This is a genomic window from uncultured Aquimarina sp. (genome assembly GCF_947492965.1).
In the GTDB taxonomy this organism is placed as follows: domain Bacteria; phylum Bacteroidota; class Bacteroidia; order Flavobacteriales; family Flavobacteriaceae; genus Aquimarina.
Map to the genome: position 1 here is coordinate 1 of NZ_CANLOZ010000009.1, position 115,343 is coordinate 115,343.

Annotated in this window: 93 protein-coding genes and 3 tRNA genes (1 of these 96 running past the window's edge); 31 read left to right on the forward strand and 65 right to left on the reverse strand. The window is 33.1% G+C overall.

The window, feature by feature from the left end; genetic code table 11:
• Positions 1 to 137: 137 nt before the first annotated feature.
• From Q1B37_RS19580 to Q1B37_RS19595, 4 genes are all read right to left on the reverse strand, one after another.
• Entirely contained in the window at positions 138 to 2,330 is a 2,193-nt protein-coding gene (locus tag Q1B37_RS19580) for an alkaline phosphatase D family protein (RefSeq protein ID WP_299901563.1), read from the reverse strand.
• Positions 2,331 to 2,699: 369 nt separating this feature from the next.
• Positions 2,700 to 3,062 carry a methylglyoxal synthase gene (locus tag Q1B37_RS19585; RefSeq protein ID WP_299602575.1) on the reverse strand — a complete coding sequence of 121 codons (363 nt, stop codon included), beginning with the start codon at positions 3,060 to 3,062 and terminating at the stop codon, positions 2,700 to 2,702.
• A gap of 7 nt (positions 3,063 to 3,069) precedes the next feature.
• Complete coding sequence (gene pfkA, locus Q1B37_RS19590) at positions 3,070 to 4,056, reverse strand: 6-phosphofructokinase (protein WP_299600563.1); 987 nt, start codon at positions 4,054 to 4,056, stop codon at positions 3,070 to 3,072.
• Positions 4,057 to 4,081: 25 nt separating this feature from the next.
• Entirely contained in the window at positions 4,082 to 8,509 is a 4,428-nt protein-coding gene (locus tag Q1B37_RS19595; RefSeq protein WP_299901566.1) for a translocation/assembly module TamB domain-containing protein, read from the reverse strand.
• A gap of 81 nt (positions 8,510 to 8,590) precedes the next feature.
• On the opposite strand from Q1B37_RS19595, the gene tsaD reads away from it, so the two are divergent.
• The 3 genes from tsaD to Q1B37_RS19610 all read left to right on the forward strand — a co-directional run bounded on the left by tsaD (position 8,591) and on the right by Q1B37_RS19610 (position 12,233).
• Positions 8,591 to 9,613 carry a tRNA (adenosine(37)-N6)-threonylcarbamoyltransferase complex transferase subunit TsaD gene (tsaD, locus tag Q1B37_RS19600; RefSeq protein WP_299901569.1) on the forward strand — a complete coding sequence of 341 codons (1,023 nt, stop codon included), beginning with the start codon at positions 8,591 to 8,593 and terminating at the stop codon, positions 9,611 to 9,613.
• A gap of 5 nt (positions 9,614 to 9,618) precedes the next feature.
• On the forward strand, positions 9,619 to 10,323 hold the full coding sequence (locus Q1B37_RS19605; RefSeq protein WP_299901572.1) for a 16S rRNA (uracil(1498)-N(3))-methyltransferase: 705 nt from the start codon (positions 9,619 to 9,621) through the stop codon (positions 10,321 to 10,323).
• Positions 10,324 to 10,475: 152 nt separating this feature from the next.
• Positions 10,476 to 12,233, forward strand: coding sequence for a T9SS type A sorting domain-containing protein (locus Q1B37_RS19610; protein ID WP_299901575.1), 1,758 nt, complete (start codon positions 10,476 to 10,478; stop codon positions 12,231 to 12,233).
• Positions 12,234 to 12,333: 100 nt separating this feature from the next.
• Here Q1B37_RS19610 and Q1B37_RS19615 read toward each other — a convergent pair whose 3' ends face one another.
• The 3 genes from Q1B37_RS19615 to Q1B37_RS19625 form a co-directional block, all read right to left on the reverse strand.
• Positions 12,334 to 12,711, reverse strand: a complete 378-nt coding sequence (locus Q1B37_RS19615) for an ester cyclase (RefSeq protein WP_299600553.1) — start codon at positions 12,709 to 12,711, stop codon at positions 12,334 to 12,336.
• A gap of 115 nt (positions 12,712 to 12,826) precedes the next feature.
• The gene (locus tag Q1B37_RS19620; protein ID WP_299901577.1) at positions 12,827 to 14,695 is read right to left on the reverse strand and encodes a DUF885 family protein; all 1,869 of its coding nucleotides are present in this window, start codon (positions 14,693 to 14,695) and stop codon (positions 12,827 to 12,829) included.
• A gap of 223 nt (positions 14,696 to 14,918) precedes the next feature.
• A complete protein-coding gene (locus Q1B37_RS19625) occupies positions 14,919 to 15,638 on the reverse strand; it encodes a thioredoxin family protein (RefSeq protein WP_299901578.1) in 720 nt (239 codons plus the stop codon).
• 43 nt (positions 15,639 to 15,681) lie between these two features.
• Here Q1B37_RS19625 and Q1B37_RS19630 point away from each other — a divergent pair, with 43 nt between their 5' ends.
• The 4 genes from Q1B37_RS19630 to Q1B37_RS19645 all read left to right on the forward strand — a co-directional run bounded on the left by Q1B37_RS19630 (position 15,682) and on the right by Q1B37_RS19645 (position 19,246).
• Positions 15,682 to 16,329 (forward strand): DUF4159 domain-containing protein, encoded by a 648-nt coding sequence (locus tag Q1B37_RS19630; RefSeq protein WP_299602573.1) that lies wholly within the window; start codon positions 15,682 to 15,684, stop codon positions 16,327 to 16,329.
• A gap of 4 nt (positions 16,330 to 16,333) precedes the next feature.
• Positions 16,334 to 16,852: a TrmH family RNA methyltransferase gene (locus tag Q1B37_RS19635; RefSeq protein ID WP_299600546.1), complete on the forward strand. Its 519-nt coding sequence runs from the start codon at positions 16,334 to 16,336 to the stop codon at positions 16,850 to 16,852.
• Positions 16,853 to 16,936: 84 nt separating this feature from the next.
• Positions 16,937 to 18,025, forward strand: a complete 1,089-nt coding sequence (locus Q1B37_RS19640; protein WP_299901579.1) for an AI-2E family transporter — start codon at positions 16,937 to 16,939, stop codon at positions 18,023 to 18,025.
• Between the two features lie 3 nt (positions 18,026 to 18,028).
• Entirely contained in the window at positions 18,029 to 19,246 is a 1,218-nt protein-coding gene (locus Q1B37_RS19645; protein WP_299901581.1) for a class I SAM-dependent methyltransferase, read from the forward strand.
• Between the two features lie 250 nt (positions 19,247 to 19,496).
• On the opposite strand, the gene Q1B37_RS19650 is transcribed toward Q1B37_RS19645, so the two are convergent.
• From Q1B37_RS19650 to Q1B37_RS19805, 32 genes are all read right to left on the reverse strand, one after another.
• Positions 19,497 to 20,165, reverse strand: coding sequence for a response regulator transcription factor (locus tag Q1B37_RS19650; protein WP_299901583.1), 669 nt, complete (start codon positions 20,163 to 20,165; stop codon positions 19,497 to 19,499).
• Positions 20,162 to 20,968: a sensor histidine kinase gene (locus Q1B37_RS19655; RefSeq protein ID WP_299901586.1), complete on the reverse strand. Its 807-nt coding sequence runs from the start codon at positions 20,966 to 20,968 to the stop codon at positions 20,162 to 20,164. The genes Q1B37_RS19650 and Q1B37_RS19655 overlap by 4 nt, the downstream gene beginning before the upstream one ends.
• Before the next feature lie 598 nt (positions 20,969 to 21,566).
• Positions 21,567 to 21,998, reverse strand: coding sequence for a hypothetical protein (locus tag Q1B37_RS19660; RefSeq protein WP_299901589.1), 432 nt, complete (start codon positions 21,996 to 21,998; stop codon positions 21,567 to 21,569).
• A gap of 301 nt (positions 21,999 to 22,299) precedes the next feature.
• Positions 22,300 to 23,607, reverse strand: coding sequence for an AMP-binding protein (locus Q1B37_RS19665; RefSeq protein ID WP_299901592.1), 1,308 nt, complete (start codon positions 23,605 to 23,607; stop codon positions 22,300 to 22,302).
• Between the two features lie 4 nt (positions 23,608 to 23,611).
• Positions 23,612 to 25,279 carry a C45 family peptidase gene (locus tag Q1B37_RS19670; RefSeq protein WP_299901595.1) on the reverse strand — a complete coding sequence of 556 codons (1,668 nt, stop codon included), beginning with the start codon at positions 25,277 to 25,279 and terminating at the stop codon, positions 23,612 to 23,614.
• Complete coding sequence (locus Q1B37_RS19675; protein WP_299901597.1) at positions 25,279 to 26,820, reverse strand: NAD(P)/FAD-dependent oxidoreductase; 1,542 nt, start codon at positions 26,818 to 26,820, stop codon at positions 25,279 to 25,281. Before Q1B37_RS19675 ends, Q1B37_RS19670 begins: the two co-directional genes overlap by 1 nt.
• A gap of 3 nt (positions 26,821 to 26,823) precedes the next feature.
• Positions 26,824 to 30,501 carry an MMPL family transporter gene (locus Q1B37_RS19680; protein WP_299901599.1) on the reverse strand — a complete coding sequence of 1,226 codons (3,678 nt, stop codon included), beginning with the start codon at positions 30,499 to 30,501 and terminating at the stop codon, positions 26,824 to 26,826.
• On the reverse strand, positions 30,494 to 31,702 hold the full coding sequence (locus Q1B37_RS19685; RefSeq protein WP_299901602.1) for a DUF2062 domain-containing protein: 1,209 nt from the start codon (positions 31,700 to 31,702) through the stop codon (positions 30,494 to 30,496). Before Q1B37_RS19685 ends, Q1B37_RS19680 begins: the two co-directional genes overlap by 8 nt.
• Positions 31,703 to 31,786: 84 nt before the next feature.
• Positions 31,787 to 32,257 carry a hypothetical protein gene (locus Q1B37_RS19690; protein ID WP_299901604.1) on the reverse strand — a complete coding sequence of 157 codons (471 nt, stop codon included), beginning with the start codon at positions 32,255 to 32,257 and terminating at the stop codon, positions 31,787 to 31,789.
• 10 nt (positions 32,258 to 32,267) lie between these two features.
• A complete protein-coding gene (locus Q1B37_RS19695; RefSeq protein ID WP_299901607.1) occupies positions 32,268 to 32,633 on the reverse strand; it encodes a 3-hydroxyacyl-ACP dehydratase in 366 nt (121 codons plus the stop codon).
• A gap of 1 nt (position 32,634) precedes the next feature.
• A complete protein-coding gene (locus tag Q1B37_RS19700; RefSeq protein ID WP_299901609.1) occupies positions 32,635 to 33,255 on the reverse strand; it encodes a hypothetical protein in 621 nt (206 codons plus the stop codon).
• Positions 33,236 to 33,832: an outer membrane lipoprotein carrier protein LolA gene (locus tag Q1B37_RS19705; protein ID WP_299600510.1), complete on the reverse strand. Its 597-nt coding sequence runs from the start codon at positions 33,830 to 33,832 to the stop codon at positions 33,236 to 33,238. The genes Q1B37_RS19700 and Q1B37_RS19705 overlap by 20 nt, the downstream gene beginning before the upstream one ends.
• A 25-nt stretch (positions 33,833 to 33,857) precedes the next feature.
• Positions 33,858 to 34,580: a polysaccharide deacetylase family protein gene (locus tag Q1B37_RS19710; RefSeq protein ID WP_299901611.1), complete on the reverse strand. Its 723-nt coding sequence runs from the start codon at positions 34,578 to 34,580 to the stop codon at positions 33,858 to 33,860.
• 44 nt (positions 34,581 to 34,624) lie between these two features.
• Positions 34,625 to 35,689 (reverse strand): beta-ketoacyl synthase chain length factor, encoded by a 1,065-nt coding sequence (locus Q1B37_RS19715; RefSeq protein ID WP_299901613.1) that lies wholly within the window; start codon positions 35,687 to 35,689, stop codon positions 34,625 to 34,627.
• Complete coding sequence (locus tag Q1B37_RS19720; RefSeq protein ID WP_299600501.1) at positions 35,689 to 36,885, reverse strand: beta-ketoacyl-[acyl-carrier-protein] synthase family protein; 1,197 nt, start codon at positions 36,883 to 36,885, stop codon at positions 35,689 to 35,691. The genes Q1B37_RS19715 and Q1B37_RS19720 overlap by 1 nt, the downstream gene beginning before the upstream one ends.
• 1 nt (position 36,886) lies before the next feature.
• Positions 36,887 to 37,144: a phosphopantetheine-binding protein gene (locus Q1B37_RS19725; protein WP_299600498.1), complete on the reverse strand. Its 258-nt coding sequence runs from the start codon at positions 37,142 to 37,144 to the stop codon at positions 36,887 to 36,889.
• Positions 37,145 to 37,146: 2 nt separating this feature from the next.
• Positions 37,147 to 37,755 carry a hypothetical protein gene (locus Q1B37_RS19730; RefSeq protein ID WP_299901616.1) on the reverse strand — a complete coding sequence of 203 codons (609 nt, stop codon included), beginning with the start codon at positions 37,753 to 37,755 and terminating at the stop codon, positions 37,147 to 37,149.
• A 5-nt stretch (positions 37,756 to 37,760) separates the two neighbouring features.
• Positions 37,761 to 38,903: a beta-ketoacyl synthase gene (locus tag Q1B37_RS19735; RefSeq protein WP_299901619.1), complete on the reverse strand. Its 1,143-nt coding sequence runs from the start codon at positions 38,901 to 38,903 to the stop codon at positions 37,761 to 37,763.
• Entirely contained in the window at positions 38,900 to 39,346 is a 447-nt protein-coding gene (locus Q1B37_RS19740) for a thioesterase family protein (RefSeq protein ID WP_299901621.1), read from the reverse strand. The genes Q1B37_RS19735 and Q1B37_RS19740 overlap by 4 nt, the downstream gene beginning before the upstream one ends.
• Entirely contained in the window at positions 39,324 to 40,616 is a 1,293-nt protein-coding gene (locus Q1B37_RS19745) for an ABC transporter permease (RefSeq protein ID WP_299901624.1), read from the reverse strand. Before Q1B37_RS19745 ends, Q1B37_RS19740 begins: the two co-directional genes overlap by 23 nt.
• Positions 40,609 to 41,367, reverse strand: coding sequence for an ABC transporter ATP-binding protein (locus tag Q1B37_RS19750; protein ID WP_299901627.1), 759 nt, complete (start codon positions 41,365 to 41,367; stop codon positions 40,609 to 40,611). The genes Q1B37_RS19745 and Q1B37_RS19750 overlap by 8 nt, the downstream gene beginning before the upstream one ends.
• 7 nt (positions 41,368 to 41,374) lie before the next feature.
• Complete coding sequence (locus Q1B37_RS19755) at positions 41,375 to 42,373, reverse strand: BtrH N-terminal domain-containing protein (RefSeq protein ID WP_299600483.1); 999 nt, start codon at positions 42,371 to 42,373, stop codon at positions 41,375 to 41,377.
• Positions 42,370 to 42,771: a hypothetical protein gene (locus Q1B37_RS19760; protein ID WP_299600480.1), complete on the reverse strand. Its 402-nt coding sequence runs from the start codon at positions 42,769 to 42,771 to the stop codon at positions 42,370 to 42,372. The genes Q1B37_RS19755 and Q1B37_RS19760 overlap by 4 nt, the downstream gene beginning before the upstream one ends.
• A gap of 36 nt (positions 42,772 to 42,807) precedes the next feature.
• Entirely contained in the window at positions 42,808 to 43,266 is a 459-nt protein-coding gene (locus tag Q1B37_RS19765) for a hypothetical protein (RefSeq protein WP_299600477.1), read from the reverse strand.
• A complete protein-coding gene (locus tag Q1B37_RS19770; protein ID WP_299901630.1) occupies positions 43,266 to 44,399 on the reverse strand; it encodes a beta-ketoacyl-ACP synthase III in 1,134 nt (377 codons plus the stop codon). Before Q1B37_RS19770 ends, Q1B37_RS19765 begins: the two co-directional genes overlap by 1 nt.
• A gap of 12 nt (positions 44,400 to 44,411) precedes the next feature.
• On the reverse strand, positions 44,412 to 45,335 hold the full coding sequence (locus Q1B37_RS19775) for a dialkylrecorsinol condensing enzyme DarA (RefSeq protein WP_299901633.1): 924 nt from the start codon (positions 45,333 to 45,335) through the stop codon (positions 44,412 to 44,414).
• A gap of 3 nt (positions 45,336 to 45,338) precedes the next feature.
• The gene (locus Q1B37_RS19780; RefSeq protein WP_299600468.1) at positions 45,339 to 46,229 is read right to left on the reverse strand and encodes a lipid A biosynthesis acyltransferase; all 891 of its coding nucleotides are present in this window, start codon (positions 46,227 to 46,229) and stop codon (positions 45,339 to 45,341) included.
• Between the two features lie 9 nt (positions 46,230 to 46,238).
• Positions 46,239 to 46,484, reverse strand: coding sequence for a phosphopantetheine-binding protein (locus Q1B37_RS19785; protein WP_027392758.1), 246 nt, complete (start codon positions 46,482 to 46,484; stop codon positions 46,239 to 46,241).
• Between the two features lie 26 nt (positions 46,485 to 46,510).
• Complete coding sequence (locus tag Q1B37_RS19790; protein ID WP_299901636.1) at positions 46,511 to 47,734, reverse strand: beta-ketoacyl synthase; 1,224 nt, start codon at positions 47,732 to 47,734, stop codon at positions 46,511 to 46,513.
• Positions 47,735 to 47,737: 3 nt separating this feature from the next.
• Positions 47,738 to 48,469 (reverse strand): 3-oxoacyl-ACP reductase FabG, encoded by a 732-nt coding sequence (fabG, locus tag Q1B37_RS19795; RefSeq protein ID WP_299600465.1) that lies wholly within the window; start codon positions 48,467 to 48,469, stop codon positions 47,738 to 47,740.
• Positions 48,470 to 48,610: 141 nt separating this feature from the next.
• Positions 48,611 to 49,750, reverse strand: coding sequence for a WG repeat-containing protein (locus Q1B37_RS19800; protein ID WP_299901639.1), 1,140 nt, complete (start codon positions 49,748 to 49,750; stop codon positions 48,611 to 48,613).
• Positions 49,751 to 49,850: 100 nt separating this feature from the next.
• A complete protein-coding gene (locus tag Q1B37_RS19805) occupies positions 49,851 to 51,380 on the reverse strand; it encodes a histidine ammonia-lyase (protein ID WP_299901642.1) in 1,530 nt (509 codons plus the stop codon).
• Positions 51,381 to 51,482: 102 nt separating this feature from the next.
• On the opposite strand from Q1B37_RS19805, the gene Q1B37_RS19810 reads away from it, so the two are divergent.
• The gene (locus Q1B37_RS19810) at positions 51,483 to 52,724 is read left to right on the forward strand and encodes an NAD(P)/FAD-dependent oxidoreductase (RefSeq protein ID WP_299901644.1); all 1,242 of its coding nucleotides are present in this window, start codon (positions 51,483 to 51,485) and stop codon (positions 52,722 to 52,724) included.
• Positions 52,725 to 52,803: 79 nt separating this feature from the next.
• On the opposite strand, the gene Q1B37_RS19815 is transcribed toward Q1B37_RS19810, so the two are convergent.
• Positions 52,804 to 54,498 (reverse strand): hypothetical protein, encoded by a 1,695-nt coding sequence (locus tag Q1B37_RS19815; protein ID WP_299901647.1) that lies wholly within the window; start codon positions 54,496 to 54,498, stop codon positions 52,804 to 52,806.
• A gap of 269 nt (positions 54,499 to 54,767) precedes the next feature.
• On the reverse strand, positions 54,768 to 56,363 hold the full coding sequence (locus Q1B37_RS19820; protein ID WP_299901650.1) for a hypothetical protein: 1,596 nt from the start codon (positions 56,361 to 56,363) through the stop codon (positions 54,768 to 54,770).
• Between the two features lie 285 nt (positions 56,364 to 56,648).
• Between Q1B37_RS19820 and Q1B37_RS19825 the strand changes: the two genes are divergently transcribed.
• From Q1B37_RS19825 to Q1B37_RS19850, 6 genes are all read left to right on the forward strand, one after another.
• A tRNA-Ser gene (locus tag Q1B37_RS19825) sits at positions 56,649 to 56,732 on the forward strand.
• Between the two features lie 29 nt (positions 56,733 to 56,761).
• Positions 56,762 to 56,836 (forward strand) — tRNA-Pro (locus tag Q1B37_RS19830).
• 23 nt (positions 56,837 to 56,859) lie between these two features.
• Positions 56,860 to 56,933: transfer RNA gene (locus Q1B37_RS19835), tRNA-Arg, on the forward strand.
• 49 nt (positions 56,934 to 56,982) lie between these two features.
• Complete coding sequence (locus Q1B37_RS19840) at positions 56,983 to 57,231, forward strand: GIY-YIG nuclease family protein (protein WP_299901653.1); 249 nt, start codon at positions 56,983 to 56,985, stop codon at positions 57,229 to 57,231.
• 103 nt (positions 57,232 to 57,334) lie between these two features.
• The gene (locus tag Q1B37_RS19845; RefSeq protein ID WP_299901656.1) at positions 57,335 to 57,583 is read left to right on the forward strand and encodes a GIY-YIG nuclease family protein; all 249 of its coding nucleotides are present in this window, start codon (positions 57,335 to 57,337) and stop codon (positions 57,581 to 57,583) included.
• 270 nt (positions 57,584 to 57,853) lie between these two features.
• Entirely contained in the window at positions 57,854 to 58,285 is a 432-nt protein-coding gene (locus tag Q1B37_RS19850) for a hypothetical protein (protein WP_299901658.1), read from the forward strand.
• Between the two features lie 224 nt (positions 58,286 to 58,509).
• Here the strand turns inward: Q1B37_RS19850 and Q1B37_RS19855 are convergent, their stop codons facing one another.
• Together Q1B37_RS19855 and mog are read right to left on the reverse strand one after the other, a co-directional pair.
• The gene (locus Q1B37_RS19855) at positions 58,510 to 58,728 is read right to left on the reverse strand and encodes a hypothetical protein (protein WP_299600447.1); all 219 of its coding nucleotides are present in this window, start codon (positions 58,726 to 58,728) and stop codon (positions 58,510 to 58,512) included.
• Positions 58,729 to 58,940: 212 nt separating this feature from the next.
• Positions 58,941 to 59,471, reverse strand: a complete 531-nt coding sequence (mog, locus tag Q1B37_RS19860) for a molybdopterin adenylyltransferase (RefSeq protein ID WP_299600444.1) — start codon at positions 59,469 to 59,471, stop codon at positions 58,941 to 58,943.
• 165 nt (positions 59,472 to 59,636) lie between these two features.
• Here mog and Q1B37_RS19865 point away from each other — a divergent pair, with 165 nt between their 5' ends.
• The 4 genes from Q1B37_RS19865 to Q1B37_RS19880 all read left to right on the forward strand — a co-directional run bounded on the left by Q1B37_RS19865 (position 59,637) and on the right by Q1B37_RS19880 (position 63,359).
• Positions 59,637 to 60,863: a GTP-binding protein gene (locus Q1B37_RS19865; RefSeq protein ID WP_299901660.1), complete on the forward strand. Its 1,227-nt coding sequence runs from the start codon at positions 59,637 to 59,639 to the stop codon at positions 60,861 to 60,863.
• A 182-nt stretch (positions 60,864 to 61,045) separates the two neighbouring features.
• Positions 61,046 to 61,759, forward strand: a complete 714-nt coding sequence (locus Q1B37_RS19870; RefSeq protein ID WP_299901663.1) for a hypothetical protein — start codon at positions 61,046 to 61,048, stop codon at positions 61,757 to 61,759.
• Positions 61,760 to 61,809: 50 nt separating this feature from the next.
• Entirely contained in the window at positions 61,810 to 62,307 is a 498-nt protein-coding gene (locus Q1B37_RS19875) for a hypothetical protein (RefSeq protein ID WP_299901666.1), read from the forward strand.
• A gap of 125 nt (positions 62,308 to 62,432) precedes the next feature.
• A complete protein-coding gene (locus Q1B37_RS19880; protein WP_299901669.1) occupies positions 62,433 to 63,359 on the forward strand; it encodes a GTP-binding protein in 927 nt (308 codons plus the stop codon).
• Positions 63,360 to 63,462: 103 nt separating this feature from the next.
• Here the strand turns inward: Q1B37_RS19880 and Q1B37_RS19885 are convergent, their stop codons facing one another.
• Positions 63,463 to 63,972 (reverse strand): hypothetical protein, encoded by a 510-nt coding sequence (locus Q1B37_RS19885; RefSeq protein WP_299901672.1) that lies wholly within the window; start codon positions 63,970 to 63,972, stop codon positions 63,463 to 63,465.
• 166 nt (positions 63,973 to 64,138) lie between these two features.
• On the opposite strand from Q1B37_RS19885, the gene Q1B37_RS19890 reads away from it, so the two are divergent.
• Positions 64,139 to 64,528 carry a transcriptional repressor gene (locus Q1B37_RS19890; protein ID WP_299600431.1) on the forward strand — a complete coding sequence of 130 codons (390 nt, stop codon included), beginning with the start codon at positions 64,139 to 64,141 and terminating at the stop codon, positions 64,526 to 64,528.
• A gap of 69 nt (positions 64,529 to 64,597) precedes the next feature.
• On the opposite strand, the gene Q1B37_RS19895 is transcribed toward Q1B37_RS19890, so the two are convergent.
• A complete protein-coding gene (locus Q1B37_RS19895; protein ID WP_299600429.1) occupies positions 64,598 to 65,866 on the reverse strand; it encodes a S8 family serine peptidase in 1,269 nt (422 codons plus the stop codon).
• Positions 65,867 to 66,347: 481 nt separating this feature from the next.
• On the opposite strand from Q1B37_RS19895, the gene Q1B37_RS19900 reads away from it, so the two are divergent.
• The 5 genes from Q1B37_RS19900 to Q1B37_RS19920 all read left to right on the forward strand — a co-directional run bounded on the left by Q1B37_RS19900 (position 66,348) and on the right by Q1B37_RS19920 (position 69,347).
• A complete protein-coding gene (locus tag Q1B37_RS19900) occupies positions 66,348 to 66,587 on the forward strand; it encodes a hypothetical protein (protein WP_299600427.1) in 240 nt (79 codons plus the stop codon).
• Between the two features lie 251 nt (positions 66,588 to 66,838).
• Positions 66,839 to 67,144 carry a hypothetical protein gene (locus Q1B37_RS19905; protein WP_299901675.1) on the forward strand — a complete coding sequence of 102 codons (306 nt, stop codon included), beginning with the start codon at positions 66,839 to 66,841 and terminating at the stop codon, positions 67,142 to 67,144.
• Positions 67,145 to 67,160: 16 nt separating this feature from the next.
• The gene (locus tag Q1B37_RS19910) at positions 67,161 to 67,679 is read left to right on the forward strand and encodes a DUF6702 family protein (RefSeq protein ID WP_299901678.1); all 519 of its coding nucleotides are present in this window, start codon (positions 67,161 to 67,163) and stop codon (positions 67,677 to 67,679) included.
• A 42-nt stretch (positions 67,680 to 67,721) separates the two neighbouring features.
• On the forward strand, positions 67,722 to 68,306 hold the full coding sequence (locus tag Q1B37_RS19915; protein WP_299901680.1) for a HupE/UreJ family protein: 585 nt from the start codon (positions 67,722 to 67,724) through the stop codon (positions 68,304 to 68,306).
• A 210-nt stretch (positions 68,307 to 68,516) separates the two neighbouring features.
• Positions 68,517 to 69,347 (forward strand): hypothetical protein, encoded by an 831-nt coding sequence (locus tag Q1B37_RS19920; RefSeq protein WP_299600418.1) that lies wholly within the window; start codon positions 68,517 to 68,519, stop codon positions 69,345 to 69,347.
• 88 nt (positions 69,348 to 69,435) lie between these two features.
• Here Q1B37_RS19920 and Q1B37_RS19925 read toward each other — a convergent pair whose 3' ends face one another.
• The 5 genes from Q1B37_RS19925 to Q1B37_RS19945 all read right to left on the reverse strand — a co-directional run bounded on the left by Q1B37_RS19925 (position 69,436) and on the right by Q1B37_RS19945 (position 73,677).
• A complete protein-coding gene (locus Q1B37_RS19925; protein ID WP_299901682.1) occupies positions 69,436 to 70,350 on the reverse strand; it encodes a bifunctional UDP-sugar hydrolase/5'-nucleotidase in 915 nt (304 codons plus the stop codon).
• A gap of 9 nt (positions 70,351 to 70,359) precedes the next feature.
• Positions 70,360 to 71,127 carry a 5'-nucleotidase gene (locus Q1B37_RS19930; protein ID WP_299901685.1) on the reverse strand — a complete coding sequence of 256 codons (768 nt, stop codon included), beginning with the start codon at positions 71,125 to 71,127 and terminating at the stop codon, positions 70,360 to 70,362.
• An 87-nt stretch (positions 71,128 to 71,214) separates the two neighbouring features.
• The gene (locus Q1B37_RS19935; RefSeq protein WP_299901688.1) at positions 71,215 to 71,658 is read right to left on the reverse strand and encodes a hypothetical protein; all 444 of its coding nucleotides are present in this window, start codon (positions 71,656 to 71,658) and stop codon (positions 71,215 to 71,217) included.
• On the reverse strand, positions 71,651 to 73,042 hold the full coding sequence (locus tag Q1B37_RS19940; RefSeq protein ID WP_299600410.1) for an ABC transporter permease: 1,392 nt from the start codon (positions 73,040 to 73,042) through the stop codon (positions 71,651 to 71,653). Before Q1B37_RS19940 ends, Q1B37_RS19935 begins: the two co-directional genes overlap by 8 nt.
• 2 nt (positions 73,043 to 73,044) lie before the next feature.
• Complete coding sequence (locus tag Q1B37_RS19945; RefSeq protein WP_299600408.1) at positions 73,045 to 73,677, reverse strand: ATP-binding cassette domain-containing protein; 633 nt, start codon at positions 73,675 to 73,677, stop codon at positions 73,045 to 73,047.
• A gap of 99 nt (positions 73,678 to 73,776) precedes the next feature.
• Here Q1B37_RS19945 and Q1B37_RS19950 point away from each other — a divergent pair, with 99 nt between their 5' ends.
• From Q1B37_RS19950 to Q1B37_RS19975, 6 genes are all read left to right on the forward strand, one after another.
• On the forward strand, positions 73,777 to 74,187 hold the full coding sequence (locus Q1B37_RS19950) for a MerC domain-containing protein (protein WP_299901690.1): 411 nt from the start codon (positions 73,777 to 73,779) through the stop codon (positions 74,185 to 74,187).
• Positions 74,188 to 74,208: 21 nt separating this feature from the next.
• Complete coding sequence (folE, locus tag Q1B37_RS19955; RefSeq protein WP_299901806.1) at positions 74,209 to 74,871, forward strand: GTP cyclohydrolase I FolE; 663 nt, start codon at positions 74,209 to 74,211, stop codon at positions 74,869 to 74,871.
• 251 nt (positions 74,872 to 75,122) lie between these two features.
• Entirely contained in the window at positions 75,123 to 75,818 is a 696-nt protein-coding gene (locus tag Q1B37_RS19960) for an ATP-binding cassette domain-containing protein (protein ID WP_299901693.1), read from the forward strand.
• Between the two features lie 24 nt (positions 75,819 to 75,842).
• The gene (locus Q1B37_RS19965) at positions 75,843 to 78,341 is read left to right on the forward strand and encodes a TonB-dependent receptor (protein WP_299901695.1); all 2,499 of its coding nucleotides are present in this window, start codon (positions 75,843 to 75,845) and stop codon (positions 78,339 to 78,341) included.
• 4 nt (positions 78,342 to 78,345) lie between these two features.
• A complete protein-coding gene (locus Q1B37_RS19970; protein WP_299901698.1) occupies positions 78,346 to 79,797 on the forward strand; it encodes a DUF3526 domain-containing protein in 1,452 nt (483 codons plus the stop codon).
• On the forward strand, positions 79,794 to 81,140 hold the full coding sequence (locus Q1B37_RS19975; protein ID WP_299901701.1) for a DUF3526 domain-containing protein: 1,347 nt from the start codon (positions 79,794 to 79,796) through the stop codon (positions 81,138 to 81,140). Before Q1B37_RS19970 ends, Q1B37_RS19975 begins: the two co-directional genes overlap by 4 nt.
• Positions 81,141 to 81,146: 6 nt before the next feature.
• Here the strand turns inward: Q1B37_RS19975 and Q1B37_RS19980 are convergent, their stop codons facing one another.
• From Q1B37_RS19980 to Q1B37_RS19990, 3 genes are all read right to left on the reverse strand, one after another.
• Positions 81,147 to 82,193, reverse strand: a complete 1,047-nt coding sequence (locus tag Q1B37_RS19980; protein WP_299901703.1) for a succinylglutamate desuccinylase/aspartoacylase family protein — start codon at positions 82,191 to 82,193, stop codon at positions 81,147 to 81,149.
• 191 nt (positions 82,194 to 82,384) lie between these two features.
• Entirely contained in the window at positions 82,385 to 83,215 is an 831-nt protein-coding gene (locus Q1B37_RS19985; protein WP_299901705.1) for a cupin domain-containing protein, read from the reverse strand.
• Positions 83,216 to 83,309: 94 nt separating this feature from the next.
• On the reverse strand, positions 83,310 to 84,131 hold the full coding sequence (locus Q1B37_RS19990; RefSeq protein WP_299901707.1) for a LytTR family DNA-binding domain-containing protein: 822 nt from the start codon (positions 84,129 to 84,131) through the stop codon (positions 83,310 to 83,312).
• A 292-nt stretch (positions 84,132 to 84,423) separates the two neighbouring features.
• Between Q1B37_RS19990 and Q1B37_RS19995 the strand changes: the two genes are divergently transcribed.
• Positions 84,424 to 85,032: a hypothetical protein gene (locus Q1B37_RS19995; protein ID WP_299901710.1), complete on the forward strand. Its 609-nt coding sequence runs from the start codon at positions 84,424 to 84,426 to the stop codon at positions 85,030 to 85,032.
• A 362-nt stretch (positions 85,033 to 85,394) separates the two neighbouring features.
• On the opposite strand, the gene Q1B37_RS20000 is transcribed toward Q1B37_RS19995, so the two are convergent.
• From Q1B37_RS20000 to ccsA, 12 genes are all read right to left on the reverse strand, one after another.
• Positions 85,395 to 89,240 carry a hypothetical protein gene (locus tag Q1B37_RS20000; protein ID WP_299901713.1) on the reverse strand — a complete coding sequence of 1,282 codons (3,846 nt, stop codon included), beginning with the start codon at positions 89,238 to 89,240 and terminating at the stop codon, positions 85,395 to 85,397.
• 489 nt (positions 89,241 to 89,729) lie between these two features.
• On the reverse strand, positions 89,730 to 93,200 hold the full coding sequence (locus Q1B37_RS20005; RefSeq protein ID WP_299901716.1) for a glycosyl hydrolase: 3,471 nt from the start codon (positions 93,198 to 93,200) through the stop codon (positions 89,730 to 89,732).
• A gap of 211 nt (positions 93,201 to 93,411) precedes the next feature.
• On the reverse strand, positions 93,412 to 97,335 hold the full coding sequence (locus Q1B37_RS20010; protein ID WP_299901719.1) for a family 16 glycosylhydrolase: 3,924 nt from the start codon (positions 97,333 to 97,335) through the stop codon (positions 93,412 to 93,414).
• A 305-nt stretch (positions 97,336 to 97,640) separates the two neighbouring features.
• Positions 97,641 to 98,399 carry a glycoside hydrolase family 16 protein gene (locus Q1B37_RS20015; RefSeq protein WP_299901721.1) on the reverse strand — a complete coding sequence of 253 codons (759 nt, stop codon included), beginning with the start codon at positions 98,397 to 98,399 and terminating at the stop codon, positions 97,641 to 97,643.
• A gap of 1 nt (position 98,400) precedes the next feature.
• Positions 98,401 to 100,728, reverse strand: coding sequence for a beta-glucosidase BglX (gene bglX / locus Q1B37_RS20020; protein ID WP_299901724.1), 2,328 nt, complete (start codon positions 100,726 to 100,728; stop codon positions 98,401 to 98,403).
• Between the two features lie 195 nt (positions 100,729 to 100,923).
• On the reverse strand, positions 100,924 to 102,540 hold the full coding sequence (locus Q1B37_RS20025; protein WP_299901727.1) for a glycoside hydrolase family 16 protein: 1,617 nt from the start codon (positions 102,538 to 102,540) through the stop codon (positions 100,924 to 100,926).
• Positions 102,541 to 102,632: 92 nt separating this feature from the next.
• The gene (locus tag Q1B37_RS20030) at positions 102,633 to 104,690 is read right to left on the reverse strand and encodes a PKD domain-containing protein (RefSeq protein ID WP_299901730.1); all 2,058 of its coding nucleotides are present in this window, start codon (positions 104,688 to 104,690) and stop codon (positions 102,633 to 102,635) included.
• A gap of 20 nt (positions 104,691 to 104,710) precedes the next feature.
• The gene (locus Q1B37_RS20035) at positions 104,711 to 106,180 is read right to left on the reverse strand and encodes a RagB/SusD family nutrient uptake outer membrane protein (protein ID WP_299901732.1); all 1,470 of its coding nucleotides are present in this window, start codon (positions 106,178 to 106,180) and stop codon (positions 104,711 to 104,713) included.
• Positions 106,181 to 106,186: 6 nt separating this feature from the next.
• A complete protein-coding gene (locus tag Q1B37_RS20040) occupies positions 106,187 to 109,204 on the reverse strand; it encodes a TonB-dependent receptor (protein ID WP_299901735.1) in 3,018 nt (1,005 codons plus the stop codon).
• A 255-nt stretch (positions 109,205 to 109,459) separates the two neighbouring features.
• Positions 109,460 to 112,267 (reverse strand): LuxR family transcriptional regulator, encoded by a 2,808-nt coding sequence (locus Q1B37_RS20045; RefSeq protein WP_299901738.1) that lies wholly within the window; start codon positions 112,265 to 112,267, stop codon positions 109,460 to 109,462.
• Positions 112,268 to 113,914, reverse strand: a complete 1,647-nt coding sequence (locus Q1B37_RS20050; RefSeq protein WP_299901740.1) for a solute:sodium symporter family transporter — start codon at positions 113,912 to 113,914, stop codon at positions 112,268 to 112,270. It lies immediately after the preceding gene.
• Positions 113,915 to 114,058: 144 nt separating this feature from the next.
• Positions 114,059 to 115,343: the 3' end of a cytochrome c biogenesis protein CcsA gene (gene ccsA, locus Q1B37_RS20055; protein ID WP_299901742.1), read on the reverse strand. It continues 1,877 nt past the right edge of the window; the window shows 1,285 of its 3,162 coding nt (coding positions 1,878-3,162); its start codon lies beyond the right edge, outside the window — the gene reads right to left on this strand; it ends in the stop codon at positions 114,059 to 114,061.

The following is a 115,343-nucleotide window of genomic DNA, read 5'->3' on the forward strand; positions in this document are numbered from 1 at the left end:
TACGCTTCTTCCTTGGTTCTTCTGAATGTGTCATAAATAAGTCTAAATTACGTCAACTTATTTCAGGACGAGACATTTGTTTAAAAAAAGCCTAAGTTGAATCAACTTAGGCTTTTAATTTATCGGAGATACGTGGTTTATTTTATTATAACATTTCGAGTAACTTTTGTATTATCACTTTCTATAGAAAGTATATAGTTACCGGTTTTCAATCCGTCAACATCAAATGATAGATTATAAATCCCTTTTTGAAGTTCCTGTTCCTGTAACTTTTGAACCAATCTCCCTTGAATATCAAACAAATTAATAATCACCTTACCCTCGGAATTCATAATATAATGAACATTCCCTCTATCAAAAATGGGGTTTGGGTATACTCCCATGACAACGAATTTTTCATTAATACTTCCTGAAGGCAATTCATGCTTTGTAGTAGTTTCCTTTTGCGTTTCTCTGGTATTTAGTGCTATCGCAGCCTGAGAAGTTCTTCTTACTTTACAATCATTAGAATTTACATACCAGCTACGAGATCTATTTTCTTGTGCTATTGGTCTTGAAACATCATTCGTATCAAACCAATCAGCCTGTACTCTATTTTCTCTTACATCAAGCACATAATATCCATGATTATCTAAATCAACATCTTTTATATGTCTGTTTAACAACCGTACATAAAATTCTGATAATCCCGAAGCAACTCCACCAATAAAATCCAAATTAGTAGAAGTAACACTAGGAACTACAAACTCGCACATTTCGCAATTGCCCTTATAACGTACTTCACCAACAAAAGTACTATGTATATCTCCTGTTAGTACAATTACATTGTTAATGTTGTTAGTATTAATAAATTCTAAAAGTTGTTCTCTCTCCTCCTGATATCCATCCCAAGCATCGTTAGAAGGAACACCATTCCAAGGCATCACCACTACCTGATTACCAATAATTCTCCATTTTGCAGAAGAGCTTTGTAATTCATTTTTTAACCACAGAAATTGTTCTGATCCTAATATGGATTTATAAGACTCTTTATTAGACTTTGATAGTTCATTTTCTCTATATTTTGTTCCTTTCTGTAGTAATTGCTCTAAAGCAAAGGTTGATTTCTTATCTAAACTTCCTTTTTGCAAAACTTGATTCACGAAACCATCAATTACCTGCTCAAACTCCTCGGCATTTAGAGCTTTTTCATTTTTAGATTTCTCACCGCTATCTAAAGAAACATTCAAGATCATCGGTAACACTTCTTTTAATACCTCTTTTAATTCCTCTTCTTTGGTAAGATCCTTTTTAGCAATTACATTTTGTGCAAAGGTTTTAAATGCATCGTTAGAAGCGGCAGCACTAATAAGGTTTTTAGAAGAATTTACTTGTGTATCTCTTCCTTCTATTCTAGTGTCTAACATAATTAAATCCATTAACTTACCATAAGATATCTTTCTGTACAGTCGGTATTCTTCAATGGAATTAGCTCTTACTGGCATCCATTCAAAATATGCTTTGAATGCATTATTTTTTCTTGCTTCCCAATCACCTTCTGAGGATGAGGTATGATTTTCCGCTCCAAATTTATTTGCATCATTTGCAAACTCATGATCATCCCATATATTTATAAAGGCATGTTGCTGGTGCACATTACGTAACATTGGATCTAACTTGTAATAAGAATGACGTACTCTATAATCATCTAAAGTAATAATTTCATTTTCTGGTACATGACCTCGATTAATTTCATTACTATAACCATATCCTCCTGATTCATATTCATAAATATAGTCTCCTAGATGTATTACAGCATCTAAATCCGTTCGACTTGCGATTTGATTGTACGCATTAAAATATCCATTTTGATAATTTGAACACGATACTACAGCAAATCTTAAGTTATCAACTAAATCCTCTTGTGAGGGAGCAGTTCTGGTTTTTCCTATAATCGATTTTGCACCTAAAGATTCGAACTGATAATAATACGTCATATATGGCTCCAAACCGATCGCATCAACTTTTACCGTATAATCTTTTGATTGACTGGTATTTGTAGAACCTTGTTGTACAATTTGATTCATCTGAGGATCTTTGGCTATTTTCCAATTTACTTGTACATTATTCTCATTAGTTGTAACTCTAGTCCATATAATAACAGAATTTTCTAAAGGGTCACCCGATGCAACACCGTGATAAAATGGTGCTAACGAAGGATTAAAATAATCAGACACATCGCCTACATTTACAGTTCGCTCTATTTTAGTAAGAACCGTATTTATTTGTTGAGCGTAAAAGCAATGTGTACATAAAAATAAAAAGATTAGGTTTTTAAGATTTGATTTCATGTAAAGCTATATTTAGTTGTTAGTTTTTCGCGAAAATATGCGAATGAGCAAACAAAAAATCAATGTGATTTTTTTTTAATCAAACCTTAAAGTGGATAATGAATATTTTAATTTAACGCTTATAAATTAACTATGATTTTAAATCGTTCTTTAAACAAAATACTATTTTATAATAATCAATAAAACACCTCTATTCAATAAAATTTAAAATTTGTATTTCTATAATACTTTTAAAGAAAAAAGAAAAAATCCGGTAGAGCTTTTATTAATCCTATTAAAACTAACTAATATTTGAAAAGAATCTACTTTTCTTTCTATGAGATATGAAAATTATAAGAACAATGCATCTATCACTTATCCTTATAAATACTATAATCCTTTCAGCAATAATTCTGCAGTAGATGGGTTCGTAGCCAACGGAACATCATATACATCACAAAGTCTCATTAACATAAAAATATCTGGTTCGTGAGGGTGTTTAGCTAAAGGATCCCTAAAAAAAATGACCATATGTATATTCTTCTCGGCAACACCTGCTGCAATCTGCGCATCTCCACCAAGAGGACCAGAAAGTAATGCTTCTACATTAAAACCAGCTTTTTTTGCTTTTTCTCCTGTTGTTCCAGTAGAAACAAGTTTAATTTTTTTAGAATCTAATATTTCTCGATGTTCGTTAAGAAACTGTACCATATCGGCTTTCTTACCATCGTGAGCGATTATAGCTATTGTCATCATAAATTTATACAGAAAGTATATCCGAAATTCGTAATAATTCCTTGTTAATGCTGTGATCTTCTTTCAGACCATCATCAAAATTAGTGGCTACAATCTCGTTATTAATCAATCCTACCATTACGTTCTTTTCTCCATCAAGTAATAATTCAACTGCCTTAACACAAAGCCTACTGGCTAAAGTTCTATCAAAACAAGTTGGAGATCCTCCACGCTGCATATGACCTAAAACGGTTACTCTTACATCATAATCAGGCATGTTTTCGGTAACATAGTCTGCTAGTTCATATACATTCTTTCCTATTTTATCTCCTTCACTTACCACCACAATACTGGAAGATTTTCCAGATCTTTTACTTCTTTTTAATGACTCTAGCATCCTATCTAGCCCAAGATCCTCTTCTGGGATAAGGATTTCTTCTGCTCCAGCTCCTACACCACTATTTAATGCTATAAAACCAGCATCACGTCCCATTACCTCGATAAAAAACAGTCTATCATGAGAACTTGCCGTATCTCTAATTTTATCAATAGCTTCTACTACAGTATTTAAAGCCGTATCATATCCAATGGTAAAATTAGTTCCTGCAATATCATTATCAATGGTTCCTGGAACTCCAATCACCGGAATATCATATTCTTCACTAAAAACTTGTCCTCCTTTAAAAGTTCCATCACCTCCTATCAGTACCATTGCATCTACACCTGCTTTTTTTAAGTTTTCTGCAGCTTTTTTTCTCCCTTCTGGTGTTCTAAACTCCGAAGACCTTGCAGATTTCAGAATCGTTCCTCCTGTACTTATAATATTGCGAACACTTCTGGCATTCATCTCACAAAAATCATTTTCGATCATGCCCTGATAGCCTCTGTAAAAGCCAATACATTTTACATTATAATAAGAGCAAGCTCTCGCCACCGCTCTAATTGCTGCATTCATTCCTGGAGAATCACCTCCTGAAGTCATTACGCCTATTGTCCGAATTTCTTTAGCCATCTATCGTAGGTTATATTGTCAGAATTTAATTATTCTTATCGGTAAAATTAATAAAATCTGGTGTTTCTATTTTGGTAGTATCCTTCTTTTTTTGGGCTACCGAATCTTTTACTTTTTTTGATTTAAATACTTTATCAATCAGCTCTCCGAAATTATTGAAATCTACGGAATAGGAAAGTCCTAATCCTTGTTTATATCCTTGAGTTTCTCCGATATATTGAATTTCGTTCTGACGATTAAAAATCTTTCCTTTTAGTGTTCCTTCTTCATTAAATAAATATTCTACTTCTACATCTCCTGTTACAACAGATTCACTAACACCTCCTATAGGAACTCCTACTCTACCGTTTATCAAAATTCTATTATTTATTTGTGTAGATACTGTAACTCCAAATTGATCTGCAGCTTCTTGATCGATATTTCGATTACCTTGAACATAGTTTACTCCTACTTTAAACTTATCATCATCTCCAGAAAATATTCCATTTACCAATCCTGCAGCTCTTTCTACCAAATTCCCTGTAATAAAGGTAGGATCTAAATTCCCACTATAAAATTGACCTTGTGTTACTAAAGACAACGCTTGTAGTTCCTTTGTTGCTTGATCTTCTAATTGATACTCCAACTCACTTTTGGCTACTGAACTCAAATTAGGCAATTCTATATTAAAATTAAGATCTGGTTGTATTAATTCTCCATTAAGATCAACCACTACTTCTACTGGTATTTTTCGGTTAATCGTAGCATTTTCTAATAATACAGCTGGATTTGCTTCTGTTTTGTATACTGCACTTAAATTAAGTTTTGCCCTAGTCGGACTACCATCCCAGTTAATACTTCCTCCTGATCTTACTGTAAAATCTTTACCTACTAGCGCTCCATATCTAAAATTATAGCTTCCTTCGTATGCTACAAAATCTCCCCACATATTAAATTTACCATTGGTATTTATCTCTATTAATAGTGTTCCTGCACCTCTACCTTTTAGAGAACTACCAGTTTTTTTATCAACTACAACTTCTACTAACGCATTGTTATTTACATACAAATCAAAATTTAACTCTAACCCCTTAATTTCTTCTAAGATAATCTCCTTACCATCTAATCGCGCCTGTTTCTCTTCTGGACTTAAGAAATGTATATAAGAGTTATCTCCTATAGATTCAGACTCATTCAGAGGAATTTTGAAAACTGTTCCTTTTTCTGTAGTAGCATTAACATCAATTACTAAACCATCGGTCGGTCCTGCTATGGTAGCATCTCCACTGATAAAACCTGTTCCGTAATATAAAGATTCTTCATCTTCTTCCGTATCGAGAACTAACAATCTTTCTTTTGCTTTTAAGGTAAGACCTAAATCCCATTTCGAGAACCGTTGATGACCTATATATCCTCCTAATATTCCTTTTGTTTTATATTTTGTATCTGTGATATCGATATTATCAAAATTAAAACGCTGCTCCTCTAAAACAACACGAGAATTATTATCAAAATCGAGATCCACGTTTAAGTAAGGTACTTTTAAACCTGCTTTATCTAATGTTAAGACTCCATCAATCGAAGGATTAACATAATTCCCGCTTATTTTGGCTTTTCCAGAAACTAATCCACGAAGATCAGAAATTACGATTCCTCCTAAATTGCTAAATCCTGATATATCTAATTGATCTAAGTTTACATCGATATTCATATCTGGATTATTGTTAGAAACATTAATAGAACCCACCGCGGATAATGTCTTTATATCTTCGTTGTTTACTAGTCTTGTATTGATTGAATACTGAGTTAATGATTCATTTCCTGATGCATTGACTCGTAGCTCACCCATATTGATATCGTTTACACCTAAATCATTAATAATTACTGTAGAACTTGGGAAATAAACTCCTTTTTCCTGAAATATATTAAGATCTCCATCGACTACACCTGATAACTTTAGATCCTCTATATAAGGCGTAATTTTATTTAAATCTACATCTTTAAAAGTAGCCTTAATATCTTTATGATCTTTGCCTTCCATAACCCCAGAAACGCTGATCTCTTCGTCTTCATGGATAAGCTTAATAGATTGTATAGCTATATTTTTAAAGTCGTTATCAAAAATGATCTTATTATTACTCTTACTTTTATATGGATTTGCATACCATGTGTATCCTTTAAAAGTAAAATCGGATTTTTTAAATCCTAATACCGAGTTATTGTCTTCGTTGATTGTATGATAAAATTCTAAATTGTAATTATCCACATTATTCTTACCTCCTTTAAATTCAGAACGCATGAATAATGTATCATTAAGAGTTACATTAATCAAGCTAAACTTAGAGACATCATAATACTTAGTATTAATGCTATCAATAGCGACGTAGGTATTAAATAAAGGGTTCTTATTATCAACTTGAATATCTACCTTTTTCATAAGATTATCAAACGCCTTAATCGAAGGTGATTTAAAAGTTAACTTAAATTCAGAATCATTGCTTTCTACTTTTCCTTTAATAAACGTATTGGGAGCGAACTGAATTTCGGGGAAAAAGACATCTACAATCTTATTATAAATTCTGAAATTAAATTCCATGAATTCATTATCTGTAATCTCAGTCGGCTCAAAATTAGTATATAAACTACCGATAGAATTTCTAAATAAATCATACACGTTTTCGAACCTAAAAACTCCTTTTACATTACCTTCGATAATATCAGGACTATTCATAGTAATCGTTCTGATATTTTGGTCATCAAAACTAGATGTGATGTCAAAATCATCAAAATAATAACTGGCATTTTGATTTTTGTATAATGTTTTTTCAAAAGAAATGGTACCAAAAGCGTCATTAATACCTGTTCCTTTCATCTTCATCTTCACATCTCCATTAAAAATAGAAATGCTATCTCTAGTAAAAATATTTAGTTTATGAAGATCTATATGATCTACATTGGCAACAAAATCATAATTATTAATTGCTTCGGAAATATCCGCTACACCATTAAAGCTAAATTTCATGTTTGGATCATCTGCCACTAACTTTCCATCAAAAACCGGATCTTTTAAATTTCCAAATACATTTAGATTCGTATAAGTATATCCATTAAACTCTAATTTTTTTATATCTCCTTCTAGCTTGGTATCTAGATTGTCCAAGGTAAAACCGCTTCCATCTACATTAATATCAAATGCAGCATTTCCTAATCGTGGTTTGCCCAATAATTGACCTACATTAAAATTGTTTGATATTACACTACCATTATATGTTGCACTTTTAACATCATCTAAATCTCCCAGTAAGACAAAAGCATTGATTTTCCCTAACTGAGAAAAGAAATCCATATCAATATCCACATCCTTAATGGTTACTATCGTCTTACCAACTCCTTTTACACTTCCTAGCTGATATAGTTGTTTCGGTAGTGACTGTCCTAAAATATTAGGAAGCAGATTCACTAGATCATAATAATTGGTTGTCAAGTTGGTTAAGTCCCCATCTAATCTGAATTTGGAGACATCTGTCACTGCATTTCTAATTCGTATATTTCCTTGAATTACCGATCTGTCCAATCCAGAAATATCAGAATCTAATACTTCAAAATCATTTAAAGTCCCTTTTAACGTAGTGTTTTTTAACGTAAGATCTTCATCTCTGCCAAATTCATTATAAAATGGAATCAAATCATTCGTAGAAATTACAGCTTTTATAAAATCGGCTGTAATATTCACACTATTCTCAAAATCTATAAGACCACCTCTTTCATACTCGAATACAATTTGACCATCTACCTTAGAATCTTGGGTTTCTAAGAGTAAATCTCTAAAACGCATTTCCGTTGGGGTAATAGAAAATCCAGTTTTCAAATTCGAGACATTTAAACCTCTATGATCCTTGAATGCTAAAAGGTCTGTAGTTATATAGAAATCTTCTCCATCCACCTTAAGACTCTCCGCATCCAACATAATATCTCGTAGAATGACAATATCAGAATAATTAAGATTTTCATCGATATAACTAAACTTACCATTCTCCATGGTAACATTACCTGTAGTAAGTAAAAATTTAGTTGTAGACGAGGATTTTTTACCAGTATTAAATTTTCTTATGAAAGTCATAAGGTTATCACTACTCTCACCTTTGTACATTTTCATTCTAAATGTTAGATCATCTATCGAAACTGCTCCTAACTCTGGCTGTCCTTTAGAAATCTCTCTAAGATTTAAAATGGAAGTTGCGATACTTCTAGCAAATAATAAGGTATCCTGATGATGGTCTTTTACAAAGACTTCTTTTAAATTTACTTTTCCAGAATATGTTAAACCGACTTTACCAATGTTAATATCTACATTATATTCTTTATTGATATAATTGGTTATTTTTCGTCCAAAAAAAGTTTGAATTGCGGGAATTGAAAATAAGATCACTAATAGCACAAATAGCGATATAAGGATAAGTAATATCCTTTTCAATATTTTCCCAAATTTTTTGATATGTTTTATTGTTTTAACTTTGCTGACAATATTAACAATTTCTATGCCTTTTTCCTCATAATGAGCTCACAAAATGTATACATCTTAGGTATTGAATCATCTTGCGATGATACTTCTGCCGCTATATTATGCAACGATTGTGTATTATCAAATGTTGTTGCTTCGCAAAAAATTCATGAACAATACGGTGGTGTGGTTCCAGAATTAGCTTCTAGAGCACATCAGCAGAACATTGTTCCTGTAATTGATCAGGCTATTAAACAGGCTGGAATTACCAAAGATGATCTTACCGCAATAGCCTTTACAAGAGGTCCTGGTTTGATGGGATCTTTATTAGTCGGAACATCTTTTGCAAAATCACTAGCATTAGCGTTAGATATCCCTTTGATTGATGTAAATCATATGCAAGCACATATTTTGGCGCATTTTATTGATGAAGAAGGATTTGATAAACCTGAATTTCCTTTTTTAGCTCTAACGATCAGTGGTGGTCATACGCAAGTAGTAAAGGTGACTGATCATTTCGAAATGGAAATTATTGGAGAAACAATTGATGATGCAGTTGGAGAGGCTTTTGACAAAAGTGCTAAAATATTAGGCTTACCGTATCCAGGAGGACCTCTTGTAGATAAATATGCTCAATTAGGGAATCCAAAAGCGTTTCCTTTTACCAAACCTCGAGTAGATGGTTTGAATTTTAGTTTTAGCGGTCTCAAAACAGGAATTTTATATTTTGTTCAAAAACAACTAAAAGAAAATCCTAACTTCATAGAAGAAAATCTTCATGATGTATGTGCATCTATTCAACATACGATAATCAATATCTTGATCGATAAATTAAAAAAGGCTTCTAAAGAAACTGGAATTAAATCCATAGCTATCGGCGGTGGCGTTTCTGCCAATTCAGGAATTAGAAAAGCATTAAAAGAAGGCGAATTCAAATATGGATGGAAGACTTTCGTTCCAAAGTTTGAATATACAACTGATAATGCAGCGATGATCGGTATTGTTGGTTACTTAAAATATTTGCAACAAGATTTTACAGATATGAGTATTGTAGCCAAAGCTAGAATTAAGTTTTAATTACTATGCAGCTTTTTTATAGTAAAGATATCACAGGCGCTACTGAAGAATTCGAATTCTCCAGAGAAGAAAGTAAACATATAACCAAGGTACTTCGTAAAAAAGAAGGTGATATTCTTCAGATTACAAATGGAATTGGTTTATTATGTAAAGGTCTCATCACATTTTCCAGTCCTAACAAGTGTATTATACAACTACAAGATAAAAATCATCATGATCGAAAAGACTATAGACTACATCTAGCCGTAGCTCCTACCAAAATGAATGATCGGTACGAATGGTTTTTAGAAAAGGCAACAGAAATAGGTGTTGACGAGATTACTCCCGTTATATGTGATCATAGTGAGCGAAAAGTAATAAAACAAGAACGTTTTGAGCGTATTCTACAAAGTGCTATGAAACAATCCCTGCAATATTATTTACCCGTATTAAACCCTGCTATTTCATTTACAGAATTCATAAAACAAGAAAACAACGATCAGCTATTGATAGCGCATTGTGAAGAAACTGATAAAAAATCCTTGCAAGAAACTCTAAAAACAAAAGGCAGTACTACTATTTTAATCGGACCAGAAGGTGATTTTTCTAGCAAGGAAATAGCAACTGCCATAACTACTGGCTACACACCAGTAACCTTGGGAAATACGCGATTACGAACAGAAACTGCCGCAATCGTTGCTACACATAGTGTTGCTTTTCTGAATCAGTAGGATATAGTTTTTAATAAATTGTACTCCTCTATTAAATTCTTTTTCTTAGTGTTAAGTTATAATTAAGAATAAAGAGTTTCTAAGATCTATGGATTTACCACAGTAATTTCTTTGTATATTGCTGAACTATTTTTCACTCAATTATTTATATTATGAAAAAACTTTATTTTTTATTTTTAACTCTTTCTTTATCTTTTGCTTCTTTTGGGCAAACTACTGTCTTTTCAGAATCTTTTGAGACAGGAAACTCTGGAACTCCTTCAGAAACCTGTAATGATGGAACTGACTTTTTTACAAGAACTGATGGTTCTGATGTAAATTCTTACACTGTTAATGGTGTTGATGGTTCTTTTTTCTTTGCTGCTCAAGACACCGATGGAGCACCTTGTACTTTAGATGTAGAGACCTTAACCTTTACAGGTATTGATATCACTGGAAATACTAATATGACTTTAGCTATTTTAGTTGCTGAGGATGATTCCAGTGATGGTAATGAAGATTGGGATGCTGATACCAATGTAGTGGTTGAAATTAATATTGATGGTGGAGGTTATACTAATCTTTTACAATTTTCTGGTGGTGGTGCTACTAATACAGAACCAGGATTGGATACGAACTTTGATGGAACCGCAGACACACCTTTATTAACAGATACTTTCCAAGAATTTACTGCTGCCATTTCTGGAACTGGAAGTTCGGCGGATCTAAGAATCACCTTTAATAATTTAGATGCTGGTGACGAAGATATTGCAATTGATAATATAAGAATCATAGAAGGTTTTGTTGCTACACCTACAATTTCGCTAACCGCTCCTACTGCATCTACAGTTTTCGCTCCTGGAACGAGTAGTGTAAATGTTGAATGGAATACAGCTAATTTATCAGGTGGTGAAACTGTAGATATTTCTGTTAATGGATCAACTACTACTGATGTTACAAGTCCTTTTGCAGTTTCAACAACGGATGGAGAGACATACGACATCACAGTGACACTAAATTCCGGAATGAGTGCCGTAGATACAGATATGACTAATTTTAGTGTAGGATCACTAAACACTGTTGCCAATATTACTGCTTTAATAGCTGATGTAAATGCAAATGGCCTTGGAAGATTCTATGAAATTACTGGAGGTTCTCTTGTTACGCATACGGATGGTTTTAATAATAGAAGATGGATACAAGACACTGACATTTCAGGAATTCTAATTTATGATGAAACTGATGTTATTACAACCCCATATGCAGTTGGTGATTTAGTAACTGGTTTAAAAGGTACTACTGAACAGAGCAATGGAATTTTAAGATTTATTCCTACAGAAGATTCTGGTGTAATTTCATCATCTGGAAATACAGTAACACCACAAATCGTAACTATAACTGCATTTAATGCTGCCCCTGATGATTATGAATCTGAATTAATTGAAATAGAAAATGTAACCTTTGTTGATGGAGATGGTATAGCAACATTTGCCACAGCTCAAAATTATGATTTAACTGATGGTTCTAATACTGTAATAAAAAGAACAGATTTTTTCTCCGCAGATTATATCGGAGAACTAATTCCAACTTCCGAATTAAGCAGTGTGGTTGGTGTAGCTGGTGAGTTTAATGGCACAGCACAAATTTATCTAAGAGATCTTAATGATTTTGTTTTATCGGTAGACTCATTTGATAGAGTTTCCGATGACTTTGCTGTTTTTCCTAATCCTACAAATACTGGATTTATAAATATTACGTCATCTTCTAATACTGATATATCAGCGGTAGTATTCGATGTTTTAGGGAAGCAGGTGATATCTGAAACTTTAAATGATAGCCAACTTAATGTTTCAGGTTTAAATTCTGGCATTTATATCATAAGAATAGAACAAAACAATACAGCAGTTACTAAAAAATTGGTAATTGAATAAAGTATTGATATAAACATACAAAAAAGAGTGTCTTATAAGACACTCTTTTTTGTATTCATAACTGTTATTTGATTTCCAGTATGCTTAAATAGTTTACTTCTTAATACATTGTATTAGGGTTCGCAGACTCTTTTGGAATTTGCTGAATCGAATCCCAATGCTCACAAATTTTTCCATTGTCATCAAAACGAAAAAAATCCATGGTGATATATTCATCATTTCCAGGCCAAGTTTGATGCGTATGTAATGCCACTAAATCTCCTTCTGCAATACACCTTACAAATTCTATAGATTTATCTGCATATTCTTCTTGCATTCTTTCAAAATATGAGATAAATCCTTCAGTACCATCTGCTACATCTGGATTATGCTGGATATATTGGTCTCCAACATATTTCTCCACTGCTGCTCTGGGATTACCTTCATAAGCCATTTTGTAGAAAGCTACAGCATTATCTTTATTTTGTTGTAAATCCATATTCTGTTTTTAAGTAATTTAAAACTACTACTATTTTCTCAAAATTATGCCCCAAAATCAACTAATTGAAATTAAAAATAGACATCCTAAGAAAAATAGTCCTAAAACCAATGTTCTAACTAGCACTTTTTGCTTTGGTTCTCTCTATATAAGCATCAATAATTTCTTCTAAAATATCTAAGGGAACGGCTCCATCTTTTAGAACTGCATTATGAAATTCTCTCAGATCAAAACGATCTCCCAATTCTTTTTTTGCCTTTTCTCTAAGTTCTAAAATTTTCAACATCCCAATTTTATAGGCACATGCTTGTCCTGGCCATACAATATATCTTTCTATTTCCGTAGTTACTTCTGTGGTGGTCATGCCTGTATTTTGTACCATATAATCGATCGCTTGCTCTCGTGTCCATTTTTTATGATGAATCCCAGTATCCACTACCAACCGTACAGCTCTAAACATTTCTGCTTGTAATCTTCCTAAATTTCCAAAAGGATCGTTTTCATAAAAACCAAGTTCCCAAGCTAATTGTTCGGAGTATAAAGCCCATCCTTCGATGTAAGAAGTAAAAAGCCCAATCGTTCTAAAAATAGGAACTCCTTCTAGTTCGGACTGAATTGCAATTTGAAAATGATGTCCTGGTATACCTTCATGATAGGCCAAAGTCTTCATTCCGAATTTAACAGATTCATGTACATTTCTTAGATTCGCATAAAACACTCCTCCTCTAGACCCGTCCATTGCTGGTCTATTATAATAGGCTCCTGCCGATCCTTCTTCCTTAAATTCTGGAACTCTTTTTACTTCTAGTGCTGCTTTGGGCCTTATATCAAAGGCATCATCCAGACCATTACTAATCTCGGAAAGAATTCGGTTATATTCATCAATCACCATTTGTCTCCCTTCATCATTATTAGGGAAAAGAAAACGGTCTTCTTTATTTAATTCCTGAATAATAGCTCCAACAGTTTTTGTAGAATCAGCATATCCCTGAGAAGAAAGAATAGCCTCCATTTCGCCTTTAATTCTAGCTACTTCTGATAAACCAATAGTATGCACTTCTTCTGGATCTAGATCAGTAGTGGTTCGTTGTTTTAGCTGATATCTGTAATATGCATCTCCTTCTGGTAGTTTCCAAACGCCTGCATCTGTCGTTGCTTTTGGTTGTAATTGCTCAAAATAACTAATAAGCTTCTGATATGAGCCGAATACTGTAGTCGCAATTTCATTCTTCACTTGTTCTTTAAGCTCATTTTTTTCTTTCTGAGATAAGTCTTCTATTTTATCAATTTTCGTATCAAAATTGCTGTATAAAATATTCGATGTTACTGCATCATCCGTTTCCTTGATCTCGTTTTCTTTTTTTCCGATAAAACCTTTCATCTCATCGAGTACTCTATCCATTACAAACTTTGGAGGTATAATCCCCTTTTCTTCTCTAATTTTTAGATTTTCTATAAGCTGATTAAATTTTGTTTCAAATTTGGATAAACGAGTAATATACGCTTCAGCATCACTCTTATCCCTAAGCTTGTGCGAATCTTCCATAAGACTGGGTAAAGAACTTTGTACACCACCCATTTGATTTACGGGATAATCATGATAAAAAAATCGCTCTCCTTCTAATTCTCCTTTTAAATAATACCCTAAAATTCTTGTATTTAACTTATTGGCTTCTGATTGACTTTCGAAATCATAACTTTTTAAGGTTTCGTAATCTTCTTTTATTTTATTAAAAGTTTCCCATTGCTTTTTGTCCGAGATATCGTCTAACTCATCTTTAGACCAGTTATATATTACTGGAATTCCCATTGCAGTAGTTAATTCTGGACTATCCAAAGCCAACTCTGCAAATATCCTATCATAAAAATGAGTGATATTAAAAGGACGAAACCAAATAAGATTTCCAACCCAAAATGCAACTAAGGCAAAAATGACTAGCAAGGTTCGTGAAGTCCAAAACTTCCAGGTACGTTTTTTTTTCATGATAAATGATTTATGTGGTTTTTGATTGATTTTCAGGCATTGTAATATTTAAAAATCAATTTTAAACAATACTAATATACCTTTTTTACGAGACGTTTTTATGATTAATTTGTTACACTGTAGCTGTAATGAAATTTTGATTTCAAAAATTAATATTGAAATATAAAAAAAGTCATAACTGTATCACTAGTTATGACTTTAACGTATGCAAAAAAGTAATTAATCAGATAGATACTTTTGCAGCACCTGTAGTGATTAATTTATTGTTTTGAGTATAGGCTATAATTGTCAATTCATCCTTATCTTCTACCCAATCAGGAATTGTAATCTCAATAGAATCTATATCTTTAGTACTTGTAACCCTATTAGCTACTATATTGGAATTTTTAAGCGTTCTATTTCGATTTTCTCCTCTTTTAATTTTTGTAATTCGTTCGGATACTACCAATGCTAATGTGATTTGCTCAAAACCTTCTCCATCTACTTCATAATTAATAGCAATAATTTCATCTTTTCGTTTGACATCCTTTAATTGGATTATATTATTCGTTGTTTGTTTTGAATAATTACGAATAGCAGAAACTGCTTTACTACTATTAGAACCTGTAAAATGTTCACTCCCGTTAACTACCAATTGAGGAGTATAGATAGATCTGCTATTAAATTGTTGTGCATAATCCCTCTGGTAATCCGTAAATTCTTCGGTACTAAAAGGATCTTTCCAACCTAATCGATTCCAGTAATCAACGTGATAAGACAATACAAAAACGTTATCATTTTTATACTTTTCTTTTATTGCATCCAGCAATTCATCTGCTGGAGGACAACTACTACATCCTTGTGAAGTAAATAATTCCATAACTACAATAGACTTATCTGCTTGTTGTGCAGTGGCCCATGAAGAAATTGTGATCGTTAATAGTATCAAAAGGTTTCTTATCATCTTTTTTATTTTAGTACTTTTAGAATCTCTTATTTAGACGATGATGGTAACAAAACTTACAAGTTTTATCGGAGTATTATTCTTTAGTGCGATGCTAAACGCTCAGGATATTGCTATTTTACATTATAATGGTGGTGGTGATTGGTACAGTAATCCAACGGCATTACCTAACCTTATTAGTTTTTGTAATCAGAATATCAATACAGCCATGAGCGCTAAACCTAAAACCGTAAAACCGCAAAGTGTAGATATCTTTCAGTATCCTTATATTCATATGACTGGACATGGAAATGTGTTTTTTACAGAACAAGACGCCGAAAATCTACGTAACTATTTATTAAGTGGAGGGTTTTTACATATTGATGATAATTATGGGATGGAACCTTATATTCGAAAAGAATTAGTTAAAGTTTTCCCAGACATAGAATTGGAGGAGTTACCTGCGTCTCATCCTATCTTCTCTGCGAAATTTAAGTTTCCTGATGGCTTACCAAAAATACATGAACATGATGGAGAAAGACCACAAGCTTTAGGGATTACACATGAAGGCCGACTGGTGTTGCTTTTTACTTTTGAAAGTGATTTAGGTGATGGATGGGAAAACCCAGAAGTTCATAACGATCCTGAAGAAGTAAGACAAAAAGCACTAAAAATGGGTGCTAATATTATCAAATACGCTTTTGAAAACTAAATTCATGTCTTCACAGCTTCATCACGACAATACTACTTTTATCAAAAAACAATTTCCTATTACTCTTGTTTGTGATCGAGTAAATGCTCCCGCTAATATTGGAAGTATTTTTAGGATTGCAGATAGCTTTGGTGTAGAACATATTTATTTCTGTGGAGAAGATCTTACCATTATTAGTAAGCGAATGCAGCGTACTGCTAGATCTACTCATAACTTTGTGAGTTATGAAGAACAGGAAGATATTGTAACTGTATTGGACACCTTACAAGATAAAGGATACAAAATAGTAGGTTTAGAAATTACAGAAGATAGCATTGAAATTGCAAACTATACCTTTTCTGCAAACGATAAAATAGCATTGGTAATAGGAGAAGAAAATTTAGGAATTTCTGAACATATCCTCACAAAACTTACAAATAGTGTGCATATCAATATGTATGGAAATAATAGCAGTATGAATGTAGCAACCGCTACTGGTATTGCGTTATTCGAAATCACGAAGCAAATGATGATTACTGATTGATCGAAAGTAATTACAAAAAATAACCTAAAAGTACCCATGTTAGGCTGTTTATACTAACTTTGGAACTCCAGAAAAATAATTCATATGAATTCAAAAACAATAGCATATGGTATTCTAAGAGCTCTTGGAGTAATTGTTGGAATACTTATTTTACTTTGGTTTTTATATAAAATACAATCTATTCTCATCTACATTGCTTTTGCCGCAGTATTTTCTTTAATGGGTAGACCATTGGTATTATTTCTAAAACGAAGATTAAAGTTTAACAATACCCTAGCGGTCGTGTTTACGCTATTTATTTCTATAGGTCTTTTTATGAGTCTTTTTTTACTATTTGTTCCTATTATTGCGGAGCAAGGTCAATTAATTGGTGAAATTAATATTAATGAAGTTGGAGATGACCTCGATCAATTGAATCAAGAAATAAGTGACTATTTTAACATAGAAAAACTAAACTTCGTAGAACTGATCAAGCAAACAGACTTGATGGAATTCTTTGATTTAAAAGCTATTCCTGATACTATTAATAATTTTTTAAGTGGTTTCGGTGCTGTACTCATTGGACTATTCTCCGTACTCTTTATTTCCTTTTTTCTTTTGAAGGATAGCAAACTTCTAGAAACAAGTTTACTCGTTTTTGCAAAAAAAGAAGATGAAACTAGGTTTATGACTGCCTTTACTAAGATCAAAGATTTATTGTCTCGTTATTTTGTAGGTCTGTTACTTCAGGTATTGATTTTATTTGTTTTGTATACCATTCTACTTTTAGTTTTTGGAGTTCATAATGCTGTTGCACTTGCGCTTATTGCGGCTATTTTTAATTTAATCCCTTATGTTGGCCCTCTTTTTGGAGGGGCTTTGGTATTAATCCTTGCGACTACTAGTAATTTGGGAGCAGATTTCCAATCCGTGATACTGCCAAAATTATGCTATATATTGATAGGTTATATCATCATTCAATTGATAGATAATTTCCTTAATCAACCCTTAATTTTTGGTAATAGTGTAAAATCGCATCCTTTAGAAATTTTCCTAGCCATACTTATTTTTGGAGCATTATTTGGCATTGGAGGATTGATTGTAGCCGTACCATTCTATACAGCGATAAAAGTAATTGCCAAAGAGTTTTTATCAGAATATAAGATTGTAAAACAATTGACTAAAGAGTTATAATACTTGAATGCTCTTATTTTACATAGCGAAGTTCAAGACTACGTTTTCGAAACATCCGAAGGTGCGGTTGATATTACAAAATTAATATTATCAGGTAGTCCTTTTGATGGTGTAAACAGCAAAGAACTCGCACAGCAAATTAGTGGAAGGAACAAAGCAAAAACCAAACTTCCTCTTTGGTATCAAACGAGAGACATTTATTATCCGCCAACCATTAATCTAGAACAAACCTCATCTGAGGTTACTGCTAAATATAAAAGTGAATTAGTCTCTGGTGATTTCTTAATCGATCTTACTGGAGGATTAGGAATTGATGATTATTATTTTTCTAAAAAAGTTTCTAGAGTTATCCATTGCGAACTAAACGCTGAACTTAGCGAGATAGCAAATCATAACTTCCAGGTATTAGAAGCTACTAATATTCAAACTGAAATGGGTGATGGTTTAGTGATTCTAGAAAACTTTACCAAAGTTGACTGGATTTATATCGACCCTTCACGTAGACATGATAGCAAAGGGAAAGTATTTTTTCTGGAAGACTGTTTGCCTGATGTTCCCTCGCATTTAGATTTTTTACTATCCAAAAGCGATCACATTTTAATCAAAACATCTCCTCTACTCGACATTAATGCTGGTATCAATTCATTACGATTTGTAAAAGAAATCCATGTTGTTGCCGTGCAAAATGAGGTTAAAGAATTGCTTTGGGTCATTGAAAAAGATCATACCGATGATATTGCCATAAAAACCATCAATCTTATCAAAGATGGTCGACAGGAATTTTCATTTTTGTATGAAGAAGAAAAAACTAGTATCTCTACGATATCTGGGCCAAAGAAGTATTTGTACGAACCGAATGCTGCGATCATGAAATCAGGAGGTTTTCTAAGTGTATCGAAGAGTTTTAAAATTGATAAACTCCACGCCCACTCACATTTATATACTTCTGACACATGGATCGAATTTCCTGGAAGAAGTTTTGAGATCCTTCAAATCATTCCATATCAGAAAAAAAGTATTAAAAAAGCCAACATCACTAAAGCGAATATTACCACACGCAACTTTCCTGAAACCGTATTAGGTATTCGGAAAAAATTTAAAATAAAAGATGGTGGTGATACCTATTTATTTTTTACTACTAATAGTGATAATGAAAAGATTGTACTAGTTTGTAAAAAGTTTGGCAATAATCAATCATATTCTTCATCAACTGGAAATTAAATTTTACACCCTAATTAAAATGGATTCCAGCCTACGCTGGAATGACAATAAAAAGTTATTGAAATTGCTATAGTTTCTGCTACGACTGAAAGTTGTTACTATTAAACTATGATTTTTTCCTTTTAGCTAAAAAATTAAAAAGGCTAATGGCAAAATGCTTTTGTAAAAAGTTCTCAAAAACTAAAAATGAAATACAGTAAGATACATAGTTTTAACCTTCACTAAGATCCATAAATCATAATAAAGCTCTCTATAACTCTGCGTTTCTAACAAATATCTGGTTTTCGATCGCATGAATCACCAAACCTGCAATATTTTTAGAACCTGTTTTTACCAATAAATTATTTCTATGTCCTTCTACTGTTCTAGGGCTGATAAATAATTGCTCGGCTATTTCAGAAGTTGTTTTCTGTTCGCAGATTAGTTTTAAGACTTCACGTTCTCGTTTCGTTAAATACTCTTCATCTTTAGACTGTTTGCCAGACTTTAGCGAAGCTTCTTCTAGCATGGTCATTACATTCTCATCATAATAAAATCCTTTTATTGCTACGTGATTAATAGTATTCACCACTTCGGTAGGTGTTGCATTTTTTGCCAAATATGCTACCGCTCCTTGCTGAATCATATTGGTAATAAATGGTTTACTATAATAACTGGTTAATGCTATAATCTTGATATCTGGAAATTTCTTCTTTACGATCTTAGTGGTCTCCACACCATTGAGATCTGGCATTTTTAAATCCATTAGAATAATCTCTGGTAAGTCTCTGGTATTATCTAATTGCTTAATTAAATCATTACCATTTTCTGCCTGAATGTTGATATCAATATTTTGCTCTTTATTTAGGATAAATGTAATTCCTTGTCGAAATAATGTTTCGTCATCGGCTATCGCTAATTTAATAATGTCTTTCTTCATTGTTTAGGTGTATTAGTGCTGATGTTAAAAGTTGCTCCCTTACCGATCTTACTATCGTATGAAAGTTCCCCATCGAGTATGTCTACTCTACTTTCGATATTTTTAAGACCAATCCCTTTGTTCTTATTTACAGATTTCACATCGAAGCCTGTTCCGTTGTCTGAATATTTAATGAATACTTGTTCATTTTCTTCATTCATTTGTAAAGTGACCTTAGTAGCGTTACCATGTCTCACGGAATTATTAAGTAATTCCTGAATAATCCTGAAGATATGCAATTCATTGCTCTTAGACAATAAATTGGTATAAACAATATTGTGATCAATCTGTAATTTTTGGCTACAAATAAACTCATCGCAAAGTTCTTCTATTGCCGCCTGCAATCCAAAATTTTCAAGAATCGGAGGTAATAAATTATGTGCTAATCTTCTAGAGCTTTCTAACGTTTTGGTAGTAACAGCAAGTATATGTTGTAACGTTCGATCTTTTTCGTCATCCTGTAGATTCCCATCGATTAGAAAATTGGTACTTAAACTCACCACATTTAGTTTAGAGCTAATAGCATCGTGTAAGTCCTGAGCGATTCTTTTGCGCTCTTCTTCTTGTACTTCGATGGTGCTATGCAGTAAATCTTTTTGGTAAGAGATCTCCAGATTTGCCTTTTCTAGTTCTGCAGCAATTATTTTTTTACGAGAAAAGAAAAAGAAAAGTACCAACGATACTGCCATTAATAGCAACACCATAATAGCAATTAAAATAATCACTATGATCTGTGAATCTTCTTGTAATAATTCTTTCTCCATTCAATAAAGATTAAGATTTGGAAGATAATATAAAATATAGCATTTAGTTTCATTAATAATAGATAAGTTTCTTGCGGAATATTTACGTTAAAGATCAAATTCCCTGAAGCAAAGATTAATGTACTACAAATTAAATATAAAAACACACCTATATTGATTAATAGAAATTTAGGCCTTTCTGTATTTAAGGATTTATAGAAGTAAAACATAGTATATACAATTAAAATAGATTGGGTCAGTGTAATACCAATTGGATTATAGACCATAATCAAACCCAGGTCTGACAGATATTGATAACACAAAAAAACCAAAACTATTAACATTAGTCCAAGTACCATTTTTTTGTTCAATAAATGGTAGTAAAACATTGATAACAAAATAAATTGTATTATTAAAAATACATTGTTCATATATAAATTACTCTCATGCAATACAGCCCCAATATATCTCATAGTAAGCTGTATTATCAGGCTACATATTAAGAAAACAGTAAAAAAAACAAGAGCCTTATTCCTATATAAAGCTCTTGAATAAATAACAGTATTAAGTATTAGAAAAAAAATACCTATTAAAAAAATTATGTGGTAAAATAAAGGCATTAATTTAATGGACTATTTGGATCACAAAATGGAGGGCAAGGAGAGGTTACATCAAAAAGTCCACTACTAGAATTATCTAATACTTTAGTGGCAGATTTGGCATCTACCTGGACTTGACCATTAATGATATCTCTATAGACTCCATCATCTCCTTTTTGTGTTCCTACCAGAATTACTTTTTCTAAGTTCGCACCAGAATCTAACATTTCTATAGCCATATAAGAACGTACATCTAAAGCATTATCAGTAGCGTATTGTTGCGCTTGTTCAGCAACATCATCAGCTAAAATACCCATTTCATTTAATACTTCGATAAGATCAACAGCAGGTATCAAATAAGCTCTACTATTTTCGGGATATTGCGTTCTCCATCTTTGTGTCCAATCCTGAGCTGTTTCTAAAGAAATTGTGTTTTCGTTGTTTGGATTCATTGTGTTTTTAGATTTAAATTAGTAATTAGATTAAACGTACAAAATATGGAGTAAGGGTATATCAACTTTACAAGTAGTAATAATGAAATTATTATAGCTCATAAAGATTTTTCTAAAATTAGAATAATTCCTACTTAAATCGTAAAGTTTTATAGAAAATTTTCTGTCAATTTAAGCAAACATCCTTCTTGTGATTGAAAATCAAAGACATAAATAAGAACATCCATCCCCAACCCTTCCTTCAAAGGAAGGGAGTTAAGAAGTCTCTTTAGCAAGGATATTTATTAAGGAGGCGTTTATTTTAACTCTTATCTGTAGATACTAATCCTCTGGAGTCTATAAACGAAATAGGTTTTCTGCTCATCTCTGGGAATTTTTTAGCTTTTAATGCCTCTTTAGAATTTAATACCAAATCTGGTACTACTCTAAGATTGGCTCTAAGATGTTCCTTTAGTTCTTTTTGTCGCAATGCAGATAGAGTATCGGATATATGAATTAATAGTTTATCAGTACCCAAATCTCCTGTAATCACCTCAATAACATACATTCCCAATCCTTCGAAACTAGTTAACACCTCGATAACGCTTTGTGGATACAAAGTAGTTCCTTTGTATTTGATCATATGTTTCTTTCTACCCAAAACCGGGCTTAATCGCATCGTTGTTCTACCACAAGTACAAGGTTCTGTATGCGCTTGTACCATATCACCAGTGGTGTAGCGAATTAGTGGCATTGCTTCAATTCCCAACGTAGTAATTGCTAACTCTCCCACTTCTCCTTCTATTACAGGAATACCTTTATCATCTAAAATTTCGGTGATGATCAATTCTGGACGATGGTGTCCTCCCTGATGGGCGGAACATTCTGTAAACGCAGTACTCATCTCGGTAGAAGCATAGGTAGAATACAATTCTATATCCCACTTTTCTTTAATTTTACTTCCAAGGGTATTCAACTTAAAATCCTGATCTCTTAGTGGTTCTCCAATACAAATGGCAGCTTTTACAGAAGAATTATTATAGTCTATTCCGTTAGCTTCTGCATAGGAAATCAGTTTTAATAAAAAGGAAGGAACCACCACTAAATAGGTAGATTGAAAACGATGTATAGAATCCCATTGTAATTCTGGAATTCCAGATCCTACTCTAACCATAGCTGCGCCTAGTTTTCTGGTGCCTAGAAAATACGCTAATCCTGCCATAAATCTACGATCCAAGGTTGTTGTGAGCTGTACTACATCATTTTTAGTAACTCCTGCCGTGGCAAAAGAAGTAGCCTCGTTATAAGCCAATCGCTGTAAATCCTTTTCTGTAAGAGCAAAGGTAACTGGCTTTCCCAAGGTACCCGAAGTAGTTACATAATCTACAATCTCTGATTTTGGAACACATAAAAAATCATCATTATACGCTTGTAAATCATCCTTAGTTGTAATCGGTAACTTTTTAAGATCTTCTACAGTATGAATATCAGATGCTGAAAGACCTAGTTTGTCAAACAATCGTTTATAGTAAGGAGAGTTTTTTAGTACAAAAGAAATTAAGGCTGTGAGCTTTTCGTTTTGCATCTTTGTTATCTCCTCTTGTGTAGATCGTTCAATATCCTGAGTCATCAGCTTAAATTTTTCGTTCACATTTTCTAATATACTTCTGTATATTTTTTACATCCGGAACTGTAGTTACTTCTCTTTTTAATGCTTGCTTAAAAGCTATTAATGCTTTTTTATACTTTTTATGAGTATAGTAATATTCGCCCAATACATAATAAGTAGCCCAGTAATTAGTATTTAAATTCTGAAATGTAGTAAGCTCATCATCAGAAATAGCTATTTCATTTTCGGTAGCGCTTTCTATCTTTCTACTTAAAATTCTGAACGCTTCATAGTTCTCATATGTTTTGGTATGGATAAAAGGATCTTCTGGAACATTCATTTCTTCTGAAGCAATCACTACTTCTTCTTTTTGTACAGCGATGCTATCAAAAACCTCATCCAAATCATATGCTACAAACTCTCCCATTTGATAAGGATTGGTAGACACCCATACTCTTTTTTCTTCTGGTTGAAAAACAATACCATGATGTGCTAACATCTGATTTAGTGCTTTTTCATTACCATAACCGATCAGTTTATCTTTTAGTCCTTCTCTATTTCTTAAAATGGCGACTGCCTTTTCTGGGTTTAGTTTATCATTTTCTGATAAGAGTTCTGTCATTCGCTGATATCTATAAAAAGAATGACTCTCTTCTATCGCTTTTTGGTTTCGTTTATCTTCTTTATAAGAATCACTCTGAAAGTGATTAGAACAAATCAATTGATTCGAATTAGGAACGTTGTACACTCCAAAATTATCTGGAGAAACTTCTATCAAGGCTGCTCTTTTATCTTTGGCACTACCGATCATAATAGATTCTGAAACGAATACTTCTCTTTTCCTTGCAATTGCTACTGCTTCTTCTATGGTCGAGGCATATTGTAAAATTTCTCTGGTAAGGATGGAAATAGGAGTTTTGGCAATCAAAGGAATTTTTGATTTTCCCGCATTTATGGTAACGGTTAATCCCGTTTCATTCATACCAGATAATGCTCCCATCATTCCGGCCCAGCCATATGTCATAAATTTATAACCGTCAGAAGGATTCATGAAGGTAACCAGTTTCTCTTTGGAAAAATCGTCACCTGCATAGAAATCAAAATTACGACCTATTAACAGTTTTCCATCATCAGTTTTATCTCCCCAAGCGGCAAAGGAAGTACATCCTACCAACATTAGATCTTGCAATGCATGACCGATGTCATGAGCTCCATGTGCATAGAGCATACGTACATAAGGCTCGGCAAAATCGTTATAATCATTGGAAGCATAACGTGAAACTCCGTAAATCTCTGTTTTAAACTCTTCAGGAACATTAAGATGTAGCTTTCTATTATACCAAGCTACCACTTTACTTAAGAATCTTAAATAACTTTCTGAAGGAACTAATTCTGTTACTTTTCCAATAAAAGCATCTTCCTGAATCTTTATCAACTCTCTACTCAGACTTCCGGCAGCAATACCTCTTTCTAGTGGTTTTCCTTCTATATACAGCTCCCATAAACCTTGCTTATTTTTTCGCAATAGATTATTATTAAGCGTAAAGAATGTATCACTATGTTTTATTCTTGTGGTATCTACTGTTTCTATTCCCGAAATATCAGGTCGTGCTTCTAGTGATTTTTTAACGCCACAAGAAGATACGAGTAACAATAGAACTACCAAAAATATATGATGTAAACAACTCTTCATTAGGAATCTAACAACTCTTTTTCGGCTAAAGCACTTTTGATGTCCTTCAATAACTTTTCTTTTCCCACCAGTTCTCCGCAAGTAACTACAGCACTAATGGTAACACCTAATACTCCATGCATATTTAATCCTTGCCCCGTAAATAATAAATTAGGAATCTTAGTTCTTGGAGATAGAAATGATTTCATCGGATTATCAGCATCTTTTGCAAATCCGTACATAGATCCTTCATAACAGCCAATATAATCTCTATATGATAACGGTGTAGAGGTATGCACAGACTTTATGCATGATCGAATATTTGGAAACTTCTTTTCAATTTCTTTGAGGTAAGCTTCTATTTTTCTTTGCTTAAATTCTTCATAATCTTCACCCCTTTCATTCTTTTTCGCAACCGTATTAAATGTATCCGCCCAAGGAGCAGTTTCTTCAAAACGCATGTACGCTATCGATGTTAAATTTTCAGCATAGCCAGGATTTTTAAGATCCTCATTCATGGATATCAAATACGCTTCTGGCCAGTTCTCTTCCTCATACTCCTGCGTAGTCCATACTTTTTCCGCTGTATTCGTGTGATAATAGTTTTTATTCAAGTAAGGGAAGGTTCCTTTTTCAAAAACGATATAAATACTGAAGGAAGAAATGATGCTTTCTGTATTTTGTATTCTCTTGTAATACAAATTCCTGAAGCGTTCTTTGCCAATAATCTGCAAGGTGAGTTTAGGATCTACATTGGAGATAAAGTTATCACCATAGAAGGTATCTCCTTTGGTTGTAGAAACAGATACTATTTCTTTTTCTTCAAAATTAAAACTATTAACCTCCTGATACTTATAAATCGTTCCTCCTAAAGCTCTAAATCTCTTTACCAAGAGTTTTGCTATCTGACTTCCTCCTTGTATACATCTCCAGGCACTTTCCATATACGAGTTGATCGACAATGCGTGTACGTAGAAAGGTGTTTTATCTGGATCACCTGCATATAACAAATTTGATCCAGCTAGTACCGCTCTTAATTTTGGATCTTTTACTACGCTATCGATGTAATCTTTTGCCTTTAGTGTCAAAAGATCTTCTCCATAATAGCGATCACCTTCTTCTAAATTATACAGCGGAAATTTATAACAGGTATCTTTTACTTTCTGCACATATGTCTTTATCCCTTCCTCTTCTTCAGGAAAGAACTTAACCAATTGCTTTACAAAATTATCATATCCTTGAGCATGCGGATATTCCTTTTCATCACCATCGAAAGTTATAACATCATAGGCATCTAAATTCATCCTTTTGATCTTAAGATCATCCATGATATCCAGGTACGAAAAGTATTGATATAAATTTTGTCCTTTATCTAAGCCTCCTATATAATGAATTCCGGTATCGAATATGCTTTTATCTCTTACGAAGGTTTGTAGATTACCTCCAAACTGATTGTTTTTTTCGAGTACACATACTTTTTTACCCTCTTTGGCAAGAATGTTCGCAGAAACCAATCCTCCTAGTCCACTACCGATAATAACAACATCAAATTTATCTTGCATGTATTATATTCTATTCAAAACTGTTAATCCAAATTCTTGAGAAGACACTTTAAAAGTTTCTTTCAACAACTCGGAAAGATAATTTTCTTCAGAGAACAAAACGATACGTTTTATATCCTCTGATACTATTTTTTCTAAATGTTGTGGTTGTACTGGTATAGCTGTATGTAACAAAAGTACATCAAATTTCGACGATGTCAAATCTTCACTATCCACAAATTCTATTTTGTTTCTAATTGTAGTATAGCAATTTTTTACAACACTTAATTTTTCACTATCCGCTACTATTCCTTTGAGTTTAGCATACGGTCTTTTAAAGGAAATATATAACAATAACTGTCCATACTGATCATCATATACCAAAACTCGATCCTTATGATCAATATAACTAGTAGCTTTATAAAATCTTTCTTTGTTTTCTGAATAATCTAATGCCACTTTTCTGTAACAACTTTTATACCTATAATTATTCAGTAATGCTTTTTTATAGTAATCTACGCCTTCTAAGTCACTCTGTAACTCTGTATATTGATCTTTGAAATATGCGCTTATCTTTTTTGTTCTTTCGGTATAACCTTCGCCAAAATCAACATTATCATTAGTGATTCTAGGTAATATCTTTAATTGAATAGCACCATCGTGGATAATAAAATCTCCTTTTGGAGATACCTGTGCATTTCCATGAATAACAACAGGTAAGATGTCCAAATCTAATTCTTGCGCTAAATAAAAAGACCCTTTGTGGAATCTACTCATTTTTGCCGTATTTGTTCTACTACCTTCAGGGAATGCAATTAACGAATATCCTTGCTTTACTTTTTCTCTAAGATGTTCCACGCCGCCTTCTATACCTGAAGAAACCGGATAAAAACCTGCCAATTTTGCAGCACGACCAAAAACCGGATTATCATATACCCAATCTTTTACTAAAAAGATAAGTTTTGGATACAACATTCCTATAGAAATAATATCCAAAAATGAAGAGTGATTTGCTATGATAATGCATTGCTTACTGAAATCTTCATTTTCTGGATTATACACTCTCTTTTTTACAAAAGGATTAGAATATAATACGGATCGCATCAATTTAGAAACTACCCTATGAAAAACACTCATTTTCTTTTTCATCTTTGCAGGAAACCAAGGAATGATCAGACTGCTTAGTAGTGATACGATAAATCCTCCAATAATAAAATACCCAAAACTAAATATTGACCATAGTGTTTGTCTAAGTCTTAAAGGTGCTAGCCCTTTCTTTACTCTATTTGTTATAAAAGTTCTGAATAACATTGGCTGAATGGTAAAAGCCACCAAAACAGCTGAAAAAATCCCTATTAAGGATACTGTAGATATTGATCTTAATGCGGGATGTTTTGCAAAAATTAAAACTCCAACTCCTAAAATTGTAGTAATAACCGATAAAAGAATGGACGTTTTGTAAGTATGAAGTTCTTTTACACCATAGGTAAATTCTTTTATTAAACCATTGGTAATAAAGATGCTATAATCTACGCCCAGACCAAAAATAAATGTGGAAATAATTACATTAAAAATATTAAAATCTATTCCCAAGATTTTCATGACTCCTAAGGTTATCACCCAGGTTATTGCAATCGGTAATGCTGTGATAAGAGTAAGCATAGGATCCCTGTAAAACAAGAGCAGCAATGCTACTACCGCTATTAAAGAATATCCAATTAACGAATTGAAATCGTTTTTAAGATTCCCTAATAGCGTTTCATTTAGCTGCTTCCGATCAATTACTACTGTGTTAGAAATCTTGCTTAGTGATGCATTTAGTTGATCCGTATTTTCATGATTTACTTTAATTGCAGAAACTACCGTTGCGAAGTTAGGTTCGGTAGTCACAAACTCTTCTAAGTACAATTCTTTGATATTTTGATACTCCTCGAAACCAATAGGATTAATTTTATTGGTAAGCATTGCATAAAACTGATGAAAGGTCTGCGGTTTAAAACCAAGAACATTTCCTTTTTCTATCAATAAATTAGTGAGAGAATCTCTACGCTTTTGCGTCCAAAATTCATTCCAGAGTTTAATTTTTTCCTGCTGGGCTTCTTTGGATAAAACCACACCTCCTACAGAACTAAAATTAATGATCTCTTCATTAATTTTCTTTTTTTCTAAGGTTTTAAACAGCTTATTATTGGCATTTAATGCTTCATTTAGAGAAGAACCGTACGAAACCAAGTAGATTGATTTGGCTTTATTATTATTAATACGATCTAAATCTTCTTCTGCCGCCAACAACTCTTCTGGTTGGTAGTTCATCGTATTTAAATCTGTATTAAAACCGACTTTATGGAATAAAAACAAGCCAATAATAAATATCAAGCTAATCAGCCCGATTAATACTTTGTTCTTATGAAACTTGATTTGCGAAACTCTATCAATAAATGTTTTTCGCTCACTTTTTACAGTTTTAGAAAAGCGATATACTTGCGGAATAAATAATAAAGCAAATACAGAGGCTCCTACTACACTAATTGCTGCAAAAATACCCAGATCATTTAATGCTTCCGACTTTACAAAAACCAAACATAAAAATGCTACCGCCGTTGTTAAACTACTCATAAGAACTGGCATAGAAACATCTTTATATAATTCTTTTACATCATTATTATTTCTAAAATGCGTAAGAATATGTAAGGAATAATCCAATGTGATTCCTAATAACACTGAACCAATTCCAAGTGAAATAGCTGATATCTTACCTTTGATCAAATAGAGAATCGCAATAGCTACAATAGCTCCAAATACAGTTGGTGTAAAAATAATAAGAGGTACCGCTAGTTTTCTATAAAAGAAAATAAGTATTAGCAATAAGATTGTCATTGCGATACTTACGGTAAGTTGAATATCACTCTTTATTTGTTTTGCGTTTGCTACAGCGTATAAGGTAGATCCAAACAAAGTGGCACTTGCAGTTTCCTTATAAGTACTATTTAAATCTTCCGTAATCCGTTTTAATTCTTCTACAAAGAGAGTATTCTCACCTGTTTCGTTCGTTGCCAATGCAGGTGTTAGAAATAACAAAAGATTCTTTTTGTCTTTAGTAACTAAGAAACCATTATACAAATCATAATTATCTCCTAATTGAAGCTGTGCTAATTTTTGAAGCCCTTTTGGCGTTAAAGTGAGTGGGTCTTTTACAATATATTTCTGTGTTACTAAACCTGCAGGAGAGATTAAAGACTTATAATTATTTTCTATCACCTTTGTAATAGAATCTGGATTGATTTGTCTATCGATAGTTTTATAATCCTCTTCAGTTAGAAAGAAAGGAAGATGTTGATAGACAAAATCGTATAATTCCATAACATTATCATCCGCCACTTTTCCTTGTATTTTTTGAACATATTTTGGCAAATGTTTATTGATAGAATCAATGTAAGAAGATGCATAGGTAGTGAGGTTATCAGGATCCTCACTTTTATTAGAAATATTTACAACTATCTTATCGGAAAAAGAAACAGTCTTGAGTACTTTTTGGGTAACCTCGGATTTATCATTATTAGGTATTAATCTGGTTATATCCTCTTCAAATCCTATTCGACTAGCAAGAAATGCAAAAATTGCAACACCCCCAATAATTATTGGCCAGGCAATTAATTTGTTTCGCCTGATATATTGATATAAGGAAAGAAAAAAATTATGCATCCACGACCTCTTTTTTAGATTTGCGAAAGCTAAAATACAAATACGCAATGACTCCTGAAATTGATGACACTAGTGTTGCTAAAATTATACTACCCAAAACATATTGTCCTAAACCTTTAAAAACATCCGTTCCTGATTTAATATCTTCTATGTTTAGTGTAGCATCCATTTCTTTGCCCATAGCAATAGCTCCTATTTGATAGCTACCATATATTATAAATGGGATGAATGGTGGAATACTAATATTGGAAAATAAAAAGGCAATAGTTCTATTGAGTTTTAATAAAACAGCAAGAGATATCACCAAAATTGTTTGGAAACCCCATAAAGGAGCAATTCCTATAAAAAGCCCCAAAGCTATAGCACTGGCCTTTTGTATAGGGGAATCATTACTTCTTAATACATTTTCTCTCCAGTATTTTTTAAAGCCTTTTTTTTTTACTTTCCCAATTAATCGTTTAGGCAGATAAAAAAACAATGTTAGGGTAACTAACCAAGTATTTAAAATGCTGATTCTGGTAAAATCTTTAAAAGGTCTGAAGTGAGAAACTCTTTCGGTTTCATCGTATAGCACCTGTACAGGTATATTTCGAACTTCGACATTTCTCCAGGCAAGTTTTACAATAACTTCTATTTCTAACTCAAATTTTGTAGTAAACAGTTTTAGTTTACTAATCTCTTTGATTGGATATAATCGGTATCCTGATTGAGTATCTTTTAGTTTTATTCCTGTTTCTACATAATACCAAAAATTAGAAAACTTATTCCCAAAACTACTTTTTCCTGGTACTGTAGGATCATCCATATTACGTGATCCTATAAGCAATAGAGAAGTCGCTGGATCTTGCTTTTCAAGCTCATTTAAAAAAACAGGTAAATCGCTAGGAAAATGCTGACCATCACTATCGATGGTGATCATATAATCATACCCTAATTCTGATGCTACTTTAAAGCCTTCACGCAATGCCATTCCTTTTCCTTTATTTTCAGGAAATGTTATGACGTTAAGAGAATTTTGATATTGCTCTAAGATATTTGATGTACTATCGGTAGATCCATCATTAATAATAATGATCCGATCCGTATATTTCATAACGCCTCGAATTACTCTATCCAAAGTTTTATGATTGTTATACGTAGGAATAAAAACACAACAATTTAGTGTTTCAAAACGTGAGTCAAATAAAGTGTTTTCTGCCACAGCGCTATTTTTTCCTATGCAAAAATAGCATAATAATAATTTTAATGGTAAAGGAATTAACTTTTATAGAAGTAAGGAAAGATATTATTTAAAAGCTTCGGAGGTAGACATAAAACCTTTAATAAATTCTTTTAACTTAGAAGAAGATACTTTTTCTACATTATCAATAAGAAAACTCTTGTCTTCCTCCTTATTTTTATAATACCTGGTAATTCTAGGCGCACTGCTTTGTACACTTAGCCTAATCATACGTAATTCTATATTAGTAGGATCTGACTCGATAGCTTCTTCTATCATTTTTTTTCCTTTTCTAAAAAAAGATATTTTGTCTCCTCTACTATCTGCATAAGAAGCTTTCAAAGTTAATGCACAACCATAATAAGCCGACAACACAGGATCCTTTTGGTAATTGGTATTTTGGGTAACTTTATAGAATTTCTCAGTGTTTTCTTTAGTGTCTTTAGCATATCTATATAGGTTGCGTACCTCGGTTATATCAGTGTTTATACCGCTACTAAAAAAGAATACTCCAATAAATAATGCTAAAAACTTCATAATAATAGATTTATAATTTCACAAAAGTAATTACAACTTTTAAGGCAACTGTATCATCATATTTCACAGTACTTTTCACTTTAATCTCTTCTTCATCATCCTTAAAATCATTGGTAATCTCTAAATCTGGATTCTTTTCCGGATTAATAACCGCCATAAACTTTACATTAGACGATTTTTTCATAAACAAAGAGCAACCTGTTCTCTTTTCTGTTAGTTCCTTTATAATCTGTAACGTACACACTCCTGGTGTTACAGGATTACCAGGAAAATGACCTTTAAAAATATCATTATCTGGATTTAAAGTGATAGTCGTAATTTGCACACCATCCCTTACAGAATCTTCATTAATTTTATATAAATCAGCTATTAGCATATTATTTCAGAAAGTTTAATTGAATATTTAATTTGATATTTTTATGGTCAATCTTTATATTTTTTGCTACTTGATCATTTGATACTTTATTGAAAGACACTATTACTTTTTCTTTCATTTTCGTAGCCTGTACAATCTTATCTAATCTCTTATCAGAAATCCTGTAAAAATAGTAATTACTTCTTTTTCCGTTTCTATTTTTTAGAACATTGTAAGAATCATTATAATATTTTCCAATAACAGGTCCATTTTCATCTACTACTAATGAAAAATCTCTAATTAAAGTGTTTAAGATTATTTTTCTATTCAACTGTTCTACAACACTATTAATCTTAAAAGAATCATTTTCTAATTCTATGTCAAAAAAAGTAGATCCAAACTGAGAAGTAAACACAATACGATGTTTATCTTCTGATATCTTTTTTATTATTAGAATACCACTAAATTCATTACCATATACCTTTATATCTGCTTTATAAACATAATCAATACTGGAGCTTGCAAAATATAAATTTTCAAATGTATCAGATTCTTTTACATCAGACTCGATATAATCTTTTACTGTGGTTACTTTACAACTATAAAAACTAAGAAGAAGTATGCTAATGTACAAATACCGCATCTGGAATTGGTTTGTTAACAGATGTGTTTTTAAATTTGATAAGTGTATAATCACCTGAAGGCTCTATAAGTTTTACACTAGAGACCAAATAGCTCTTTGACTGAAAACCTAATACAATCTCTTTAAACATATTTTTTAATGTTTGGTCTTTAGGAGATAATTTAGCTATATATATCCCTTTGTTTTTATAAAAACGCATTGCAAACTGTGATTCATCGAGCATATCACCGCTAACACTTTTTGCAATAAGATCATTTAATTTTTTGAAAACTTTATTCGAAGCCAAATTAATGTCGCTTTTCTTACCTGCATCATTAATATATAACTTCTTATCCTTAAAAATTACGCTATACTCATAAGGTTTTAAATAAGACCATTTAATGATATTAGGCGATTTGAAATATAAATCTCCATTACTTTCTATATCATTAGAAAGAAAATCAATATGCTTTAATTGCGTAAAAGTATTTACAATAGTTTTAGATTTCTTTGCACTAGCACTTACTGCATTTACAAAAGAAGTAGCTTCAGGCTTACTTAATTCCACTTCTTGAGCCATTACCCATGAAGTACTCATAAAAAAAATAGTACATATAAAAAATCTAAGCATATGCCTGTATTGAAAATAGTTCATCTATAGTTACGGTTGTAAAGTTATTCATTTGCAAAAATAGCAACAATTGTTCCAATACTGACAAAGTAATAGTTTTTGTATCATGTAGTAAGATTACATCTCCATTTTTAAGGTTTTTAGTAATTCTTCTAAGAATCACTTTTTCGGAAGGAATGGTGGTATCAAAAGACCTTTTATTCCATCCAATTACAGTATGACCCGTAGCTTTTACAGCTTTGGCAATATTTGGATTCGTAATTCCATATGGTGGTCTAAATAGCAAAGGTCTTCTTGTCGTATATTTTTCTATAATACGATCTGCGTCCTTTATCTCATTCGTAAATCGTTCGGTACCATACATATCAATCAACTTATCATGACTAAAGGTATGATTACCAATCACATGATTCTTTTTAGTAATTTCTCTTACGATTTCAGGATATTTCTCTACTTGCTTACCTATGCAAAAGAAAGTACATCTTACACCATACTTATCTAATATTTTTAGAACTTCTAATGTATTGGGATCAGGACCATCATCAAAAGTAATCGCTATCTTTCTTTGATTAATTTTTGAATTATTACTAAGACTTTTTAAGAAATAGCCAGATCTAATATTCGCAACACCATACCCTGTAATTAATAACCAAATAAGTATTAAAACAAATAAACTCCACCAAGGGAGTTTATCAAATATTATTGCTGCTAGCATCAACGAGCCAGCTATAACACTTATAATATTAACTATATTTCTAATTAGCATCTTTGCAATAAAGCAATACTATGGTTTTTTCCAAGATATTGATTGTATAGAAGTACTGTATCATACTTCTTAGCAGTAGTTGAATTAACCTTTAAAATATCAGGTACAGTATTCTTCTCAAAAATCTTACATCCAAGCCAAAAACCGAAACTAGAAGCTACAGGATAATCTCCTATTAAATGCTTATAACACAATTGTTCAGTTTCCGAAAAAAGAGAGTCCTGAAGATTTCGATAATAATGATCATAATCGATATCTCCATTATTTCCAAGAATTACAGCATCAACATCCTTTATAGAAATACCTTTACGATCTAAGAAAGCCTCAATATGCTTCTCAGCTTCTTCACTACTTGCCTTACTAATCGTTTCAATATCAACAATTTTAGCATGACTAGTATCAGTTTTCTTACTACCCAGCATCATAAAAGTAGCTCCTTCGCTATGAACCGTACCTCCAGTTTTAGAATTCAGAAGATTAATTACATCGATATCATCTTCTTTAATCTGCCCATCTAATTTATGCAATAAAGTAGAATTCTTTGCTACTTCATCAATACCTCCAACTAATATATTCTTTTCAGGCTCTTCCAATAACATAAGCTGCGCATCTATGAGAGAAGACTCAAACGAAGCAGCTCCCTGAACGTAAGTTAGATTATATGCTTTACATCCTAAACCAAGCGCTACCTGTCCTCCAACGGTATTGTGAGTAGACTGAATAAACAATGTTGGAGTTAGAAACTGTTCATCATCATATAGAATTTTTTCAAGAAACTTTTCAGAATCTTGTTTACAACCCATTCCAGTCCCTGTAATAATAGCATCTGGCATTTCTACGCCAGAATTATTTAAAGCTATAGAAGCAGCAGTAACACCCATTTTTACAGACTTGGACATACGCCTCATTGCTGCCGGCTTTATAAACTCCTTATAATTCGGATCGTGAGCTTTAAATATCGATGTTTTATGAGAAATTATTTCTTCCAAAAATCTATCCGCATCTGTGGTAGGTTGCGCCGAAATATTAGCGATACCGTTTATATAGCATTCTCCCATTATTTAGTAAAAATTAAAGTAGAACAATTTCCTCCAAAACCAAATGAATTAGATAGAATGGTGTTTAATTCCTTTGAAAGCAATTCAGTTTGTGGAACCAAAGCAAACTCTTGCATTTTAGTTTTGAAATTCAAATTCGGAAAAATTAAATTCTCACGAAGAGACAATAGCGAATATACAGCTTCTACAGAACCTGCGGCTGCAAGTGTATGCCCTGTAAATGCTTTAGTAGAACTAAAAACAGGTGTCTTATCTTCTCCAAAAATTCTAGTCATGGCAACACCTTCGGATAGATCATTATTAGGTGTAGCCGTTCCATGCGCATTTACATAATCTATCTCTTGCGGTTCTAAACCAGCGATCTTTAATGCTTTTTTCATGGCTAAATAAGCACCTTCTCCATTCGAAGAGGAAGCAGTTTGATGATATGCGTCATTTGCATTTGCCCATCCAGCTACTCTACCAAGAATTTTTTTATTTTCTTTTTCCACGATTTCTTCACTCTCTAGCACTAAAAATGCTGCAGCTTCTCCTAAATTAAGACCTTTTCTATTGTCATCAAATGGAGTACACTCTTCATCTGATAAAATCATTAACGTTCCAAAACCATTGATGGTAAACTTTGATAAAGCATCTGTTCCTCCTACAATCATTCTATCGATCTTACCAGCTTTGATCATACGCGCTCCCAACATGATTGCATTCGCTGCAGATGAACATGCTGTACTAATAGTAGACACATAACCATTTATCCCTAAATAATTAGAAACGGATTGTGTAGTATACCCAGCATGCTGCGCTTTTATAAATCTTCTGTTTTCTTCTGATTCTGGATATTGAAGATAGAACTTTTCGGTCGTATCCATTCCTCCAACACTTGTTCCAGAGATAAAACCTGTTCTGTATTCGTTAATATCAGAAATTTGGGCATCTACCAAAGCTTCTTTTGCTGCAATTGCGCCAAGCATTGCTGTTCTGGAAAAACTATTTAAAGGATCTAATCCAAGTTCTTTTATAAGATCTTCATTGGTCTTTTTAATTTCACCAACCATTATATCGTCTTTATGACGTGTTTCGATTAGATCTATTCTAGAAATTCCGTGAGAAACAGATTTTAAAGCATTTAAATTTTCTTCTACGTTATTCCCAATAGAAGAAATAATTCCCATACCAGTTATGGCAACGCCTTTATTCATATTACTTTGTACGATGTTTTGAAATATAATCAGCCATTACATTAATCGACTCGAAAATAGCTTTTCCTTCTTTAGGATCTTTTAATTTAATCCCGTAATCTTTTTCTAATAAAACAATTAATTCTAATGCATCGATCGAGTCTAAACCAAGGCCATCACCAAAAAGAGGATCGTCATCTCCAATTTCACTTACTTCCACATCCTCAAGACTTAATTGCTCTATTATCTTTTCTTTTAGCTCTTCTTGTAATTCAGCCATAATTATTGATTGTATAAATTATTTAATTCTTTTTTTGTTAGCTCTTTTTTACCTTTTTTTGAAAGAAAAGCCAAAAATACGTCATATTTATCATTATCCAAATCAACCCAACCACAAATAACATTGCTTGCTTTTCCTGTTTGAAGTAAAACCTGAGAATAATTAGCTATAAATTCTGGATCAAAGTGCTCCGAAATGAAAAACGCATTTTCACTTTTTAGTTTATTTTTTATACTTATCTCACCCATAATGATATTGGGCAGTGTGTAAACAAAAACAGCCGGAGAAGGATAAAAATTCGCTCTATCATCGATGCTTACTTGATGTTTTCTATCAGTATCCAAACTAGAAGCCCTATTTGACAACACCAAAGCGGTATCCTGATCAACATCTTCCATATGACTTATGAGTACTTCTGTAGCTAAAAAACCTAGTTTGCACAATTCATCCATTTTATGAAACTTAGGATATTTCAAATCTAAGGACTTGTAAAGACCTTTTGCAAAATCTTTAATACTCTCGGATGTTACATCGTAATAAATTTTCTCACCATTTTTAAAAACTCTATTATTTCGTAGAGAACAAAAATCTGATATGTAAAACTTCTCCATATCCACTACGCTAGTTTTTCTATAATCAAAGCGACATTACAACCCCCAAAACCAGAAGCTGTTTTTAAAACCCTTGTCAACTTTTTAGATTCATTTTTTGTAATCACATTTACAGGTTGTGAAACTCCCAACTCTTCAAAACCAACGGATGCTATCAATTCATTATTAAGTAAACAATGTCTTGCTATGATACTCTCTATTAGCGCAGATGCTCCCAATGTATGACCGTAATATCCTTTCAGGCTATTAAGCGGAACTTCTTGCAAGCCGGCTCGATTAAATGCAATAGCCTCCATTTCATCATTGAAAGGTGTTGCGGTTCCGTGAGCGGTTATGTAATCAATCTGCTCACTACGTAAATTAGCTTCTTTTAATGCTTTGGTAATGCTTATATACAAACCTTCACCTGTTCTTGAAGGACCAGAAATATGATTCGCATCATTAGCAGAGGCATCACCTGATATACTAATTACTTCACCGTTTATTTTATTTTTATCTGCACTTAACCAAGCAGAAGCTGCTGCTTCTCCAAGACTTATACCTGTTCTGTTTTTACAAAAAGGTTTACAAGGAGCTGCACTAACTGCTTGAAAAGAAAAGAATCCTGAAAGTGTAAATTCAGACAACAAATCTCCTCCAATAACAATAACATCATCAAATAGTTGCGCCTGAATCATTCTTTTTCCTATTGCTAATGCCAAACCACCTGAAATACAAGCATTAGATAACACTTTTGGTGTTTGTTCTAAATCAAAATAACCTTGAATTGTTTTGGCAATACTCCCTAGATAAGCTTTATCATTTTGCTCTTTTCTAATTTCACCTATATTTCCTTTAGTTGTTGAAATCACAATCCCGCATCTAGAAATATCTAGCGAAGGATTATTGGATAAAAGTTTAGAAACAGACAAAATCATCATTTTTTCTAACTTCGAATAATCTCCATTCTTATCATTCGAAATCGAGTTCCATGCTTCGTTCAGTTTAGTATTATCTACTACCGAACCGTAAAAGGGTGCAGACCAGATATCATTATTGTCAACTTCTTTTATTCCAATATTATTTTCCTGAAGATTCTGGAAATTTTCTTGCGTTGAAAAACCAAGAGGAGAAATAATACTATCGTCGATTAGATACACTTTTCTCATAGCAAACCAACTTTTCGTTTCCAATCAAGGAAAAATTCAGGAATACTCAGAGACATATTCCCATCCATGTCCAAAAACACTTGTGTAGTTTCACCTACGCATACAAGCTCTTTTCTTTGGTTATAGACATTATATCTAAAAATCATTTTCGCTGCGGGACTATCTACATATATAGTTTCTACCGTAGCCACATCACCATATTTGAGTGGTAATTTATGATCGCAATTAGAATTTACAATTGGAGTTACGTAATTATTGTCTTTAACATGTAAATAAGAAATCCCATGATTCCTTCCGAAAGCTTCTCTTCCTTCTTCAAAATATGTTATATAAATACCATGCCACACAATACTTAAAGGATCACAGTCATTAAATCTAACTCTTACCTCATGAACGTATTTTATATCTGTAACAACCTCTTTAGACCGTTTTTTTCTTTTCATAGTATAATATAGCTATTACGATAGTACTAATAAAAAATACAATAAGCAAACCAATCTCCGGAAGAATATCTCCCAGACTTCCTTTTCTTAAGAAACAATCATAAAAAGCCTCTAATCCCCAGTTCATTGGAGATACTTTAGCGATCATTTGCATCGTATCAGGCATAGCAAAAACAGGTACCCAAACACCTCCTATTGCTGCCAACAACACTACTAAAACAGCTCCAAACGGTGCCGCTTGTTCATGTGAATTAAAGACTGTTCCTAATAAAATTCCGAGACCAATTGCTGCTAAACCCGAACTTAATGCCACCAAATACAACAATCCTAAATGGTCTCCTAAATCCAAAACGGGTAATCCTAATTTTGGAAAAACAAAAATCCCTAGCAACAAAATCAAGGTAAATTGCAATAAGCTAACCAATAGGAACAAAAATGCTTTACCCGCAATAATGGTACCGTATTTTGCAGGAGTTGTCTGCAACCTAACAAATGTACCTTGCCCTTTTTCGTGCACAAGATTAAGTGATAAAGGTAAAATCATAAAAAAAATCGCAAATAATGTCCAAGCGGGTATATTGTGCTGTACCGAGTTAGGAAGAATATCTTCTCCCGATAACGATGGATTTATTTGATCATATTTTACAAAGTTATCTCTATTAAAAGACTTTAGGCTTTCAGATTCTCCCAATTCTTTTTCAAAAGCTTCATAAATCGACCTAGTTTCTATACTTGCTACCAGCTTATCCACAGCGAATATAACTGAGCTTCTAAAAGTTTCCTGAGTAATCGGATCAAAATATAGTTTAACAACCTTATTAGAAGGTAGCTTTTCATCTGCCTGAGAAACTTTTAAAGAATCCTCCGTTCCTTCGAACTCTTCAAGTATTTTGGTGATATTCTTATCTATTTGTTTTTGTAATTCACTACTTAAACCTTCAGGTATTACTACTGCCAGTTGATACTCACCTGCAGCTACAAGTTGTTTTGCAGTTTCCTCAGATAAAGGAGTTTCTCCAATGGCCGAAATCGGCTCTAAAAACTCTATATCCGAAAAACTCTTTTGAATCTCTTTAGACAACTTTCCTTGATCCTTGTCTACCAATAATATATCTATTGAATTACTAGAAACGGATTTAAATGTAGCATCTTGAATTAGTGTTATAGTGATCACCAATATAATTGGCATAATAAAAAGGATAACTAACCCTCCAGGATCTCGAAGCAGTAGTAAAAATTCTTTTTTTATGGATGCTAAAAACCTATGCATAATCCCTAAGTTCTCTTCCTGTTAATTCAATAAAAACATCTTCTAGATTTCGTGCATCTTTTGTATCTGAAATAAGCTTAGCAGGGGTATTCTCTGCAATGATTTTTCCAGAATCGATGATACCTACCAGTGAACATAAATCCTGAGCTTCTCTTAAATGATGTGAAGTATAAATAATCGTAGTTCCTGTAGCATTAAGTTCTTTTAATTTGGCTGTAATTGCCTGCTTTGACTGTACATCTACACCAACAGTAGGTTCGTCTAAAAACAAGAGTTTAGGATCATGAAGTATCCCTGCTATTAGATTTACCCTTCTTTTCATCCCACCAGAAAATGTTTTAATTTTTTTATCTGCAAATGGCAGCAGTCCTAATGCTTCTAGATGAGAAGAAATAATTGGTTTTAGTTGAGCTTTCGTCATTCCGAACATACTTCCAAAATAGAATAAATTCTCTCTAGCTGTTAATTTAGAATATAAAGCATATTCTTGTGGAACAACACCTATTTGTTTCTGAATTTCTTTGGTTTCCTGTTTTAAATCTTTACCAAAAATCGAAACGTCTCCAGATGATGGTTTTATAAGACCGCACAAAATAGATATTAATGTAGTTTTACCAGCACCATTGGGTCCAAGCAAGCCATAGACCTCTCCGCTTTCGATTTCAAGATTCACATCATCTAAAGAAAGAAAAGTAGCTCCTTTATACTGTTTGGATATATTTTTTATTTGAATAAGAGGATTTTGATCCATCTCACAACTATTTAATTGCTCTCTTCAGATCTAAAAAGAAAGCTCTCTCTGCCAATCCAATTGCATCTAGTTTATCCGCAATTTTATTATATGCATCAGTTTCTCTACTTCTGTTTTTATATAATCTGGAAGCATCAATTGCAAAATCTCTCCATTGATCTCCTATAGCAGTCATTTCTACAGACAACTCAGCCAATCTTGGATTCTCCATAATTACAGAAGCCTCTTGTAAAAAAGCGGCAAAAATAAATCTAAAACCTCCTCCACCAGTTCCTATTTCTTCTTGCATACGTACCAACTGACCAAGATAATGATTGGTTTTCTTTACCCCTATTTTATCAGGCCATTTACGAATACGCTTCGCAACATATCTTATTCCTCGAAATCCAACAAGCGGTACCGGAGCTAACATATGCCTATACGCCTGTTTAATTCCCTTTGTTATCGCTTTTTTAAGATCTACATCATTTGGTAATTCTGTGGGATAGTAGATATGCCCTTTTGGAGCAAATGGCCCTTTTGCAAAACGCACTTTTTCTAATTCTTTTGCAGACAGCGTCGTTACCTGAGGCATTACTGGATCGCTTATTAAGTAATCTCCTCCATCTTTTCCATACACGACCAAATTATGTGCATTAAAATGAAAACGGTACTCATCAGGAAAGTAAGTAAGATTATACACTCCAACCTGTAATCCTACTGGGTTATTTTTTGATAATTCTGCATCTAATGTTTGCTGTGCCTTCTCTTTAGAATTAAATTTATGTCGCTTAATTTTGAAGCCTAGCCTTTTACTTACTCTAGAAAAGATAAATCCAGGAACAGGTCTAAAACTGAACATTGGTGCAAAATTCACCTTAATAAATGGTATATATATAAAAAAGACTCCAGAAGCTATCCCAAACACCATTGGTTCACTCACCTTAAGTCCATTATAATTTAATAAATTCGAAACCACCCCATTTTCACAATGAGCGGATTGATTGTGTTCAAAGTTTATTTTCAAATCTTTGGATTTTTAAGTTCTTCTAAAGAAATTTCGAAAGCTTCAGCGTATTTTTTAAGTGTTTTATCACTTAATTTTTTAAAAGTTTTTGCTTTCAAATGTCTTTTCACCTTCCACTGCCAGATACCAACATAACCAGATAACACTACTACATCCATACGCTGGGATTCCATATAGTAAGCTATTGGACTGAGCTCTCCTTCTTTTATTTTTTGGATTGTTTCTTGTAGCTGTTCCTCGATTAAATCTAAAGATTCATTTAAAGCAATGGTCTTTGCTTCCCAACCCGAACTAAGTGCCTTACCGTATTTACCATCCTTATCTACAGCATATACAACTTCTTTCATATTTGTATGAGAGAAACAACTTTCATCCTGAGGTACTTCTTCTTTTTTCATCCTAATTTAGATTTAAAAGTTTCTAAAAATGTAAGATCATTGTGAATCCACAATAATGGTCTTCATCTCAGAAGATGCTAGCAAATTACCTTCTGTATCTTTTACTTCGATTTTCACCAAAGACACTAACATAATTTCAGCTATAATTTCTACTGTAGTAACTAATTCTGTGCCAACTTTAGGCAGTTCATGGATTGTAGCGTGTTTTATAGACCCAATAAAACCTGTTTTAGGTTTATCATCTTTTCCTCTTTTTATATAACCTCTATAACCTCTATGCAGCGCTATGCTCTGCGCCATGTTTTCAATTAAACCGCCTTCTGTAAAATATCCGTTATTGGTAAGAATGTTGGTTTCAGAAATTTTATAACCAGAAACTACTTTATCAGGATCAAAATAGAGCAACTTGTCTATCATTACAAAAGGATCCTTTTGCGGAATTAATTTTTTGATTAAATCAATATCTGTGATTTCCTCTTGTAATTGATTATTCATTAGCAAACTGTTAGTAGAATATGAAAATACGAAAAACGACCACTTTCTGGGACGAGTAATAATATTTTTTCACCTTTTTTTAACTTCCCTGAATTTTTCAATTCATCTACCATTAAATAAATAGATGCCGAACCTACATTACCAACGTCCTTTAAGTTTGTGAACCATTTTTCTTTGGAAATCCCAATACCTTGCTCCTTCATTTCATCATCTAACTTACCTTCAAAATAAAATGATGACATATGCGGTAAAAAATAATTTACATCGTTTATATCCAAATCATTTTTCGTTATCGCATCTTTAAGGCTAAGAATAGCTTTTTTAACAACATGCTCATCTAGAACTTTCACATCTTGTTTCAAAGAAAAGATAGAATCATTAAGCCAATCTTTAGGAGTATAATCCGTCCATGGTTTTAGAGAACCATCTTCTTGTTTTTCTCCACCAGCATACATACATGCCTCTAATTCATATGCATATGAATATGCTTGCATCCAATCAATTCTTAAAGAAAGATCATCACCTGGTTCTGATTCTAACAAAAATGCACCCGCACCATCAGATAACATCCATCGTAGAAAATCTTTTTTAAAACCTATAACTGGAGTTTCTTCCAAACTCTTAAGATTTTCTATCTCCTCATTATATTTTTGCGATTGCATCCAACTGGACGATCGTTCGGATCCCGTACATATTGCGTTATTCGTGTTCCCAGATTTTACAGAAAGAAAACCATATTTTAATGCACTCATTCCTGAACAACAAACTCCAGAAGCAGAATTAAGCTCGATACTTTCGGTATCTAATAATCCATGCACCATAGAAGCGTGCGAAGGCAATAAATTATCGGGACCAGTAGTTCCACAAGAAAGCAACTCTATTTGTTTTTCGGTAAAACCGTCTTTACACAAACTTTTAATTGCTTCTTTAGTAAGTTCTGCATTATTATGAGTTACATTACCTTCTTTATCTACAGCATAATATCTTTGTTTAATACCATTATTTCTTAGTACTATTCGCCTTGCTCTGGAAGGTTGATCATCAATCATACCTAGTCTCTTTTCCATTTCATCATTCGAGACTGGCTCATTTGGCAAGAAATGCCCTGTTTTTGTTATGTAAACGTTCTTCATAAAAGTGGTTACCTACCTTAATCTTACTGATTGATAATATTTAATATCCTTTTTTATGCGTGCATAAAAAGGTACATAAGTCAACAAAAATATAATAAAAACTATAGGTACAAAAACCCAAATAGCAAATTGTAGATAATACTGGAAAAAGTTTAACCATTTTTGTCTCCTTTTAGGAGATTTCAACCCCACCTTATATATATGAGCTGACCACTTACTAAATATATGATTTCCAGATTTATCTGATCTTATTAAAAAAGGTTTTATTGTTACTGCACCATCATTTACCAAGTCCTTTTGCAGTTGTTCATAATTTTCTTTAAAAAGATGTCTTTTTATGATAATTCCAAATTTATCCGCCTCATTAATATCTTTATCAGAAACACCAGGTTTTGGAAAAATACCCAGGTACTTTGTTTTTTTACCACTCATCATCCAATGAACAATAGTGATTACACTGATATGGTTCCAATGCCGATCTACAAAAGCAATATTACCTACTAATTTAGCCTTACAATCTACCAATAATCTTTTTACCTTTTCCTGAGTTAAAATCCACATGTTTCTAGATGCATTCACGGTAATTACAGGTGTATCTTTCAACAAAATCTTCGCATCATCTCCCTTCAAAAATGAATTTATAGGGATAGAAGGCGAAAGATACCAGACAGTATACCCTAGAATGATTAGGTCATATTTTTTCTTCTTAATTTCATCAGGAATAGGAATATTTGGCTTTGGTATTTGCAAATATGATTCCGGAAATACTTGAAGAAAATCTTTCTTATTCCATGGAAATTGATAAGGATCTTCTGGACAAATTTGATGCGTAGTAACGGTACAGTTATTTTCCCTTTCTAAGGGTTTTATCAAATTAGATAAAATATCTCCAAGTTGCCCGCTTTGACTGTAATATAATACCAATATATTTTTCATATGTTAGGTATTAATATCTTCCCAATAGTCGTAATAATTAAACCACTGCAATGGGTATTTCTTAAGCATGATTTCTGTGTATCTTATATATTCTTTTAACACATGACTAGGTTTTACTGAAGCTTCAGTAAATTCTGGCTCTCTGGCATATAAGTTATATTCTTTACCTTTTCCTTTCATTATATACATATAAAGGATAGGCTTCTTTTTACGAGCAGCTAACTTATAAGGTCCAGAAGGAAACTTGACTGGTTTACCAAGAAATTCTTGTTCTATAAACTGAATACCTTCTACATATCTATCTGCAGCGAAAACAATAACTTCTCCGTTGGACAATACCTCATTCATTTCGAAAATATGAGACATATCTTCTTTAATCACAATAAACTTCATGGTGGTATCTGTGGAAACTGCTCCAACGAATTGTTTGATTTGTTCATTTTCCTGATCCGTAACAATCAAATTCACACCAGTATCCGTCATGTCAAACTCATCAAAAAAATAACGAGCAATATTAAAACTTCCAACGTGACCACTAAAAACAACTCCGCCTTCTTTCCGCTCTAATAATCTCTGAATTTTTTCTCTACCATCATATGTAAAACTAAACTTATCTTTAAGTCCATAGGAAATAGCAGTCCTATCGATAAGGGTTTGCCCAAAAACAAAATAGTTTTTGTAAACACTTATTATAGATTTTATAGTAGATTGGCCAAGTCTTTTATTAAAAAAATAAAAACTTGATTTCGTAGAAGAAAAAGAGAAGACCAAATAGTAAGCTGCTACAAATACCAAAATGGTATATGCAGCATTAAGCCCAAGATACTTGATAAAAAATATAAAAATTCTATAACCTAAAGGTGTACCTTTAGCCTTACCTTCCCATTGGGCCATTGCAGTCTTTTAAATATTGACTTTACGTTCTATTAAATCATAAAAATCTTGGAAGCTCTCGACACCTACAAAGTCATCTCCTACTAACTTTACTCCGAAAGTAGCTTCTATAGCCACAACAAGATCAACATAATCTAAACTATCTAAATCTAAGGTTTCTTTAAGGTTTGCTTCAGGAGCTATCTCATCTGCTTCAACCTCGAATTCTTCAATCAAAAAGTCATCAACTTTTTCGACAATTACACTTGTTTCCATCATCTTTCTAGTAATTTTTTTCTATCCTAAATCTTTTTAATTACGATCGCAGAATTTGTGCCCCCAAATCCGAATGAATTCGACAAAAATACATCAATTTTTTTATCTATCGTTTCTTTTACCAAATTTAACTTTGTAGAGTCCTCATCCGGTTCTTCTAAATTAATATTCGGTGCTATAAACGAATTATTCAACATAATTAAAGAGTATATAATCTCACTAGCTCCAGCCATCCAACATTCGTGTCCAGTCATGGATTTCGTTGAACTTACATAAGGTTTAGACTCCCCAAAAACCTCATTAATAGCCTTTGCTTCGTTAGCATCACCAATTGGAGTTGATGTTGCATGTGCATTTACATAATCTATATTTTCTGGCTTTATATTTGCCTGATCAACTGCTCTTTTCATTGCTCTTGCAGGACCTTCTTGATTAGGAGTAGAAATATGATCTCCATTGGAAGAAAAACCATATCCAACTACTTCTCCTAAAATAGTAGCACCTCTTTTCATTGCACTTTCATATGTCTCCATAAAAAGAGCTGCTCCTCCTCCACTTGGCACCAAACCGTCTCTACTACTATCGAAGGGTCTCGAAGCTTTTGTAGGGTTTTGTTCGTTTACAGAAAAAACTCCTAACCCATCAAAACTTCCAAAAGCATAATCATTTATTTCTTGAGCTCCGCCACAAAGTACGTAGTCCTGAAGCCCTTGTTTAATCAACAAATATCCCATTCCAACAGAATGTGATCCACTAGCGCATGCCGCACTAATGGTAAAATTAACCCCCTTTAGTTTAAAAACTGTCGAAAGATTCATAGTCACTGTTGAGTTCATAGACTTAAAAACTCCTCCAGAACCTACTAAAGTCGTATCTTTCTTAATTCTAATCTTATCGATCGCTTCCATTACAGACTCGGCAGTACTATCATTACCAAAAAGCACTCCAATTTCTTCCTTATCTAGAAACTCCTGATCTACTCCTGCTTGATCAAACGCTTGCTTTGTAGCTATGTAAGCATATTCCGATTCAGAACCAAAACTTACTCTTTGCCTTCTACTTAATTCTTTTTTCAGGTTAGGTTTTGGTACAGTTCCTGTTAATGCAGATCGGTATCCAAATTCTTTGCGCGATGGCTCATAAACAATACCTGATCTTCCTTGATACAAAGACTCTTTTACCTCATCAACATTTGTACCAATACAAGAATAAATCCCCATTCCAGTAATAACTACTCTTCGCGTACTCATCCTCTATGAATATATTCCTCCGTTAATATTTACTACTTCTCCTGTAATATATGCCGCTTTTTTAGATGCCAAAAAAGTCACGAGATCTGCAACTTCCTCCGCTTCACCAAAGCGATTTACTGGAATCATTCGTTTTAACTCTTTTTCATCCATCTCTGCTGTCATATCCGTTTTTATAAAACCTGGAGCAACAGCATTCACAGTAATTTTACGTTTGGCTACTTCTTGCGCTAATGCTTTTGTAGCTGCAACTAAAGCTCCCTTAGCAGCCGAATAATTAGCCTGACCAGCTGTTCCTTTTACTCCTGATACAGAAACCACGTTAACAATACGACCATATCTGTTTGTCAGCATTTTTTGTATCAAATGATTTGTCACGTTATAGAAACCGTTTAAACTAATGTTCAAAACATCGTGCCAATCTTCTGGTTTCATCCACATAAACAAACCATCTCTGGTTATACCAGCATTATTTACTATAATTTCTATTGTTGCATCTGGATTTTCAGCAATCCAAGCGTCTAAAACCTTGTGAGTATCTTCTCTATCTGCTACATTAAACTTTAATAATGTACACTTTCCTCCTTCATCTTCAATTAACTTTTTAGTTTCATTAGCAGCGTCATCATTTGACTGATAATTGATCAAAACTGGATACTCCAATTCTTTTGCTAGTTTTACTGCTATTGCTCTTCCAATTCCTCTGGATCCACCAGTAACGAGGGCGTATTTCATTTACATATTTGGTTTTAAGATCAAATAATTATTGAAATTCTTAAAAAACAACAATTATTCCAAATTAAGATATAATTAACAATATTAAAAAAATCCCAACAACTTTAACAATCGTCTAAGGTTGCTGGGAAACTAGAAATTTTACTTAACATTTACAAAAGGCTCTGCATTTTCAAACCATTTACCTCCTAACAGCTTCCCATCTGGCGTTAAAAAACCCCATTTTTTCTCATGTTTAACTCGAGCTAAACCTTCAACAAAACCTTTTTGAGGGACTCTACCTGATAAAAAACCAAAACTTCCAGCCGTAATACCGTACTTTGTTTCTATCACTAAATCACCTTTTGTATTTATAAATCCCCATTCTTCGATTTTCACAGGAGCCATCCCGTTTTTATCGAAATAATCAACATCATCATATTTGTTTTCCACAACTACTTTACCATTAGTATCAATAAAGCCCCATTTGTTACCATCAAAAATTCCCGCATAGCCATTTTGAAAAGCTTTTGCTTTTACAAACTGAGGTTCTATCACCCATTTTCCTGATGTATCTATGAAACCATATTTTTCATCCTTCATGGCAATAGTATACTTTCCGCCCTCTCTAAAATCCCATATTTTAGCAGCTCCTTCAACAGCACTAAATGATGATGAGGATGCTATTCCAAAATTCTTTTCACCTTTCTCGGCTCTTGCAACACCATTTCTGTAGTTTCCTATTGAAGTATACTCTGCTTTAATAACTATTTTACCTTTGTTATCTATAATACCCCACTTACCTGACTGATTAGCAAAGCGAGCATAACCATTCTGAAATCCTTTAATAGTTTTATATTCTGGCTTTACAATTACTTCTCCTTTAGCGTTCATTAAACCTACTTTCTTGTCTTGTTTAATAAAAGCCACTCCTTCTTTAAAAGGATATATTTTTTCAGCATCTGAAAGAGCTAATTCCTTACCTTCTTTATCTATATAAACCCACTTCTTACCTTTAAGAACCATAGCTACTCCACTATTAAAGTCTTTCGCTTTACTAAACTGAGGTTCTAACAACCATTTACCATCAGGAAGTATATACCCCCATTTTTTTCCGTCTAAAACTAAAGCTACACCATCTGCAAAACTATTCGCTTTTTTAAATTGTGGTGTTATTACGAACTCAGCTTTTTTATTAATGTACCCGAATTTTCCATTTTCTCGAACTTTTGCCAGTTCCTGAGAGAATATTGTCTGTAAACCAAATACTAATGCTACTGTAATTAAAAATGCTTTTTTCATTATTTTATATTTAAGGTTTATTTTTTAGTACAAATAAAAAAGCATAGGTTAACATGCTTTTTTCTTTATGGCAAAATATATTAAATATTAATGAAATAAATTAGTACGCATTATTATCTTTTAGATAGTCCTTAACTTGCTGTACAAAAGGATATGTAATATAGTCTTTATCAAACGGAGGAACGATAGCTTTGATATCTTTCACTAATTTTTGTGTTCTACTTGAGAGTTTATCACCAAAATCCAGATATTCTAAAGCTTGTACAATAGTCATCAATTCTATCGCAAGTACTTCAAAAGTGTTTTCTATAACCGTTTTAGTCATATTAGCAGCATTTGTACCCATACTCACAATATCTTGATTGTCATTATTGTTAGGAATACTATGCACATACATAGAATTAGAAAGCGTTTGATTTTCTGCTGTGGTAGAAACAGCCGTAAACTGAATTCCCTGCATTCCAAAATTAAACCCTAACTTTCCTAAATTCGCAAAAGGTGGTAAGATATCATTTAGTTTAGAGTTTAATAAATAATTTAATTGGCGTTCCGCTAACATAGAAAGTTTTGTTACTACCAGTTTTAATTTATCCATCTCTAAAGACACATAGTCTCCATGGAAATTACCTCCATGATACACATGCTCTGTCTCTACATCAATAATTGGGTTATCATTGGCAGAATTTAATTCTTCGATTAAAATTCTCCCAACATGTTTTATAGTATCACAAACTGGTCCTAAGATTTGCGGAACACATCTAAGCGAGTAATACTCTTGTACTTTCTCTTTGAAATACGTATCTCCATTCTGACCAGAGTATAAATGCTCCGTACGATCTCTTGTAAGTTTACTATCCGAAAGATGTTCTCTCATCATACGAGCAACATCCTGTTGTCCCAAATGTAATTTACTATGATTAAGCTCTTCTGACAAATGATCATCGTATGCTTGAACTATTTCATTGATTGCTGAAGAACACACTATAGACCAATCCAATAATTTTTGAGCATTGATTACATTAACGATACCTATACCTGTCATCGCCGAAGTACCATTCATCAGTGCTAATCCCTCTCTAATCTTGACTTCAATAGGTTTCAGTCCAAGTTCTTTAAACACATCTTCTGTATTTCTTCTTTCTCCTTTGTAAAATACCTCTCCTTCTCCAATCAGTACAAGTGCTAAATGCGCTAACTGCACCAAATCTCCACTTGCTCCAACTCCTCCATGATCAAAAATTAAAGGCGTTACATCATGATTGATCAAATCTTTCAACCCGCTAATCACGGTAGTATTTACACCAGATTTTCCTAAGGATAACGTGTTTAGTCTGGCTAACATCAAAGCCTTAACGTAGGCAGGCTCCATAGGTTTTCCGGTTCCTGATGAGTGACTTCTGATCAGATTAAATTGTAATTCTATCCTATCCTTATCATCAATTTTATATTGAGCCATAGGACCAAATCCAGTATTAACACCGTAAATAACTTTATTTTCAGAAAATTTCTCTAAAAATTTATAGCTATCCTCCACTCTTTTCACAATGGATTCATCTATCGTAACCTTTTCTTCATTAAAAATTACACTAAGGAAATCTTTAATTTCTAACCTTTCTTTTGATATTAGCATTCGCGAATTAGTAAGTTTTTTCCAATATTTGTAAAAAAATTCAAGTTTACTCTTTATTTTTACGAGGGCAAATGTAATGTATTTAATGTACCTTTGAAAATTATGAAAAAAGAAAATGTAGATGTACTAGTTATTGGCGCTGGTCCTTCAGGCAGTGTAAGTGCTGCATATCTTAACAAACATGGAATTAACGTTAAGGTAGTCGAAAAAACAAAATTTCCACGTTTTCAGGTGGGAGAAAGTCTCATCCCCAGATGTATGGACAATTTTGAAGAAGCTGGACTTCTCGATTGTTTGATGAAACAAGGGTACGAAAAGAAATATGGTGCTCGTTTTATAAAAGATGGTGTAAAAGGCTCTTTTGATTTTAGCAAAAAACATGGTGAAGGATGGGATTGGACATGGCAAGTGCCTAGAGATCATTTCGACAAAACACTTATAGACGAAGCTATTTCACAAGGTGTTAGTGTGGATTTCGAGACCGAAGTAACTGATGTCCAATTTGACGGAACAAATTCTTTAACCACTGTAAAGCATAAAGACGGTTCAGAAAGTGAAATTGAAGCCAAATTTATAATCGACTCTAGTGGTTTTGGTAGAGTTATTGCCAGACAACTAGGATTAGAAGCACCACCAAAAATTGCCGAACACGGATCTATTTTTACACAAGTAAAAGATGTAAATAGACCTGAAGGAGTTGAAGGAACTACAATTACATTTGAAATTATAGAAACCGAAGTATGGTTCTGGTACATTCCTTTTTCTAACGGTAATACCAGTATTGGTTTTGTAGGTCCAATGGAATGGATCAATAAGTTTGAAGGCAACACGACCGAAGTTTTACAAGAAATGATGAAAACTTCGCCATACTATTACGATCAGTTTAAAGATGTTCCCTATCTTTTTGAACCTTATAAAGTAGAGAACATTTCTAAAAATGTTACCAAGCTTTTTGGTGATGGTTTTGTACTAACTGGTAACAGTGCAGAGTTTTTAGACCCTGTTTTTTCTTCAGGGGTTTCGTTTGCTACAGAAACAGGTTTGTTAGCTGCTAAACTAGCTATTAAACAATTAAACGGAGAAGAAGTTGATTGGCAAGAAAATTTTGTTGATCATATGAAACGTGGAGTTGATGTATTCTCTACTTACGTAAAAGAATGGTACACAGGAAATCTTCAGAAAATTATTTTCCATGATAAGCCAAGAGAAGATTTCAAAGAACAAATATGTGCGGTATTAGCAGGATATGTTTGGGACCAAACTAATCCTTTTGTAAAAAAACACAACCATATTGTTAGAAATGTTGCCAAACTAATAGAAATGGAAGAAAAAGTTGCAGAATAACAATTCTGCTTTTTAAGATATATAAAAAAGGTGGCTAATGTGCCTCCTTTTTTAATTTTTTAAATAAAATAAGGTTATGCTACTTAGCCTTCACCTTAACCAGAAAATCCTTACTTCTTCCTTCAAAACCTTCTATTAAAATTTCAGAATCAGACAATGGAAATATTTTATCTGTTTCGAAATGCTCTAACTCTGTCCCGTTGAAATCCCTCGTATTAAAAATTGCTTCTTTTTTCACTTCTCCAGTTTGATCATTAATAATATACGCTGTAAAATACCCTCCTTTTCCGTCTGTATGTTTATAAGGCACTTTATCCTCAGGTAAATTCAAGTTTTTAACATTATCTAAATACAATAAATAATGATTCTCTCCTGCAAACATATGTGTATATGACATAGTTCTTTTTCCTCTTCTACCTACTTGTAATTTTGGTAATTTATGCATCCAAGCCAAAGTACCGTCTACATTAATTTTAGCAGCTAAAATATCTCTGTAATAATGCACATAACTAGTACTGGTTCTACCTGTACTCGTAGTTCTTGTATTCGCTACGATATAACGCTGTTCTCCCAAAATCACGAAGCTACCATCATCATTAGCTGCAATAGTATTTATTTTAAGCCCATTAAAAGCTGGAGATTCAGCCTCATCATTTTCTTTTTTCTTATTCTTCTTTTTTTCCTTTTTAGTAGCGTACTTGGTTAACATCTCGATAGGAAACTCATAGCTATTAAAATCACTAATAGCTCCTTCATTATCTAATTTAGCAGTAAATATTCCTGTTGCCTGCCCTCTTCTTTTTCCAAAAAGCAACCCCTTTCCAGAATCGGGGTTTTTAGAAGTTCCCGACAAAACGATATCACCTAACGCATTTTCATATAACAAAATCTCATCCACCAATTTGTCTCCAATTTCTATTTTACTATTCACAATAGTATTTGTTCCCTTTTTTACTTTGAATATCTCTAAATGATAATTAGCATCTTTCTTTCCCTTTTTACCCCGTTTTTTCTTTTTAGTTTCGTTGGTAGTATCATCTTCATATACTTTTGCTAACATGAAAAAATTACCTTCTTTATCAATCGCAAAATCTTCATTATCCATCTTTTTCTCGGTGTAAGGCATTTCTACAACGTTATTCCAGATCACATTAAGATCTTTATCAAAAACATTGATAGAAATTCTATCATAGCTTTTAGAGTCATTTCTAAATTTTGGTTTTAAACGATACTCTAGTAATAATTGATCTTCATCAAAAGAAGTACGATATTCATATTTATTTAAAGTTTTAGCCTTAGTCGTAAAAAAACCTGAACGAACAAAAGCAAAATCCCCAGCCACTTTACCTTCTTGTCTAATAATCTCCTTGAATTCACTTATTCCTAAGGTCTTTAAAGATATAGCCTCATACTCCAATGACTCCACTTTTGCTTTTCTATCCCATTGCGCGTAGAAAAATAGTACGTTATCTCCTAGTCTTAGAATTTTCTCAAAATCTTCTCTTCGCTTTTCTTTAAAGAATTTCTTATGCTCTTTTCGTTCAACCTCCTTTAAGGTATTGGGATCAAACTTCTGAATAATTAGGTGATCCTTATGTCTATTTATACCTACAACATATCCGTCATACTTATAAAAGTTTCTCATCCCACCATCGGTTTCTCCATATTCCTCACCTACTTCTACGGTAAAATTTTCGGATAGTTTAGGATCTTGTGCAATTAAATTAAATGTACTTATCATAAGTACTAATAAAAAAATGTTGATTTTTTTCATACTAACTTTTGTCAATTTGTTTTAAATCAAGAAGAAAGCATATCGTTATAAACTACAGAAACGTATTCTTGACTTTTTAGAAGTTTTGTGTTTTTATTAAAATTTCTAATGGTAAGTATCAAAACAAAAGCAAATGTTACTATGCTATTGAAAAATTCATGCAAAACACCTATTTCAATTGATTTTATTTTGAAGTTATTTTACAAAAAAAGAGAGAAATAAATCTATTCCTCCCTCCTGTAATATTCGATAAATTGTTTTTCGAAAATCTATTTATCAAGCGAAACTTTTAGCAATAAATTATTCTTTTTACCATCAAACGCTTCAAAAATCATATCTTGATTTGGTAAAACAGCTGCTTTATAAACCTCTAGATTATCCAATCTAGAATTTCTAATATCACTTCCTGTCAAGATAGGTTCTTTAATAACTTCTCCAGTAGCATCATCTATAGTATACGATGTTAGATACAAGAATTCTTTTTTACCATCAAAATATCTCGTGGGATACTCATCAAAAGATCTTTTAAGATTGGTAAAATCATCGATATGGAACAAATAATGTTTACCTGAATCTTTAAAATTAAGGTATGACATACTTCTCTTTCCACGAGCACCGATTTGATATTTTGGTAATCTATGGAACCAGACTACAGTACCATCAGAAGTAATTTTCGAAGCTATCACATCTCTGTAATAATATTTATACGTAGTTCTGGATCCTGAAGAACTAGACGTCGTAAAGGACTCAACATACCGCTGTTCACCTAGTATTACTGCGCTTCCATCTTCATTATAAACAACATCATTCACTTTTAAGTTTTCAAAATCCTTTTTATCTTTTTCATCTTGTGTTCCTTCATTAATACGCTCTTCCCTTTTTAATGCATACTGCTCTAAAGTACCAGCTGGAATATCACTTTTGGTAATTGAAGAAACAATTCCTTCATTATTTAAGCTTGCAGAAAATAAACCTGAGGCTTCTATTTTATTATCATTATTTACATAAAAACCCGAAACTCTGACCTTACCTTGCTTATCTAGACCAAGTACAGCATCCATTATCGATTTACCTGGTAGTTCTATCTTGCTTTTAATAATATCTTTGGGGTTTTCCTTTATCTTAAAAACCTCTGTTCTATAGGTGTTTTCTAATTTATCCTTTTCTTCTGCACCAGAATTAAAAATAGAAGCAGTCATATAAAAACTCCCTTCATTATCTATCGCAAAATCTTCATTTTCCATACGTTTACTAACATACGGTAATCGAACTTTTCTACTCCAAAGCAACTTTAAATTCGAGTCATAAACGCTAATTCCTATTTTATCCGCTTTATCATTTGCTGTTTTTACTCTAAATAGCACTAATAATTTAGTTCCATCGAAAGACTTTTTAAAAACGAATTTGTTAATTCTTCCTCCTGCATCGAAGCCATATGTACTTTTAAACCCTACATCATTGGTAATATTATCTTTATCACTACCTACTAAAACTGGTTTTTCTGCAATAATCCCTGTTAGTGATATTCGCTGTGCAAATGCTTTATCCTTAACAGTATAAAAGGCAACGGCTTTACCATTTAAATTCATGACTGTTTGAAAATCTCCTTTATCCTCAATTATCTGTCTTTTTTTGACATCTTCCTTGAGATCTTTCAAGGAAAATCTTTGAATGGTCATATCCTTTCTTCCTTTTTTTATAGCCACCATATGCTCTCCAGAAGCTACATAATAAGAACTTAAACTTTTAATCCTTTTATACTTCTCTCCTATTTTAAAATTAAAATCTTCAGAAAGCACAGGTTTTTGACCGTAGCTAAATCCAGAAATTAGTAGAACAAAAATTAGAAAGGCTTTTATTTTCATTGTAAATTTTCTTTTATCAAAACGCATAGGTTATTGTATTTGGGTCGTGTTTCACAAATATATGATTATAGATTGAAATCACTATTTATATCCTTTGATATCATAAACATCTTAATTTTTCAAAAATTATTCCAAACAAAAAAACTGATTTTCAACTTTTTAAAATTATCCAGAAAATAAAACGAAAATAATGACAAAAAAATGTTGCATTGTAGATTCATAAAAGCTACATTTGCATCCGCATTTGAAATATTAATGTGGAGTTCATAATCAAAATTTGATTTAGGAGAGGTGCCAGAGTGGTAATGGAGCAGATTGCTAATCTGTCAACGCGTAAGTGTTGCCTGGGTTCGAATCCCAGTCTCTCCGCTTTAATTTTGAGTATTGTTTTCAAAATTCGGGGTGTAGCGTAGCCCGGTTATCGCGCCGCGTTTGGGACGCGGAGGTCGCAGGTTCGAATCCTGCCACCCCGACAATTTGAAAAACATAATTTACTGGTCGCGTAGCTCAGCTGGATAGAGCATCTGCCTTCTAAGCAGACGGTCACAGGTTCGAATCCTGTCGCGATCACAGGAAGCCTTACTTTTTAGTAAGGCTTTTTTGTTTAGATTACTTATTTATGTATACCGTTTATATTCTTTTTAGTAGTTCTAATGATAAATATTATGTTGGTCATACATCCAATCTTGAGGATCGAGTAAAAAGACACAATCAAGGGAGAAGTAAGTCAACAAAAACTGGTATTCCTTGGAAAGTTGTATATACAGAAAATTATCAATCTAAATCAGAAGCATACCAAAGGGAAGTGAAAATTAAAAAACAAAAATCCAGAAAATATATAGAACAGTTAATAAAATCAGCTCGATAGAGCATCCCGATTTCTAATCGGGACGATAACAGGTTCGAATCCTGTCGCGATCACAAGAAGCCTTACTTTTTTAGTAAGGCTTTTTTGTTTATATTACTTATTTATGTATACCGTTTATATTCTTTTTAGTAGTTCTAATGATAAATATTATGTTGGTCATACATCCAATCTTACGGATAGAGTAAAAAGACACAATCAAGGGAGAAGTAAGTCAACAAAAACTGGTATTCCTTGGAAAGTTGCATATACAGAAAATTATCAATCTAAATCAGAAGCATACCAAAGGGAAGTGAAAATTAAAAAACAAAAATCCAGAAAATATATCGAACAATTAATAAAATCAGCTCGATAGAGCATCCCGATTTCTAATCGGGACGATAACAGGTTCGAATCCTGTCGCGATCACAAGAAGCCTTACTTTTTTAGTAAGGCTTTTTTGTTTATATTACTTATTTATGTATTTCGTTTATATTCTTTTTAGTAGTTCTAATGATCAATATTCCAGAAAAAAAGTGTAATTCGTAGATGGTCCATGATTAGTAAAAAATATTCCTTACAATATATCAAATGAATTAATATTTATTGGAATAGGATTCAGAAGCCAATTAAATGCATCTTACTTTTGGAAAAAACCAAAATCATCATGGGATTATTTGCAACTGACAAAAAACAAATCACTTTAATTTACAATTCGGAAACATCTATTGGAAAACAAACGTATGCTTATACTATCAACTCCAAAAAAGAGATAAGAAGTATTGATACATCGAAAACAAAAATAACAGGAACACAATGGACAGAAATTGCAGAAAAATTAGATGTCGAAATTCAAGATTTAGTGGATAAAAAACATCCTAACTTTAAAAACCTATATAGCGAAGATATTAGCCTTGAAACTCATGATTGGTTAAAAATACTAGAAGAAAATCCTCAGCTAATACAACCTTCCATTTTAATTAAAAAAGAAGGGTTTTATCTTTTAAAAAATCCAACGGATTATCTAAAACACATGGAATCAGACAGCGCTGGAGTGTCTAGGAATCCAGAAAAATAATCCTATAAAACAAAAGTTTAAAAACACTAATGCCTTACAACTTCCATAGATACATTAAATTTGTAAACACATAAATTTATATTTATGGGGAATAACAATAATGTCATCTCTTGTATCGGAACTCTAGTTAGCATAGAGGTTTAGCTTATAATTAATACGTAATCAAGTATCATATTACTATAAAAATGAGACTATCTTTAAAATTGATAGCCTCATTTTTTATTTTATTGACCTTCTTCGCTACAACCAGTCAATCCTACGGCATGAGAAACATTAAATCCACAATGAGACCCTTCCCATTGACACCCTATATTACGATCACATTCATAATGAGGCAAACCACAACAATGAAAAGGTATCAAAGGAGTACCTCCATTTATTGATCTTTGCTCAAGCTTACTTAGATTACTGACATTCTTTAATTCTAAAAGTGATTTTAACATAATAAATTTATTTTAAGAGTAATTAATTTCTGAACATTTAAAGACAATAATCCTGATTGTCTTTAATTCACTATTCAATAAGTACGATTTTAGCATTATTGATTTGGATCATGTTTAAGCTCTAAAATAAATTTAATATAAAAGTTGAATTTTCCCCTAATTAAAAAAGAAAATATTCATGTGAATTAAAGAGTCATAAATCTTAACCGTTATTACTTTTTAGGCCTAAATACTTTTATATGATCGTCATTTGTATCCAAAAAAGGATGCCCTATCAACTCTAAACAATAAGGAATTGCAGGAAACACTGCTTGTACACATTCTCTAATAGATTTAGGCTTGCCAGGAAGATTTACAATTAATGTTTTATTTCTAATTCCAGCTGTTTGTCTGGATAAAATTGCCGTGGGAACATATTGCAAACTTTCTTGTCGCATCAGCTCTCCAAAACCTGGCATCATCTTTTTACATACATTTTCTGTGGCCTCTGGTGTAACATCTCTTGGCGCTGGTCCAGTGCCTCCTGTGGTAAATATTAGACAACACTCTTCCTCATCACTGAAAGCAATTAGCTTTTCTTCGATAAGGTGTTGTTCATCAGGAATTACTTGATACAACGGAGTCCAATCCGATGAAATATATTCACTCATTACCTTTATAATTTCTTTACCAGAAATATCTTCATAAACTCCCTGACTAGCTCTATCTGATATGGTAAGGATTCCAATTTTTATTTTACTCATGTAAATAATTTTGATTTTTGCAATGTTTTCTCAATACGTTCTAACCTATTTATTCAATTTGATGCAATAATAGGGAGAGAAAACACTAAAAGCAACATAGTTGCATTTGTGTTTTTATTACTAACTTTGATCTCACAAGTATATTTAATTTTAGTCTTTATAGTGATGAATATTTCAAAGAAATTACCTGTTACAGTATTAAGTGGGTTTCTAGGAGCTGGAAAAACCGCTTTATTAAACCATATTTTACACAACAAAGAAGGTCTTAAAGTTGCGGTTATCGTAAATGATATGAGCGAAGTGAATATTGATGCACAGCTTGTAGAAAATGAAAACACACTATCCAGAACTGAAGAAAAACTTGTAGAAATGTCCAACGGTTGTATCTGTTGTACATTAAGAGAAGATTTGATGATTGAGGTTGAAAAACTGGCTAAAGAGGATAGGTTTGACTACTTAATTATCGAGAGTACAGGAATTTCTGAACCGATACCAGTGGCACAAACTTTTAGTTTTGCTAGTGAGGACGGACAATTGGATTTAAGCCGATTTAGTTATGTTGATACTATGGTTACAGTGGTAGATGCTTTTAATTTTCTAAAAGACTTTTCTAGCCCTCAGTACTTAACAGATAGAGACCTTACTAATATAGACGGAGATGATAGAACTATTGTGAATCTTCTTACGGATCAAGTAGAATTTGCAAATGTAATTTTATTAAACAAGGTTGACTTGGTTACCGAATCCGAATTAAGAAATTTATATGACATCATTCATAAATTAAACCCTAAGGCTCGAATTATTCCAACTCAAAATTCAGAAATATCCTTATCCGAAGTAATTGGTACTGGTTTGTTTGATTTCGATGAAGCAGAAGCATCTGCAGGATGGATACAAGAACTAGAAAACGAACATATTCCTGAAACAGAAGAATATGGAATAGGTTCTTTTGTATACCGAAGTCGTAAACCTTTTCATCCAGAGCGATTTTTAGATTTTGCGACAGAACACTTCCCTTCTAATATAATTCGTAGTAAAGGATTGTTCTGGCTCGCTTCTAGACCTAATCAAGCACTTATTTGGGGTTCGGCCGGAGGATCCTTAAAAACAGATCCTGCAGGAGTTTGGTGGGCTTCTATGCCATTTACTGATCGCATTGGTTACGCAGCTTTTGTAAATAACCAAGAAATGATTGAATCTGAATGGGATACAGTTTTTGGGGATCGCAAAACCGAACTTGTTTTTATTGGTCAAAACCTAGATGTTACAGGTACAACCGAACTATTAGATTCTTGTTTGCTTACGGAAGAAGAAATTATCGAATGGAAAAACAATCAGTTTTTAGCAAAAGACAATTGGCCAATCCCTACCTACCAAGAACCAACACTATAAAATCCTAAATGGCAATAGACATTATTAAAAGTCTTGACACCTTTAAAATACAACGCTAATATTTTATGATTTCTTTATATAATTTGTTAATGCAATTATATTGCATTAACAAATTATCTTTTATATTTACGAGTAATTAAAACATTATCACTCTTAGATATTATCATCATAAAATCATCATTATGTTACAAAGAAAATTTGACCAAGTTGTAAAGCAGCATTATCCTAATGCTAAGGATGCAAAAGACACTTCTATACATTATTTAGGAAAAATGCAAAATGAACATAAACTTGATATTTCAAAAGTCTTAATGGCTACATCCGTTTGCTCAGACGATATCAATATTCCTTCTACAACATTTTTTAATGTTTTGTTTGGTCCCTTTATCATGGGAGGACTTGGAGGAATCCCATTTGTAGGTCAGACAGGTATGACCGCTTTTGCTCACCATATTCCTGATGAAGGAAGTGCCTTTATATTTTACGGACCACATATCGGAGTAACCTTAGATGGTGATTTAGGAAAAATGTACCGTCCTAGACAAGAAGAAACAGGAAATTCTTGTGGAGCCCTGATGTTAGCACTTAGTCGACTTCAAGATTCGAACTATCAACCCGTATTGAATGAAAATGATTACCAGCAAATGAAGCTGGAAGAGAGCTTATTACCTTACAGAAAAGACATTATTAATAGCAATAATCCACAGAAAGCTATAACGGAAGCAACCTATGAAATTATTCATAAAAAAATTCATGAGTATGTAAAAACATGTAAGGACGAATTTCCTGTGGATAAAGTTGCTCTTTTAGGAGGAATCATCATTAATACGGATTATGGCTTAGATGATTATTTTGATGCTAAAAACTTTGAAATAATAGACCTTAAAAGTTTATAATATTTTTTCTTAGACACAAGTTTTTAATTAATAAAACTATTTACACTATAGTGAAAAAACACCTATATTTTCTTTGTCCTACCGACTATTTAGAGTCAATTATCAATGCTACTTTTCATGAAGAGAACTATTATTATAACTCTTTAGGAAACTCTATAACATTTGATTCAGAAATGATAGGACAAATAAATAGGTTGATACAAAAGAATGATATTGGAGAAATCACCTTTGCATTATCCGACAACAATCGTATTGTTAAAGACGCTATAAAAAACCGTCATTTTATAGATATCAAAGGTTTAAATGATTTTTATGAGCAAATTCATAAGCAGAAACAACATTCAGATATACTTTGGCAAACAGATCATCCTTATTTTTCAGTTTTCTCATACCATTTGAATAAAAAAATTAATGAGTTACAACTTGCACTGAACACTATATATAAGATTCCTATAAAAATAACCGGTAAGATTTATATTAAAAAGGAAGCTATTTTTAAAAACATTTATTCTGATTTAGTTTGTGTAGACAAACATTGTCTAAACTAATCTCCGAAATTCCTTCAAAAGCTAATCTCAATAGAAATTATAAGGAGAAGTATTCGTCTAATACTATAAAAAGATAGTATCTTAAACTATTACTTAAAAACAATACCTTTTAAATTAATATCCTAGTGGTTAACAATAAAGAAGCCATCATAACGGTTGTAGGTTTTTTAGGAGCTGGAAAAACTACATTACTCAAACACTTATTGACTAGTTTTATCAGTAGAAATTGGGATCCATTTGTCATTCTCAATGACTATGAAAATGCCTATTTAGATGCTCAACAATTTTCTGAACAAATTGAATTAAATAGTATTAAACCATTAAGTGGCAGTTGCATTTGCTGTAGCGGTATTGTGGAACTAAGAAATGTAATTAATAGAATTCCAGCCCGAAAAAACGGAATCACTTTAATTGAAGCTAATGGAACATCAGATGCGTGTACATTGATGGAGTTTCTCGGTGTTGGACTGAATGAACGGTTTTTACCACCGATCCAAATATCTGTAGTGGATGCTAAAAACTGGCAACATAGAGGTGAACACAATGAATTAGAAACAAATCAAATACAGGTTTCTTCTTTAATTGTACTAACGCATATACATACTATTTCTTCAGATAGAAAAACTACTGTAGTTGAAGAATTAAAAATATTAAATCCTTTTGCGAAAATCACAACGATGGAGAATTTAAATGTTTTATCACTTCCCGAATTAGTCCCTACCAACAATAGAGCACAGCAATTTAATCATCAAAAAGCTCATTGGGCTTCTAGTTCTGTGGATTTGCCCAATCTTCCTGAAATTGATTGTATTTACAAGATTTGTGAGGCAATACCTAAAAGTATTCTGCGAATAAAAGGATGTACTAAAATAAAGAATGATAAAAACTACACCTACTTCGAAAGAAAACCTGATGGAGACGTTTATATACGACCTTTTAATGGAATACCTATAACAGGTGCTAAACTTCTTACCATTGGTCCAGGAAGTAATCCTTCTACTTTAACTGAAGCAATTGAAAACAGCATTCAAAATATAAACCATTTACTATAATTGAATTAACCTGACACCAATTGCAATTGGTATTAACATAAAAAAATCGAGCTAAAATTACTTTCAACTCGATTCATATTTAATAATTTATATCAATAAATTATTATTCTTTATCAACTTCACCTTCTTTTGCTTTTTCCTGATCTTCTTTGATCATTTTCTCATCTTCTTCCTTAATTTGCTTATGCTCAGCAGCTAGTTTTTGGTGTTCTTTTTCCATAGTCTCATGTTCTGCACTCATAGACTCATGTTCCTTGGTCATCTGCTCTAACGTAATTTCACCAGAAACATGTTTAGCTTCAAGCTCTGCATGTTTTTCTATTAATGCTTTGTGTGCAGCGATTAACTCACCATGTTTTGCTAAAACATCAGTGTGTTTTTTTTCGGTAATCACATGGATCGAATCGTTCTCTAATGTTTTATGCGCATTCACCATTTGTTGATGATCATCCTTCATAGCACTATGCTCTTGAGCCATTGTCTCATGAGAAGTTTCCATGGTTTTGTGTTTCTCTACCATCGCTTTGTGCTCTGGAGATTCTGCTGGGTTTTGCTTGCAAGAAACAAACAAAATTGCCGCTACTAATACTGTTAATTTACTAAGTGTTCTCATAATATGTAGTTAAGTTTTGCGAAGTTAAATAAAAAAACTCCCTCTTTATACAGGATAGATTTTTTAAATATTGATAAAAGTTCTTTATGTATACTTCTTAAAATGATTGTTCTCTTATTAAAAATTATTATTTTAACCGTATCAACGGGAATTTGAACATAATATTATGGAAATAAAAAAAACTAGGAATACAGAAAAACAAAACCTGGTTAAAGAAATTTTATCCAAATCGGAGCACACATTGTCTGCCGATGACATCATGCTCGCCATGCCTATAAAAGTCAATAAAACTACGATATATAGGATTTTGGACCGTTTTGCAGAAAAAGGAGAAGTTCATTTCGTGACGGGTAAAAACGGAAAAGCGTATTACGCTTTATGTGGTAACAGTTGTGGAACTTCGCACAAAATCCATAACCATATTCATTTCGAATGTCAAATATGCAATGAAGTTACCTGCCAACCAAACACGCTTCATATTCCTAATTTAGAAGGGTTTACAATACAGGAAACACAGTTTTTAGTGATTGGTATTTGTAATAAATGTAAAAAATGAAACCATCAGCTCTCCAGCTAATGGTTTCGTAACTACACATCCCAACGATAAAATAAAATGATATTCTTTTTATCTTACAGCGATAGGATAGTTTTCTCCTCGGCTACTAACTGTGCCGGATGTTCTAGGTCCGTTATTTCTAGCGTGCATGATTCCAGCTACATGAGGCGATGCCATTGACGTACCGCTTAAAGTTGCATATCCTCCATTTAGATATGTACTTCTTACACTACTTCCTGTAGCAATTACATCTACTGGATTCATATTATAATTAGAAAAAGATGAGAAACCTCTATTACAAGTCATAGACGCAACTGTGAAAATATTATTTCCATTTACACAAGCAGGCTGATAATTTGCAGAGTTCGCACTACTGTTTCCTGCAGCGATTGCTATTCTTGTTCCTCCGTTAGCTAATGCCGTTAAAGCACTTCTATAAGAAGAGTTATTAGCACATCCTGATCCGAAGAAACCTCCTAGACTTAAATTAGCTACATCACCTGGTAAATCGTACTGACCAACATGGTTGATTCCTGATAAGATTGTAGATGTACTAGTTCCTCCACTACATCCAAAAACTCTCACTGGTACTACTGGTGCTCCTGCAGAAACTCCTACAACACCAATTCCATTATTGATCGCTCCAGCAGTTCCCGCAACATGCGTTCCGTGACCGTTACAATCGTTTGCAGAACCTCCCACAAAAGATCTTGCGTAGGTAGTATTGGTTACTACATTAAGATCTGGGTGATCTAAATCAATACCTGTATCGATTACCCAAATCCATTCGTCTCTATTAGCGCCATTTCCAGCTCCACCTGCACGTGTAATTCCACAAGGTGTCTGCTGTGCCATTCTTTGAGACTGCTCTCCAGAGATTACTTCTTCTATTTCGAATTTTGGCAACTCCACTACTCTATCATATTCTATAGAAGCAATATTGTCATCTTTTGCTATTTTTTCGAATTCGCTATCATCAAGATTAATTGCTACTCCAGAAATTTTTGTAGTGTAATAGCTTAATACTTTGGACTGATCCACATTGTATTCAGATAAAATGGTGTTCATTTTTTTAATAGAAACCTCCGAGATATCGCGAACGGCACTTGCCTTGTCCTCTCTACTCGTAAAAGATCTTTTTTCTAAAACCTTAGATGCTGGTTCTACCTTAGAATCCTTGAACGTAATAATAAATTGTCCTGGAATAATTTTACCTTCTGTACTCGTTGGTTGTACAATAGTTTCCACCGTTCCGTCCGAAAAATTTTCGTTTTGACAAGAGGTGATCATCAATGCTGAGAGCATAGCGCCCGCAGCTAGTTTACTAAAAGTTTTCATATGAGTTAAATTTGTGTTAGTGCCCAAAATTAAAAATTCAAATGAAAAAATCACTGTGGTAAAACCGCAGGCCAACGTATTAACAAATCCATTTTTAGGGTAAAAACAACCAAATAAAAAACACTAACGCAACATCATTGCATTAGTGTTTTTAGCCATTGAGAAGATTTTTATGTATAACAAAATATTCCAAATTTTAGTTTAAATGAAAATAAACCAATAAAAACATTTAACTTTTATTTAACTTAATTTAACTATAAAAAAATCTTTTTAACATCATATCTCCTCATTAAATGTTTAATCTACAAGAAAATAGATCAAACAAAATGATCTAAAATTCTCTTTCCAGACAAAATCAGAGCGTTAAATTTACTCGATACATTTTAAGATTCTCTAGAATTCTTATATTTACCTGATGAGAAGTCTTTCTTTAAAAAATATTATTTCTCTATTTTTTCTTTTCAGTTTTCTCTTAATAAGAGTGGCTGACTTGCATGCGTTTTCTCATTTCTCCGATGATATTGGAGTAGAATGTGAATTATGTGAAATAATCATTACTCATCATCAGTTTACTCCTTTTTCTAATCATGATGTAGAAAATTATGAGTACAAACCTTTTATTATCTCTTATAAAGAAACCACTAACTTTAACTATACTACACTTAACAATTGTATTACGCTACCTAAAACGGTATACAACAAACCTCCTCCTAGTTGTTAAGTTTATACGAAGTTTTTATTTTTTCATGTTATTTTTTGTAATCTTTCTGCACATATAAGATGTTTTCAGAAAGATCGCAAGTAGTTTATTTATATGATAAACCGTTGTGTTTGCATACATCTAGTCATTAAAAGCTTCGCCTAAAGAAACAATTGATATAGTCTAAGTCCTATTTTTCCTACTAAATAGGCTCTAGACTCTATCATTGAAAATTTCTCATATTACTTTTCAAACTTATTTTAACATTAGCTATGAAAAACCTGTTTTTTATACTATTTGTTGTACTATTTACATCTTGTAGCTCCATCGAAGAAGAAAAAAGAGTTTTACAAATAAAAGAAGGAGATAGTACTTTAGTTGTAAATATTCCCAAGGCTGCATGTAAAAAGTGCCAAAAAATATTAGAAGAAGGAATTTTTAAAGAATCTGGAGTTCAACAATCCATTTTAAACCTACATTCAAAAAATCTTTCTGTGGTTTATACGCCAGAAAAAACTTCACCACGAATTTTAGAAACAACTATAGAAAGACTTGCTACACAAATCCCTTGTAAATAATTAAATTATTGTAAACATGAAATTTTTTAAAATCATATTTCTTGGAGTTTTACTCCTTATATCAACGTCATTTAATAGCACGCATCCCATAAAATTGACCTCTTCGTTAATTCAAAGCTTTCCAAAAGATAACCTATTGCGAGTAGAATGCAGAGTCTTTATTGATGACTTTACTTTTAGCATGAATGATACTTTTACAAAGAACTTCAACGCTAGCAATTTATCTAAAGACGATATAAAGGCTATTGAAAAATACTTTCAGCGCTATTATAGGATTATTATTAATAATGAAGTCTACCCGCTGATCTATACTTCTTCCGAAGTCTTCGAAAAGCACAACGTACTCTCTATAAAGTTTGCTAAAAAAATTCCTACAATTACAGAAGGAGATCAAATCTGTATAGAAAACACTCTATTTTTTGAAGATTTTGACTTTTTACAGTCCAATAGGATGACTGTGAGAATTCCTCCTTTTATATCCGAAGATTATTTTGAGGTTACCACATTAGACAAACCAATAACTCTAAACCTATAACCATACAAAACATAAACTAAACTTTTAATACGTAAATTTTAAATGGATAATTTCGGTTCTTTTTTTATTAATGGATGGGAGCATATTGTAGATATTAATGCCTATGACCATTTGTTGTTTGTAATGACATTGTGTGCTGCTTTCAAACTAGAACAATGGAAACAAATATTAGTAATCATAACAGCCTTTACTATTGGACATAGTGGGACTCTTATTCTCAGTGCTTTGGATGTGATACCAGCTAATTCCAAACTCATAGATACTTTAATTCCTTTTACCATTATGATTACTGCCATCGCTAATATTGTAAACTATGGCAAAGAAGGTAAATTTTCGGATACCAAAATAAAATACACCATTGCGTTGGTTTTCGGTTTAATCCACGGATTAGCTTTTGCTAGTAATTTTAAATTCATGTTATTTACGGATAGTATTGTTATGCCTTTATTTGCTTTTAATATTGGAATAGAGGTTGGACAACTATTCATTGTACTTTTATTTACGATTGCTTTGTGGATATATACGAAATTCATCAAAGGAGAACATCTTAAATGGAATCTATTTGTATCAGGAGCAGGTTTTGGAATAGCAACTACTATTTTCCTAAATGCTATTAATGGAGCTTAGTTTACCTTATATTTTTTTATCTGTTTTTAAGTCATAAATAAAATCTAATAAAACATCAAGATATACAATGGAAATACTAGGATAATTTGTATTTTTTGAGCTAAAATTAAAAAAGAAAAAATTCAATAATTTTAAGTCAAGAATTAACTAACCCAATTATAGTTGGTACTTTCATTAATTACAAATTTATAACCCTTGAAAACCAAACAAATGAAATTTCACACAAAACACTTATTAGCTAAAATGCTTCTAATAGCAGTTACTTTTACAGCCTGTAAACAGGAGAAAAAAGCATCAGAAACAGAAACAACGACGGACCAAGTAGAAACTGAGGTTAAAGAAGAAGTAGCAAAACCAGAAATCATATTAGACAAACTAGAAGGTTCTCCTGCATATGCTGATGCAACACTTATATTGGATACGCCAGAAGAAATAGTTGCTAAAGCATCTGGCGAGATGGACTTTTCGTTTAAAGTAGAAAACTATGAATTAGGAGCACAAACTACAGGTCCAAATCCAGAAAAATTAGCAAACTCAGGAAAAGGACAGCACATTCATTTTATCCTAAATAACCAACCGTATTCTGCTCATTACGAACCTACTTTTAAAAAAGAAATTCCTGATGGCGTTCATCATTTAGTTGCTTTTTTAAGTCGTTCATTTCATGAGTCTGTAAAGAATGAAAACTCTGTAGTAGTTCGCAAAGTAGTAGTTGGAGAGAATCCAAAAGATACTATAGGTCTTGATATGAAAGCTCCAACACTTATTTATAGCAGACCCAAAGGTGAATATTCTGGAAAAGGAACTGAACAGGTTTTATTAGACTTTTTTGTTCTGAATACTGAATTATCTCCAGAGGGGAATAAGGTACGTGCAACCATCAACGATAAAGTATACATGCTTACAGAATGGACTCCTTATGTAATGAAAGGATTACCTAAAGGTGAAGTAACTATACAACTAGAACTTATAGATGCAGAAGGAAATTTAATTCCAGGACCATTTAATAACGTAAAACGTACAGTTACGCTTAAAGAATAAAACTAATCCCAAAAGGTTTTAAAATAAAAGTCCAGTACAAATTTGTACTGGACTTTTATTTTAAATTATATTTTACATTAATTACCTTCTATACAGAAATCGTACTTGCTTTAGAAACTTTACTTTTTTGGTGATCAAAATAAAAATCAATTCTACCTAAATATAATCCAAAGCAACCTACCTGATTTACCATCACCTCTTTATCTTTTCGGTTTTGTACTATCGTTGGTTCTTTAAGAAAAGTATGTGTATGTCCTCCGATAATAAGATCTATATCTTCTGTCGCTTTGGCTAGACTTATATCCCCTACTTTATTCGGTTCTTTCTTATAATCATATCCCAAATGAGACAAACATATTACCAAATCACATTTTTCTTCATTCTTTAGTTTTGAGGTCATATCCTGAGCAATCTCAATCGGATCCAAATATTTCGTCTCCTTATATAAATCTTTCATCACCAATCCTTCTAAAGCAATACCAAGTCCAAATATTCCGATCTTAATTCCATCCTTTATGATAATTTCATAAGGCTTTACAAAAGTATCCATTACCGTATTGGAAAAATCATAGTTCGCAGAAACGAATTTGAATCCCGCATAAGGCAATTGTGCATGCAAACCTTCGATACCATTATCAAAATCATGATTCCCAATAGTAGCAACATCATATTTAAGCATACTCATTAGCTTAAACTCTAATTCTCCTCCATAAAAATTAAAATAGGGTGTTCCTTGAAATATGTCACCTGCATCCAACAATAAGGTATTTGGATTTTCTTTTCGAACATTTTCTATAATTGTAGCTCTCCTTGCAACACCTCCTTTATTTGCATTTCGCCCATCTTCTGGACCAAATGGATCTATATGACTGTGCACATCATTAGTATGCAAGATGGTAATCTTTTTAGTGTAATTCCCTGTAAAAGATGATAAACCTGAACCTCCTAATACTACTGCTCCTGCTGTTACCGCTGTTTGTTTTACAAATTCTCTACGCTTCATTCCTGTTCCTTATTTGTTAATTTGTATGAACCTATCATCCCTTACCGGATTAATTGTGTCTACTTTTTTAAAATAGTCAATCATCGCATTTCGAATTTTATAATTCAGTATGTGTGAATTAGTTGATTCCTTAAAAAAAGACATATTACTACCTCCGTTATATAGATAATCATTTGTCGCCACGAAATACGAAGTCTCGTCATCAATCTCTTTATCATTAATTAATGCATTTACAACTTCAAAATTATGATCCAAAGTAAGTTTTAATCCAGAAATTGGATGTGCTCTTTTAGACTCCTGTAAATACGCAATCAACTTTTTAATTAAAGCTCCTTTCATTTCGGCTACGATTATGCTATTCTCAAAAGGCATCACCTGATATGCTGTCCTTGCACTTATATTCCCTTTGGAAATAGGAGCTCGTATTCCTCCATAATTTAATAGTACCATGTCGATTTTATTTCCTGTTCTTGAGGTGAAAACTGGATTTGCTTGTTCTAGTACTATATCTGCCATTAAATTACCAATGGCAGTATTCAAATCTCCTTCACCTTTGGAATATGTTTGTGGAGCGTAAGCCAAAGCACTATCTAACATTTTATTCACATGAGTTCTATAGGGCTTAACAAAAGCTTCAACTTCAGGGTTGCTAACAATAGTGTCGTTAATTTCAATTCTTTTACCTTCTATGCTGGTGAGGTAATTATTCTTCTTACATGAAGAAAAAATTATCAGGAAAACTATTATAAAATAGCTTTTTAAAAGTATCTGTTTCATCGGATAATGAATCGTATATTTTCTTTATTAATTTGAAATCAAACTTAAGTAATTCGATCTAAAAACTAGTGTGCAAATATGATTAATTTATTCTATTAATCTACCGATAGCATCCCGAAGAATATAATTACAATGATCAACATCATCGTCATTGAGTTCGAGTACACCTATTATCTCCACGATTTGATCAGTTTTATATTTTGTATTGTTTTTAAATATCACTTCTACAACAGATTCAGGTCCAGATCCTCCGCAGAAAAAACAGGAGGACATCGGGTTTCGAGAAAGCAAAAGAAACTGATCATCTTCTGATGAAAAGTCTAGAAAATATCCTGTAAGCTTTATTTTGGTACCCTCAAGAGCTTCTACAGATGTATCAAATGTTGGTTTCAAAAAATAATCATCATAGTTTACATTATAAACATTACGAAACGTTACTTGCGCCAAGTCATTCCAGGATACTTTTTTTTGAGAAAACAAGGTCGAAGTAACACTAAATAATACTATGATAAACAAACAAAACTTACGCATCAGCTAATATTTTAGAAACATTTAATTTTAATAAAGACAAAGAGGCTATAATTGCTGCTGGCAAAGTAGTAACCATAACTAGTAACAACATATAAACCTCTTCTCTATTAGGCATACCGAACTGAAAATCATACCCATAAGCATCGGAGAAAACTGAAAACAACCAGACGCCTAACCTACCAAACAACCAACCAAAAATAGCACTGATTAAAGTTAGCATTAGCGCTTCCAAAAAAACAAGTTTTATCAACTGAAACGTACTTATTCCATAGGTTCTCAATAAAGCCAACTCCTGTTTTCTTTCTCTTACTGATCTTACAACATTAATAAAAATACTAAGTGAAGCAATAAAAAGTATCACTAAAGAAATCCCATTAATTGCCTGAAACCCTACCCCTAAAAACGTCGTTAATCGATCAATTTCAAATTTTGGAATTGCTGCTTGCATTGTAGATTTTTCGTTTACAAACCTGGATGTCTGCAACACTCCTATTGGATTTCTAAATTTAACTAGTAATGAAGTGATTTCTTTTTTCTCTTCATCATCTCTTTCTGAGTGATCGTGTTCTTTGGAGTGATCATGTTCCTCTTTATGCTTAGGATCGTCTTGCGAATGATTATGTTCTTCGACAAGGTGATACTCTTTATTTTCATGAGCATGCCCATCATCTTCATGAGATTGTGTTTCTGTGATAAGATTAAAATTCTCTTTCTTAACGGGGTCTTGATGCTTTTGATGAACTTCTTGATTTTCATGACCTTCATCATACGAGTGTTCATGAACTTCCCAAATACTTTCGAGATTTGTAATAATCAGATTATCAATGATAGTTCCTGTCGGTTTTAAAATACCTGTAATCACAAATGGCTTTTCTTTATGAGTTTCTAAACCGCTCTCAGCCAAACCATGACTACTTGCAAAAGTTTTACCAACCTTAAGATTTATTTGCTCTGCAACTTGACTTCCGACGACAGCTTCGAACGATTTTTCATATAATCTTCCTCTTTGTAATTGTGCTTTATAAACCTCTAGGTATTTATGTGTTGTTCCTAAAATCCTATATCCTTTGTAATTATCTCCGTATGAAACAGGAACCTTATATTTGACCATTGGTTTTTTAGCTATTTTCATAGCTTCTTCTAGATCTATGTTTCCGGTCGGATTATCTATATGTAATAGAGATGATAATACCAATTGCAAAGGACTTCCCTTGGCCCCAATAACCATATCAAAATGCTTCGTATTTCCCTCTAGATGTTCGTTAAGTTGTTTTTTTACTTGCAAAATAAACGTAGCAAGTGAAATACTAAGTATCAAGAGTAAAACACTTAATACCGTATTTAGAGGTTTAGAAATAAGATTTTTGTACGCTAAGTATAACAATTTTATAAGATTATATGATTATTAAAATGCGGCTTTACTCGCTGATCATGCGTTATAATTACTAAATTGCTATTACAGATCTTAGCTTCTTTTTTTAGAAGAGAAACTACTATTTCGCAATTGATATCATCCAAATTGGATGTCGGTTCATCTGCTAATATGATTTTAGGTTTATGAATTACTCCTAGAGCTATCGATAATCGTTGTTGTTGTCCTTCGCTAAGTTGATATACCTTTTTATGCATTTGATCACATAATCCTAAATGCATTAATAATTCTTCTCTCCGATATCGATCACTTTTACTTTTCGAAAATTTTTCTCGAATCAACAAGTTTTCCAGCACAGATAAAGATTTTATAAAATAGGATTTCTGAAAAATAAGACCAATGTTTTGTCCTCTAAAATGATTTAACTCTCCTCTAGTTAATCTGTTAATATGAGTATTCCCAATATAAACATCTCCCGTATCTATCGGTAAAAGTCCAGCCAATAAATGCAACAAAGTAGTCTTTCCTACGCCAGATGCACCTAAAATCAATAAGCTCTCTTTGGAAGAAAGGTGAATGTCTGGGAAAACTAGATTTTGATCTTCAGAATGCTTATACGCATATCGAAGAGACGCTGTTCGTATCATAAAAACATTTTGTCAAAAGTAGAGAAATTATATTAACGCAACAACGTTGCAATTGTAAAAATAGTAGTATATTTGCCGGGATTTAAATGTGCACCTCAGTTGAAATTATTAGACATACAAAATAACTCAGACAAACTAGGTATGTTGGCTAGTAGCCTCTGCCTACTACATTGTATCGCTACTCCTTTTTTATTTCTAGCACATACAGCCTCACACATATCAGATCATCATGGTTCTAAACCTTTATGGTGGAAAAGTATGGACTTTATTTTTCTAGCATTATCGTTTATTGCCGTATACCGATCTACTCAGACCACAAGCAAACCCATCATGAAATATCTTTTTTGGGGGTTATGGTCTATCTTATTTGCTAGTATACTTAATGAAAAACTCGAACTCATTCACTTAGGAGAAAGTATAATATATGTGGTAACGCTTTCTTTAGTTGCTTTGCATTTTTACAATCAGAAATATTGCCAATGCAACGATAAAAAATGTTGTAAAAATTAATGAAAAAGCACTATGAGTACAATGAACAAAGAAGAAATAGAATCTATAGGTGATGCACATGCTTCTAGCTCCACAGAAACTCCGTTACGACCGGATGCTTTTGACAAAAGTGACGATGAAAAAATAAAGAACATACAACATCATTTTGCAGAAATCATGAAAGAATTAGGGCTTGACTTAACTGATGACAGCCTTTCAGGAACACCTTATCGCTTTGCAAAAATGTACGTAAAGGAACTTTTTTATGGGCTTAATCCAGCTAATCGACCGAGAACTTCCACTTTTGAAAATAAATACGGGTATCAGAAAATGCTCGTAGAGCAAAATATTAATATCGATTCTTCTTGTGAGCATCATTTTCTTCCAATAGTTGGGAATGCGCATGTGGGATATATCCCGAAAGATAAGGTAATAGGGTTATCTAAAATTAATCGTTTGGTTGATTATTATTCACATAGACCACAAGTACAGGAAAGATTATGCCTGCAGATATTAAAGGATCTACAAAAAACTTTAGGTACCGATGATGTAATTGTTGTCGTAAATGCGAAACATCTATGTGTTTCTTCTAGAGGAATTAAAGACAAAAATAGCTTTACAACCACTATAGAATTTGGTGGCATGTTTACCGATCCCACGTACCGAAATGAATTTTTAGGAATTATAGCAAAAAGTGATAATTAATTCATAATGAAACAAATACTAAAGATATATAGAATTTTAATAAATAAAATTATTACCATATATCTATTAGCTACTAATTTCTATAAGTTGCAAAATTCGCAAGAAAGCAACACCTCGTTTTCTTGTGAATTTTATGGTTTACTATATAAACCTCCTCCAATGTAACTAAACTATATTTTCTACAGAATTATCAGTTAATTCTTAAAAAACGAAATCATACACAACTCATTAACTCTATACTACTCTATACTATGCTTACAGCGATAAATCTCACCAAAACATATGGTAAGCACCAGGCTCTTAGCAATTTAAATTTATCCGTTGATAAAGGAGAAATTTTTTGTCTACTTGGTCAAAATGGTGCAGGTAAAACAACAACAATTAATCTATTTCTAGGTCTTATTGAGGCTACCAGTGGTACAGCGCAAATAAATGGAGTAACAGTGACTCCAAATAGCAATAAAACAACACAGATGATTGCCTATATTCCTGAGGTAGTTCAACTCTATGGAAACTTATCTGGTCTAGAAAATCTTAATTTTTTCAGTAGACTAGCTGGTTTTAAATACTCCAATTCAGAACTATCTAATTTTTTAGTAAAAGCTGGTCTTCAGGAAAGTGCTCATCAAAACAAACTTGCTTCATACTCAAAAGGTATGCGCCAAAAAGTTGGTATCGCCATTGCACTTTCCAAAAATGCAGATTACATATTTATGGATGAGCCTATTTCTGGTTTAGACCCTAAAGCCACTTTAGAATTCACTAAAATATGTAAAGAACTAAGTAATGAAGGTAAAGCAATTTTTATGGCCACCCATGACATCTTTAACGCTGTTAATGTAGGTACTAAAATTGGTATTATGAAAGAGGGGAAACTGGTACATACCTCCGACACTGATGCTATCACAGCAGAAGAATTACAAGACTTATACCTAAAAACTATCTAAACGTAAAACAAATCAATTCACACAATGAAACTTTTTAAATTATTACCCAAACTATTATTTCTGATTTGTGGTTGTGCAGCCTTAGCACAGGTGCAAGTAACAGGAACCATCGTCGATTCTCAAAATACGCCCATCGTAGGAGCTACTATTTCTTTAGAAAGTAACGCAAATACTTTTGGAAAATTAACAGACGATTCTGGAAAATTTGAAATAGATGCTCCTTCCGGAAATTATAAAATTGAAGTACGCTATTTAGGTTTTCAAGCATATAAGAATACCATAGAAACTGGTAACACTTCTTCGTACGATGTAGGTACTATTCAATTAGAAGAAGGTACAGAACAACTACAAACTGTCGAAGTTGTTGGTCGGGTTAGAAAAGATTACAACAGTGATTATTCTTTTTCGGCTACCAAAATAGCGATCAAAAATAAAGAACTACCACAGGTAGTAGCTGCTGTAACCAAGGAGCTTATTGCAGATCGACAAGCTTTTCAGTTACCAGACGCTGTAAAAACAGTGAGTAATGTTGCTATTACTGGTTTATACAACCACTATAATATTAGAGGTATTACACAAGCAGATGATGGACAAGTGCTTAATGGTATGCGTACACGTCAGTACTATTTTTTACAACCAATTACCTCTCACCTAGAACGTGTTGAAGTTATCAAAGGACCTTCATCTGTAACATTTTCTAGTGCTGATCCTGGAGGAACTGTAAATATGGTAACTAAAAAACCATTAACTGAAAATCGTAATGAAGTATCTGTATCTGCAGGTAGTTTTGGAACATTAAGAGCCACTGCAGATTTCACAGGTCCTTTAAACGATTCTAAAACGTTATTATATCGCTTTAATGCAGCAATTCAGGAAGCTGATTCTTTTAGAGATATTGTAAATAACAATGCTATTTTAATTTCTCCATCTTTAAGTTATATCCCTAACGAAAGTACATCGCTTAATGTAGAAATGATTTATAATAATGCTGAAGGTAATTTGGATCGAGGACAACCAATTTTTGATGCTGTAGATGATAACTATGACCCAAATAGTACACCAACTACTTTAAATCCTGGCGCAATTAACGACTTCTACAAAACCAAAGAATTCATATTCATGACAAGTTTTAGTAAAAAATTTACGAAAAACTTTGGTTTCAATGCTCAGTATATGAAGCAAACTTGGGATGAGGATTTACAAGAACACAGAGCGGATGCATTCCGTCAGGCGTATAATATTAATGGAGATTTAGTTCCTAATCTTGTAGCAATGAGATACGCTGAAAGGCAACAAAATTGGAATACTGATAATTTCAGTGGATTTTTTAATTACGATATCGAAAAAGGAAATATCACTAATAAAATTTTAGTAGGATATGATGCTTCCAGATGGGAAAGAAGAACCGGTGGAGCTAATAGTTCTAGAGATTATTTATTAAATGATGGATCTACGGCTAGATTTAGACCTGGAACAAGTGACCCTAATGATTTTCAGCAAACTGCGGATGGTTTATTAGTTCCTGCAGTACCACATTTAGACTTAACAAATCCTTTTAACGGAATAAGAAATACGAATAACTATGTACTTTCGCAATTTGAAATTCCAGCAAACTTAACAACTTCTAATGGTGTTTATATTCAGAATCAATTTAAGATTGGAAGATTTTCAGCTTTAGTAAACTTGAGATATGAGTGGTTTAAAGATATCTTCGATTATGAAGGAGATGAAGAGGAATTTACCACTAACGCTTTTGTACCGAGATTAGGTGTAACTTACGAAGTTACAGATGATATTAGCGTATATACTACCTATTTAGAAGGATTTCAACCTCATACCAATACAGTATCGTTATCTCCTTCTGCAGAAGGATTCTTTTGGGCTGCTTCGCCAGGTAGATTTGATCCACTAGAAAGTAGCTTAATAGAACTAGGTGCCAAAGGAGAATTTTTGAATGGAAAAATATTTGCCAACTTAGCAATCTTTAATATCACTCAAAAGAATATCTTACTTGGAGATACTTTTGATTTAGGTAATTTAACCACTAGAGGAGAACAAAGAAGTAGAGGTTTTGAAGCGGATATTTCGGGTTATGTATTACCAAATTTCCAATTAACAGCTTCTTATGGTTATACTGATGCTACAATCGAAGAAGATGCAATTGCAGAATTTGTAGGACAACGAATCGGAGGAGCTCCAAAGCATAATGCTAATTTTTGGGGTAGATATGATTTTACCACTACTCCAATATTAAAGGGAATTGGAATTGGTTTTGGTGCTCAATATGTAGATGAAAGATTTACTTGGTATAATCCTACTTATAATACTAGTAGAGTATTATTGCCAGAATATACTGTATTTGATGGAGCGATTTATTACAAGCCAAACATCATAAATATGCAGTTAACTTTAAAAGTTAATAACATCTTTAATGACACCTATTGGTTAGGTGGTCTTAGTCCAAATAGATTAGGACCTGGTGCTCCCAGAAACTTTTTGTTAACCGCAACCTATAAATTCTAAAAAGATGCAATGGGCTAATATTCGATTATTCGCAATCCACTTTTGGCGTAATGCGACTACTCCCAAGACTTTTTATGTATTGTATTCAATTTTTATACTACTAACAGCGTATTCCGCTGTTAGTGGTATAAACAACTATATCACGCAAAATGAGATTCGACAAGAACATCAGGAAAAAGCGAGACAAAGTTGGGAAGCTAATCCAGATAAGCATCCGCATAGAATGGCACATTTTGGAACTTTTGCATTTCGAATCCCTTCCACATTAGGAATATTTGATTATGGATTAGAAAGTTTTACTGGGAATACAGTTTTTTTAGAAGCGCATCGACAGAATAGTGTCAATTTTTCCGAAGCTACATTTTCTACAGGAATGTTACGATTCGGCGAGTTAAGTCTTGCTCTATTATTACAATTGGTATTACCTATTATTTTATTTTTTATTGGTTTTTCTGGAGTTGCAAGAGATAAACAGAACGGAACTTTGAAAATACTATTATCCCAAGGAGCTCACTGGAAAGAGATCTTATTCGGGAAATCTATCGGTCTTTTTATAATTTCTTTATTGTTTTTTACACCTATCTTATTATTAGTAATTATTGCTCTGTTCTTTTTAGAAAGTCCGATATCACAAGATTATAGATGGTTACGTCTCGGAATCATTGGGCTAAATTATTTGGCTTTCCTATTTATCTTATCTGCTATCACCATCACAATATCGACTTCTAGTAATTCTCCTAAAAATGCTTTATTACGTTTATTAGGTATTTGGTTACTCTTGGTTATTTTATTACCAAAATCTGCGCAAGCTATGGGAAACTATTGGTTTCCTACACCAAGTAAATTAGCTTTTCAATCCGCTATTGAAAAAGAAGTTATTCAAAAAGGAGATAGTCATAATCCAAATGACCCTCATTACAATGGTTTAAGGGATTCTATATTAACCGTTCATAATGTTAGTAAAGTTACCGATCTTCCTTTTAACTATTCGGGTTTTGTAATGCGAGAAGGTGAGAAAATCACTTCGGCTCTTTACAAAAAACATCAAGCAAGATTGGTTGATATTTATAAAAGTCAAAATGATGTAACGAGATTTTCATCCTTTATCAATCCGTTTACAGCAATCAAATTAGTATCCATGACCATGTCTAGTACGGATTTTTCGTCGTATGTAGATTTTCAGGATAAAGCTGATAACTATCGATATACTTTAGCACAAACCATGAATGAATTACAGATGGAATATATCAGTCCAAAAAAAGAAAGTGGTTCTGAAGGAAAAACACATGTAGTAGATCACGAGCATTGGGAAGAGTTTGAAGATTTTAAACACGAGCCTATAACTTTTTCTAAATCTATGAAAGAAGCGCTTCCTGCCTTACTATCCATTATTTTTTGGACAATAGCTGCAATCGGGTTATTGGTATTCACTTCTAAAAGAGCAAGAGCGATATGACGTTATATAAATTATTATTTCAACAATGTATTCGATCCAAAGAAGTTTGGATAAGCCTTGTACTACTAATTTTATTAGGTGTTGTAGGAATTATTATTGGAGATAAACACCTTAAGAGACAGCAAGATGCGATTATCGAAGTAAAAGAATACCAAGAACAACACTTTGATCGACAGGTATCGTTGCACAATGATGATTTAGGTCTCTTATTATATTATGCCAAGTTTGCTTATATCAACTCACTAGATCCGTTGGCCGGATTATCCATTGGACAATCAGATGTTAATCCAACCGTAAAACGAATTACAATTAAAACCTTTGAAGCACAAAAATATGATACTGATCTCATAAATCCCATGAACCTACAATCTGGGAATCTAGATCTTTCTTTTGTGATTATTTATCTTTTCCCGCTACTCGTAATTGTTCTTAGTTTTAATGTTCTTTCTGAAGAAACAGAAACAGGAACCTGGAGACTTGTTGCCATTCAATCTAGATCAAAACTTGGTTTTATTATTTCCAAGCTTCTGATTAGGTTCATCTTATTATCAGTAGTGTTAGTCGTTCTTTTTACTATTGCCAAATTAACTCTCGACCTACCATTGAATCTACAATTTTTTTGGATGTTTAGTTTATCCTTGCTTTATGTTGTTTTTTGGTTTACGGTAAGTTTTTTTATTATAAGTTTTAAGAAATCTTCTGGATTTAACGCCCTATTACTTTTATCAGTTTGGTTGGTATTAATCATCCTTGTACCAGCAGGAATTAATGCCTATGTTTCTTCTAAATACCCTTTGCCAGAAGCGTTAAGTACTGCTATAGCACAAAGAGATGGTTATCATGTAAAATGGGATACTGATAAAAAGGAAACTATAGAGAAATTTTACAAGCATTATCCTCAATTTAAAAACTATGGGTATCCAACAGATGGTTTTAATTGGTTATGGTACTATGCTATGCAACAAATGGGAGATGATGATTCTAAAAAACAAAGAGATGCTTTTAATGAAAAAATTAAATTGCGCGAACAAACCAGTGACCAAATTGCATCTATAATTCCAAATATGCATTTGCAACTTGCTTTTAACCAACTAGCAGGAACCAGTATGAACCAACAAATGGGATACTTAGATGCTACTGATGAATTTCATGAAAAATTACGTTTATTTTTCTATCCGAAAATATTTGAAGGCAAATATGCAGAGACTATAGATTGGAAGCAAATTGTTCCTGAATATTATACCACAAAAACGTCATTGAGCCCTATAAAAGGTATTGCTCCTTTACTTATTGCATCGATATTGATGATATTAATTTCGATACCCATGACAAAAAAATTGTAACTAAGATCATTCAGGTAACACGCCTACACTCATAAGTGTTTCACCTTTATTAATTGGTGGAGTACCAATCATATAGAGGATTACTCCACTTTCTGAAGCTATTATTTTTTCTAAGGTATTACCAAAAAAATCAGTTGTATAGCCTATAAGTTCTCCTTTTTTAATAAGATCACCGGCTTTTTTTTCTGTGTAAAAGAGGCCGGTTGATTTACTTTTTAGAGTTACTCTTTTTGTAATAATTGTTGGTTTTATTTTGGATTCCGATGATATACTATCAAACATTTGCAAATGCTTTAATAAAGAAATCATACCATCTACAATTCTTTTTGTTTCTACTTTATCAGGAATACCAAGTCGACCACACTCAATATCTACTGATGGGATCTTACGATGAAAAGCTTCTTGAGAACAATATATACTTGGAGTTTTCAGTCTCTCTTGTTTGATATTAAAAATTATAGAATAATCAAATCCCATAGCTAACGCCATTTCTTTACCTTTTTTGGAAACTTCTGGTAATGCTTCGCTCTGATACCAAGCATTATAAGCGCGTAAATCTTCCGGAGCATCTCCAGCATGCATATCCACAAAAAAGTCAGATTTAGTTATTATATCAGACGTGATCATATGCGCAATACGTTGAGTAATTGTTCCATTAGGATCTCCTGGGAAAGAACGGTTTAAATTTTTTCCATCCATAGGATTTACATAGGGGCTTCTTCCTAAAAAAGCTGGCACATTAGCTAACTGTACTAAAATGACTGTCCCAGACAATTTTTGAGGGTCTATTTTCCTATTTAATTCTTGAGCTGCTAATATCGGAGGATATTCATATCCATGTACTCCTGCCGTTATTCCTAATACAGGTCCAGATTTTACGCCATGAAATATGGTAACAGGCACAAATGTACTATCCTTATCAGATCTTACGGGAACTTTAATATGACTTTTGGTTCCAGGAGCAATTGATTTATTTTGAAAAGAAAAAGGACTTTGTGCTAACCCATGGATATGTAGTATTACAAGTAAACTTATGGAAAATGCTCTTTTCATAAAGATATATTTTAGCATCTAAAGGTACTGGTTTTATTGGCTAAAACTTAGAAATAAAAGCGCTCATTTTTAACATTAACAGTTAAGATAATGACCTATATACTCATAATAAAACAGAAAGATTCTCTCTATTAAAAAGAACCTTTCTTTATTAGAAAATCGAATCCAAATTGATGTATCATGTCTATTTTTTATGCTCCTTTTCCAAACATGATTAATATTACTTCTACTGCCTCATCCCTTTCGTTCCACCATTTATGATTCACATTGGCAGGAATAAATACTGTATTCCCTTCAGATACCGTTATTCTTTCTCCATCGACTTCTCCTTCAATAGTACCTTTAATGGTAACTCCTAACATGGGAAACGGAGCTGCTTGTTCTCTAGCATCATCTCGTACTCGTTCGCCTGGTAAAATTCTGTACCAAGCTGTTCTTAAGCCTTTTTCATAATAAAAAATTGTAAAATTAGAACCATGTGCCTTTCTAGTGGTATTCTCTTTAAAGGGAATGATTTCAGGAAACCCTTTTGTCCAAAAATGAAAAGAAAAGGCATTAAGATTACTATCATCAATTTCTGATGGAGTAAATCCATCCATTTCTCGTACACTCATTGGTGTATAATCTCCTGCAAATGCTTTTCCTTGTGCTGTTAATGCATTGATCGTACCATTATGAATTGCTTTTAAAGTTTCAAATTCTATGGTGTATACATATGTTGGTTTTTTAGGCAAACCTTTTTCCAGAATCACTCCCCATTTCTCTTTGATTTTCTGACCTGTAATCTCTACGGTCCAAGAGCCGTAATCGGAAACTTCAATTCCAATAACTCTGCGTTCTGACGCATATCGATCTTTTGTATAATCATCTACAAAAGACCTCAAAATTAATTCAGCATCATTATCTGTAATATTGCAAGAGTGCACGAGTCCTCCATTAGAAATTGAATTCTCGGTAGCTAGTAAATTTTGAACACCTATCAAAGATAGTACGGTAAATAAATAAGTTTTTAATGTTTTCATTTGATTAATGATTTTAAAATTACACAAGGCAAATGAATACAAAAACAACTGCAAAAATCAGTATTTATAGGGGTTTGTGGGGAAACTACAAGTTTTAGGGGTTAATTCGCAATAGATTTAAGATGTCTTCATAATACTTTTCAGAAACTGGAATTTCATCTTCGTAATCCAGAAGCTTTATAATAGTATTTCTTCGCTTATCATTTTTAATACTAAAGCAATTTATGTTCACTAAATATCTTCGGTGACAACGATAAACTGGTGATATTGGATTTACTATTTGATCTTCTATATTCTTTAGACTAGACCTGAAAACAACTTTTTTGCGAAGTCCATCTTCTATTTTATGAATATCTACATAATTATCATCACTTCTTATGTATAAAATCTCATTAAGACTTAGATCTAACTGTTTTCCATTGGAAGAAGTTATGCGATACGTTTCTTTTGAAGATATAGAGGCTATACTCTGGCGATTAAAATAACTAAAAATCCCAACAACAAAAAAAGACACAATAATACCTATTCCTAAAAGTCTTCCTATCACGAGGAAATACTCGGTAAAAGTAAAATCTCTAAAACCACCCAAAAAACTCTTGTATAAGAACATTACTCCTCCGACAAAAAGTATTACCAAGGAATACCACAACAGTGCTTTGGCAATATTCCATTTTTTGAAAAAGTTATTAAAAATCCGAGGAATCAAAAACTCTATAAAAAAAATAGCAGAGGAAAAAACAACTCCCATGCTGATAGCAATAAGGTTATAGTACCAAATACCATTTTGATTAATTATATTAAATGGTTTAAAGAGAATAACGAATACACTGGCCAAAAATCCTATTAAAAATACCCAAATAATATTTCTGGTAGTCTTTTTTGGTCTTGGAAAGGGAGTTCGAAATAATTTAAACATTAGAATTGCTATTTACCATTTTCCTTTCTTTTGCAACTAAGAATATATTTTGTGCCGCAATGAAGATAAACAAGAATATATTAATCTTCCAAAAATGCCTATTTTAAAAAACCTTTCTTTAGAAAAGAACAAGCCAAATCTTATAACAATAAATAAGAGAATAATTCTCCCAAAACACATAAATCATTCTTGGCATACAAATTGGTATCATAGAGTGGTGTTATAAAATTATAACATTAGAGTTCTTATTTTAAAAAAATAAATATCTTTAACCCAGTTAAAAAACCTAATTATGAAAAAACTATTACTAGTAGCTGTTCTTATGGCCGCGACTGTTGCTTTTGCCCAAAAGAGAAAAGATCAAGAAGGAAGCATCAAAAATCTAAAAGGAATTTCTGAATACACACTTGTATTTAACTATGACAATCTTAAGGTTCATAAGTTTGATACTGAAGAGGAGTTTCTAAAAGATAAAATGGAAAAAAGAGAAAAGAAACATCCAGGAGAAGGAAGAGGTGAAAAATTCAAAAAATCATGGTTTGGTGATAGAGAAGAAAGATACGAGCCAAAATTTATTGAATCTTTCAACAAACGTTTTGAAGATGGTGAAGTAAAAGTTGGAAAAGACCTTTCTAGTGCTACGCATACTATGAAGGTAAAGACAACTTGGATATATCCAGGTTACAATGTTGGTGTTTCTAGACAGCCGGCAAAATTAAATGCTACTATTATTGTTTATGAAACTGCAAATCCTGATAAAATCTTATTCTCTACTAATTATATAAAAGTTCCTGGTGGAGGTGCTTTTGGAAATGACTATAACTCTGGTTATAGAATTTCTGAAGGATATGCTAAACTTGCAAAAGAACTTGCAAAATATATCAAGAAAAAGGCGAAATAAACATTTATTCGACATAAAGGAAAAGCTGTAGTAAGAGGTTACTACAGCTTTTTTTATTACAGTTTTTAATGGATATCAAAAGATAAAAGTAAAAGAACAAATAATACATTCAATTACAATTATTAATATCATTACGATTATCGATTGTGATCAGACATAGAAAAAAATATGGCTTAAAACATTTGAGTTATCACTTCTGTTATTTTAATAGCAATCTCAATTATATAATTCTGAATACATCTAAAAATTCTAAAAAAATTTAATAAAGTTGGATACAAGATATCTTTATTTAGAAAACAATCAATAAAAAAACCTGTAGCACATGCTACAGGTTTTCTTATTAGATAATCACAATTCACTACTTAATTGATTGTAGAAAATTGGATTGTTTCTGTATTTTCAGAAGTATCACCTTTCAGTACTAAAATATAGTTCATCATTGGTTGAATGTTTGCTTGTGAAGCCATATCTATAGTAAGTGTATTACAACCAGGATCTAGACTATCGGTCATTAATGGTCCTACTGCATTACCTTCCATCGTATAAATTTCGCATGTCACGGTTTGTGCCCTATCTACTTTAATATCAACATTCATTTGTCCGGTTCTGCTAACCGGTACTGGGAATGCAGTAGCCTCAAAAGCACTACTTAAACAAGGATCTGATGTTACCGATACAGTTACCGAATCTTCCACTGTACAACCGTTTTTGGTTACAGTAACACTATAAGTAGTTGTTTTCGAAGGCGAAACATTGATCGTATTTGTAGTCTCACCTGTAGACCAAAGATATGAGTCTACATCACCTGATACTGTTGCGGTTAGCGGAACTTGAATGGTTCCAAATTCTATTGTAATGTCATCTCCAGCATTCACTGAGATCTCCGTTACAATAACTGCTACCTCATCAGAAGCTTCACAACCATTTTGAGTAACTGTTACTGAATATATAGTATCCACTAAAGGAGCAACAGTAATATATCTTGTAGTTTCTCCGGTAGACCATAGATATGCATCTGCAATTCCCGCATCTAACTGAACTGTTTCTTCTGCACAGATATACTGATCAGCTCCTAAATCTACGTTTGCTTCATTAACAAATACTGTTACCTCATCTGTATTCACACAGTCTGCACAATTCGAAACAGTAACTGTATAGGTAGTATCTTCTGTTGGCGATACTGTAATACTAGAAGTTGTTTCTCCAGTAGACCATAGATATTCTACACCATTGGTTTGTACATCAATACATTCTCCAATATTTATATTAAAATCTCCGAAAGAAGTAGGATCTCCTTCAATATTAAACCATCCAGAACCTCCATAAACTGCTGGAGTATATTCGAAAGTATTTGCTCCATTTCCTAGCTGAAATGCTTCTCCTCTTCTAGAGATATCATAACTTAAAGACCCATTAATTTGAGTTACCGTACCACTTAACTCTGTATAATATACCCAACCTGTTGGATCTTCTGTTTGACAAGAACTAGCTTTTGGACTTCCCACTGGTGGTACTGTCGTAAAACCTGTAAAAGTAGCATCCACCATAAAAGAAGTATTGGTAGAATTATATTCAAAAACTTCTCCTTTTAAGGTTGCAGTTCCATCTACATTCTCACTCCAAACTAAATCGACGTTTCTAAACCATAATCTCTTTCCTTGATCATTTATAAATACTACAAACTGATGATGTCTTCCCCTACAATAATCCGTGTCTTTGATACTATATCCAACACATTCTTCACACTCACCTTCTCCTGTAACTTCAGCCGTTAATGTAATTTCGTCTCCTTTACACATAAATTCATCCGTACCTGCATCTACAATCAATACTTCAACTTCTTCAATTGTAAATGTCCCAAGATCAACTGGGCAGTCTTCATTACCCCAACGTACCCATAAGTTATAATCTCCAACTTCTAAATCATTAAAACTATAAGAACCTGAATCATCTGGTACTTCAGTATATGTAAGACCTCCATCAATGGAAAATTGAATATGTGTACGATCATCAGTATCCTCAAAAACAAGTTGTATATCTCCTGTTGGATTAGTACAGTCTGCATTGGTAAGAATTACTTCGGCAACAGGCGCTTGTCTTACATGTAAATCTATACTGTTAGAATATACATATTCTCCACACTCTTCGCTTTTTGCCGCTCTTCTATACCATAAAGAACCTGACTCAATTCTTGGTGGTAAATAGTTTATTCCGTTTGCCCCATCAATATCTTCCCAAGCTTGTCCTTGTTCTCTTTTTACCTGCCACTGATATACCACTGTTAATCCAGTTTCTTCTGCAAGGTCGGTTCCTATCAACTCTTCTGGATCAAAAGCTTGGCAGTTGATTTGCGTTTCTTCTATTTCTCCTCCATCTTCAAGCTTGTTCTTATAGGTTACTGTAACAACATCTGTTGCTTCACAATCGTTACAATTTTTAACCGTAACTGAATATTCCCCAGCTTCAGTCACAGTAATACTTGATGTATTTTCACCTGTTGACCATAAATATGTTAGATCATTTTCATCTGTAGCGATACAATCACCAAAATTAATGTTGAAATCACCTCTATCGTATGTTTGGTCAGTAGTATCAAACCATCCACAAGCACCAAATTTACCTTTTTCAGCTTCTGTTTGATTTGCTCCATTACCCATTTGGAATGCTGGTCCTCTTCTGGACAAATTAACAGACCAAGAACCATCTGTACTTTTTACTGTACCTACTAATCCTGTGTAGTATATCCAATCAGAACTATCCTCATCATTACAGATATGATCTTTTGGACTATCAGCAGGTGTATTTACTACTTTTCCTGTAAATAAGGCATCTACTTCGTATGTTTTTTGTTCTAAAGTGTGATCATATACTGTTCCAGAAAGTTTAGCCGTACCATCGGCAAACTCTTCCCACTGAAGGTCTACATTAGAAAACCATCTTGGATTCGTTCCATCTGTTAACCACATCACATAATTTTCATTTCTATTACAGTGATCGGTATCTAAAATAGTGTATCCAACACAATCGCTACAATTTTGATTCCCTTCTACAGTTGCTGTTAAGGTAACTTCCTCGCCTTTACAAATTTCTACATCTTCTCCAGCATCTACAGTAATCGTTTGATCTTCGATAGTTACCACTCCTAGATCTACAGGACATTGATTATTCCCCCAACGTACCCAAAGATCATAACTTCCTGCTCCCAATCCAGTAAAGGAAAAGATTGCAGAATCATCTGGTACTGTCTTATAAGTTGTACCTCCATCTTTAGAAAATTCGATATGAGTTCTTCCGTTAGTATCACCAAAAGTAAAAGTAATGCTACCGTCATTCTTTTCACAATTAGCATTTTTTACGCTAACATCTACATTTGGCACTTCTTTTACATGAATATCAACTACATTAGAATATTTGTAAGTATTACATCCTTCTATTTTTACAGCTCTTCTGTACCAAACCGAACCAGAATCTCTAAATGGTGGTTGGTAATTTTTAGCATTAGCTCCTTGGATATTTTGCCATTGTCCTCCGATATTCTCTTTTATTTGCCATTGGTATTTCACATTTCTGTGATCTCCACTACTTACTGCAGTACCGATAAACTCTTGTGGCGTAAAACCACCACAGTTCCACTGTGTTTTTTCGATCTTACCAGCATTCAATTCACAGTTATTATAATGAAGAACTTTCACTTTAAATTTCTCCCAAGAACCTATTCTTGATCTGTTACAGATCATCGGTTTCTTACCATCTTCAGAAGAAACATATTTACCATTACTTCCTTTTAAGGCAATTCTACCATTTCCTAACTTAACAACTTTAAACTTTTGCCAAGCCCAAACGTTATTTACGTTGCAATACATTCTTTTTTCTCCATTTTCTGAAGAAAGGTATTTCCCATTGTTTCCTTTTAAAGCAATTTTACCATTTCCAGCATCTACTACTACAAATTTTTCCCAAGAACCAATTCTAGTTCTATTAGCATTAATAGGTTTCTTTCCGTTCTCTGAAGAAACATATTTACCATTATTGGCAATTAATACGATTGTTGCTCCAATAGGAACATCCGTATACGTTTCAAAAGCTTCAAAAGCCTTCTCTTCATTTTTGGCTTGTGTGGTTAAAGACACAAAACATAACAAGGCTAGTAATACACTAGTCATATTACGCCTTTTTGATTTGTACTTTTCTAAAGTAATTTTCATCATAAGGTTGGTTTTTGTTAATGATTTTAAGTTAGTTTGTCTTTACATAAATTATACTCTACATGTAAAAAATGAAGAGTAAAAAAATGTAATAATGAAAATTGGAAATACAGTGAAAATCTAAAAACTAAGCACTAGTTTTTAATGTTATGCTAAAGCAATAACATTACGAAGTTTAACCCCTATCCCCAGCGCAAATATTATAAATTATGATATGTCTGAGAAGAAAAAAAAACGAAAAACGTTGAATAACAGATTCCTCCTATAAAATGTTAAAATCTCTTAATAAGTGTTAAATTGTAGTATAAAACTTACTTTTCTTAAAAAGATTACATTTCATCGAAAAATATCACTCAAACATCTAACTCAAAGGTTATTATTGGACAGTCTATTCGAAAAAAAACCATCAAAACAGACTCAAATAACTACAAAAAAGAAAAAAGTGATTTGAGCTATTCAAATCACTTTTTTATCTCAAATGAGAAACCTGTATTATATTTTTACCAATTTGAAACTTCGTATTTCGCTTCCATTATATAATCTCAAAAAATATATCCCAGTTGGGTTTTTACGCATATTAAATTCGAGTTCTTGTTGTTTTGAAACTATCATTTTATCCAAAACCACTTTGCCAGAAACATCCATGATCCGGTATCTAAAATAATCATGTTCCTTTGGTAGTGTCATATATGCTTTTTCCAAAAAAGGATTTGGGTACATCACAATGTCAGTTTCTACATCAGGAACCTCTGATGTTCGGTTTTGATCGCATGCTCCTACTATGAAATCATGTTTAGTAGCTGCTGTGTTATTTTCTCCTCCCGTTGGAAGACTATAAGTATAGTAGAAATAAATCTGCTCTCCACTATTGGCATTGATCTGAAAAGGTACATTAGGTGTTACCAAATATCCTGGATATGGACCTGAAATATTTGTACTATAATACAAAATACAAACTCCATCACCTACGCCATTAATCTCTGGTATAAAGGTAATCGTAGGATTAGATGTATCCGATGAAATTTCATAGCTATATTGGTTGTTAGCAGCTAATCCAGTACAGTTATCACTTGTAATTACTTCTGATTCTTTAAATTCTAGATAATTCACATTTAAACCATTTGAATCGAAAACTAATCTTAACTCATGATTCCCTTCCGCAATAGTAATATCATTTACAGAAACTGTCTCATACTGTTGCCAACTTCCTGTATTAGGCACTGATATAACATCTGTAATCGCAACACCATCAAGCTCTAAATGGAACTGACCATTTCCATTAGGTGAAGCTACACGAAACTCTATATCGTAATTAGATGAAGAAGCTGTAGCAGAAATATCGTAAGCCAACCACTCGCTTGCTCGTATCCAACCCACGTTATACGATCCTCCTAAAACGTCTCCTGTGTTTTCTATATCTACATCATCCTGTCGATAAGCTCCTCCGGTATTACCTGATGTTAAATCATGATATCCGATTCCTTCTCCTCCTTCTTTATAATCCTCTGCTTCAATTATTCCTGGGATAATTTGATCATTATTTGGAGGTACAATAATTTCATCACCATCTGTTGTTAGTAATGTATTTGCCGGAACAACAAATGAATCTATCTCTATATTATCCTTAAATACAATACATGTCTGATCTATATTCTTAGGATTATACACCACATAGGTTATCTTTCCATCTTTCTGAAAAGTACTACTTAATGGTAAACTTAGTCGATAATTTGATTGTCTTAATCCAAGGTTTTGAGAATTATGAGCATAGTAATATGTTAAGGCACTTTCATTAGAATTATGAGCGACACCATATTCTTGAGATCCTATCGCACTATCCCAAAACTCATCAAACTTACTGGTAACGCCCTCTGGATCAAAAAATAGTTTAAAACCCCAACAAACATTCATCCAGTCTCCACTTAAATTCCCTAAATCATTCTCCATATTACTGATAATCGGATTTACCAAAGCATTTACTTCGTTTGTCGTTAAGAAGTCATTCCAAAAGCTATATGCTGGTGTAATCGGCAACCATTGTATACCATGAATATAAGTGTCTTGCGCACCAAAAAAAGTTCCATAAACGTATCTATTCATTTCTAAAATACCAACTATTGGTTGCTCATATCCGATTTCTTCAAATACACCACTTTCATTATACCAATAATCCGCTATGGCCCTTCCCTCCATTACATATCCATAGGCTGCAGCATCTCTCATCTCAACATTTTCAGTTATTTCTCCTGTCATAAACATTCCGGCCCAAGACTGCATTGCTTCTGAAGTAGATTCTTGATTGTTTCCAATAGCGTTTCCTAAACCATTAGCAAAAGAATGCCCCATCCAAGGACTAAAAGTTCTCAAATAAGGAAAATCTGTATCATTTCTATCCCAATTAGCATACGTTTTTATAACTTTTGTAAGCATAGGCCAATATGCATCCATTGATCCTGGTTCTGCCATTTCTAATAATGCTCCAGCATGTGCTAAATATCCATAGTGAAAATGATGATCGGTAAAAAGTCCAGAGAAAAATTCCTCATTAAACCCTACTAATGCTTTCCACGCTGGATAGTATGCATAGTAAAAAGATGTCTCCCCTGGTGTATAAGTAAGCCAATCATATGTTCTCTCTTTTGCAAAATTCAATAAATCTTGATAGTCTGGATGATTGATTTCTTTGGCGATAAGAACATATTTAATTAGTTGGACCAAATATTTTCCTCCCCAATACGTACCATCAGCAAAATTATCTCTATCTAGGCGAGCATTATAATTATCGATCATTTCGATCAATTTAGCACGCTCATAAGGAGTTATATCATTATTATCTGTTATAGGTTCATTAAAATGTGGTAAAAGATTAGCATTAAACTCATAATTAAAAGAAAAACTAGTTCCTTCAGCTAATTTTAATGTTCCTCTGGGTGTAGCGCTATATTCCCTATTATTAAGAAACGAAAAATTGTTTGCGTTTCCTCTATAATGATGTGGGATAAAACCTTGTAAAACATTAGGTTGATTACCGATTATATTTATTTTTTCAACATTGTAGGTGACATTTACCAGACCATTCTCTGGTTGATAATCATATATCGCTTTTGTATCCACAGGTTTCGAAAAAGCATAGTCATGTAAAAAATTTAGATCTGATATTTCTGTTAACGCCGAAAAGACGATGTACTTACCATTACTATTTACTAGTTCTAGATCTCCTTCTATCCCATTTCTTGGAATGATGCTCGTACTTTCGGTAAGATGAACACCGTACAAATTTCCGTCATATTCGATAATAAATCGATCTAAGGTTGCAGGAAAAACGAGTGGATTTCCATTAGCATCATAATAATTTCTAACACCAGTATGAATAGATTGAATAACAGCATCAAACCCATTTGGTTTTGTCCAGACAAATGGCATTCCTTGTGCTAAAGTAACATCAATGGTCTGATTACTGGTTGTACTTTGAACTTCTAAATCTACATGCCAATCAGACCAATTTATCGCTGATGTTTTGTTAGCTATAAAATCATTTCCAGTTAAAGTTACCAAGTAATCAACACTAACACCAACACTTTCATTACCTCCCCAGTCTTTTGCCGTTCTGTGACCAATTTGATATCCCTTATCATTTGCTCTTGATAATAGTGGGTATGTCCAAAGATTTCCTCCATTTCGGGATCCATCAGCATTTTCGTTATACAAAACACTCGTCCACCAATCATTTGTAGGTATTGGCTTGCCTATCATTTCAGGACTTAGATCTAGTGTAGGATTTAGTGCTATACTCTGAAATGTTCCATTTTCGGGATCGTTTCCTATATATTCATGAGAAGGAGGATATTCTGCATAGGATCCTGCTCCCACGGGAATTACATTTTGGGTATAAAGCTCTGTATATGGAAATACTAGATACAGTAATCCCAATACTATTTTGGTGCATATTGTGGTTTTATTCATGAGTATGGTATTTGTGTGAATTCTAAATGAGTATGATATCTTGAGTTTTTATGTTGGTATTCATAAATATTGCATATAGAGTCTAATCTCATCAACAACTTCTTAAAAAAGTATTTTTTGATGAAACAAAGATGAATACTCCAAGAATTCGATTTTTGATAGTAAGAAAATATTAGGAGCAACTTTTAATAAAGTCGCTCCTTTTGCTAGATTAGTTTTTAACTATTTTAGAGATAAAAGGTTCTGTATTTTGACCATAAGCTTTTATGATATATACCCCTTTAGCTAATGAGCTAATATCTAAATTCAGTGCCGTTGTGGTTTTATCAAGTTGTTTTTTGAGTACTGGTACACCTTTAATACTGTACAAGTGAATTTGAGATATTCCACTAATGTTGGATATTTCTAAAACATCACTAGCAGGATTTGGATACATCACAATGTCAGTTTCTACATCAGGAACCTCTGATGTTCGGTTTTGATCACATGCTCCTACTATGAAATCATGTTTAGTAGCTGCTGTGTTATTTTCTCCTCCCGTTGGAAGACTATAAGTATAGTAGAAATAAATCTGCTCTCCACTATTGGCATTGATCTGAAAAGGTACATTAGGTGTTACCAAATATCCTGGATATGGGCCTGAAGTATTTGTACTATAATACAAAATACAAATTCCATCACCTACGCCATTAATCTCTGGTATAAAGGTAATCGTAGGATTAGATGTATCCGATGAAATTTCATAACTATATTGGTTGTTAGCAGCTAATCCAGTACAATTATCAATAGTAATTACCTCTGATTCTTTAAATTCTAGATAATTCACATTTAAACCATTTGCATCAAAGACTAACCTTAACTCATGATTCCCTTCTGCAATAGTAATATCATTTACAGAAACTGTCTCATACTGTTGCCAACTTCCTGTATTAGGAACTGATATAACATCTGTAATCGCAACACCATCAAGCTCTAAATGAAACTGACCATTCCCATTAGGTGAAGCTACACGAAACTCTATATCATAATTGGATGAAGAAGCTGTAGCAGAAATATCGTAAGCCAACCACTCGCTTGCTCGTATCCAACCCACGTTATATGATCCTCCTACAACGTCTCCTGTGTTTTCTATATCTACATCATCCTGTCGATAGGCTCCACCAGTATTCCCTGATGTAAGATCATGATACCCGATTCCTTCTCCTCCTTCTTTATAATCCTCTGCCTCAATTATTCCAGGAAGCGTATATAATGATGTATTATTTTCTAAAACAGTAATTGTAGCAGATCCAGATACGGATCCACTAGATGCTGAAATGGTATGCGTACCAATATCCGAACCAGTATATAAACCATCCGAATTTATTAAACCGCCAGTAGTTGTCCAATCAACATTAGTAACAAACGGTTCTCCATTTTGATCAAATCCTTGTGCTTGAAATTGTAAGGTTTCTCCCTGATATATTTCTGTAGTATCAGAAGAAACAACAATAGAAGACAATACTGGAGTTGGCACAACATCTTCTTTTTGTAACGATCTCAAATTATCAAAATAAAATATGTAATCACTTTCGTTATTAGGGTCAAAAAGTAATACTACATTATCTATTTGTGCATCATTCACCACTAAATCGGGTGTTGCGGTTAATACAAATTCTAATGTATGCCAATTGTTTTGTTCTTTCACTACAGCTTGGTAAACACTATGTCGTCCTGTTGGATAGTTAGCTGGAGTTGCCATTGTACTTGATTCTAATTGCCAACTAATTACCGTTCCAATCGGAGCATCAGTGTAAATATCCATTGCAAATCTTTTTTCTTCAGAAACATATGAACTAGCATCATTGATAAAATTTGTTTCAAAAAACAAAACATCATATAGTTCAACACCATTTCTAACATATCTTCCCACTTGTGCTGATGAATTAATTTCATTTTCTTCTGGATTAACCGAAGGAGCTTGATACACTCCTGTTGATCTGGAATCAAAAGTCAAATGATCGTTACCATCATAATCCTGAATCATTTCCGAAAAAATATATGATGCAGGTAGAGAAGTAATCCCATATCTAAAATTATCAAAATAGTAGGTATCAGAAGTATTGGAGTTTGGATCAAAAAGTATCGAAATTTCATCGACGGATAAATTAGAAGTTCCTCCATCTGGTGATGCAGCATGTGTAAATGCTATGGTACGCCAAGCATTTTGTTCTGAAACTATTCCGATATACTGACTGTTTCTTCCTAATGGAAAATCGTTTTCCGATGTTACTTGATTTTCTAAACTAATAGTAATTTCTGTTCCAACTTCTGCTTCTGTGTAAATATCCATAAAGAAAAGTTGATCTCCTTCTTTAAAAGGATTACTATCCGTAATGATTGAGGTAGAAAAGCTTACTACATCATATTGTGACGAAGCATCTCTAACATAGCTAGCTACGTTAGCGCTATTATTTATATTATTTACAGAAGGGTTAGAAACACCCGCTGTATATACACCATTCTGAAAAATAGGATTTAACTCATTTACTCCATCATAATTAGCAATAATAACCTCATCTATTACTGGTACTTCTCCAGCGATCATACTTCTCATATTATCTAAATAAACAATATGATTTGTATTACTATTAGAATCTATTAATAAAGCAAATTGATTTACTTCTAGAGCTCCAACAGTTACATCGGGTCTATCTAACAATTCAAATTCTAAGGTTTCCCACTGATTTTGGGTAGTGGATCTGGCGGCATATCGACTATGTCTTCCGATTGGCCAATCTCCAGACGATAAATTTCCATTTTCTAATTGTAAAATAAATTCCGTTCCAACCGGTGCCTCTGTATATACATCTATCCAAATAGATTTCTTTCCAGATATAAAATCTAGAGCATTTCCTATATCCGAAGATTCCATAAACAACACATCATACTGTGATCCTCCGTCTCGTTGATAGCTACCTACTAATGATGAATTGTTAGTGTTATCTGTCTCGGGATTAGTAATACTTTCTATTAATACTCCTGAAGTAGTACTACCATAGATTAGGTTTCTATTTGATTCAAAATCTTCAAAAACAAAGTCTAAAGTTCTTGGTGGTTCTACAGTTACACTTATGCTATACTCATTACTCCCACAATTGGGGGTATTAACTGAAACTGAGACATCGCCACCAGTATTCCCCCAATTTACGGTGATCGAATTTGTACCTTGACCAGATACAATCGTGGCATCTGATGGTACTGACCAATTGTAAGAAGCACCTTCAGTTGGTGATATGGTGTATACTTTATTCGTATCACCTTGATAAACTGTATTATCTCCAGTGAGTTGTGTGTTAAAAGTTCCGCTATAGACTCTTACATAATCTACCTCCATTTGTGTTGGATAATCTGCAGGTGTAGGTGCTATAAATCCAGTATATGGAGTTCCTGGACCTCCAACGGCTACATTAAGAATAATATACCAGTCTCCTTGATTAAATGGCCACGGATCCACAGTATTAGCAGGTGTAACAGCATGATATAATTGATCATCTACATACCATCTTATTTCTGTTGGTTCCCATTCTACTGCATATTCATGAAACCCTTCAGAAAGATCCAAACCTGCATCATATTCTCTACCATTAAATTGATGACCTCCATTATTATAATGTACGGTACCACCAATTGATTCAGGATTTTTATGTTGGGATTCCATGATGTCAATTTCTCCAGTAAAAGGCCAACTTCCATTTTCTGAAAGCATCCAGAATGCTGGCCATATGCCACCTGCCGACGGTAATTTTATACTCGCTTCATATCTTCCGTATCGTGCATTAAATTTACCAGAAGTTATCAACTTAGAAGAAGTATATTGTTTTCCTCCAAAGGATTCATTTTTAGTTGTAATTATTAAATTTCCATTTTGTACTGTTGTGTTTTCTGGTCTGTACCACTGCTCTTCTGCATTACCCCAACCACAGAGTGTAGGGCATCCATCTCCATTATCAAAACTCCATTTGAAAAGATCTACAGAAGTACCATCGAATTCATCGTTAAATATTAATTCAGAACATTGGGAATAACTAGTATTTAAGCAGCATATAAGAAAACTGCATAGTAAAATGGTTTTAAGAAATTCATTTGTTTTCATCATTAAAATGTTTTGTGTAAATAAGTTAGTTGTAAAATTTTTACATAATAATTCTATGCTATATGAATTTCTTCATATAGCTTTTCTTCTCTGCGTATTCGCATTATTATCAATAAATAATGGATACGCTAATTATGTTTTTCCCAAGTAGTCCGTGATACATAGAAACATTTAATCGGTTTCCATGATCTATTTCCAAGTGATATTAAAATATCGTGGTCTTAAATCTAGTTTTAGCTGTATAGTGAATTTATACATAACTGAAACTAAGGGTAGAATAATATATATTAATCTATAAATCAGTTTTATTGCCAGATTTTGATATAATCGATTTCAAATTCTTTCGGAAAAATCGAATCGTCAACTTCTGGTCCCCCAAAATTACCACCAATTGCAAGATTAATAATTATATAAAATGGTTTATTAAAAGGCCATGTTTGATCATTTTTTATTTCTGGGGAAAATGTATAAACCAGTTGGTCATCTAAATAAAATTCTATCTTTTCGGCTGTCCAAATGCACTTATATATATGAAAACCTTCTTCAATACTATAATTAACAGTTTTCTTAGAGTTGATTGTATTTCCATGACTATCTCTAGTATGTAAAGAAGTATAAATCGTATGAGGTTCCTTACCAACATATTCTAAAATATCTATTTCTCCGCAGTCTGGCCATCCAATTTCATCAATATCTGATCCTAACATCCATACTGCAGGCCATAGACCTTGACCGGTAGGTAATTTTGCTTTTACTTCTATAGTACCATACTGAAACTCTATTTTATCCTTAGTAGTTATTCTCGTAGATTTATATACATCTCCTTTTTTAGTCGCTGTAATAATTAAATTTCCATTTTGTAGTTTGGCATTTTCTCTAGTATAGATTTGCCTTTCATTATTACCCCAACCGCATAAATCGGGACAACCGTCCCCTTGTTGATAGTTCCAATAAGATTCATTTAATTCCGTTCCATCAAAATTTTCTTCCCAAATAATAGATTTAGAGTCTTGGCAAGACACCAGGAAAAGAGAAATAATAATATAGGTTAAGAGATTTTTCAATTTATTTAAGCTCAAAAGTTGATTTCATTGTTTTGTCAGAACTACCACCCACGAAAACTTCAAATTCTCCAGGTTCGATAATCCAAGTATTTTTATTATCGTAGAAACCAAGCGTTTCCTTTTCTAATTCAAAATTTACTGTTTTCGTTTCTCCTGGTTTTAATGAGATTATCTCGAATCCTTTCAGTTCTTTTACAGGTCTCGTAATACTTGCAAAAAGGTCTCTTATATACAATTGTACCACTTCTTTTCCTTCATAATCTCCAGTATTAGCAAGCTCAATAGACACTAATACTTTTGGATCATTATATGACTGATTTTCTGTAGTAACTTTTAAATTCGAATACTCAAAAGTTGTATAACTTAATCCATGACCAAAAGCATAGAGTGGAGAATTCTTTTGATCTGAATAATGTGACCAGAAAACAATATCTGGTGCTGGTTCCGTTGGCCGACCTGTATTTTTATAATTATAGTAAATAGGTACTTGCCCAACATTTCTAGGAAATGACATTGGCAATTTACCGCTTGGATTATAATCCCCATATAAAACTTGAGCAATAGCGTTTCCACTTTGGGTTCCTAAATGCCAAGCTTCTACAATAGCTGGTATATGTTCATCTGCCCAAGGAATGGCCAAAGGTCTTCCGTTATTTAGCACTAAAACAATATTCGTATTCACTTTATATATTGCTTCTAGTAATTCTTGTTGAACTCCTGGTAAATCTAGTTCTGTTCTACTTCTACCTTCTCCACTTTGAAAACCAATTTCACCTAACACCATAACCACCACATCTGCATCTTTAGCAGCTTTTATGGCTTCATTAAACTCACCCTTATCAGTGGTATTAATTTTAGTTTCGGTAACAAAAGCAGTATTCCCGATAGAAACATCAGCACCTTTTGCATACTTCAAAGAGTTTCCTTTATACTGCTGCATTCCTTCTAAAACGGATATAGCTGTATTATCATCTGCCGCTATTCGCCAACTTCCTAACGGACTATTTTTATCACTTGCTAATGCACCTATTAAAGCTATTTTTTGTCCTTCTTTCTTAAGAGGAAGTAATTGATTTTCATTTTTAAGTAATACTATGGATTTTTTGGCTATATCTAGAACAGCATCATTATTTTCTGAACTACCTAATACTTCTTTTTCTCTTTTTTCATCACAATATTTATAAGGATCTTCAAATAATCCTAGTTCGTACTTGACTCTAAGAATTCTTCGGGCAGCATCGTTAATCAGTTTTTCTTCTACTTTCCCTTCTTTTACTAAATCTGCAAGATGTTCCACATATAAATAAGATTCCATATCCATATCAGACCCAGCATTCGCAGCTAATTCAGCTGCTTTTTTGCCATCCTTTGCATATCCATGTGCTATCATTTCGGTAATAGAACCCCAATCGGAAACTATAAAACCTGTAAAATTCCAATCTCCTTTTAAAACATCTCTTTGCAGCATCTTATTACCCGTAGCAGGAATTCCATTAAGTTCATTAAACGAATTCATAAAAGTCTTTACTCCTGCATCATTAGCAGCTCTAAATGAAGGAAAAACAATATTATTTAAGGTAGAAGTACCAATGTCTACGGTATTGTAATCTCTACCAGATTCTGAAAAACCATATCCTGCAAAATGTTTTGCACAAGCAGCTATCGTATAGTTAGCAGATAGATCTTCTCCCTGAAAACCTTGCACTCTGGCTACACCTATTTTAGCACCTAAAAACGGATCTTCGCCACCACCTTCCATAACTCTTCCCCATCGGGCATCTCTAGAGATATCAATCATTGGTGCAAATGTCCAATTAATTCCTGCTGCGGATGCTTCTAAGGCAGCTACCTCAGCAGACTTTTTAATTGCTTCCATATCCCAACTTGCAGACTCTGCCAAAGGAATAGGACTCATTGTTTTATATCCGTGTATGACATCAAAACCTATAATTAAAGGAATTCCTAATCTAGATTCTTCAACAGCAATTTTTTGTACAGCTCTAACATCTTTTACTCCTCGTACATTTAACATAGATCCTACCCAGCCTTTGCGTAAATGTTCATACTTCTTAGCAGCAGCACCTTCTTTAGGTTGAGGACCTGTTAGATCCCAGAATCCATTATATTGATTCATTTGTCCTATTTTCTCTTCCAAAGTCATAATACCAAGCAAAGAATCTAATTTTGATTCAATAGCTTGATCTAATCCTAAAGAAGTATTTGGACTAGCTTCTGTATTTAAATTCATTGTTTTTTCTGATGAAGATGTACAGCTCATTATTAATAAACTAGATAGAATCCCTATAAATATGCTACTTCTCTTTTTCATGCTCTTATATTATTGTCCTAGAGGTCATGTAGAACTCAACAACAATCATTTGTTTGTATGTCAAATTTAATTCAGACTTGTTTCGTTATAAAAGATCTAAGCCTTTTTTTCATAATCTTTGTTTATAGGAAGGCTATGTGTGGTAAATAGCCTTCCCCACAAAAAACAATTTAAAAACTAACTTTAACTTTAGTTTTACTGATAAACCCTTACATAATCAATTTCCATTGTGGATTCTACAAAAGCAGGGTCAATAGTTCCTCCAAAAGTTCCTCCCATTGCTACATTTAGTATCAAAAAGAAATCGTTATTATAAAAAGGTAAATTATTAGCATATGGAAACGTATGATATACGGTACCGTCTATAGAAAAGACTATTTCCGTTGAGGACCATTCTACGCTATACACATGAAAGTCATTTGATGCACCTGAAACAGTAGTTTCTTCAAAAATTGCATTTCCCGCACTATTTCCAGGAAAGTGAAGTGCACTAGAAACAACATCCTGATTATTCCCTACGTGTTCCATAATATCAATCTCACCACAATTTGGCCATCCCACTTCGTTAATATTTGCACCTAACATCCATATGGCAGGCCACGTTCCTCCACCTGTTGGTAATTTTGCTCTAACATCTACTCTACCATAGGTAAACTCAAACAAATCTTGTGTTCTTATTCTAGACGATGTATATCCTCCATTTTCTGCTCTCGCTGTAATTTTTAGTACTCCATCTTCGACTAAAACATTAGAAGGATCATCGGTATAAGATTGCGACTCTCCATTTCCCCACCCATTATCTCCGGTTCCTAAATCATATGTCCAATTTGCTGGATTCGGAGCTCCATTAGCATCAAACTCATCTGACCATACTAAAGTATCAAATGGTGGTTCTCCTACATTTCCAGATCCAGAATCTTCTGGAACAAAAATATGATACCATGCTAATTGTCCTCCTCCAAAATCGCTAGAGACATCCTGAATTCCTCGAATACTTAGTTTGTCTGCAGTTAATTCTATTACTTCATATTCTACAGCTCCAGACCAGTAAGACATGGTGCTATTTTCTACACTAATAACTCTTTTCCCTTCTTCATTTTCGAAAATAACGAAACTACTATTCGTTGCTATCTGATCTGTAATATCTCTACATTCATCTACAAACTGAGTTGGAGTATCATTTGGAAAAAACCTCGGAATCTCTGCCCAGTTAATGAAAGTTTGGTTCGCATCGCCCGTAATTAATTCGAAAGTATAATTATCATTAGCGTCATAACTAAATACCAAAACATCATCATAGAGACATGAATTTAATTGGTTAGGCGAAGCAGAAAAGAATTCTGGAAAATCATTTGTAATCGGTCCTACTCCAAAATGTCCTCCTACACCGCGGTCCCAAACCCATCTTTTACTTCCGTCTCCACCAATCATTTGTAATGTTGCTTGATCAATAAATAATCTTACGTCCAAATCCAATTCTATCGTTTGGGAAGAAGAAGTCCCTCCCGTTCCAAAAGCTACCACGGTAATTAACACCGAATATTGACCAGATTGTGTATATCTAAAGGTTTGTGATTCTCCTGGCAATACTACTGTGGGTTCCCCGTTTTGCGTAAAGAAAATATGAAAATTCAACGCATTATCAGCCTGCGGTGTAATAGTTACGTTTCCTGTCTGTCCGTCTTCGATGATTGCATCAATCTGAAGATTAGAAGGTGGAATAATTGCACTGAGTTCCGAATCATCATCTTGACAACCTACACAAATCACTAATACAATTATTATTACTATTTTTCTATAAATCTGTATCATTAGATTACCTTTTATTATCTTTTTATTTTTTCTTTCTAATCCTCTATATCAACTCTAAAAACAACTGATATTTATTTTTTTGATATAAGAGATCAAAGGCGTATTAGTCTGTATTGCCAAAATACCCCAGAACCTGCTTCAACAATTACAGACATTGTATTGGTATCTGGGAATGTAACATCATAGGTAATAGCTCCAGGAACTGCTACGTTAGGAAGCTCTCCTTGATTATTTGCCTTGGCTAAACCTATATAAGCTCCTGTTCCGGTAATCGTTACTGTGCCCGCACTTTGATCATATGCATATGTAGCTGGATTTGATCCATCATGAGGTGCGACAGGAGTACCGCAAGCGTCACCTCCGCCTTGCCATCCTTCAATCCATGATTCACCATTTAATACATTACTAAACGTACCATCTTCACTAAAAACATATAAATCATTATAATAACAAGCTCTTTCTGCAACACAGGCATCATCACAAGCGAACCAACTGGTATCTCCTGGAGCTGGTCCAACCCCTAAAGCTCCTGCTTCTGGTGCTAGTTTCCATACTCCTTCTATTGGCGTGGTATACGTTTCTCTAATTAATCTATATTGCCAAAACACACCTGCTCCAGATTCTACAATGACACTGATTGTATTATTATCTATAAAAGAAATATTATAGGTAATTGAAGAAGGCACTGCTACATTAGGAAGTTCTCCTTGATTATTAGCCTTTGGTAAACCGATATAAGCGCCAGTTCCATTTACTGTTAATGTTCCTGCTGCCTGATCGTACGTATAGGTTGCCGCATTATTTCCATCATAAGGAGCCACAGGTGTTCCACACGCATCACTTCCACCTTGCCATCCCTCTATCCAAGTTTGATCACCAAGTACATTACTAAATGTCCCATCCGTGTCAAACACATATAAGTCATCATAATAACAAGCTCTTTCAGCAACGCATGCATCATCACAAGCAAACCAACTTGTATCTCCTGGAGCAGGTCCAACACCTAAAGCCCCAGCTTCTGGTGCTAGTTTCCATACTCCCTCTATACTTGCTGTCATATTTGTTGTTAAGGTAACATCATCAAATAAGTATACAGAATCATCACCTGCTACTCCAAAATCGAAGAAAATCACCACCTTTTGATATTCATTATTGGTGTCAATTGCACTAAAATCAAACTCTAATTCTTCCCACTCATTAGCTACGGTATTTATAACATCAACTTCATAACCAATACTAGCATCTGTTGCATTTTCAACTTTAAGTTTTACTGTAATTCCACTTTTAGGAGCAAATACTTTTACTCTAAATAATTTATTAGTAGAAAAATCTATTGGGTTTTCTAATTGCAAAAATGTTCCTGCCCATACTTCAGCTCCTGTTGGTTTCGTTAATTGTCCAACTCTGGCACTAGTATTAATATCCAATTGATTAGGATTATCTATAACCTGTGCAGTTGCATTTCCAAAACTTGTAAATCCGTAATTAATAGTAAATGATTCAAAATCTATTGGCAATGTTACCGGATCTGTAGCTGCTGTTATGGTTACTAGTTGTGTAGTTTCTGTTGTAGCTGCTCCTGCACCTCTGGCAACTACTCTTACGGTATAATCACCAGGGTTTTCATAGGTGTGTTCAACCGTTTCACCTGGCATTATTACTGTTGGTTCCTCATTTTCAACATCACCAAAATACACATCAAACAAAGTAGCAAAATCTGCGCTAGCACTCACTCTTACTATTGCAGGATTAACAGTATCCTGATCTAAGGTTACTACCAAATTTTCTGGTGCTCTGAAAGATACTACTACTACTTGCGAAAACTCACTAGTAAGTCCAGTTGCTCCAACAGCTACTACTCTAGCAGTATATGTTCCTTCTTGATAAATATGCTCAGCAGTGCTTCCTGGTGATATTACAGTAGCTTCTTCATTATCCGTATCACCAAAATATATTTCGAAAGTAGAAGCACTTGTAGCACTTGGTGTAATCGAAACCAATCCAGTATCGTCTTGTGTAATATCAAAAACTGCATTTACATTTGTAGGTGCTGATATTCCTTCAAATGCGTAAGAAATATCATCATCATTACATCCAACAAAAATAGATGCAAGTATCGTTAGTATTGGTATAAATTTTAATAATCTCATTTTCTTATCATTTTATTTTTTTAGTATCCTGGATTTTGTTCCCATCTATTTCCTGCTAATTGTATTTCTATCAATGGTATTGGAAAAACCTCATGTTTTCCGGTAACGAAACCATCTATTTCTGTAGCTGCGCGTCCTGTTCTTACCAAATCAAAAAAGTGATGCCCTTCTCCCACTAACTCTACTCTTCTTTCTTGATAGATCGCATCTGTTAACGAAGTTCCTGTAGCAGTTACATCCGCTAGTTGTGCTCTTGTCCTTACTCTATTCAAATAGGTTTGTGCAATACCATCGTTACTTGGAGATTTTCTGTTATGTGCTTCTGCTGCCATTAATAGAACATCTGCGAAACGAATAGCTCTATAGTTATTAGGATTGGTAAGATTAGCATCTCCTGTATTCAAATCTCCTTGACGTGCAATGTATTTTCTATTGTAATATCCTGTATGCTCAAAACCTGTAGAAAAAGTAGCCCCTTGTGCTGCTGCCCAAGCATCAATATCCAGGATAGCAACATCTAACCTTATATCGCCAGCTTCGAAAGCATCTACAACTTCTTGAGTAGGTATATTAAAACTAAAACCAGAATCAAATAGTGGTCCTGAATAATTTCTAATTCCATTGAAACCAACTGCTACATTCCCTTCGCTACACTGCAAACAACCAAAACCTGCTCCTTCGACATCTGTATACTGAACTTCAAAAACGGATTCTATATTATTTTCACCTTCTTGTTCAAAAATAGTATCGTAATCATCCACTAAATCATATGGCCCAGCGATTACTAAGTCTAAAACATCTGCCGCTTCACTAAACTTATCCTGAAACAAATAGACTTTACCCAGTAATGCTCTTGCAGCACCTTGTGTTACTCTACCGATTTCTGATTGAACTGCCGGTAGATTTTCTGAAGCGAACAACAAATCTTCTTCTATAAGTACGTATACATCTTCTTTTGGAGAGCGATCTATTTCAGTTTCTTCTCCAAATAGAATTCTTTTATCTATCGCAAGAGGTACATCTCCAAACCATTTAACCAATTCGAAATAATAATAAGCTCTTAGAAAACGGGTTTGTGCAATCACCTCTTCTTTTCCCGGAAAATCTGTTTTATCCTGAAACTCCATGATATAATTGGCTCTATTTACTCCAGCATACATCCAATTCCAAATATCTCTTAATTGTGCATTTACAGGAGTATGTATCATATCATCTATCTCCTGTATTCCTGGTACATCTGTAGCACTTTCTCCTCCTGCCAATGTATTATCGGATGCTATCTCACCTAACATGACATTTATGTAAGTAGACTGTAATAGATCATATGCTCCAATTAAAGCACTCTGATAGTCCTCTTCGCTGTTAAAAAAGTCTTCTGAATTCTCATCTTCTGAAGCTACATCCACAAAATCATCACTACATCCCATAAGAACAGATCCTATTAATACTAGGGACATGATTAATTGTTTGTGATACTTTATCTTTTTCATGTTTGACTAAAATTTAAGATTAACACCTAATAAATATGTTCTTGGTACTGGATAAAAACCTTGGTCTATTCCTCCACCGATAGGCGCACCGGAAGATGCTGCCGGATCATACCCTTGATATTCTGTAAATGTGTATAGGTTATTTATAGAAGCATATACTCTAAACTTATCGATACCTATAGGTTGCATATATTGATCAGAAAAAGTATATCCTAATTGTATATTTTGAATTCTTAGATAAGATCCATCTTCTACGTAAAAACTTGAGAATAAATTATTAGAATTGGCACCTGTTGTTACTCTAGGAAACTCATTAGTAGATCCTTCTCCAGTCCAACGATCTAAGAACCCTGTTCTTCTGTTCACTAAGGGCTGATTACGTTCATAATTTCTGATAATATCATTACCTAATGATGCGAATGCATATGCTGTAAAGTCAATATTCTTATATTCGAAACCAATATTTAATCCCATTGTTACATCTGGGATAGGATTTCCAATATCTGTTCTATCATCTGAATTAATTTCTCCATCACCATTTACATCTACATATCTAAGATCTCCTGGTGCTGCATTTGCCTGAGTCGCATGAGCATCTACTTCTGCTTGATTCTGAAAAACACCATCGGTTTGTAATCCGAAGAAATATCCTATAGGTTTACCAGCTTCCATTCTTGATGGAGGATCCTGTCCTACTCCAAATGAACCTCCTGCGATAAAACTATTATCACTATTTACGGCTATTACTTCATTATCAATTGTCGTTAAATTGAAACTTGCATTTAATTTGAAGTTTTCAGAAAAACGATCATTATAACTAATCAGGAATTCATATCCTTTATTTTCCACAATACCTGCATTAATGATAGGAGGAGCTGATCCAGGAGCAGCTACTCCTAAAATTCCTGAAACGGGTGCAACTACCAACAAATCTTCTGTACGCTTTTTGAAATAATCAAAGGTGATATCGATTTTATTATCCCAAAATCTGGTATCAAAACCAATATCTAATGTTTTTTGTTGTTCCCACTTAATTTCTGGGTTAGAAAGTTGTCCTATTGCAGTACCAAATAATAACTCATCGTTAATTACGTAAGCTCCTTCTCCATTTAATAAAGAAACAAATCCAAAATCTCCGATTCTATCATTTCCTATAACTCCATAACTTCCTCTAATTTTTAGAAAGTTTAACCAACTACTATCATTCAGAAAGGATTCATCAGATACCACCCATCCTACTGAAGCAGAAGGAAAATATCCGAACTTATTTTTGGGACCAAATTTTGTAGAACCATCCCTACGCAAAACGGCAGAGAATAAATACTTTCCTTTATATCCGTATTGTAATCTGGTAAAATATGATAAGAGTCTACTATCAAATTCATTTCCTCCATTCTGAAAATTATTTACCACATCAGAGGCCTGAGAAATATTAGCATTTGAATAAGAATTGTCTATAATATCAAAACCTGTGAAACTTGTAAAAGTTCCCGTTGTTTTAAAAACTGACATTCCTAATAATACCTTTACATCATGATCATCTGCAAATATCTTTTCGTACTTTAAAAAGTTATCCCAAGTAAAATCTCTAAAGAAATTTTTGAATTCCGTAACGTTACTTCTATCTACATTAAATACCTTTCCTGATCCATAAAATACTTCTGGAGAAAATACTTTTCCGTCTACCTCGGAATAATTAAACTGAAACTTAGATTCTGCTGTGAAATTATTTAGAAAATCATAACGAAGACCAAACGTAGCTCCTATTCTATTTACTTGCGTCTTATTGAACGTGTTTTCTATCTGAGCTACAGGGTTAATAACTTCATTTCCTAAACCTTCCGCTAATGTAAAATCTCCATTCTCGTCTCTAACTGATAATGTTGGCGCCATATTTAAAGCATTGAACAATACTGAACCTAATGTGTTTTCTAATAAAGTTTTTCTATTTGTTTGTGTAAAAATCCCAGAAGTTGTGAACTTAAAGTTTTTGGCAAAATCTAAACTATAATTTAATCGTCCTGTAAAACGATCAAAATTAGCATCAGAACCACCTACAATCCCATCTTGTGATAAATAAGAAACTCCTCCCGCATATGTAGATTTTTCTCCTCCACCAGATAGGTTAAAATTAATATTGGAAATCGCAGCGGTTCTAAAAATTTCATCTTGCCAATCAGTACCTTCTCCCAATGTTGTAAAGTTTGGAAAAGGTGGTGTACTTCCTCCAGCTGCAAATGCTTCGTTGATAATAACCCCATATTCTGTGGCATTTAATACAGGTAATCTTCTAGTCGTTTCTTGAAAACCCGCATAAGAATCCAATTCAAATTTTAGATCTGTATTTTTATATCCTGACTTTGTTGTTATCAGAATAACACCATTTGCGGCTCTTACTCCATAAATACCTGCTGTAGCATCTTTAAGTACATTAATACTCTCTATATCATTTGGGTTTAAAACACTTAGATCCTCTATCACATTACCATCTACCAAAATCAAAGGTCTACTATCACCGTTCGTAGAAATTCCACGTATAGAAATGGTAGAACCACTTCCTGGAGAACTTGATTGTGTGGTAATATTTACACCTGCTACTTGTCCTTGCAACGCTTGCTCTACCCTAACAGGGTTTAATTCTTCAATCGTTTCAGAACCTAGTACAGAAACTGCTCCTGTAATTTCTTTTTTAGTTTGAGAGCCATATCCTATAACAATTACTTGTTCTAGGGATTGACTATCTTCTTGCATGGTTACATTAATCTCAGAATTCTGTCCAACCTTTATTTCTTGAGTTGTAAAACCGATATACGAAAAAACTAATGTGCTTCCGATGGAAACATTATTTAGTGTATAGTTTCCATTAAAATCGGTAACTGCTCCATTAGATGTGTTTTTCACAATTACGTTCACACCTGGCAATTCTAAACCAGTTGCATCTTTTACCTTCCCATTAACATTAATTTCTTGAGCACTTATAACTGTTGTCAAAAAAACAACAATTAAGAAATATGCAATTTTCATAAGCTTTTTTCTTTGAATTACTCAAATTTAGCCACGAATGTTAAGAAATCATTAATAAGAGGCCACAACAAAAAACATACAGTAATGAAGTTTTTTTTAATAATATCTTATGAATTTATTATAAAATGCAGTAAAATCAATAGCTATTAAGGATTTGAAGACTTTTGAAAAAAACGAAACAAAATCTAGTTTGTATACCTACTACAACGTTAGAGTATAGGTAATGTTGAGGTGATTATTAATAATGTTGTAGTCTTAAATTTCCAAGATGTAGTTTACCAAACTATCTGAATGCTCTAACTCCAACTTTTTTCTTAAACGATATCGTTTAATTTCGACACTTCTCACAGAAATATTTAATAATGGTGCAATTTCTTTAGATGATAAATTGAGCCTTAAATAGGTGCAGAATCTTAAATCATGAGGCGTTAAATTGGAATGTTTGGCTTTTAGTTTTTTTAGAAAATCTTTATCCACATTATTAAAGGCCTCTTCAAAATGTCTCCAATCGTCTTTATTGTTTAAATTTCTGTCAATAATACGCTCTACATTCTTTAAACCATTAGTCTCTTGATGCGATTTTTGAAGTTCTTTTTTAATCGTATTTAAGATTTCATTCTTTTTAATAATACTCATTGTCGAAGACGCCAACTCTCTATTTTTACTTTCAATATCCTGAGTTAACTTTTCATTATTCAATTTCATTATCTCTCTCTCATTCTCTAACTGTCTAAGCTCTAACTGTTTTTTATTTTCCTCTACCAGTTTCTCTTTCTGCTTAGTATAATATCGATTATAAGCTTTATTAATAGCAAACAAAGCAGCCAAAAACAGGATTGAATATAATATAATGGCAAATACCGAAAAATACCATGGTCTATCGATAGTAAACTCATAAATCATTTCTTCAGTAGTTACATCGTTACCAATTTTAGCTCTTACAACAAATTTGTATTCTCCAAAAGGCAAATTCTCAAAAACCTTACTAGTCTCTGTTGTCCATGCACTCCAATCCTCATAAAACCCTTCTAGTTTATATTGAAACTTCGAGATGAGATATTTATCATATTCTGGGATGGTATATGAAAAAGAAATTGTATTAAGGTTTGATCTAAAAACTGGATCTTCTTGAGAAATATTTACTTTTTCAAATTCGGTATCTTTTTGTTTTACTTCTACGTTCTCCAGAATAATAGTATGATTTTCTGAGTGAACTTTAGAAATATCTAGCACGATATACCCATCTGTAGTACCTAATAAGTAAGTATCATCCTTTAGATGCAACATATTCTCATAACCTATCATTTCCTTTCGCAAAGTATACGGTATTGGTATTTTTTTAGCATCTAAATTTTCTGAAAATTGACTTTGAAAAATGTAATTCAATTCATTTTCTGCAAAACTCCAAAGCCCTCCTTTATTATCTTTTACCAATCTCCCTACATTATCTTTTTGAACACCAAAAGCTTCATTAATTATGTTGGTTTTATTAAATTTTTGTTCCTTCTTATTGTAGTGAAAGACACCTTTGTCATGAACATAGAAAAAATCATCTTTGTAGGTTATTATTCTGGAGTTCTTTCCTTTTGGTGTTAGCGTATCTTTAGATACTGTTTGTATTCTAGTAAAGTTAGTATCAAGTGTTAATTGGAAAAGTCCCTTATATTCATGATTAATCCAAAACTTATCATCATAAAATTCTAAAAATCTAGCAGAATAATCAAAGCCTTCTATTTTATGTTTAAGTCCCCAGCTGTCATTCTTTTTTTCTAAAATACTAAGCCCCGTATAATGCCCCTGTAACAACCAATTTGGATGATTTGGCAAGGTTCTAAATATCCATGTCCCTCCTACTTCACTAATCAATTTAGAACTACCTTTATTTATAAGAAAAGTACCAGCGTCGTGTCCGCAAAATAATGTGTTATCATACGTAAAAAGATTCCAGACTTGCCCATTGGTTCCTTCTACAAATTTAAACTCTTCGGTTTCATCAAGTTTTTTATAAAACAAGCCTTGATTTGTTCCTAAGTATAAATGGCCGTCAAAAATGATCGTTGTATAAACAGTTCCTATTACTCCTTTATCGTCATAAAAACTTTGTACCGCTGATTTTATATTTAAACAATTAATCCCTTTATCTAAACCTAACCAAATGTTTCCTTCTACATCCTCAAAAGATGATAAAACTGTATTATTACTTAAACCTTTGGCTTGATTAATTTGAAAAACAATCTCTCCTTTCGGATCAAAATACATCACTCCTTTAGAAATTGTTCCCAATACAAAACCTCCATCTTTAAGTATCGTACAACTATAAACTGTGGTATTCTCTAATAGATTATCCGACGGTATTTCCCATTTATTTATATTATCACCGGAAAGAGTAAAAAATCCTTTAGTTGCAGTAAGTAAAATGATTTCATTCTGATATTTTGAAATACTAACTATTTTATCATTTATAATTTCGGGATTATCTATAACTAGTATTGGTTTCCCTTTAACTATCTTATAGATTCCGTGTGATACATCCTGATAATAAATACTTCCATTAACATTAAATATATTGGTAATAGTAAGATTAGCATCTATAAATGAAATTTCCTCTGTATTGGTATTATAAAAATAAATTCTGTTTAATGACTGAAATAAAATCCATTCATCCTGATTAATGATATGCCAAAACTGTTCATCCTCTATAAGTTTGTCTTGAAGTTTTTTTGTTAAAGAGGAATATTCTAGTTTGCCAAAGTTATTCTTTTTCCAGTATCCAAAATCCATATAGAAGCCCGTATAAATACGATCGCCTATTACTTTTACAGATCGCATTACGGTTTCATTTGGTGTAGGATACAATTCCCAATTGGCTCCATTGTATTCTAACAGTCCTTTATTATTGGCTATATAAACATACTTGTTAGCAGCCTGGGAAATTGACCAATTTTGAGTTTCTGCACCATAAACTTCGGGCAAATACACCTCTATTGGAGGTAACTCCTGACCAACTATAAAAGTCGGAAGTACATAAAATAGAATTAAAAATATGCTTTTTCTAATACTCAATTAATTAAAATAGATGTAAGTAGATATCACTATTAAACATATAACAGCTCCTACCACTTTGGTATATTTCCAAGGAGTAATATCCACTTCTTTTGTATACTGCTGTTCATATGCCTCTTCTCTAGGATACAATTTACCAATAATTAACATGATAATTATATTAACCACAAAAAGAATCGCCATCACATGTAAAAAATGAGGATATGCAGCGGATTCTATTTTTCCTAATGCTACAACGTCTGTAACACCATTCGCTTTCGCAGCTTCCACCGCATTACTTTGAAGTGCCGGTTTGATTATAAACTGACTAATAATATATAATACTGATCCAGATATTATACCAATCTTACCTGCTATAGCAGGAACCTTCTTAGTAAGATATCCCACAACGATAATAGTTAAAATAGGTATACTGTAAATACCATTTACTTCTTGTAAATAATCAAAAAGACTTCCTGCATTTGCAATAAATGGTGCTACTGCCATCGCTAACACTGCTAACAAAATACCGAAACTTTTTCCTGCTTTTACCACTTGCCTTTCACTAGCATCCTTATTAATGTATTCTTTGTAAATATCTAAACCAAATAGAGTTACCGAACTATTCAAAGCACTATTAAAAGAACTCAAAATAGCTCCAAATAATACTGCAGCAAAAAAGCCTACCAATGATACCGGCAACACTTTACTTACTAATGTAGGATATGCTTCATCCGCTACTTCTAATTCTCCATTAAAAAGATGAAAAGCGATTATTCCTGGTAATACCACAATAATTGGCCCTAATATTTTTAAGAACGAACCTAGCAATAATCCTTTTTGCCCTTCTTTTAGATTTTTAGCTCCTAAAGCTCTTTGTATAATAGCCTGATTTGTTCCCCAATAAAATAACTGAACCAACATCATTCCCGTAAATATAGTTGCAAACGGTATAGAAGAATCGCTATCTCCTATAACCTTAAATTTTTCTGGATTAGAGTTCATTAAGGTACTGATACCATCTCCGATACTACCATCACCTATTTCTAATAATCCAAAAACAGGAATCATAATACCTCCTATTAATAATCCTACCGCGTTAATCGTATCTGAAACTGCCACTGCTTTTAGTCCTCCAAAAATTGCATAAATAGAACCAATAACTCCTATTCCAATTACACATATCCAAATGGAAGCATTTTTCGAAACTCCTAATAGCTCTGGAATATCGAACATTGTACTTATCGCTAAAGAACCAGAATACAATACAATAGGCAAGAAAACTACAACATAACCAGTTAAAAATAGTCCGGAAGTAATTGCTTTTGTAGTTGTATCATAACGTCTTTCTAGAAACTGGGGTACTGTAGTGATTCCACCTTTAAGATATCTTGGTAATAAAAAAATAGCAGTGATCACCATAGCAATAGCAGCTAAAGTCTCCCATGCCATTACCAAAATCCCTTCTGAATAAGAAGATCCATTTAAACCTACTATCTGTTCTGTAGACAGATTGGTTAATAATAAAGATCCCGCAATGACAACAGCTGTTAAACTACGTCCACCTAAAAAATAACCGTCTGAAGAAGTTTCGTCTGTTTTTCTTGTAGCTAAATAAGAAATAACCGCAACTAAAAGTGTGAAACCTACAAAAGAAATGATACCCATTTTATAATTTTAATGATTTGTTAACACCATAAAAATATCAGTTATCATTTAATAGTATTAAAGATTATATTAAAAAAATACGAATGTATAGTTTTTGTATAGGTCTTTTTGCGAATAACCCAATGAAATACAAATTGTTATAAATTATACTTTCTTGTAGTGTATTGTATATCTCCAATAAGAAAAAGCTCCTAAAACTGCCCATGCTATGAAACTATAATACACTGCACTCGGAGTTACAACTTGATCTCCACTTGCATAGGAATGCAACCCTTTTAGATAGAAATTCACTCCAAAATAAGTCATCAAAATCGATCCTACGGCCAAAACTGACATTAAGTTAAAAAACCATCTACCTCTTAAACCAGGAACTAATCTCATGTGTATTACAAAAGCATATACCATAATACTCACTAATGCCCAAGTTTCTTTAGGATCCCATCCCCAGTAACGCCCCCAACTTTCATTTGCCCACATTCCTCCTAAGAAATTACCGATGGTTAACATCACTAACCCTATGGTTAAAGCCATTTCATTAATAATAGTAATCTCTTTGATTGTTAGGTCCATTCTCTTTTTGTTTGACTTTGTGGTTAATACCATCAATAAAAGCGAGAGTATTCCTAGAATTGCTCCAACAAAGAATGGTCCATAACTAGCAACTATAATAGATACATGAATTAGTACCCAATACGAATCTAATACCGGTTGTAGGTTAGCGATCGCAGGATCTGTCCAGTTCTCGTGTGCAAAAAATAGTATAATTGCAGCTACAAAAGCGGTTGCAGCTACAGTAAGACTACTTTTCTTACCAAATGCCAATCCTAAAGCCATAGTAGCCCAAGCGACATATATCATGGATTCGTAAGCATCACTCCAAGGAGCATGACCTGAAACATACCATCTAATAATTAAACCAGAAGTGTGAATCATAAAAATAAGTACGGTAATTCCTGTAAAAACCTGTATTAAGAACTTTACGAACTTATTCTTGTGGAAAAATATTCCAAAAATGATGATTAAAATGAATAAGACACTTGTTAATCCATAATAGCGATATAAAGTTCTAAAAATATCGTATTTATTAAGAGCTATTTCCGCTTGTATCTTTTCGTCTTTTGGCATTACTTCACTTCCAAACTTATTCTGGAATGATTTAATACTTTCTATATACTGTTCTGGTTTGCTATAATCTCCAGTTTTTCTTGCTTCCTGTAATGACTGTATGTAGATTGGAATGATCTGTTTAGTGTATACAGAATCCATCCCCGTAAACTTATACTCATTTAATTGAGGTACAGAAACCCATTTATTACCTTCGTCATTAGGTACAGGAAATATTCTAAGAATACCGCCACCTAACGCTTGATTTAATAAATAAAACTTATCATGGGTTTTCAAAAAGTCTTTTTCAAAACTACTCGGTGTA

Excerpts from the sequence above, each read along its gene's own strand:
- Q1B37_RS19580 (WP_299901563.1), bottom strand. The coding sequence starts at position 2,330 with ATGAAATCAAATCTTAAAAACCTAATCTTTTTATTTTTATGTACACAT.
- Q1B37_RS19585 (WP_299602575.1), bottom strand. The coding sequence starts at position 3,062 with ATGACAATAGCTATAATCGCTCACGATGGTAAGAAAGCCGATATGGTA.
- pfkA (WP_299600563.1), bottom strand. The coding sequence starts at position 4,056 with ATGGCTAAAGAAATTCGGACAATAGGCGTAATGACTTCAGGAGGTGAT.
- tsaD (WP_299901569.1), top strand. The coding sequence starts at position 8,591 with ATGAGCTCACAAAATGTATACATCTTAGGTATTGAATCATCTTGCGAT.
- Q1B37_RS19605 (WP_299901572.1), top strand. The coding sequence starts at position 9,619 with ATGCAGCTTTTTTATAGTAAAGATATCACAGGCGCTACTGAAGAATTC.
- Q1B37_RS19610 (WP_299901575.1), top strand. The coding sequence starts at position 10,476 with ATGAAAAAACTTTATTTTTTATTTTTAACTCTTTCTTTATCTTTTGCT.
- Q1B37_RS19615 (WP_299600553.1), bottom strand. The coding sequence starts at position 12,711 with ATGGATTTACAACAAAATAAAGATAATGCTGTAGCTTTCTACAAAATG.
- Q1B37_RS19620 (WP_299901577.1), bottom strand. The coding sequence starts at position 14,695 with ATGAAAAAAAAACGTACCTGGAAGTTTTGGACTTCACGAACCTTGCTA.
- Q1B37_RS19625 (WP_299901578.1), bottom strand. The coding sequence starts at position 15,638 with ATGATAAGAAACCTTTTGATACTATTAACGATCACAATTTCTTCATGG.
- Q1B37_RS19630 (WP_299602573.1), top strand. The coding sequence starts at position 15,682 with ATGGTAACAAAACTTACAAGTTTTATCGGAGTATTATTCTTTAGTGCG.
- Q1B37_RS19635 (WP_299600546.1), top strand. The coding sequence starts at position 16,334 with ATGTCTTCACAGCTTCATCACGACAATACTACTTTTATCAAAAAACAA.
- Q1B37_RS19640 (WP_299901579.1), top strand. The coding sequence starts at position 16,937 with ATGAATTCAAAAACAATAGCATATGGTATTCTAAGAGCTCTTGGAGTA.
- Q1B37_RS19650 (WP_299901583.1), bottom strand. The coding sequence starts at position 20,165 with ATGAAGAAAGACATTATTAAATTAGCGATAGCCGATGACGAAACATTA.
- Q1B37_RS19655 (WP_299901586.1), bottom strand. The coding sequence starts at position 20,968 with ATGGAGAAAGAATTATTACAAGAAGATTCACAGATCATAGTGATTATT.
- Q1B37_RS19660 (WP_299901589.1), bottom strand. The coding sequence starts at position 21,998 with ATGAATCCAAACAACGAAAACACAATTTCTTTAGAAACAGCTCAGGAT.
- Q1B37_RS19665 (WP_299901592.1), bottom strand. The coding sequence starts at position 23,607 with ATGACTCAGGATATTGAACGATCTACACAAGAGGAGATAACAAAGATG.
- Q1B37_RS19670 (WP_299901595.1), bottom strand. The coding sequence starts at position 25,279 with ATGAAGAGTTGTTTACATCATATATTTTTGGTAGTTCTATTGTTACTC.
- Q1B37_RS19675 (WP_299901597.1), bottom strand. The coding sequence starts at position 26,820 with ATGCAAGATAAATTTGATGTTGTTATTATCGGTAGTGGACTAGGAGGA.
- Q1B37_RS19680 (WP_299901599.1), bottom strand. The coding sequence starts at position 30,501 with ATGCATAATTTTTTTCTTTCCTTATATCAATATATCAGGCGAAACAAA.
- Q1B37_RS19690 (WP_299901604.1), bottom strand. The coding sequence starts at position 32,257 with ATGAAGTTTTTAGCATTATTTATTGGAGTATTCTTTTTTAGTAGCGGT.
- Q1B37_RS19695 (WP_299901607.1), bottom strand. The coding sequence starts at position 32,633 with ATGCTAATAGCTGATTTATATAAAATTAATGAAGATTCTGTAAGGGAT.
- Q1B37_RS19700 (WP_299901609.1), bottom strand. The coding sequence starts at position 33,255 with ATGCGGTATTTGTACATTAGCATACTTCTTCTTAGTTTTTATAGTTGT.
- Q1B37_RS19705 (WP_299600510.1), bottom strand. The coding sequence starts at position 33,832 with ATGAGTACTTCATGGGTAATGGCTCAAGAAGTGGAATTAAGTAAGCCT.
- Q1B37_RS19710 (WP_299901611.1), bottom strand. The coding sequence starts at position 34,580 with ATGCTAGCAGCAATAATATTTGATAAACTCCCTTGGTGGAGTTTATTT.
- Q1B37_RS19715 (WP_299901613.1), bottom strand. The coding sequence starts at position 35,689 with ATGGGAGAATGCTATATAAACGGTATCGCTAATATTTCGGCGCAACCT.
- Q1B37_RS19720 (WP_299600501.1), bottom strand. The coding sequence starts at position 36,885 with ATGAATAAAGGCGTTGCCATAACTGGTATGGGAATTATTTCTTCTATT.
- Q1B37_RS19725 (WP_299600498.1), bottom strand. The coding sequence starts at position 37,144 with ATGGCTGAATTACAAGAAGAGCTAAAAGAAAAGATAATAGAGCAATTA.
- Q1B37_RS19730 (WP_299901616.1), bottom strand. The coding sequence starts at position 37,755 with ATGGAGAAGTTTTACATATCAGATTTTTGTTCTCTACGAAATAATAGA.
- Q1B37_RS19735 (WP_299901619.1), bottom strand. The coding sequence starts at position 38,903 with ATGAGAAAAGTGTATCTAATCGACGATAGTATTATTTCTCCTCTTGGT.
- Q1B37_RS19740 (WP_299901621.1), bottom strand. The coding sequence starts at position 39,346 with ATGAAAAGAAAAAAACGGTCTAAAGAGGTTGTTACAGATATAAAATAC.
- Q1B37_RS19745 (WP_299901624.1), bottom strand. The coding sequence starts at position 40,616 with ATGCATAGGTTTTTAGCATCCATAAAAAAAGAATTTTTACTACTGCTT.
- Q1B37_RS19750 (WP_299901627.1), bottom strand. The coding sequence starts at position 41,367 with ATGGATCAAAATCCTCTTATTCAAATAAAAAATATATCCAAACAGTAT.
- Q1B37_RS19760 (WP_299600480.1), bottom strand. The coding sequence starts at position 42,771 with ATGAAAAAAGAAGAAGTACCTCAGGATGAAAGTTGTTTCTCTCATACA.
- Q1B37_RS19765 (WP_299600477.1), bottom strand. The coding sequence starts at position 43,266 with ATGAATAATCAATTACAAGAGGAAATCACAGATATTGATTTAATCAAA.
- Q1B37_RS19770 (WP_299901630.1), bottom strand. The coding sequence starts at position 44,399 with ATGAAGAACGTTTACATAACAAAAACAGGGCATTTCTTGCCAAATGAG.
- Q1B37_RS19775 (WP_299901633.1), bottom strand. The coding sequence starts at position 45,335 with ATGAAAAATATATTGGTATTATATTACAGTCAAAGCGGGCAACTTGGA.
- Q1B37_RS19780 (WP_299600468.1), bottom strand. The coding sequence starts at position 46,229 with ATGGCCCAATGGGAAGGTAAGGCTAAAGGTACACCTTTAGGTTATAGA.
- Q1B37_RS19785 (WP_027392758.1), bottom strand. The coding sequence starts at position 46,484 with ATGGAAACAAGTGTAATTGTCGAAAAAGTTGATGACTTTTTGATTGAA.
- Q1B37_RS19790 (WP_299901636.1), bottom strand. The coding sequence starts at position 47,734 with ATGAGTACGCGAAGAGTAGTTATTACTGGAATGGGGATTTATTCTTGT.
- fabG (WP_299600465.1), bottom strand. The coding sequence starts at position 48,469 with ATGAAATACGCCCTCGTTACTGGTGGATCCAGAGGAATTGGAAGAGCA.
- Q1B37_RS19800 (WP_299901639.1), bottom strand. The coding sequence starts at position 49,750 with ATGAAAAAAGCATTTTTAATTACAGTAGCATTAGTATTTGGTTTACAG.
- Q1B37_RS19805 (WP_299901642.1), bottom strand. The coding sequence starts at position 51,380 with ATGCTAATATCAAAAGAAAGGTTAGAAATTAAAGATTTCCTTAGTGTA.
- Q1B37_RS19810 (WP_299901644.1), top strand. The coding sequence starts at position 51,483 with ATGAAAAAAGAAAATGTAGATGTACTAGTTATTGGCGCTGGTCCTTCA.
- Q1B37_RS19815 (WP_299901647.1), bottom strand. The coding sequence starts at position 54,498 with ATGAAAAAAATCAACATTTTTTTATTAGTACTTATGATAAGTACATTT.
- Q1B37_RS19820 (WP_299901650.1), bottom strand. The coding sequence starts at position 56,363 with ATGAAAATAAAAGCCTTTCTAATTTTTGTTCTACTAATTTCTGGATTT.
- Q1B37_RS19840 (WP_299901653.1), top strand. The coding sequence starts at position 56,983 with ATGTATACCGTTTATATTCTTTTTAGTAGTTCTAATGATAAATATTAT.
- Q1B37_RS19845 (WP_299901656.1), top strand. The coding sequence starts at position 57,335 with ATGTATACCGTTTATATTCTTTTTAGTAGTTCTAATGATAAATATTAT.
- Q1B37_RS19855 (WP_299600447.1), bottom strand. The coding sequence starts at position 58,728 with ATGTTAAAATCACTTTTAGAATTAAAGAATGTCAGTAATCTAAGTAAG.
- mog (WP_299600444.1), bottom strand. The coding sequence starts at position 59,471 with ATGAGTAAAATAAAAATTGGAATCCTTACCATATCAGATAGAGCTAGT.
- Q1B37_RS19865 (WP_299901660.1), top strand. The coding sequence starts at position 59,637 with ATGAATATTTCAAAGAAATTACCTGTTACAGTATTAAGTGGGTTTCTA.
- Q1B37_RS19870 (WP_299901663.1), top strand. The coding sequence starts at position 61,046 with ATGTTACAAAGAAAATTTGACCAAGTTGTAAAGCAGCATTATCCTAAT.
- Q1B37_RS19885 (WP_299901672.1), bottom strand. The coding sequence starts at position 63,972 with ATGAGAACACTTAGTAAATTAACAGTATTAGTAGCGGCAATTTTGTTT.
- Q1B37_RS19890 (WP_299600431.1), top strand. The coding sequence starts at position 64,139 with ATGGAAATAAAAAAAACTAGGAATACAGAAAAACAAAACCTGGTTAAA.
- Q1B37_RS19895 (WP_299600429.1), bottom strand. The coding sequence starts at position 65,866 with ATGAAAACTTTTAGTAAACTAGCTGCGGGCGCTATGCTCTCAGCATTG.
- Q1B37_RS19905 (WP_299901675.1), top strand. The coding sequence starts at position 66,839 with ATGAAAAACCTGTTTTTTATACTATTTGTTGTACTATTTACATCTTGT.
- Q1B37_RS19910 (WP_299901678.1), top strand. The coding sequence starts at position 67,161 with ATGAAATTTTTTAAAATCATATTTCTTGGAGTTTTACTCCTTATATCA.
- Q1B37_RS19915 (WP_299901680.1), top strand. The coding sequence starts at position 67,722 with ATGGATAATTTCGGTTCTTTTTTTATTAATGGATGGGAGCATATTGTA.
- Q1B37_RS19920 (WP_299600418.1), top strand. The coding sequence starts at position 68,517 with ATGAAATTTCACACAAAACACTTATTAGCTAAAATGCTTCTAATAGCA.
- Q1B37_RS19925 (WP_299901682.1), bottom strand. The coding sequence starts at position 70,350 with ATGAAGCGTAGAGAATTTGTAAAACAAACAGCGGTAACAGCAGGAGCA.
- Q1B37_RS19930 (WP_299901685.1), bottom strand. The coding sequence starts at position 71,127 with ATGAAACAGATACTTTTAAAAAGCTATTTTATAATAGTTTTCCTGATA.
- Q1B37_RS19935 (WP_299901688.1), bottom strand. The coding sequence starts at position 71,658 with ATGCGTAAGTTTTGTTTGTTTATCATAGTATTATTTAGTGTTACTTCG.
- Q1B37_RS19945 (WP_299600408.1), bottom strand. The coding sequence starts at position 73,677 with ATGATACGAACAGCGTCTCTTCGATATGCGTATAAGCATTCTGAAGAT.
- folE (WP_299901806.1), top strand. The coding sequence starts at position 74,209 with ATGAACAAAGAAGAAATAGAATCTATAGGTGATGCACATGCTTCTAGC.
- Q1B37_RS19960 (WP_299901693.1), top strand. The coding sequence starts at position 75,123 with ATGCTTACAGCGATAAATCTCACCAAAACATATGGTAAGCACCAGGCT.
- Q1B37_RS19965 (WP_299901695.1), top strand. The coding sequence starts at position 75,843 with ATGAAACTTTTTAAATTATTACCCAAACTATTATTTCTGATTTGTGGT.
- Q1B37_RS19970 (WP_299901698.1), top strand. The coding sequence starts at position 78,346 with ATGCAATGGGCTAATATTCGATTATTCGCAATCCACTTTTGGCGTAAT.
- Q1B37_RS19975 (WP_299901701.1), top strand. The coding sequence starts at position 79,794 with ATGACGTTATATAAATTATTATTTCAACAATGTATTCGATCCAAAGAA.
- Q1B37_RS19980 (WP_299901703.1), bottom strand. The coding sequence starts at position 82,193 with ATGAAAAGAGCATTTTCCATAAGTTTACTTGTAATACTACATATCCAT.
- Q1B37_RS19985 (WP_299901705.1), bottom strand. The coding sequence starts at position 83,215 with ATGAAAACATTAAAAACTTATTTATTTACCGTACTATCTTTGATAGGT.
- Q1B37_RS19990 (WP_299901707.1), bottom strand. The coding sequence starts at position 84,131 with ATGTTTAAATTATTTCGAACTCCCTTTCCAAGACCAAAAAAGACTACC.
- Q1B37_RS19995 (WP_299901710.1), top strand. The coding sequence starts at position 84,424 with ATGAAAAAACTATTACTAGTAGCTGTTCTTATGGCCGCGACTGTTGCT.
- Q1B37_RS20000 (WP_299901713.1), bottom strand. The coding sequence starts at position 89,240 with ATGATGAAAATTACTTTAGAAAAGTACAAATCAAAAAGGCGTAATATG.
- Q1B37_RS20005 (WP_299901716.1), bottom strand. The coding sequence starts at position 93,200 with ATGAATAAAACCACAATATGCACCAAAATAGTATTGGGATTACTGTAT.
- Q1B37_RS20010 (WP_299901719.1), bottom strand. The coding sequence starts at position 97,335 with ATGAAAACAAATGAATTTCTTAAAACCATTTTACTATGCAGTTTTCTT.
- bglX (WP_299901724.1), bottom strand. The coding sequence starts at position 100,728 with ATGAAAAAGAGAAGTAGCATATTTATAGGGATTCTATCTAGTTTATTA.
- Q1B37_RS20025 (WP_299901727.1), bottom strand. The coding sequence starts at position 102,540 with ATGATACAGATTTATAGAAAAATAGTAATAATAATTGTATTAGTGATT.
- Q1B37_RS20030 (WP_299901730.1), bottom strand. The coding sequence starts at position 104,690 with ATGAGATTATTAAAATTTATACCAATACTAACGATACTTGCATCTATT.
- Q1B37_RS20035 (WP_299901732.1), bottom strand. The coding sequence starts at position 106,180 with ATGAAAAAGATAAAGTATCACAAACAATTAATCATGTCCCTAGTATTA.
- Q1B37_RS20040 (WP_299901735.1), bottom strand. The coding sequence starts at position 109,204 with ATGAAAATTGCATATTTCTTAATTGTTGTTTTTTTGACAACAGTTATA.
- Q1B37_RS20050 (WP_299901740.1), bottom strand. The coding sequence starts at position 113,914 with ATGGGTATCATTTCTTTTGTAGGTTTCACACTTTTAGTTGCGGTTATT.